The organism is Thermomonospora cellulosilytica (assembly GCF_014138835.1).
Classification (GTDB): domain Bacteria; phylum Actinomycetota; class Actinomycetes; order Streptosporangiales; family Streptosporangiaceae; genus Thermomonospora; species Thermomonospora amylolytica.
The window spans coordinates 7,010,439-7,125,781 of the sequence record NZ_JACJII010000001.1 but is presented as its reverse complement, the minus strand read 5'-3'; the positions used below and the strand labels follow the sequence as shown (position 1 = coordinate 7,125,781).

Sequence of the window (115,343 nt, the reverse complement as noted above, 5' to 3'; positions counted from 1 at the left end):
TGACCGGACCCGAGATCGGCTACATCGTGGCCGACGCGGAGGCCAGGGCGTTCTTCGTGCACGAGCGGTACGCCGAGGAGGGCGTCCGCGGGGCCGACGAAGCCGGGCTCGACGCGAGCAGGAGGTTCGCCTTCGGCAAGGTCGACGGGTTCCGGCCGTTCGAGGAACTGGTGGACGGGCGGCCCGACACGCTCCCCGACGACCGCACCGCCGGGCAGACCATGCACTACACCTCCGGCACCACCGGCCGCCCCAAGGGGGTGCGGCGACCGCTGACCGGCTTCGATCCCGACGACTCCGGCGAGCTGATGACGTTCCTGCTCGGCATGTTCGGGGTGCCGCCCGGCAGGCCCGCCGGGCAGGAGCCGCAGGCGCACCTGGTGACCTCGCCGAACTACCACACGGCGGTCAGCCAGTTCGGCGGGACGGCGCTGCAGATGGGTCACACGCTCGTCTACATGGACAGGTGGGACGCCGAGGAGACGCTGCGGCTGATCGAGAGGCATCGGGTGACCAATACCCACATGGTGCCCACGCACTTCAAACGGCTGGTGTCCCTCCCCGAGGAGGTCCGCGGCCGGTACGACGTGTCGTCGATGAAGTGGGCGATCCACGCCGCCGCCCCCTGCCCCGTGCCGCTGAAGCAGCAGATGCTCGACTGGTGGGGCGACTGCATCTGGGAGTACTACGCGGCCACCGAGGGCGGCGGCACCATCGCCAGCCCGCAGGACTGGCGCGCGCACCCCGGAACGGTCGGCAAGGCATGGCCGATCAGCGAACTGCTGATCGTGGACGACGAGGGCAACGAGGTCCCGCCCGGCACCCCCGGCACGATCTACATGAAGATGGCCGGCGTCCAGTTCGAGTACAAGGGCGACAAGGCCAAGACGGAGGCCAATCGGCTGCGGGACTTCTTCACCGTCGGCGACATCGGCTACCTGACCGAGGACGGCTTCCTGTTCCTGTCCGACCGCAAGGCCGACATGATCATCTCCGGCGGGGCCAACATCTACCCGGCCGAGATCGAGAACGAGATCCTCATGCACCCCAAGGTCGCCGACGTGGCGGTCTTCGGGATCCCCGACGAGGAGTGGGGCGAGCAGATCAAGGCCGTGGTCGAGCCCGCCGAGGGCGTCGCCCCCGGGCCGGAGCTGGCCGAGGAGATCCTCGCCTCGCTGGAGGGCCGGCTGGCCCGGATGAAGTGGCCCAGGTCCATCGACTTCATCGACGAGATGCCGCGCGAGCCCAACGGAAAGCTGCTCAAGCGCAAGCTGCGGGATCCGTACTGGAAGGACCGCGAAGTTGCCATCTAGTCCCAACGAGTTGAACTCCACCGCCCGAACCCACCTCCTGGAGTTCCCCGGCGGCTACACCCGTTCGGTCGGGCCGGTCATCGGGCGGTTCCTCAGCGAACTGCGCGACGGCCGCCTGATGGGGGTGCGCACCGCCGCCGGGCGGGTGCTGGTCCCGCCGACCGAGTACGACCCCGACAACGGGGCCGCGGTGACCGGCGAATGGGTCGAGGTCGGCCCGGTGTGCACCGTGGAGAGCTGGTCGTGGGTGCCGAACCCGCGCAGGACCCACCCGCTGGACCGGCCGTTCGCCTGGGCGCTGATCAGACCGGACGGCGCCGACACCGCGCTGCTGCACGCCCTCGACATGGGCGTGCACGAGCCCGGCGCGGGGCCTCCCAAGCAGCTCAGGACCGGCCTGCGGGTCCGCCCCAGGTGGCGGGCCGAACGCAGCGGCCACATCGGCGACATCGAGTGCTTCCGGCCCGAGGTCACGATGATCAACGCGCCGACCCGGCTGGAGTACGAACTGCGTCCCGGCAAGGCCCTGGACCGCTTCCTGGAGGGCATCTCCCAGGGCCGGATCCTCGGCCACCGCTGCCCGGTGTGCGAGCAGGTCATCGTGCCGATGAAGGGCCTGTGCCCCAAGGACGGGGTGCCCACCACCGAGGAGGTGGAGCTGCCCGGCACCGGCACCGTCACCACGTTCGCGGTCAACAACATCCCCGACCCGCGCGCCCCCGAGGTGCCGTTCGTGTCGGCGTACGTGCTGCTGGACGGGGCCGGCATGACCATGCTCGCGCTGGTCGCCGGGATCCCCGCCGACCAGGTCCGGATGGGCATGCGGGTCCGGGCGGCCTGGCGGCCCCGCGAGGAGTGGGGCCGGACGATGGACAACATCCGGTGGTTCGAGCCCATCGACGAGCCCGACGTCCCGTTCGACCAGATCAAGGACTACCTGTGACACGCGAGATAGCGGTGGTCGCGTTCGTGCAGACGCGGCACAAGACGCGGGAGGACGGGCTCAGCGAGGTGGAGATGCTCGCGCCCGTCATCACCGAGATCAAGGAGCGGACCGGGGTGAACCGGTTCGGGTTCACCTGCTCGGGATCGTGCGACTACCTGGCCGGCACCCCGTTCGCGTTCGTGCAGGCGCTGGACGCGGTGGGCGCCTGGCCGCCGATCTCCGAGAGCCACGTGGAGATGGACGCGGCGTGGGCGCTGTACGAGGCGTACGTGCGGCTGCTGCACGACGACATCGACACCGCCCTGGTGTACGGGTTCGGCAAGCCCTCGCAGGGCGACTTCCGCGAGGTGATGACCCAGCAGCTCGACCCGTACTACCTGGCGCCGCTGGGCCCCGACCAGGTGTCGCTGGCCGCCCTGCAGGCCCGCGCCCACATGGAACGCGCCGGGGCCAAGGAGGACGACCTGCGCGCCGTGGCCGCAAGGTCGCGGGCGGCCGGACGGGACAACCCGTTCGCGCTGCACCTGGACGACCCCGTTCCGGACGAGGACTACGAGGTCGCGCCGCTGCGCCCGTACGACATCGCGCCCACCACCGACGGGGCGGCGGCGATCGTGCTGGCCGCCGGTGACAAGGCCCGGGAGCTGTGCGAACGCCCCGCCTGGATCACCGGGATCGACCACCGCGCCGACGCCCACGGCCTGGGCGCGCGGGACCTGAGCCGCAGCGAATCCACCCGCGTCGCGGGCGAGCGGGCCGGCGCGCGCGGCGTCGAGGTCGCCGAGCTGCACGCCCAGTTCACCCACGAGGAGCTGATCCTGCGGGAGGCCCTCGGGCTGGGCGACGACGTGACGGTCAACCCGTCCGGCGGGGCGATGACCGCCAACACGGTCATGGCGGCCGGGCTGGTCCGGATCGGCGAGGCCGCCGCCCGCATCCACGACGGCACGGCCGGCAAGGTCCTCGGCCACGCCTCCTCCGGCCCGTGCCTGCAGCAGAACCTGGTCTGCGTCATGGAAGGAGAGCCCCGTGGGTAACCCCTGTGCCGTCATCGGCGTGGGCCAGACCGAGTACCGCACCCGCCGGCTCGACGTGTCGATGGCCGGGCTGCTGCGGGAGGCGGCGCAGCGGGCGCTCCAGGACGCCGGCCTGGACTGGGACGACATCGACGCCGTGGTGGTCGGCAAGGCCCCCGACCTGTTCGAGGGCGTGATGATGCCGGAGGCGTACCTGGCCGACGCGCTGGGCGCCCGCGGCAAGCCGATGATGCGGGTGCACACCGCCGGGTCGGTGGGCGGCTCCACGGCGATCGTGGCGGCCGGGCTGGTCCAGAGCGGGCTGCACGAGCGGGTGCTGACGGTGGCGTGGGAGAAGCAGTCGGAGTCCAACGCCACCTGGGCGCTGACCGTCAACAGCCCGCACAACACCTCGCTGGTGGTCGGCGCGGGCGGCTACTTCGCCCCGCACATCCGCGCCTACATCGCCCGTTCCGGCGCCCCCGCCCACATCGGCACGCTGGTGGCCGTCAAGGACCGGCAGAACGCGCTGAAGAACCCGTACGCCCACCTGAAGATCCCCGGCATCTCCCGCGAGATGGTCGAGGCCACCCCGATGCTGTGGGAGCCGATCCGCTACCTGGAGACCTGCCCGTCGTCGGACGGGGCCTGCGCGATGGTGCTGGCCTCCGAGGACGCCGCCCGCCGCGCCCCCAAGCCGCCGGCGTGGGTGCTGGGCACCTCGATGCGGTCGGAGCCGATCTTCTTCGCCGGGCGGGACACCGTGCTGCCGCAGGGCGGCCGGGACGCCGCGGCCGACGTGTACCGGCAGGCCGGCATCACCGACCCGCGGCGCGAACTGGACTGCGCCGAGGTGTACGTGCCGTTCTCCTGGTACGAGCCGATGTGGCTGGAGAACCTGGGCTTCTGCGGCGCGGGCGAGGGCTGGAAGCTGACCGAGGCCGGGGCGACCGCCCTCGACGGCGACATCCCGTGGAACCCGTCGGGCGGCGTGCTGTCGTCCAACCCGATCGGCGCCTCCGGGATGATCCGGTTCGCCGAGGCGGCGCTGCAGGTGCGCGGGATGGCGGGCGAGCACCAGGTGGAGGGCGCGCGGCGGGCCCTCGGCCACGCCTACGGCGGCGGCGCCCAGTTCTTCGCCATGTGGATCGTCGGCTCCGACAAGCCCTGACCTCGCGGACGGGACCGTTCCGCCCGCGACCGACTCCCACCCCACTACCGCCGGAGGTCCCGGTATGGAGTTCAACTACGCGGATGTGTTCGAGGGGCTCGCGGACGCGATCGGGGAACGCGTCGCGGCGGTGTGCGGCGACCGCAGGGTCACGTACGCCGAGCTGGACGCGGAGGCCAACCGGCTGGCGCACCACCTGCGGTCGGCGGGGGTGGAGCCGGGGCAGCACGTGGCGATGCAGCTCTACAACGGGCTGGAGTACGCCACCGCGCTGCTGGCCACGCTGAAGATCCGGGCCGTTCCGGTCAACGTCAACTACCGGTACGTGGAGGGGGAGCTGGTCTACCTCTACACCGACTCCGACAGCGTGGCGCTGATCTACGACACCGAGTTCGACGACCGGGTGGCCGCCGCCGCGCCGCAGGCCCCGGAGCTGCGGCACTTCGTCGCGGTCGGCGGCGGCTCGGCCGTCCCGGGGGCGGTCGGGTACGCCGAGGCCGTCCGGGAACAGCCCGCCACCCGGGACTTCCCGCAGCGGTCCGGCAAGGACCTCTACATCATCTACACCGGCGGGACCACCGGCATGCCCAAGGGCGTGATGTGGGAGATGGAGCAGATGCTCCACGCGTTCTGGCATCCCCACGCGCCCCGCCCGGCCAGGCCCGAGGACATCGTGGCGCAGGCGGTCGCCAACGGCCCGCTGATCATGATGCCGGTGGCCCCGCTGATGCACGGCGCCGCCCAGATGGCCACCTGGATCTCCTGGTGGATGGGCTCCACGCTGGTGTACGTCCGCAAGTTCGACCCCGCCGAGGTCTGGCGGACCGTCGAACGCGAGAAGGTCAACTCCATGACCGTCACCGGCGACGCCATGGCCATCCCGCTCGCCGAGGAACTGGCCGCCGGCTCCTACGACGTCTCGTCGCTGTACGCGTTCGTCTCCACCGGCGCGATCCTCACCGGCACCGTCCGCGAACGGCTGGCCGGGCTGCTGCCGAACGTGATGATCCTGGACCGCTTCGGCTCCACCGAGTCCGGCTCCACCGCCGAGGCGGTCGCCGGGTCCAGCCCGGAGAAGGGACTGAAGTTCGCCCCCGACACCGAGAACGTCACCGTCCTGGACGAGTCGCTGCGTCCCGTCGAGCCCGGCTCCGGCGTGATCGGCCAGGTCGCCCGCTCCGGCTACATCGCCAGCGGCTACTACAACGACCCGGCCAAGACCGCCCGCACCTTCCCCGAGGTGGACGGCAGGCGATGGCTGCTGACCGGCGACATGGCCACCGTGGAGGCCGACGGCACCATCGCCGTGTACGGCCGGGGCTCGCAGACCATCAACACCGGCGGCGAGAAGGTCTACCCCGAGGAGGTCGAGGCCGTCCTCAAGGGCCACCCGAACGTCTACGACGCCGTCGTCACCGGCGTCCCCGACGAACGCTGGGGCAACCGCGTCGCCGCCGTCATCCAGCCCACCGGAGGAACACCGCCGAGGGAGGACCTGGACGCCCACTGCCGCAAGCACCTGTCCGGCTACAAGGTCCCCAGGATCTACGCGTTCGTCGAGGAGATGAAGCGCTCCCCGGCGGGCAAGGCCGACTACCGCTGGGCCAAGCAGGTGGCCCAGCAACACGCCTAACCCTTCACCGTCACCAGAGGCCGCAGCTCCCCGCACCGGGCGGGTCGTTCGGGAGGCTCAAGGGATTTTCGTGGGGGTCGTAGGCTGCTGGTGTGGAGCGGGGGCGGCTGGCCGAGGAGCTTCGGCAGGAGATGCGGCGCAGCACCATGTTCACGGTGCTGCTGCACCATGCCACCGCGAGCAAGGCCGGGCTGAACGTGACCGACGCCCAGTGCCTCAACATCCTGGCCCTGGACGGGCCGCAGACCCCGGGGCGGCTCGCCCACCAGATGGGCATCACCACCGGCGGCGCGATCACCGCGGTCATCGACCGCCTGGAGCAGTCCGGCTACGTCAAGCGCACCCGCGACCCGGGGGACCGCCGCCGCGTCATCGTGGAGCCCGTCCCCGACGCCCTCGCCCGTTTCTCCGCCTACTTCGACCCCGTCGCCCGCGCCGTCCGCGACCGCCTCGCCGGGCTGACCGACGACCAACTGGAGTTCCTGGCGGCCTGGGTGCGCGGCATGAACGCCGCCATGCCCGACGTGATCGCCGAGATCGAACGCCTTCCCTAGGTTCTGTCCGGCAGATCCCGCAGGGCGGCTCGCCTAAGCCGGATCGCCGGATCCGGCTTAGGCGAGGTGCGGTCGCAGGGCGTCGTCGACCGCTTCGCCCAGCGTCTCGCGCAGGGTCCCTCCCCGGATGTTCACCTACTCCAACCCGGACGCCGAGGCCTGAGCGGCACGGGGACGGGAGACCGGCTCGGGTGTGACGGCGCGATCCGGGCCTCCCGTTCCCGGTCCGGTCCCTGGGGGAGGGGTGGTACAAACTAACCGGTCGGTCACCTACTACCCTGAATGTGATTCGGGCACCTGATCCCCCAGGAGGGCGCATGCGGACCGGACTGCAGGGCAAGACCGCACTCATCACCGGGGCGTCACGCGGCATCGGCAAGGCCACCGCGTTCGCGCTGGCCGCCGAGGGCGCCAACGTGGTGATCTCCTCGCGCAAGCAGGAGGCGCTGGACGAGGTCGCCGCCGAGCTGCGGGCGGCGCACCCCGAGGTCGGGGTGCTGGCCAGGGCCGCCCACGTGGGCGACGCCGAGCAGGCCGCCGCCTGCATGGACGCGGCGATCGCCGAGTTCGGCGGCATCGACGTGCTGGTCAACAACGCCGGCACCAACCCCTACTACGGGCCGATGGTGGACCTGGACGCGGCCCGCGCCGCCAAGACCGTCGAGGTCAACCAGTTCGCCATCGTGCAGTGGACCTCGCTGGCCTGGAAGAAGTCGATGGCCGAGCGGGGCGGCTCGATCATCAACATCGCCAGCGTCGGCGGCATGGTCACCGAGGGCGGGATCGGCTACTACAACGCCACCAAGGCCGCCGTCATCCACCTGACCCGGCAGTTCGCGGTCGAACTGGCCCCCGGGGTGCGGGTGAACGGCATCGCCCCCGGCCTGGTCAAGACCCACCTGGCCCGCGCGCTGTGGGAGGCCCACGAGGAGCGGATCAGCAAGGCCCTGCCGCTCGGCCGGCTCGGCGAGCCGGAGGACATCGCCAACGCGGCGGTCTTCCTGGCCGGTGAGGCGTCGTCGTGGATGACGGGGCAGACCATCGTCGTGGACGGCGGCTCCATCGTCCGCCCGTCGATCGCCTGAGAGAGGACCCGATCATGACCGCACGCTGGGGACTGACCGTTCCGATGGCCGGGGTGCCGCTGGCCGAGCACCGCGAGATCGTCGCCTCCCTGCCCGACCTGGGCTACACCGACGCCTGGTCCGCCGAGACCAACGGCCCCGACGGGTTCACCCCGCTGGCGCTGGCCTCGCAGTGGGCGCCGCCGCTGCGGCTGGGCACCGCGATCGTGCCGGTCTACACCCGCGGCCCGGCGCTGCTCGCCCAGCAGGCCGCCACCCTCGCCGAGCTGGCCCCCGGCCGGTTCGTGCTGGGCATCGGCACCTCCTCCAACACCATCGTCGAACGCTGGAACGGCATCCCGTTCACCGAGCCGTACGCCAGGGCCCGCGACACCCTGCGGTTCCTGCGCAGGGCGCTGGCCGGGGAGAAGGTCACCGACGAGGCGCTGGGCGTCAAGGGCTTCAAGCTCGAGCGGGCCCCCGAGCAGACGCCGGCGATCGTGCTGGCCGCGCTGCGCCCCGGGATGCTGCGGCTGGCCGCCAAGGAGGCCGACGGCGCGATCACCAACTGGCTGTCCCCGAACGACGTGCGCACCGTCCGCGGCGTCATCGGCGAGGAGACCGAACTGCTGGCCCGGCTGTTCGTGTGCCCCACCGAGAACGCCGAGGAGGCCCGCGCCATCGGCCGGTGGATGATCGCCGCCTACATGACCGTCCCGGTCTACAAGGCGTTCCACGAGTGGCTCGGCCGGGGCGACGCGCTCAAGCCGATGAACGACGCCTGGGCGGCCGGCGACCGCAAGGGCGCGCTGGAGGTCATCCCCGACGAGGTCGTCGACGACCTGATCGTGCACGGCTCCCCGGAGGCGTGCCGGGAGCGGATCCGCGAGTACGTCGACGCCGGCCTCACCACCCCGGTGATCGCCCTGGTCAACACCGGCGGCATGTCCCATGCCGAGGCGGTCCGGGCGCTGTCCCCGGCGGCGGGCTGACCGCCGGCACGGACGTTTACCGGCAGGGGGCCTGGGCAGGGTCGCGGGGGTCCGGAACCCCGACTGTGAGGAGCTGATCGTGCTCACGCTGACCAGCGGTGCCGTTCAGGTGATCCGTACCGTGACCGCCAACCCGGAACTGCCGCCGGAGACCGGAATCCGCATCGCGTCCGGAGTCAACGGCTCGCAGGCGCTGACCCTGTCGGTCGCGCCCGCCCCGGAGGCCGGCGACGAGATCGTGGAGAAGGAGGGCGCCCGCGTGTACCTGGAGGCCGGGGCGGCACTGCTGCTGCAGGACAAGACCCTGGACGCCCAGGTCGACCCGCAGGGGGACGTCGCGTTCACCATCGGCGACGACCCCGGCACGCCGGCCTGAGCACCCGGCCCGAGGACCAACCGTCCGGGGGTGACGGCCGTCCGCCCGGACGACCGTCACCCCCGGCGTGCCTCCACCACGGTCAGGGCGTGTAGCCGGGGGCCAGCCTCCGCCACGGGTGCGCCTTCTCCAACTGGGCGGCCAGGCCCAGGATCAGCGCCTCGCCGCCCGGCGCGGCCACGAGCTGCACCCCGATCGGCAGGCCCGCCGAGCTGATCCCCATCGGGATCGACGCCGCCGGGTACCCGGCCAGGTTCCAGGCGGCGGTCATCGGCGCGTACGTCAGCGCCGACAGCACGCTGCGCAGCCAGGACCCCTCGCCGCCGGGCCGCGCGGGCGGGGCCTGCCGGGCCAGCGTCGGCATGACCAGGATGTCGCGGCGGTCGAACAGCGGCGCCACCGCCTGCCGGAACCGCTCCCGGTCGGACCCGGGACCGCCGTCGCGGGGCGGCCGGACCCGCTGCGCGATCCGGCCCGCACGGGCGTGCTTGCGGGTACGGGACTCCAGCAGCGGGTCGTCGCGGAACGGCTCGGCGTCCATCGCCGGGTACGCCAGCCAGCGGCCCAGCACCGCCGGTCCCGCCCACAGCGGATAGTCCGGGTCGTCCCGCCGCACGTCATGGCCCAGCCGCACCAGCTCCCGGCCCGCCGTGCGGACCGCCGCCACCAGCTCCCGCCGGATCGCCACCCCCGGCGCGGGCGGCCGCACCGACAGCGCGATCCGCAGCCTGCCCGGCTCGGGCGGCGCGGCCAGCGCGGGATCGCCGGCCATCACCGACAGGGCCAGCGCCGCGTCGGCGACGGTGGTGGCCAGCGGCCCGTTCTCGGACATCCCGCCCCAGCTGTCGTGACCGATCTCCGACGGCACCACCCCGAACCCCGGCTTGATCCCGAACAGCCCGCAGTTGGCCGCCGGGATCCGGATCGAGCCCGCCCCGTCGTTGCCGTGCGCCAGCGGCACCAGGCCCGCCGCCACGGCCGCCGCCGCCCCGCCCGACGAGCCGCCGGGGGTACGGCTGGTGTCCCACGGGTTGCGGGCCACCCCGAACGCGTTGTCGGTGAACGGGTAGATCGCCAGCTCCGGCAGGTTGGTCAGGCCCACCACCACGGCCCCGGCGGCGCGCAGCCGCGCCACCACCGGATGGTCGGCCGGCTGCGGGGTGTCGTCGGTGGCCAGCGAGCCGTTGCGCATCGGCTCGCCCGCCACCGGCACGTTGTCCTTGATCGCCACCGGAACCCCGGCCAGCGGCAGCTCCGCCCGGTCCGGGCGCGCGTCGATCTCCTCGGCCTCGGCCGGCGCCTTCGCCGTCCGCACCTTCACGAACGCGCCCAGCTCGCCGTCCAGCTCCCGGATCCGCTCCAGATGCGCCGCGACGACCTCGCGCGCCGTGACCTTCCCCGCCTTCACCGCCGCCGCGATCTCGCCCGCGGTCCGCCCAACCCACTCGCTCATGGGCCGAGTGTGCCACTCACTCCGGGAACGACGGATGCGGCCCCATGGCCCAGTACTCGAAGAGGCCGTATCCCACGTGGCCGTCGTACTCGAAGCGCCCGGCGGCGTCGACCATGCCCCACATGCGGGCGGCGTCCTCGTCCTTGTGCAGGTCGTAGGCCACGCTCTGCACCACCGGGCCCGGCCCCTGGTACATGCCGTGCTTCCAGTCCGGCTCCAGCCCGTACCCGGTGCCGACCATCATGTGGACCGGCAGGATCGGCGTGGCCTGCACCTCGAACGGCTTGCCTCCCGGCGGGTTGAACGAGATCGCCGCGAACGCCACCTCCCGGGTGCCCTCCCGGTAGGTCGGCCGGTATTCGGGACGCCCCAGGTATTCGGGGTCCCTGTCCGGATCCGGCCAGACCCGCACCGCCTCCTCCAGCAGCCGCCGTCCCTTCTCGTCCTCCTGGAGGATGCACAGGATCGAGTGGGTCTCGAACTGCATCGGCGCGTACAGCCAGTACCAGGTGCCGGGGTTCTTGGCCTGGATGCCCGGAGGCTCGGGTTCGCCCACCGGCCGGATGCCCCACGACCGGTCCCGGGCGCCCCACCAGCGTTCCGGCGTGACCCGCAGCGTCTCGCCGTCCACCGTGATCGTCCCGGTCCACCGGCCGGTCTGCGCCAGCCGCCGCGAGTCGAACATCACCCGCTCCTGCCAGCGCACGAAGTGCGGCGGCTCCAGTTGCGCCGGGATCGCCCCGTCCCAGGTCAGGTCGAACGCCATCCCGTGCCCGGCCGCCGCGTCCAGCGTCACCCGCAGCTTCTTGAGCCCCTCGACCACCTCGACCCGCAGCGGCCCGACCCGGGTGTCCATCCGGTCGTTCCCCAGTTCCCGGGAGGCCCGCACGACCTTGTGCAGCGGGCCGCGCCGCAGCAGCGCGAACGCGTCGGTGACGCCGAGGTTGGGGTACTGCCCGAGCCCCACGATCAGCATCGCCTCGCCGGAGACGTCGAAGCCGGTGAAGTAGTAGCGGTCGTAGAAGTTCCGGTCCGAGGTGGCGGGATGCCGCATCACCTCCGGCACCTGGTGGACGGGGTAGTCGTCGAGCGGGGACAGGCTCACGCGTTCTCCTCGAGGATCCGGCCCAGCAGCCGGGTGGCGGTGTTGTCGCGGGGGAAGGGATCGTCGGGCGGGATCCAGCCGAAGTCGATCATCGCCTGCCCGATCCGGGCCATGATCACGGCGAATTTGAAGCCGGACAGCACCTCGTAGTACCGCAGGTGGCGCGGCGGGCGCCCGATCAGGCCGGCGTACCGCCGCACGGTCCGCTCATGGGACGGGAAGCCCGCCAGCCGCGGGACCTCGACGCACTCGGCGTGGTGCCGGTCCAGGTACAGGAACCAGGCCAGGTCCTCCTCCGGCGCCCCCAGCACGGCGCACTCCCAGTCCAGCACCGCCCGCGGGACGCCGTCCTGGAAGATCACGTTCCCGATCCGCGCGTCGCCCCACAGCAGGACCGGCGGGTCGGGCTCGTCGGGGGCGTTGGCCGTGAGCCAGTCCAGCGCGCGCCGCGCGATGTCCTGCGGTCCCGGATACGCCCAGTCCAGGTAATGCGCGTAGTAGCCGAGCCGCTGCCGCAGCCCCGTGGGACCCCACCGCGGCCGGTCCAGGAAGCCCAGCCCGAGCGCGTCCACGTCGAGCCGGTGGACGCGGGCCAGGATGTCGAGGGCGGACCACCACATGGCGGCGCGTTCGCCCGGCGGGACCTCCGTGACCCAGCCTGCGGAGTGGTACGGCGGCATGTCGGGCGGCACCCGGCCGTCCACCCGGGCCATCACGAAGAACGGCGCGCCCAGCGGCTCGTCCGACGGCTCGTACCAGCGGACGGCAGGCACCGGGATGTCGGTGCGCTCGTCGAGGACGCGCATCAGCCGGTGCTCGTCGCCGAACCGGGGCTCGGGGAAGATCTGGTACGCGCTCGGCGCGACCCGGGCCACCAGCGCCTCGAGCCGCCCGTCGCGCTCGACCTCGAACATCAGGGTCTCGCTGGAGAAACCGCTGGTCTGCGGGGTCTGGACGCGGGGCACGCGGGCGCCGGGCAGCCGGCGGGCCAGCCACTGCTCCAGCAGCCGCCGGGTGGTCTCGGGGTCTCGCTGCGCGGGAACGGGCATGACCGCCTCCTGGCTCGCCGAGCACCCCGAACTAGAACGTGTTCTATCCCGGGCGGGCGGACCCGTCAATGCCCGGTCCCGGGTACGTGAAAGCATCGAGGCGGAAGGAGGAGCGCATGAGGCTGACCAAGCTGGGACACGCCTGCGTACGGCTGAGCAAGGACGAGGGCACCCTGGTGATCGACCCGGGCGGGCTCACCCCCGAGACCGACGCCCTCGACGGCGCCGACGCCGTGCTCATCACCCACGAGCACTTCGACCACTTCGACGAGGACCGCATCCGCCGGGCCATGGCCGCCGACCCGGGACTCAGGCTCTACGCGTCCAGGACCGTCGCGGGCAAGCTCGCCGACCTCGGCTCCCGCGTCACCGAGACCGGGGACGGCGACTCGTTCACCGTCGCCGGCTTCGAGGTGCACGTCCACGGGGCCGAGCACGAGATCCTCGACCCGGACCTGCCGCCCATCCCCAACACCGGGTACCTGATCGACGGCGAGGTCTTCCACCCCGGCGACGCGCTGACCGTCCCGCCCGTGCGGGTGCCGACGCTGTGCCTGCCCGGCACCGCGCCGTGGATGAAGGTCGCCGAGATGTACGCCTACGTCAAGGAGGTCGCCCCCGAGCGGGCGTACGTCGTCCACGACGGCATCCTCAACGACGTCGGCATCTCGATCATGGAGAACCACGTCGGCAACGCCGCCGCCAAGGCCGGCGACAGGGACTACCGGCGGCTCAAGCCCGGAGAGTCGGTGACGCTGGGGTGACCCGGATCGAGGCGGTCTTCTTCGACATCGGCGAGACGCTGATCAACGAGGGGGAGATCTACGGCCGCTGGGCCGACTGGCTGGGGGTGCCCCGGCACACGTTCCTGACCAAGCTGGGCGCGGTGCTGGCGACCGGCGGCGCCCACCTGGACGTGTTCGAGTACTTCCGGCCGGGCTTCGACCTGGAGACCGAGGAGAAGCGGCGGGCCGAGGCCGGGGTCCCCAACGGCTTCGGCCCCGACGACCTGTACCCCGACGCCCGCGACTGCCTGGCCGGGCTGCGCGCGCAGGGCCTGTACGTCGGGGTCGCCGGCAACCAGCCGGTGGAGGCGGTCGGGCAGTTCGCCGCGCTCGGGCTGCCGGCCGACGTGGTCGGCATCTCCGACGCGTGGGGGGTGAGCAAGCCGGCGCCGGAGTTCTTCGCCCGCTGCGCCGCCGAGTGCGGCCGGCCGCCCGCCGAGATCCTGTACGTCGGCGACCGGATCGACAACGACGTGCGTCCCGCGCTGGCGTTCGGCATGCAGGTCGCGTTCCTGCGGCGCGGGCCGTGGGGGCACATCCAGCGCGACGACGCGGCGCTGCGCCGCTGCACTTTCGTGCTGGACGAACTGGCCGGGCTGCCCGGTCTTGTGGCCGCGCACAATTCGCGCCGGGACCCCTAGGGGATTTCCCGTACGTCGCGGGTATGGGGCACGGATCGATCGCGCGAGTGATTCGAGGCGGATCGTCCGGTTCCTAGCGTGGAACGTGAATCGGACGACCGGCGACCGAAGGAGTGGGACTCATGACCGGTCTGTATCGCCCCCGTGACGGCAGGATCATCGCGGGCGTCTGCGCGGGCCTGGCCCGCAGGTTCGGCATGTCGCCCGGGACGGTGCGGCTTCTGGCGGTCCTGTCGTGTTTGCTGCCCGGACCGCAGTTCGTCGCCTATATCGTGCTGTGGATCATGTTGCCGACCGAGGAGAGGTACCTTGCCCGAAGTGGCCGTTGAGAAAAGCGGGGTAGGCGTCATTCATGGCTAGCTCGTGGAACTGGCTCGTCGTCGACTGCGCCGAACCCCGCCGCCTGGCCGAGTTCTGGAGCCGGGTGCTGGAATTCAAGATTCTGGAGGAGGACGCCGAGAGCGTGGCGGTGGGCCTGGACGAGGGCACCTACCCCAAGATCCTCTTCCTGCGGGTGCCCGAGCCCAAGAACGGCAAGAACCGGCTGCACCTGGACCTGACCCCCGACGACCAGGCCGCCGAGGTGGAACGCCTGCTGGCGCTGGGGGCCCGGCACGTCGACATCGGCCAGGGCGAGCAGCCCTGGGTGGTGCTGGCCGACCCGGAGGGCAACGAGTTCTGCGTGCTGCGGGGCGAGGGGGCCTGACTCCGGCCCCCCGCCCCGTTCCGGCCGGAACGGTCGGTGCGGTACGGCATGATCGGCGCCATGGACACAGCGGAACTCGTGCGGACCTGGCGCCGGATCATCATCGGGGAGCACAAGTCCTGGGTGCTGTTCGCCAACGGCACCGTGGTGATCTGCATGGAGCCGGAGGAGGACCTGACCGCCCAGGCCACCGGGATCCTGCGGGAGTACGGCCCGGTCCGCGCCGGCACCCCCGCGGGCGACTTCGGCGTCATCGCCCTCGACGACGCCCCCGGCTGGGTCGTGTACGGCCACCACGACGACGTGCTGACCTACGTCGCGCCCGAGGAGATGGGCGACGACCCCGAGGACGTCGAGATCGGCCTGCACGGGCGTGCCAAGCGCGACCGGGACGGCCGTGAGCTGGAGGTCGTCCACGTCGAGGACAAGCGGCCCGCCTGAGCCCGGCGGTCCGCGCCGAGGGCGCCTTTCCGGGGCGCCACGGGTCAGCGCGGGCGGGCCAGGGGGAACGGGATGGTCTCGCGGATGCTCCTGCCGGTGAGGGTGATCAGCAGGCGGTCGATGCCCATCCCCATGCCCCCGGCGGGCGGCATCGCGTACTCCAGGGCCCGCAGGAAGTCCTCGTCCAGCTCCATCGCCTCCGGGTCGCCGCCCGCCGCCAGCAGCGACTGCTCGGTGAGCCGGCGGCGCTGCAGGATCGGGTCGATCAGCTCGCTGTAGGCGGTGCCCAGCTCCAGCCCGAACACGATCAGGTCCCACTTCTCGGCCAGCCGCCGGTCCGCCCGGTGCGGGCGGGTCAGCGGGGAGGTCTCGGCCGGGTAGTCCCGCACGAACGTGGGGGCCTTCAGCTCCGGCTCCACCAGGGCCTCGAACAGCTCCTGCACCAGCTTGCCCTGCCCCCAGTCCACGTCGAAGGCCAGCCCGGCCCGCTGGGCGTGCTTGCGGACCAGCTCGACCGGGGTGTCCGGGGTGATCTCCTCGCCGAGGGCGTCCGACACCGACCCGTACACGGTGATCTGCCGCCACGGCTCGGTCAGGTCGTACTCCACGCCGTCGCGCACCAGCACCGTCGTGCCGAGCGCGGCGCGGGCGGCCTCCAGCACCAGCTCCCGGGTCAGCACCGCCATCGTGTCGTAGTCCCCGTACGGCTCGTAGGCCTCCAGCATCGTGAACTCGGGGTTGTGCCGGGGGGACACGCCCTCGTTGCGGAAGTTCCGGTTGATCTCGAAGACCTTGCCGACCCCGCCCACCAGCAGCCGCTTGAGATACAGCTCGGGCGCGATCCGCAGGTAGAGCTGCATGTTGTAGGCGTTCATCCGGGTGACGAACGGCCGGGCGGTGGCGCCCCCGTGGATCGGCTGCAGCATCGGGGTCTCCACCTCGAGGTAGCCGCGCCGCCGCAGCCCCTCCCGGACCGCCGCCACCGCGTCCCCGCGCATCCGCAGCATCCGCCGGGCCTCGTCGTTGACGATGAACTCCACGTACCGCTGCCGCACCCGCGCCTCCGGGTCGGCCAGCCCGCTGCGCTTGTTGGGCAGCGGCCGCAGGCACTTGGCGGTCAGCGTCCACGACGACGCCAGCACCGACAGCTCGCCGCGCCGCGAGGTCACCACCTCGCCCTCGACGCCGACCTGGTCGCCGAGGTCCACCAGCCGCTTCCAGTCGGCCAGCGCGCCGGGGCGGCCGCGGGCGGTCAGCTCGTCGTGCGCCAGCATGAGCTGGATGTCGCCGGTCTCGTCGCGCAACGTGACGAACACCAGCCGCCCGTGCTCGCGGGCCAGCACCACCCGCCCGGCGACCGCGACCCGATGCCCGGTGCGGGTGTCCGGCGGCAGGTCGCCGAACCGGGCGCGGATGTCGGCGGCGTGGTCGGTGCGCGGGAAGCCCAGCGGGTACGGGTCCATCCCGGCGGCCCGGATCAGGTCCAGCTTGGCGTGCCGCACCCGTTCCTGCTCCGACAGCCGCCGCTGCGGGGTGCGGGCCGCGTCCGCCTCCTCCTCGATCCGCCTGATCCGCTCGACCAGCTCGGGGGAGGGCGCCTGCCGCGCGGCCCGGTCCAGCCTGGGCCGGTTGAGCGTCGGCAGGAACCCCTCGGCCCGCGCGAACGCCAGCCCCAGCCGCACCAGGTCGCGGGACTGCTGGTAGCACACGAACCGCGGCGCCCACACCGGGTTGTACTTGGCGTTGGCCAGGTACAGCGACTCCAGCTGCCAGAACTTGGAGGCCGCCGACAGCACCCGCGACCAGGCCCGCGCCACCGGCCCCGCGCCGAGCTGGGAGCCGCGCTCGAACGCCGACCGCAGCATCGCGAAGTTCAGCGACATCTTCTGCGCGCCGATCAGCGGGGCCTGCTCGGCCAGCTTGGCGACCATGAACTCGTTCAGGCCGTTCTCGGCGGTCCGGTCCCGGCGCATCAGGTCCAGCGACAGGCCGGTCCGCCCCCACGGCACGAAGCTGAGGATGCCGCGCAGCTCCCCGGCCGGGTCGAACGCCTCCACCATCACGCAGCGCCCGTCGGTCGGGTCGCCCAGCCGGCCCAGCGCCATCGAGAAGCCGCGTTCGGTGGCGCCCTCCCGCCAGCGGTCGGCGCTGGCGATGATCCGTTCCATCTCCTCGGCCGGGATCTGCGCGTGCCGCCGGATCCGCACCGTGTAGCCGGCCCGCTCCACCCGGCGCACCGCCTGGCGGACCTGGCGCATCTCCCGGCCCTCCAGGGTGAAGTCGGTCAGCTCCAGGATCGCCTCGTCGCCCAGCTCCAGCGCGTCGAACCCGTGCCGCCGGTACACATGCGCGGCCCGCTCGCCCGCGCTGACCACCCCGGGGATCCAGGCGTGCGCCCGGCACTCGGCCAGCCACAGCTCGATCGCCTGGTCCCACGACTCCGGGTCGCCCAGCGGGTCGCCGCTGGCCAGCGCCACCGCGCCCTCCACCCGGTAGGAGATGGCGGCCCGGCCGTTGGGCGCCACGATCACGTCCTTGTCGCGGCGCAGCGCGAAGTAGCCGAGGGAGTCCTGGTCGCCGTACTCGGCCAGCAGCCGCCGGGCGGGCAGCTCCTCCTCGGGGGTGAGCACCGCGTCGCCCCGGCCCGGCCGGAACAGCGCCCAGAACGTGATGATCAGCAGCCCGGCGCCCAGCACCCCCAGCAGCAGGTTGACCCGGGTCGGCACGTCCACGTCGATCGGCTCGCCGGTCACCCCCGGCCCGCCGATCGTCTGCAGCGCCGCGTACAGCGCGTCGGTGACGAACCGGCCGTCGGGGTCCCGGTTCATCAGCGTCACCAGGCCGGTGCCCAGCAGCCCGCTGACCGCCAGCACCCCGGAGAACACCTGCAGCGCCAGCCGCCGGTTGGCCCGGTCCGGCAGCGTGTTGAACTCCCGCCGCGCCGCCGCCAGCAGGGTCAGCACCGCGGTGTAGGCGGCCAGGGTGACCAGCTCGCCGGGCGGCACGCCGCGGCCGTGCACGACCGCCTGCTTGCCGGCCAGCAGCAGCGCCAGCCCGAAGTAGCCGCCGAACAGCAGCATCAGGATCCGCCAGGCCGCCTTCTTGCGCCGCCGCACCCCCATCGACAGCAGGATCAGCAGCACCCCGTACGGCAGGCTGGCGGTGAAGCCCAGGTAGTAGATCCAGCGCAGCGCCCAGATGCCGCCCAGCCGCTGGATCAGGTCCGAGGACACGAACGCCAGGATCGACAGCACGCCCGACAGCCGGGTGTACCAGAAGAACCCGTCGGGGATCGTCCGGACCAGACGTCCCCACAGGTCCCCGGAGCTCCTGCCGTCGGCCGTCATCGGCGCCTCGCGGCGGCTCGGCGGTGTCTTCCCTGTCGCACTGCTGGATCTCACCATCGACTCATAGCGTGATGTCACGGTCCCGGCCCGGGCGTACCGGTTTACCGGGCTTGTCCGCGCTCGCGGCCACGGTAACGGACCCTTTTCGTCACCGTCTGCAGTTCCTCCCTGTTCAGAACGAGTGTCGCAGCGCGCCGGCGGGAACGGCCCGCCGACCGGTCCGCGAGAAGTCGCCAACTTCCCGGATGGGCGCGGCGTCCAAGGGTATGGGGCCGTTGCTCGCGTGCCCCGTCCGAGGTTGTCAGCAATTGTCGATATGGTCGCGCATATGCCGAACGAGACCGCCGGGGAGAGACTGCTCGCCCGGCGTTACCGCTTGTTGGCCCCGGTCGGCCATGGCGGCATGGGGACGGTGTGGCACGCGCACGACGAGGTCCTCGGCCGCGACGTCGCGGTCAAGGAGGTCATCCTGCCGCACGGGCTGACCGACGAGGAGCGCGCCGTCCAGTACAAGCGCACGTTCCGGGAGGCCCGCACCGCCGCGCGCCTGGGACACCCCGGCGTGGTCACCGTCTACGACGTGGTCGAGGAGGACGGGCGGCCCTGGATCGTGATGGAGCTGATCCGGGCCCGGTCGCTGGACAAGGTGATCAAGCAGGAGGGGCCGCTGCCGGTGCGGCGGGCCGCCGAGATCGGCCGGCAGATGCTGGCCGCCCTGCACGCCGCGCACGAGGCCGGGGTGCTGCACCGCGACGTCAAGCCCAGCAACGTGCTGGTGGCCGGCGGCGACCGCGCCGTGCTGACCGACTTCGGGATCGCGGTCGCCACCGGGGACGCCACCCTCACCCAGACCGGCCTGGTGATGGGCTCGCCCGCCTACATCGCCCCCGAACGCGCCCGCGGCAAGACCGCCGGGCCCGCCTCGGACCTGTGGTCGCTGGGCGTCACGCTGTACGCGATGGTGAACGGCCGCTCCCCGTTCGAACGGCCCGAGCCGATGGCCTCGCTGGTGGCGGTGATCTCCGAGGATCCGCCGCCCGCGCCGAACGCCGGGGCGCTGGCGCCGGTGATCGAGGGGCTGCTGCGCAAGGACCCGGCGGAGCGGATGACCGCCCCCGAGGCCGGGATGCTGCTGGACGACATCGTCCGCGACGAGTCCTCCGCCGACGACAGCCGGACCCGTCCGGTGCCGCCGCCGCGGCTCGAGCCGGCCGACGAGTCCGAACGGTCCGACCCGGGGCAGCGCGCCCAGGCGGTGCCGGTCCCGGCCGAGGACGCCCCGGGCGAGGGCGGCGACCCGCTGGCGACCCGGCTGGACGGCGGCGACCCCCTCGCCACCCGGCTCGACTCCGGCGACCCGCTGGCCACCCGGGTGGACTCCGGGGAGGGCACCCGGGTCGGTCCGAAGGCGCCCGTCCCCGAGCGGGCCGAGCCCGCGCCGCCGGCGACGGCGGCGAACGACCTGCCCACCCGGCCCTCGTCCCGCACCGGCGGCGGGCGCACGGTGCCGAGCCGGCCGGTGCTGATCGGCGTCGTGGTGGTGGCCGTGCTGCTGGCGATCAGCGCGGTGGCGATGGCGATGTCCCGGAATGACGACCCCGAGACGCCCGCGGGCCGCACCGGCGGGTCCGGTCCCGCGCGGACCGCGAGCGCCTCGCCCTCGGCCGAGCGCACCACCGAGCCCACGGCGAGCGGGTCGCCCGCCGACCGCACCGAGAGCGAGGTCCCCGAGGGCTTCCGCCTCCACCGGGACTCGACCGGGTTCGCGGTCGCGGTCCCCGAGGACTGGAGCGGCCCGGACCGCGAGGGGTCCAGCGTGTTCTTCCGCAGGCCGGGCGGCGGCGCGTACGTCCAGATCGACCAGACCGACGACCCCGGGCCGAGCGCCCTGCAGGACTGGAAGGACCTGGAGGCCGCGTCCCGGGGCTCGCGGTTCCCCGGCTACCAGCGGGTCAAGCTGGGCCCGACCGGCGACCAGCCGCCCGTGCCCGACACCGGCGACGGCGACCGGTCGGCGGACTGGGAGTTCACCTGGCAGTCCGGGTCCACCCGGATGCACGCGCTGGACCGGGGCTTCGTGGCCAACGGCCGGGGCTATGCGATCTTCCTGGTCGCCCCGGATTCGGAGTGGGAGCAGGTCCGCCGGGAGCTGGACCCCGTCTTCCGCAGCTTCCGGCCCGCCGAGTGACCCGGCGGGCCGACCGTGAGAGCGATGGGGTCCTTCGACGATGGCCGGTGACCAGCGCGATGAGGGTCCGGGCCGCCTGATCGCCGGCCGGTACCGGCTGGAGACGGTGCTCGGCCGCGGCGGCATGGGCACGGTGTGGCAGGCGCGCGACGAGATGCTCGACCGCCCGGTGGCGGTCAAGGAGGTCCAGGTCCACCGGGAGCTGGGCGAGGCCGAACGGCGGCAGGTGCGCGAGCGCACCCTGCGCGAGGCGCGGGCCACCGCCCGGCTCAGCCACCCCGGCATCGTCACCGTGCACGACGTGGTGGACTCCGGCGACCGGCCGTGGATCGTGATGGAACTGCTCCGCGCCCGTTCGCTGGCCGACGTGCTGGCAGGGGAGGGGCCGCTGCCGCCGGCGCGGGCCGCCGACATCGGCCGGCAGATGGCCGCCGCGCTGCGCGCCGCGCACGCGGTGGGCATCCTGCACCGCGACGTCAAGCCCGCCAACGTGCTGATCACCGCCGAGGGGCGGGCGGTGCTGACCGACTTCGGCATCGCCCGGGTGATGGGCGACGCCACCCTCACCCAGACCGGGCTGCTGGTGGGCTCCCCGGCCTACCTGCCGCCGGAACGGGTCCGTTCCGAGCGCGCCACCCCCGCCTCGGACCTGTGGTCGCTCGGCGCCACCCTCTACACGGCCGTGGAGGGCCGTCCGCCCTACGACCGGCCCGACGTGATGGCGGTGCTGGCGGCGCTGATGACCGAGGAGCCGCCGCCCCCGCGCAACGCCGGCCCGCTCGCCCCGGTGATCGGCGGGCTGCTGGTCCGCGACCCGGCGCGCCGGCTGACCGCGCCGCAGGCCGAGGAGATGCTGGCGCAGGTCGCCGCGGGCGCTCACCCCGCCCCGCCGCCCCCGGCCACGCGGCCGTCCGGCCCGCCGGTTCCGCCGCCGGAGCACGTCGCCACCGCGCCCGTCGCGGCACCGGCCCGTTCCGGCGCCCATCCGGCGCTGCTGGTGCTGGTGGGGGCGCTGGCCGCGGTCGCGGTGGCGCTGGCCGTCGTGCTGGTCGTCCGGCCGGGCGACGGCTCCGGCCAGGGCGGAACGGGCGCGCAGGCCACGCCCACGGTGATCTCCGGCCAGGCCGGCGGGCCGCAGCCGCCGCCGGGCACCACCGCCCCCGTCACGCCCACCCGGTCCGCAGCCCCCTCCGTTCCGCCGGGGCTGCGGCCGGTGAGCGGTCCCGGCTACCGGATCGCGGTGCCGGAGGGCTGGCAGCGGATGGAGCAGGGCTCCAGCGTCTTCTGGCGGGACCCCGGCTCCGGGGCGTACGTCCAGGTCGACCGCACCCCGTGGTCCGGCGACCCGCTCGCCCACTGGCGGCAGTGGGAGTCGGAGGTCATCGCCCAGGGCGGCCTGCGCGACTACCGCCGGATCGGTCTCAGCCGCGCCGCCGGCGTCCCCTACGACGCCGCGGACCTGGAGTTCACCTGGACGAACGCGGAGGGCGTGCCGATGCACGGCCTGGACCGGGGCGTCATGGCGGACGGGCGGCCCTATGCGGTGTTCGTCGCGATCCCGCAAAGCGACTGGGACGCGAACGCGGAAAGGGTGAACAATATCCTCGACACGTTCCGGCCCTAGGGGGACCGGGCGCACCACGGGAGGGACTCGCGCGTCCCAGACGGGGGACCATTCAGCCATGGCGCAGGCTCAGCAGGGGCATCTGCTCGGGAACCGCTACCGCCTCGACAGGGTGGTCGGCCGGGGCGGCATGGGCACCGTCTGGCAGGCCTACGACACCATGCTGGACCGGGAGGTGGCGGTCAAGGAGGTGCTGCTGCCCCCGGGGCTGAGCCCGGACGAGCGCGACGTGCTGTACGAGCGGACCTTCCGGGAGGCGCGGGCGTCGGCGCGGCTCAACCACCCCAGCGTGGTCACCGTGCACGACGTGGTGAACGAGGGCGGGCGGCCGTGGCTGGTGATGGAGTTCGTCCGGGCCCGCTCGCTGCAGGACATGATCGACGAGGGCCTGGTGCCGTACGCCCGGGCCGCCGAGATCGGCCGGCAGACCCTGGAGGCGCTGCGGCACGCGCACGGCAAGGGCATCCTGCACCGCGACGTCAAGCCCAGCAACGTGCTGATCACCGCCGAGGGGCGGGCGGTGCTGACCGACTTCGGCATCGCCCAGGTGGAGGGCGACTCCACGCTCACCCAGACCGGCCTGGTGATGGGCTCGCCCGCCTACATCCCGCCGGAGCGGGCGCAGGGCGAGCGGGCGGTGCCCGCCTCGGACCTGTGGTCGCTGGGCGCCACCCTGTACGCGGCGGTGGAGGGCCGCTCCCCGTACGAGCGGTCCGACGCGATGGCGTCGCTGGCCGCGGTGCTGAGCGAGCCGGTGCCGCCGCCGCGCAACGCCGGGCCGCTGACCGACGTGCTGATGGGGCTGCTGGCCCGCGAGCCGATGTACCGGCTGACCGCCGACCAGGCGCTGCCCAAGCTCGCCGAGGTGGCCGAGATGGGGCGGCGGCCCCGCCCGCCGTCCCGCAACCAGGTCCGCGAGTTCCCCACCGTGCTGGACGAGACCCAGCTGGACGAGACCAAGCTGGACGAGCCGTTCGAACGGCCCAGGCCCAACCGGGCGTCCATCGGCTACGGCCCGCCTCCGCCGCTGCCGCCGGAGGCGGCCGACACGGTGCTGGACTCCGCCGAGATCGAGGTCGCCACCCGGGAGGACTCCGGGTCCCGCCCGCTGCCGCCCTCCCGGCCCGACCCCTCCGACGCCGAGTCCCGCACCGTGCTGCAGCCGCCGGACTGGAACATGCCGCCCCGGCCGCCCACCCCGTACACCCCGCCGCCGTGGCAGTCCCAGCAGCCCCGGCAGCCGGACCGCTACGAGCGGGAACGGGCCAAGACCATCGTCATCGTGACCGTCGCGGTGATCCTGGTGGTGATCGCGGTGCTGGCGGGCGCGCTGATCCTGCGCGCCCAGACCGGCGCGCTCGGCCCGGCCGGCCCGGGTGGCCAGGTCACAGCCAGCCTGGCCTGACCAGGCCCGACTCGTAGGCGAACACCACGAGCTGGGCGCGGTCCCGGGCGCCCAGCTTGACCATCGCCCGGCTGACATGGGTCTTGGCGGTGGCCGGGCTGACCACCAGCCGCTCGGCGATCTCCTCGTTGGTCAGGCCCTCGGCGACCAGCGCCATCACCTCCCGCTCCCGGTCGGTCAGGGCGTTCAGCCGCACGTCCGGGACGGGCTTCCTGGCCCGGGTGGCGAACTCGGCGATCAGCCGCCGGGTGACGCCCGGCGACAGCAGCGCGTCCCCGGCGGCCACCGCCCGCACCGCGTGGATCAGCTCCACCGGCTCGGTGTCCTTGACCAGGAAGCCGCTGGCCCCGCCGCGCAGCGCCTCGAACACGTACTCGTCCAGCTCGAACGTGGTGAGGATGACGATCCGGGGGCCCGACAGCCGGTCCTCGGCGGCGATCTGCCGGGTGGCGGCCAGCCCGTCCAGCCGGGGCATCCGGACGTCCATCAGCAGCACGTCCGGGCGCAGCCGCCGGGCCTGCTCGACCGCCTCGTGGCCGTCGCCGGCCTCGCCGACCACCTCGATGTCGGGCTGGGCGTCCAGCAGCGCCCGGAACCCGGCCCGCACCAGCACCTGGTCGTCGGCCAGCAGCACCTTGATCATCGTTCCTCCGCCCCGGCCGGGCCGGCCGGCAGCAGCGCGGTGACCCGGAACCCGCCGCCCGGCCGCGGCCCGGCGGACAGCTCCCCGCCCAGCGCGGCGGCCCGTTCCCGCATCCCGGCCAGCCCGCTGCCGCCGGTGTCCTCGGCCAGCAGCGCCGCGCCGCGTCCGTCGTCGTCCACCCTGATGAACACCCCCCGCTCACCGTAGGAGACCCGGACCCACACCGTCACCGGGCCGGGCCCGGCATGGCGGGTCACGTTGGTCAGCGACTCCTGCACGATCCGGAACACGGCCAGGTCGGTCCCGGCGGGCAGCGCGCCGGGCGGCGGCGGGTCCACCTCGGCGTGCACGGTCAGGCCGGCGGCGCGGGCGCGGTCCAGCAGTTCGGGCAGGCGGTCCAGGCCGGCGGCCGGGGAGCGGGGGGCGGTCTCGCCCTGCTGCCGCAGCACCCCGATCACCTGCCGCATCTCGGTGAGCGCCTCCTTGCTGGCCTCCTTGATCGCCGCCAGCGCGGTGCGCGCCTGCTCCGGCCGCTCGTCGATCAGGTGCAGCGCCACCCCCGCCTGCACGTTGATCATCGAGATGTTGTGCGCCAGCACGTCGTGCAGTTCGCGGGCGATCCGCAGCCGCTCCTCGCTGGCCCGGCGGCGTTCGAGCTCGCGCCGCCTGCTCTCGGCCTCGGCGGCCCGCTCGGCGGAGATCCGCACCAGCTCCGACCCGGTCAGCGACACCAGCACCGCCAGCAGCCCGATGGTGGCGCCGACCGCGGTGGGCCGTTCCACCGGGAACAGCCGTTCGGCCGTTCCCCGCAGGTCGGCGGGCAGCCCGATGAGCCAGGTGAGGGCGCAGTAGCCGAGGAACCCCGTGATCGTCCCCGCCCATGCGCCGATCCGGTGGCCGGACACCACCAGCGCCAGCACCGCCACGGACAGCAGCAGGACCACCGGACCGTACGGATAGGCGCGCAGCAGGTAGAGCACCACGACGGCGCCCACCACGACCGCGGTCGGCGCCGGGAAGCGCCGCCGGGCCAGCAGCGCCGCCGCCCCGGCCGCCAGCAGGCCGACGGCGAACGCGTCCAGCCTGGTCGTCGGGTAGGCGTGCGGCTCCTCCAAGGCGTTGCGCTGCGCCCCGAACGACCCGGCCGTGACGAACACCCCCAGCAGCAGCGGCACGACCCACACCGGCCAGTCGCGGGGGCGCAGCCCCGGCTGCAGGAACGGGCGGAGCACCGTGGGAACGTTCACTCCTGCACGGTAATCGGCCCGCCGGAGCCCCGGCGTCGGCCCAGGGGCGTGCCCGTGACTACTCCCACTGGAGTACGCCCGGTTCCTCAAGTTTCAACCGCGCACCCGGGGAACGCCGGTCACGCACGCAACCGAGGGGGAGGAGACCGCCGATGGCGCGAACGGTGGGCGACTACGTGCTCGAACGGCTGCGGGACTGGGGGGTCGAACACGTCTTCGGTTATCCGGGCGACGGGATCAACGGCATCATCGCCGCCCTCGGGCGGGCCGATGATCGGCCCCGGTTCGTGCAGAGCCGGCACGAGGAGATGTCGGCGTTCGAGGCGGTCGGCTACGCCAAGTTCGGCGGCCGGGTGGGGGTGTGCCTGGCGACCAGCGGTCCCGGCGCGATCCACCTGCTCAACGGGCTGTACGACGCCAAGCTCGACCACGTCCCGGTGGTGGCGATCGTGGGGCAGACCGCCCGTTCGGCGATCGGCGGCAGCTACCAGCAGGAGGTCGATCTGCCGTCGCTGTTCAAGGACGTGGCGAGCGCGTACGTGCAGATGGCGACGGTCCCGGCGCAGCTGCCCAACCTGATCGACCGGGCCTTGCGGATCGCGCTGGCCGAACGCGCCCCGACCTGCGTCATCATCCCGTCCGACCTGCAGGAGGAGCAGTACGAGCCGCCCGCGCACGCGTTCAAGCACGTGCCGTCCTCCGCGCCCGGCCACACGCGGCCGGTGACCCGCGCGCCCGAGGAGGAGGTGGCGCGCGCCGCCGACGTCCTCAACGCCGGGTCCAAGGTCGCGATCCTGGTCGGCCAGGGCGCCCGGGGCGCCCGCCGGGAGGTCATGGAGGTCGCCGAGATCACCGGGGCGGGGGTCGCCAAGGCGCTGCTCGGCAAGGACGTGCTGCCCGACGACCTGCCGTACGTGACCGGCGCGATCGGCCTGCTGGGCACCCGCCCCTCGTACGAGCTGATGCGCGACTGCGACACCCTGCTGATCGTCGGGTCCAACTTCCCCTACAGCCAGTACCTGCCGGAGTACGGGTCGGCCCGCGCGGTGCAGATCGACGTGGACGGCCGGATGATCGGGATGCGCTATCCCACCGAGGCCAACCTGGTCGGCGACGCCGCCGAGACGCTGCGGGCGCTGATCCCGCTGCTGCGTCCGCGCAAGGACCGCTCCTGGCGGCGCACCGTGGAGGGCAACGTCCGGCGCTGGTGGAACACCGTCGAACGCCAGGCGCAGGTCGACGCCGACCCGGTCAACCCGATGCGGCTGTTCTGGGAGCTGTCGCAGCGGCTGCCCGACAACGCGATGATCACCGCCGACTCCGGGTCGGCCGCCAACTGGTACGCCCGCGACCTGCGGTTCCGCGGCGACATGCGGGGGACGCTGTCGGGCACCCTGGCCACCATGGGCAACGGCGTTCCGTACGCCATCGGGGCCAAGTTCGCCCATCCGAACCGGCCCGCGATCGCGCTGGTCGGGGACGGCGCGATGCAGATGAACGGGCTGGCCGAGCTGATCACGATCCAGCGGTACCACCGGCGCTGGTCCGACCCCCGGCTGGTGGTCGCGGTGCTGCACAACAACGACCTCAACCAGGTGACCTGGGAGCTGCGGGCGATGGGCGGATCGCCCAAGTTCACCGAGTCCCAGGAGCTGCCGGACGTGCCGTACGCGGCGTTCGCCCGGTCGCTGGGGCTGGAGGGCATCGAGGTGGACAAGCCGGAGGCGATCGGCCCCGCCTGGGAGCGGGCGCTGACCTGCGGGCGGCCCGCCGTGCTGGACGTGCGGGTCGACCCCGACATCCCGCCGATCCCGCCGCACGCGGAGTTCGAGCAGCTCAAGGACGTCGCCGAGGCCATCGTCAAGGGCGACCCGGACGCCTGGGGGGTGGCCCGCAAGGGGATGGCGACCAAGGCGCAGGAACTGCTGTCCCGTCGCCGCTGATGTGCGGCGGGCACAGCCGGGCGGGCTGATCGTTGGCGGCGCTCGATCATCCGGCACCGCCGCCGGTGCGCAAGAATGAAGGCGCATCCAAGGAGGCCGACTTGCCCGGATTGCCCGGCGACGTGCGCATCACCGTCACCCGCACCCTGACCAAGGACCAGCAGGCCCGCCGCACCAGGCTGATCGACGCGGCCCGCGAGCTGGCCCTGGCGGGCGGGTACGCCGCCGTGACCATGCACGACGTCGCCGACCGGGCGGGCGTCGCCCGGGCCACGGTGTACCGCTACTTCGCCACCAAGGACCATCTGCTCACCGAGGTCGCCGCGCTGTGGGCGACGCAGATCACCTCCGACACCTCGGCGGCCACCACCGGCGACACCCCCGCCGAGCGGCTCACCGCGCTGATGGCGCGGATCGTCGAGGTGGCCGCCACCGAGCTCACCCTCACCTCGGCGATCATCCAGGCGGTCACCTCCGACGACCCCAGCGTCGAGGACGCCCGTACCGCGCTGTTCCGGCAGGTCCGCGACCGGCTGGCGGCGGCGATCGGGGAGCCGGTGCCCGACCTGGACGAGGTGGAGATCCTGCTCGGCCACGTGCTGCTGGCCGCGCTGGTCTCGCTGACCTCGCTGGGCCGGCCGGTGGAGGAGGTGCGCGGCATGATCGCCACCGCCGGCCGCCTGATCACCGCCGGGATGCTGGCCCTGCAGAACGAGCCCGCCTGACCCCGGCCGCGGATTTGGTCCGTTGTCCACAGGCCGGGGTGGACCTGGGGAACGGGGGCGGTCGGGGCATACCGTACCGGTCATGACGAACCCGCTGTTGTTCCTGGTGGCGGCCGTGACGCTGGTGGCCGTCCCGGGACCGAACCACCTCTACATCATCACCCGCAGCGTCGGGGAGGGACGGCGGGCCGGGGTCGCCTCGGCGCTGGGGGTGGAGGCCGGCACGCTGCTGCACGTCACCGCGGCGGCGGCCGGGCTGTCGGCGCTGGTGGCCGCCTCGGCGACCGCGTTCACCGCGCTGCGCTACGCGGGCGCCGCCTACCTGATCTTCCTGGCGGTCCGCACGTTCCGCGGCCGGCACTCGCACGCCGATCCGGTGCTGACCCCGCAGCCGCTGCCCCGGGTGTTCCTGGACGGCCTGCTGGTCAACCTGTTCAATCCCAAGGTGGTGCTGTTCTTCCTGGCGTTCCTGCCGCAGTTCGTGGATCCGGCGGCCGGGTCGGTGCCCGTCCAGATCGTGGTGCTCGGCCTGGCCATCGGGCTGATCGGGCTGGCGTCGGACCTGGTGTACGCGTTCGCGGCCGGGTCGCTGGCCGGCCGGCTGCGCGCCCGGCCCGCGTTCCGGCGCCGCCAGGCCTACGCCGTCTGCGCGGTCTACCTGGGGCTGGGACTGGCCGCCCTGGCCGGTCCGGGACCGCGCCGGGCCGGGGCCTAGCGAGCGCTTCCTTATCACCCGGGTGACAATCCGGCGGCGCGAATGCGTGTCCAACCACGAAGTCCGTTTCTTGACTCGAGGGTAGCTTCCGGAAAACCGCGACTGCCGACCACGGAGGTACGACCGGTGAGCTCCCCTCTCCACAGCCAGACCCTCGAACCCTGGGCCGCCGTCCCGGGCGAGGTCGCCGACCTGTGCCGCCCCCATCTGGGGGAGGTCGCAGAGGAGATGATCGAGGAGATCCAGCGGGGGGTGCCCGAGTACGCGCGGCCGCTCGACGAGGAGTACGTGCGGATGGTGCGGCTGGCGGTCGAGGGGGCGCTGCGCCAGTTCATCGAGCTGATCGGCGACGCGGACGCCTCGTGGGAGCAGGTCGCCGCCGTCTACCGCGACATCGGGCTGGCCGAGGCGCGCGAGGGCCGCAGCCTGGACGCGCTGCAGACCGCGCTGCGGCTGGGCGCCCGGGTGGCCTGGCGGCGGCTGGCGCTGGAGGCCGAACGGCACAACGTCTCCCGCCGCATCCTCAGCCGGCTGGCCGAGGCGATCTTCGCGTTCCTGGACGAGATCGCCGCCGCCGCCACCGCCGGCTACAACGAGGCCCGCTCCCAGGTCGCCGGGGAGCTGGAGCACCGCCGCCGGCGGCTGCTGGACCTGCTGCTGGCCGACCCGCCGGCCGCCCCCCAGGCGATCACCGAGCTGGCCCGGGCCGCCCAGTGGCGGATGCCGCAGACCGTCGCCGCCGTCGCCCTGGCCGAACGCGGCGAGCAGCGCTACGCCCATCCGGCGCTGCCGCCGGACGTGCTGGCCGACGTGAACCGGCGGGAGCCCTGCCTGGTGGTGCCCGACCCGGACGGCCCGGGCCGGCACCGGATGCTGGAGACCGGGCTGCGCGACTGGACCGCCGCGGTCGGGCCCACCGTGCGGGTGGAGGAGGCGGCCAGGTCGCTGCGGTGGGCGCGCGAGGCGCTGGTGCTGGCCCGCCGCGGCGTGCTGCCCGCCGACCGGCCGGTGCGCTGCGTGGACCACATGCCGACGCTGGTGATGTTCAAGGACGAGGACCTGATCCGGATCGTCGGCGAGCGCCGGCTGGCCCCGCTGCGGCAGGTCCGCCCGCGTCATCGGGAACGGCTCGCCCGCACCCTGCTGGCCTGCCTGCAGAGCGGGTTCAACGCCACCGAGGTCGCCTCCCGGCTGCACGTCCACCCGCAGACCGTCCGCTACCGGCTGCACCAGCTCGAGCAGCTCTTCGGCGAGGAGCTGTACGACCCCGACTCCCGGCTGGAGCTGGAGATGGTGCTGCAGGTGCACCTGTTCCACCTGGCCGAGGAGGACGCGCAGGCCGACGTGATCGCCCTGGAGAGCCCCCGCCGCCCCGCTCCGCCGTCCCCGGTCGCGGCCGCCTCCCGCCCTTGACCGGACGGCCGCTTGCGGTGATCTTGTAGGGACACCGCGGTGTCGCTCCCCGAGGAGGCCCGATGACCGAGGCGGAACCGCTCGGCCGCGGCCGGCTGCTGGGCTATGCGATCGGCTCGGTCGGCACCGGGATCTTCTCGGCGGTGCCCGGCCTGCTGCTGCTGTACTACCTGACCGACGTGCTCGGGGTGTCGGCGGCGGTGGCGGGCGTGCTGCTGGTCCTGCCGAAGGCGTGGGACGTGCTGCTGAACCCGGTGGTGGGCGCCGCCAGCGACCGCGAGGCGGTGCGCACCGGGCGGCGGACCCGGCTGCTGCTGATCGGCGCGGTCACGCTGCCGCTGCTGTTCACCGCCATGTTCGTGGTGCCGGGGTCCTCGCCGGTGCTGGCGGCCTGCTGGGTGGGCGTGGCGTTCCTGCTGGCGGCGTCGGCGTTCGCGTGCTTCCAGGTGCCGTACGTGGCGCTGCCCGCCGAGATCTCGCCCCTCGCCGAGCAGCGCGCGCGGGCGATGGCGTGGCGGATCGTGGCGCTGACCGCCGGGATCCTGGTCGCCGGGGGGATCGCGCCCGTGCTGGTGGAGGCCGCCGGGGGAGGCCGCGCCGGGTACGCGCTGATGGGGACGGTCGTCGGGCTGATGCTCGGCGGGGCGCTGGTGGCCGCGGTCCTCGGCACCCGGTGGATCCCGTCGTCGGCGGGGCCGCGTCCGCTGGGGCTGGCCGCCGCGCTGCGCACGGCCCGCGGGAACCGGCCGTTCTTCGTGCTGCTCACCTCGGCGGTGCTGCAGACGCTGGCGGTCGCGGTGATGCTGACCGGGGCGCCCTACGCGGCGACGTACCTGCTGGGCGACTACGGGCTGACGTCCCTGGTGTTCGTGTGCCTGGTCGGGCCGAGCGCGCTGGCCGTCCCGATGTGGCACCGGCTGGCCCGGCGGTACGGGACGGTGCCGTGCTACGCGGTGTCGGTGGCGGTGTTCGCCGTCGCCACCATCGCGCTGTACCCGGTGCTGAACGCGGGCGCGACGGGGCTCGTGCTGGCGCTGAGCGCGATCCTGGGCGTCTGCTACGCGGGGATGCAGTTGCTGTCGTTCCAACTGCTGCCGGAGTCGGTGCACGCCGACAGCGGCCGGACGGGGCACGCGCAGTCCGGGGCGTTCACCGGGGTGTGGATGGCCGCCGAGACCGGTGCGCTGGCGCTCGGGCCGGGGGTGTTCGCGGCGGTGCTGGCGCTGGGCTCCTACCAGGCGGCCGACTTCGAGCACCCGGTCGTCCAGCCCGACAGCGCGCTCACCGCCCTGACCACCGGCTTCACCCTGCTGCCCGCGGCACTGCTGCTGGTCAGCATCCCGCCGCTGCTGGCGTACCGGCGGATGGCCGCCCGGCAGTACGCCCCCGCGCCCGCCTGAGGCACTACTCCAGGCGGGTCAGCCGGGCGACCAGGTCGGGCTCCTGGAGGCCCTGCGGCAGCTCGACGGGGAACCGGCCCGCGCCCTCGCCCTCGCCCACGACGACCGCCCCCACGTCGGCGCCCGGCGCGGCCCGGCTCGGCGGGTCGCCCTCGATCCCGACCCGCACGGTCAGCCCCGGCCAGCCGACCACGGTGACCGGCGCGGCGGCCGTCACCGGCGTCCGCCCGCCCAGCCCGTCGTCGACCATCCCGACCCGGTCGCCCGCCTTGGCCAGCGTCGCCGCCGCCAGGGCGTTCTGCGCGGCGGGCAGCACCCGCCGGGTGACGTTCATGGCGGCCAGGGCGCTGGCGCCGGGCTGCCCCATCACCGCGCCGAGGATCAGCGTGTTCACCCCGGCCACGGGACGGCGGGCCACGAACACGAAGTTGCCGCCCGCCGCGTCGGTGTAGCCGGTCTTGCCGCCGAAGATCCCGTTCTGGCCCAGCAGGACGTTGCCGGCGGGACGCACCGGCCCGCCGTCGTCGGGGACGTACGTGCGCTGCGCCACCACCTCGGCGAACGCGGGCAGCTTCATCGCCGCGCGCAGCAGCTTGACCTGGTCGGCCGCCGTGCTCACCGTCCCCGAGTCGTAGCCGCTGGGGTCGGTGTAGCGGGTGCCGGTCATCCCCAGCTCCCGCGCGGCGGCGTTCATCTTCTCCACGAACGCCGGGATGCTGCCGGCGTCCCAGCGGGCCAGCTCGTGCGCGATGTTGTTGGCCGACACCACCATCAGCGCCTCGAGCGCCTTGCGCTCGGTGAACCGCTGGCCCGCCACCACGTCCACGTGCGACTCGCCGCGCTGCTTGCGCTGCGGCAGCCGCGCCGCCTCCTGCGCGGAGATCGTGAACGTCGGCCCGTCCTCGCCCGAACGCAGCGGATGGTTCTTCAGGAACACGTACGCCGTCATCACCTTCGCCACGCTGGCGGTGGGGATCGGCGTCTGCGTCCCGGCGCTCCCGATGGTGCCGAGACCCTCCACGTGGAGCACCACCTGCCCCCGCGCGGGCATCGGCAGCACCGGCGAGGAGCCCTCGAACGTGTGCGAGGCCGGCAACGTGAGCTTCAGGGCGGGCTCCGGCACCGGCCGGACCAGCTGCACCGTCACCGCCACCGCCAGCAGGACCACCAGCAGCGCCACGGTGATCAGCGCCCGCCGCCGCCCCCTGCCCTCGCGCTCGGGCTCCACGACGCCGGGATGGACGATCCCCGCGGGCGGCTCGTCGATGACCTGGGGCCCCCGGTAAAGCTCCAGCTCCCCGGTGGGCCTGGACTCCTCGTAGGGCGCCCGCTCCTGCTCCCAGCCGCCCGGGGCGGGCAAGGCCGGCAGTCCCGGCCGCTCCACCTCCGCCGGCGGCAGGGCGAGGGCCTCCAACGCCCGCACCGCCTCGACCTGGGCGCTCCCGGCGTCCCCGGCCCGCTCGACCTCGGGCGCCGAAGCCCGGGACTCCAGGGCCGCCCCGCCGTACCCGGCCGCAGGCTCCCCGGCCCCCTGACGCCGTTCGACCGTCTGCCGCGCCTCCGGCTGCGCCGCCGCCTCATGCCGGGCGGCCGGCGGATCGAACCGCCGAGGCCCATGCTCACGCGCCCGATGCGGCTGTGCCTGCCGCGCCTCATCGGCATGCCTGGGCGCCCGCGTTTCATGCGGATGCCGCTCGACCGCGCGCCGGCCGCCCGGATGCCCGGCCGCCTCATGCCGCGCACCCGGCGGCTCGAACGGACCACGCTCGTGCCCACGCGGCGCATCCGCCCGCGCGGGCCGCGCCTCCCCACCGCGCCGGTCCTCACGCGGCTCGGGTTCGGCCGTGCGCCGCGTGTCCGGCCGCGCCGGTGCCTCGTGTCGGGGGGCCGGTGGGTCGGACGGCGGTCGTTCGTGTGCGTGGGGTGTGTCCGTCCGCGCGGGACGGGCCTCCCCACCACGTCGGGGTCCACGCGGCTCGCGTTCGGTCGCGGGCCGGGTGTCCGAGGGGTGGTCGTGTTCTTGGGGCGCGTCTGCGCGTGTGGGGTGCGTTTCCCCGTCGCGCCGGGTGTCGTCCGGTGCGTGTTCGGTCGCGGGCCGGGTGTCCGAGGGGTTGTCCTCGGCCGAGTCGGCCGTCTGTGCGTGGCGCGGCTCGCCCTCGTCGGCCCGGGAGGGGGGCGTGTCGACGGGGTGGGCGTCCGGTGGGGTGGGGCGCGCGTGCCGGGGCCTTGGGCGTGCTCGGTCCTCACCTTGGTCGGAGGGGCGGCGCTCGGGCTCGTGGGGGGTGGCCGCCTGGGGTGGGTGCGGTGCGGTGCCGCGTGGCTCTTCGGGGGTGGAACGCGCCTGGACTTCGCGCACGGGGGTCCACGAGTCGTGCGCGTCCTCGTCTTCGGCCGGGGCGTTCGTCTGCGGACGGTGATCGGCCTCGGGCGTGGGCTCCGGGTCGTGCGGGCGTTCTCCGGAGTCACGGGCGGGGTCCGCCGGGAGCCGGTGTTCGGCCTCGGCGGGCGGCTCGGTGGCGTGCCGGGCGGGCTGCGATGCCCGGCGGGGCGGCCACTCGGGCCTGGGCTGCGCCGGTGGGGTCGAGGGGGCGGGCCACTGCGGGGGAACCTGGGAGGCGGGCTCCGGCCGGGACGGCTGCTGCTCCGGCTCCGCCGGGGCTTCCTCGGCGGGGTCCTCCTGGGCGTCGGCGTACCACTGGCGGGCGGACTCGGGCATCCGGTGCCCGGTCGGCGCCTGCTCGGTCTGCGGGGCCTCGGCGTCGGAGACGGGTTCCTCGGCCGCGGCAGGGGTCTCGTCCTCGGCCTGGGCGGCTTCGGCGTCCTCCTGCGGCTCGGCGGGGGTGTGGTCCTCGTCGGCGGGCCGTTCCTCCTGCGCGGGGTCGGCGTCGGTCTCGTCGGCCGGCCGGTCCTCCGCAGGCTCCGGGGCGCCGGTCTCGGCCGCGGGGGAGTCCTCGCCCTCGGGGTCCGTGGGGCCGTCCTGGGTCTCCGCGGGCGTGTCCGCCTGAGGCCCGGCAGCCTCCTCGGCGGGCTCCTCCTCGGCGGGCTCATCCGTGGTGGAGTCCTCGTCCGTGGCCGTGTCCTGGACCTCCTCGGCCTCGCCCGCGGGGGAGTCCTCATTCTCGGCGGCCTCGGCGGGCTCGTCCTGGGACGGGGCCGCCGGGTCGGTCTCGGGCGACACGGCGTCGGGACGGAAGGCGGAACGAGAGATCGTCCACTGGCCCGCCGGGTTGGTGGGATGCGCGGCGGGCTCGTCGTCCTCGACGGGCTCCCTCGGGGAATCCGACACGGCGTGACCTCCCTGCTCGCGTCGGAGCCCTGGCTGACATCGCCCGTGCCCCGCGGGGCACGGAGGCTTACCGGTAGACCTTACTTTGCCGGATCGGTTCGGTGTGGGCCGGATCAGCGGGCTCGCCCGGTTATTGTGCCCGTTCCCGATCCGCCGGGCGACCTGATCTCCCGTCGTGGCGCGATCGGCCGCCCGCGAACGGGACGCGCGTCATCGCCCGGTGCGGCGCAGCACCCGCACCAGCCTGCGCAGCGTGCCCTGCGAGGCCGGTTCGACGACCTCGGACGGCTCCGCCGACGGGCGGGACGGCGGCGCCGGGGAGGGCTCGCGGAGCCCGTACCGCACCGGCAGCGACCGCAGCCCCCGCACGAACACCGAGGAGCGCCACGGCAGCCGGTCCGGCGGCAGCGCCGGTTCCAGCCAGGCCATCCGCTCCTGCAGCCGTTCCACCGCGATCGTCGCCAGGGTCGTCGCCAGGGCGCCGCCGGGGCACTGGTGGGCGCCCGCCCCCCACGCCAGATGCGCCCGCGAGCTGAACACCGAGGCCGGGTCGTGGGCCCCGGCGAACGACGGGTCGGCGTGCGCGGCGGCCACCGACAGCATCACCGGGTCCCCGGCCGCGATCACGGTGCCGCCCAGCACGGTGTCGGCGAGGGCGAAACGGAACGTCAGGTTGGCGTACGGCGGGTGCACCATCGCCGCCCGGTTCACCGTCTCGCGGACCATCCCGCCCGCCAGGGCGCCGGCCGCCTCCTCGGAGAGCACCTCGACGACGGTGGCGCAGACCAGCGTGACGGTCAGGTCGCCGAGCTTGCCCAGCAGATGCGTCATGGCGGCGGCCTGCTCGTCGGTGCAGTCCGGCCACGCGGCGATCAGGTACGACGGGAAGTCCTCGCCCGGGGCGCTCCGCCTGGCCGCGCAGGTCCGCCCGCACAGGTCCATCAGCCGGCCGGACGCCTCCGCCGCCTGCGGCCCGCCGTCCAGCAGCCGCCGGATGTCCAGCAGCACGTCCTCGTCGGCCTCGCCGAACCCCGCCAGCCGGTTGATCGCCATCAGCATCAGCGGCCGGGCGTACTCGTCGGCGAGGTCCGCGCGCCCGGTGGTCCCGCGTTCGCCCAGCAGCGCGATCAGCTCGTCGGCGTGCCGGCGGAGCTCGGCCTCCAGCCGCCGTGCCGGGTCCTGCGACCGGTCCTGGAACGGCCGCAGTGCCGCCGACCAGGCGGCCCGCAGCTCCGAGTGCTCCCGCCCCTCGGTGAACGCGACGCCGCCCGCCCGGAACGCCGGCAGCGGCGGCCAGTCGGCGGGGACCGTGCCCTGGGTGTAGGCGCGCCAGTCCGCCAGCCGTTTGCTCCACACCCTCGCGTCGTTCCGCAGCACCTCGAGCACCTCGGCGTACCCGAGGACCAGCCAGCACGGGACGCCGAGCAGGTCGACCGGGGCCACCGGGCCGTGCGCCGCGCGCAGGCCCTCGTACGTCGCCGTGGGATGGACGTCGAAATCCCGGGTCAGCAGCGGTTTCGACGACACCGACGTCAGCCCGCGGATCCCGGGAAGGGCGTCGCTGGAGGGAAGGTGGTCCATGGCTCTTCTCGCTCGACGGCGGGTGCGGGCCGGACGGGGAGGAAATGGGGGATCCCGCCGTGCCTGATCGCACACTGTAGAGATCGTCCCGGCATGGGGACAGGCGTCGGGACGAACCTGGCGCAATGCACTTTTTCAATCCGCCGGCATTGTCACCGTCCATCGATCGGCGACGGCCGGGTGCGCGCGGCGGACGGAAAACGGGTCCCGGAATGCCGGCAGGGCATGGCAAGCTGGCGACGTGGACGAAACGGACGTGGTGCTGCACTTCGACCCGCGGCTGCGGATGTTCCTGCCCGCGGGCCGTCGCGGCGGGCCGCAGCGGGCGGCCCTGGACGGCACCTCCACGCTCGGTCATCTGGTGGAGTCGCTGGGCGTTCCGCTGCCCGAGGTCGGGCCGCTGACGGTCAACGGCGTCCCCGTCGAGCCGTCCCACCACCCCGCTCCCGGCGACACGGTCCAGGTCTCCGCCGTTCCCCGGCCGCAGCCGGTGCCGCTGGAGCCCGGCCAGACCGCGCCCCGTTTCCTGCTGGACGTCCACCTCGGCACGCTGGCCCGCCGGATGCGCCTGCTGGGCCTGGACACCGCGTACCACAACGACATGGACGACCCGGCCCTGGTGGAGCAGGCCAACGCCGAACGCCGGGTCCTGCTCACCCAGGACCGCGGCCTGCTGCGCCGCCGCAGGCTGTGGCTGGGCGCGTACGTCCGCGGCGCCAAGCCCGACGACCAGCTTCGCGACCTGCTGGAACGCTTCGCCCCGCCGCTGCGGCCGTGGAGCCGCTGCACCGCCTGCAACGGGCTTCTGGTCGAGGTCGACAAGGCCGACGTCGAGGCCCTCCTGGAGGCCGGCACCCGCCGCAGCTACGACGTGTACGGCCGCTGCGCCGACTGCGGCCAGGTCTACTGGCGCGGCGCCCACGGGGACCACCTGGCCCGCATCGTCGACGCCGCCCAGGCCACCGTGACCGCCGCCCGCACCGGCGTCTGACCCGTCCCCGGAAACGCGCTCCTGCGTGGAACGGCGCGCTGTTTGGAGAGCAGTGCTCTTGACTTGGATCGGATATCTCGTGTTCAATGCTCTTGAGAGAGAGCACTGCTCTCGACCCATCGAGCACAGGAGCCCCGGATGAGCAGCGACACTCCCCGTTACGTCGAGGCCGGCGCGTTCGCCTCCGCCTTCAACCGCCTGGCCGGCTGGCTGACCCGCCACGGCATCAGCCTCTTCGGCTCCCGCATGCTCTACGTCCGCGGCCGCAAGAGCGGCCAGTGGCGGTCCAACCCCGTCAACCCCCTCACCGTCGACGGCGTCCGCTACCTGGTGGCCCCCCGCGGTCACACCCACTGGGTCCGCAACCTGCGGGCCGCCGACGGCCGGGGCGAGCTCCGCCTGGGCCGCCGCGTCGAGCCCTTCACCGCCACCGAGGTCCCCGACGCCGACAAGCCCCCCATCCTGCGCGCCTACCTCAAGCGCTGGAAGTGGGAGGTCGGCGTCTTCTTCGAGGGGCTGGGCCCCGACTCCTCCGACGAGGACCTCCTCCGGGCGGCCCCCGACTACCCCGTCTTCCGCCTGAGCTGACCGCTCACCGCGGCATGTCGGTCTGGTGGACGATGGCGTCCCGCACCAGACCGGCGGTCGCCTCGGGCCGCCCGAGCGCGGTCACGGCGGGCGGTTCGCGCAGGTGCCGTCCGGAACCGGACAGGACGCGGTGCAGGATCCTCCGGCAGGGCGCCCTTGTGGAAGACCAGCTTGACGCCCTTTTTCGTCACCGCGATGCCGCACAGCCAGTGGTGCCAGTCGCCCTCGACCGTGAAGGTCAGCCGCTTCGTCACGATCGACGTGACGGTGCGGGAGCACATCCCCGGCGTCATCGCGCGTTCCCCGGGCCGCGCGGGGCGGCCCGGGGGAGCGGGTCACATCTGGTCCGGGGACTCGATGCCCAGGAGGTCCAGGCCCAGCTTGAGGGTGCGGGCGGTCAGGTCGCACAGGACCAGCCGGGCGGTGCGCACGTCGCCCTCGGCGTTCAGCACCGGGCAGTTCTCGTAGAACGAGGTGAACGCGCTGGCCACCGAGTACAGGTACTGGGCCAGGCGGTGGAACTCGAGGTTCTCGGCGACCTGGGCGACCAGGCCCTCGAAGCCCAGCAGTTGCAGGGCCAGGGCGCGTTCGGTGGGCTCGGTGAGGGTGAGGGGCGCCACGTCGCGCGGGGGCTCGACGCCGCCCCTGCGGAAGATCGAGCAGATCCGCGCGCGGGCGTACTGCAGGTACGGGGCGGTGTTGCCGTCGAACGACAGCATCCGGTCGTAGTCGAAGACGTAGTCCTTGACCCGGTCGGTGGACAGGTCGGCGTACTTGACCGCGCCGATCCCGACCGCCCGGGCGACCGCCGCACGGGTCTCGGGGTCCAGGTCCGGGTTCTTGTCCGCGACGATCGCGCTCGCCCGGGTGACCGCCTCCTCCAGCAGGTCCACCAGCTTGACCGAGGCGCCCGCCCGGGTCCGCAGGATCTTGCCGTCGCTGCCCAGCACCGACCCGAAGCCGATGTGCTCGGCCCGCGCCGGCGGGGTCAGCCAGCCCGCCTCCTCGGCGGTCTTGAAGATCATGCTCAGGTGCATCCGCTGCGGCAGGCCCACCACGTACAGCAGCCGGGTGGCGTGCAGCTTGCGCAGCCGGTGCCGGATGGTCGCCAGGTCGGTGGCCGGGTAGCCGAACCCGCCGTCGGACTTGCGCACGATCAGCGGCAGCGGGTCGCCGTCCCGGCCGGTGAAGCCCTCCGGGAAGACGCACTTGGCGCCCTCGCTGTCGCGCAGCAGCCCCAGCTCGGCCAGCTCGTCGACGACCGACTCCAGCTGGTCGTTGTAGTAGCTCTCGCCGTAGAAGTCGTTCTCGTCGAGCCTGGCGCCCAGCAGCTCGTAGACGGCCAGGAAGTACTTCTGCGACTCGGTGATCAGCATCCGCCACAGCCGCAGCGTCGCCTCGTCGCCGCTCTGCAGCAGCACCACCCGCCGCCGCGACCGCTCCTGGAACGTCTCGTCGGCGTCGAACTTGCGGCGCGCCGCCTGGTAGAAGCCGTTCAGGTCGCCGACCGACAGCTCGTGCGCGGCCTCGGCCTCGCCGATGTCCAGCAGGTGCTCGACCAGCATCCCGAACGGGGTGCCCCAGTCGCCCAGATGGTTCTGCCGGATCACGGTGTGGCCGCAGAACTCCAGCAGCCGCACCGCCGCGTCCCCGATGATCGTCGAGCGCAGATGCCCGACGTGCATCTCCTTGGCCGCGTTGGGGGCCGAGTAGTCGACCGTGACGGTCTGCGGCCGCTCCGCCCTGGGCACGCCGAGCCGTTCGTCGGCGGTCGTCTCGGCCAGCAGCCGCCCGAGCGCCTCGTCGGACAGCGTCAGGTTGATGAAGCCCGGCCCGGAGATCTCCACCGTCGAGCACAGGTCGCCGAGCTCGGCCCGCTCCACCACCCGCGCGGCGATGTCCCGGGGGTTGCCGCCGAGTCGTCGCACCAGCGCCAGCGCCGCGTCGGACTGGAAGTCCGCGTGCTGCGAACGGCGGATCGCGGGATCCACCGGCTGACCTGCCACCGCCTCGAACGCCGGCGCCAGCCGCCGGCGGAGCAACTCCTCTACATCTGCCACGTCAGAAAAACTACCGACCCACCGCCTGCCGTGTCCAATCGGTTATGCCCCGCCGCGCCCATATCGCCCGGCAGAACGCACCGGGGCGGCGGCGCGGGCGAATGCCGCACCGCCGCCCCGGACGGGCCGAGCGGGTCTCAGTGATTCTTTATGCCGTTGATCAGTGCCGCCCAGGATCGGGCGGTGAGCCGCAGCACACCGAGTTCCGGATTCTTGGAATCCCTGACCAACCGGATCGTGTCACGTTCCACTCCGTCCGTCCCCGGCACCGTGGCCAGCGCGACCTCGACGCAGCCGCCTCCGTCGCTGTAGGTGCTCTTGCGCCATGGCACGGTCGAACATTCAGGCGTCGTCATTGTACGCCTCCATTTCTAGGGTCATTCCAGCTCGGTCAGTCTACGCTGGATGAAGGCAGGCGTCTCCTCCACCGGAAGCGCCTTGTTGCGGAGTATGTCGAAAGCGAGAACGTGGCGGTGAACATCGACGTCGTCTTCGATGTAGATATTTCGGTTCATCAATTCCACGTAGACGACGTCGGCCCCGGGATCGGGGATCTCCAGGATGATGAAGGGGCCGCTCACCGCCGGGTGCCCCCCGGCCCCGAACGGCAGGATCTGCAGCCGTATGTTGGGCCGCTCGGCGAGCTCGAGCAGATGCCTGAGCTGGTCGCGCATGACCTCCGGTCCGCCCACCTGACGGAGGACGGCGGCCTCGTCGATGACTCCCCGGAACTGCAGCGGTTCCGGCCCGGTCAGGCGCTGCTGCCGGCGCATCCGGACGTCCACCTGCCTGCGGATGGCTCCCGGCGCCATCGCCAGTTGGTCGCTCAGGATGCTGCGCGCGTAGTCCTCGGTCTGCAGGAGGCCGTGCAGGACCAGCGCGCTGTAGCTGAGCAGCTTGTGGGCCTCGTTCTCCAGCGCCAGATAGGCGTTGAGGTCGGCGGGCACCGTGGGCACGGCGTCCCACCAGCCGCGCTGGTCGGCGGTGCGGGCCAGCTCGATCAGCCGGTCCCGCTGATTCTCCGGCACCTGGTAGAGGGCCAGGAGTTTGCGCAGGTCCGCGGTCTTGACAGAGATCGCGGCGTTCTCGATGCGGGATACTTTCGCGCTCGACCAGCCGAGCGCCTTGGCGACGTCCTCCCCGGTCATGCCGGCGAGGTCGCGCAGGGTGCGCAGTTCCCGCGCGAGCTGGCGGCGCCGGATCGACGACCTGGTCTGGGATGCGGCCATCACAGGCTCCCGGACGGTGGGCAGCATGCTTGCCTGTCATCTGCCGCGTAGCGTTGCGTGCAGGCGACCGGAGAAGTCTACATGAAAACTTGCACGAGACCCTTCGCTGACGCATTCTTGTGATTGGGGAGTGGGATCGCATTCCGGTAGGAGGCGACCCGGTGGTACGCAACAGAACATTCGGTCCTGGGGCACGGGCGGGACCGGGAGCGCCGTCGTGACGGTGGAGGCGCGCGACGAACTGTTCGCACGACGGGAGACGGCGAGTGCGGCGCCGCGCAGGGCGCTCACCTACCAGTTCCTCGCCGTGGTGGACATCGAGGGATTCAGCAGGCTGAACACCTGGGCGCAGGCGGCCGCGCAGAACCGGCTGCACCGGGTCCTGGAACTGGCGGCGCACCGTGCGGGACTGGACCGCGACTCCTGGCAGAAAGAGTCGCGCGGGGACGGTGAACTGGCGATCCTGCCCGGGGACATCGACGGCCCCCGGCTGGTGGCCGACTATCCCCGGCACCTGGCCGCCGCCCTGCGGGAGATCAACGAGGAGCCCGGAGAGGGCCCTCGCCTGCGCGTCCGGCTGGCCCTTCATCACGGCGCCGTGGCAGCCGGTGGGCTGGGCGCGGTGGGGCGGGCGCCCATCGAGGTCTGCCGCCTGGTGGACCTGGAGCCGCTGCGCCGGGAGCTTCGCCGCAGGGCCGGTGAGGATCTGGTGCTGATCGTGTCGGCCGCCCTCTATCGGGAGGTGGTGGAAAGCGGCTTCGGCGGCCTGGACCCGGCCGATTTCGAGTACGTCTCCGCGGTGGTCAAAGGGCAGACGTTCCACGGTCACATTCATTACGGGAGCCGCTCCCGGGCGGTCCGCGACAATCCACCGGCCCGGCGCCCGTGGAGCTCTTTTCTGGAACGCCGGCGCAAAGCCTCCTGATCTTCGGAGCGGGGGCCGGGGCGGAGGGAGAACGGCGGGCGTCTGCCGGGAACGCGCCCGCTGTCCCGGGTCTCGGAGGGCGCGGCGCACGTCACGGGCGTCCGTTTCCATGATCGCCCGGCGAGGGCCTCGACTTCGTGACGACGGGTCGTGCGCCGGCCGATGGGTCATGATCCCGTGAACGGGTTTTTCGGGACGATGCCCCCCTTTTCCGTCGTATCCGCAGCAAGAGGTGCAGATTCGAGCATCAGCCGCCGGTATGCACCGTATGCGGGCGGAGTTCCGAAGAAGTCACCTGGACCCGGACGTTCTTTTACGATGTGCTGGTGCAAGTTGCAGGGGGCTTACGTTCGATGGCCGATGACGGTGGAATTCCGGACATGTGCGGTGACTGAGGGCAGGGCGGCGGGCGGGCTGCCCGCGGAGATCACCCGGTTCATCGGGCGGCGGCGGGAGCTGGCCGACGTCACGGGGCTGCTGGGGACCGCCCGGCTGGTCACGCTGACCGGGGTGGGCGGGGTCGGCAAGACGCGGCTGGCGCTGCGGGCCGCCCACCAGGTGCGGCGGAACTTCCCCGACGGGGTCCGGCTGGTGGAGCTGTCGGGGCTGCGCGAGCCGGGACTGGTGTGCCATGCGGTGGCGCACGCGCTGCAGGTGCAGGACCACACGCCGCGCGCGCTGCCCGGCGTGCTGGCCGGGCATCTGGCCGACCGCGAGATGCTGCTGGTCCTGGACACCTGCGAGCACCTGGTGGACGCCTGCGCGGAGCTGGCCGAGAGCCTGCTGCAGGCCGCCCCCGGGCTGCGCGTCCTGGCCACCAGCCGGGAGCCGCTGAACGCCGCCGGCGAGCAGGTCTATCCGGTGGCGCCGCTGCCGGTCCCCGACGAGGACGCCGAGGACCTGGACGGCTTCGACTCGGTGCGGCTGTTCATGGACCGGGCCACGGCCGCCGACCCGTCGTTCGCGCTCACCCCCGAGAACCGCCGCGCGGTCGCCCGGGTGTGCGCCGGTCTGGAGGGCATCCCGCTGGCCCTGGAGCTGGCCGCCGCCCGGCTGCGCGTGCTGTCGGCGGCCGAGCTGGGCGAACGGATCGGCGACCGGTTCCAGCTCCTCGGCACCCGGGGACGCACCGGGCCGTCCCGGCATCGCACGCTGCGGGCGGCGGTCGGCTGGAGCCACGAGCTGTGCGACCCGGCCGAGAAGCTGCTGTGGGCGCGGCTGTCGGTGTTCGTCGGCACCTTCGACCTGACCGCCGTCCGCAAGGTCTGCGCCGACGGGAAGCTGCCCGCCGCCGGCATGTTCGACCTGGTGGCGGCGCTGGTCGACAAGTCGGTCGTGGTGTGCGAACGGCACCCGGACGGGTCGCGGCTGCGGATGCTGGAGACGCTGCGCGAGTACGGCGCCGAGTGGCTGCGCTCGCTGGGCGAGGAGGAGGCCGTGCGCCGCCGTCACCGCGACCACTACCTGCAGGTGGCGCAGGAGGCCGAGCGGCGCTGGTTCGGGCCCGAGCAGGAGGACTGGCTGCGGCGGCTGCGCCGGGAGCACCACAACTTCCGGGCCGCCCTGGAGTCGGGCCTGGACGCCGGGGAGGCGCGGGCCGTGCAGCGGATGGCGACGGCGCTGCAGTTGTTCTGGGCGACCTGCGGGCCCGTCTCCGAGGGGCGGATGTGGCTGGAACGGGCGCTGGAGCTGGACGGCGCACCGCCGGAGTCCCGCGTCGAGGCGCTCACCGCGGCCGGGGCCATGGCCATCCTGCAGGGCGACCGGGACGGCGCCGCCCGGCGGCTGGCGGAGGCGCAGGCGCTGGCCGGACGGCTCGGCGACCCGTGGACGTCGGTGCGGATCACCTATCTGCGGGGCCTGGCGGCGACGTTCGACGGACGCCCGGACGAGGCGATCGGGTCGCTGCGGGAGGCGCAGGAGCGGTTCGCCGACCTGGGCGTCCAGGACGCCTCGTTCCCGGTCCAGGTGCGGCTGTCGCTGGCGACCGCGCACGTGCTGCGCGGCGAACCGGCGCCCGCGATCGCCTACTGCCGCGCCAACCAGCGGGTGTGCCGGGAGCACGGCGACCGGACCCTGCTGGCGTACGCGCTGGCGATCCGGGCGCGGGCGGAGCTGGCGTCCGGCGAGGTGGAACGGGCCGCCGCCCATCTGCGGCAGGCGGTGCGGCTGCGGCGCGCCGAGCCGGACCCGGCGAGCCTGGGCCTGGCGGTCGAGCTGCTGGCGTGGATCGCGGCGGCGCGGGGCGAGCCGCGGCGCGGGGCGGTGCTGCTGGGCGCGGCGCACCGGCTGTGGTGGACGTTCGGGCTGGCCGGGCTGCGCAACACGGTGGTGTCCGAGCACGCGCAGTGCGAACGGCGGGTCCGCGACGCCCTCGGCGAGTCCGCCTTCCGCCGGGCCCACCAGGAGGGCGCCGGGCTGTCCCCGCCGCAGATCGCCGAGTACGCGCTGGCCGACCAGGCCGCCCCGGCGCCCGCCGCGCCGGCCCCGCCGGACCGGCTCACCCCCCGGGAGCGGCAGGTCGCCGCGCTGGTCGCCGAGGGCCTGTCCAACCGGCAGATCGCCGAGCGGCTGACCGTGGCCAAGCGCACCGTCGACACCCATGTCGAGCACATCCTGGCCAAGCTGGACTTCACCGCCCGGACCCAGATCGCCGCCTGGTACGCCCGGCAGCGGCCGGGCCCCGAGGGCTGAGCGGGAGCGCGGTTGCCGGTACGCGCGCCGCATGGTTACGCTTCGTGTTCGCAATGGTGCTGAACGCAAGGGGGTGCGGGATGGACGCCGCCGAGCGGCCCGAATGGGCCGGCAAGCCGGTTCGCCAGCTCACCGTGGGCGAGCTCACCGAGGCGCTGGTCTACCTGGAGGAACGCGAGCCGGCCGACGACGCCCTCAGCCGCGCCCTGGCGGCCCAGCTCGCCGAGCGCACGGCCGCGGTGTGTTAGCCGGGGCGGACCGAGAAGGAGGCGCCCACCGCTCGTGCGGCGGGCGCCTCTCGGGTGTCCGGGCCGGATGCCGGGCGGTCCCGCGAATCGGTGCCGCGGCGCTGTGACATTTTTCGCGCCCGTTACGCAGACCTAGTGTTGGCGGGGCGCTCACAACGGCTCGGAGTCCGGGCCATTGCGAGGAGGGGAGTGGCGCCCCGCCAACCGCGGTCAGCGATGCGTCCATCACGGGCCGCATCGCCAAGTTACTACCCGTCGTTCGCTCCGGGGGGTGGACCGGGGGGAATTCCTGGGGACCTCTTGTGAGGCATGCCTCAGCTCCCTCCGCATACCGGTTCCCACCTGGCATTTCCCCGAGTTTTCCAGCACATTTCAGTGCACCTTGCACGGGGCGGTGACAGGTGTCAGACCCCTCAGGTGAGTGCCGCCGCCGAGGCGTCCAGTGCCCCGTCGAGATGGGCGGTGTCGTTGTACCGCCGCACCATCCACCGTTCGCCCGTCACCACCAGATGGGAAATGGATGCGTTGTCGGCGCCCAGGAACGCGAAGGGCCGTGATTCCGCCGCCAGCGCCAGCGCCTGGGCGATGAACGCGCCGTGCGTGAACGCCGCCAGCCGCCCCCCGGGATGCGCCGCCGCCAGCCGCCCGATCACCCGGCGGACCCGTCCGGCGAAAGCCTCCGCGGACTCGGCCCCGGGGATCACGTCCCAGCGCTCCTCGGCGAACAGCCGCTGGGCGACCGGGTCGTTCTCGGCCACCTTCATCCGGAACAGCCCGCCCTCCCACTCGCCGAGGTGGACCTCGCGCAGGTCCGGCACCACCCGCGGCTCGACGCCCAGCTCCCGCACCAGCGGCTCGGCGGTCTCGGCGGTGCGGCGCAGCGAGCTGACGTAGACGGCGTCCAGCTTCTCCCCGGCCAGCCGCCGGCAGACCCGCCGTGCCTGCTCGCGTCCCTCGGGCGCCAGACCCGGATCGCCCTGCCCGTCCACCAGCGGGAACGGCTCGCCGGGCCGGAACGCCTGGGAGGCTCCGTGGCGGACGAGCAGGATCTCCGTGGCGCCGGGCGGCGGCGCGAACCGTGACTGGCGATACGTGCGTTCCCCGTCGCGGGACTCCTGGTCGAAGGTCACGATCCGCAGCCTAACGGGCGAATCGGTCAGCGCGGCCGGTCGAAGAACCCGCGGATGTCGGCCACCGGCAGGTCCGGGCGAGCCGGCCGGAGGGGGAGTCGGCCAGCGCCCCCGGGGCTCGGCGGGCGCTACCGGCTGGAGGCGGGCACGGCCATGCCGCCGCTGCTGCTGGACGACGAGGAGGCCATGGCGGCGGCGCCGTGCCTGCGTGCCGGCACCGGCCACGCGGTCACCGGCGTCGAGGAGGCGGCGCTGCGGGCGCTGGCCAAGCTGTGACACCCCGCACCACGACCTCCTGCCGGAGCCCTCCGCCGCGCGAGCGGAGCGAGCGCAATCAAACCCGCCCTAGCCGTTCTTGCGGGCGATCCCCGCCATGCCGAGCTGCTCGCCGGGCGTCAGGTCGTCCGGGTCCACCGGCTCGTCGGGCCGCCACAGCGCCGTGTAGGTGACGCCCGGCTCGATCAGCTCGAAGTCGCCGAAGTGGTGCTCGATCTCCTCCGGGGTGCGCGCCCAGCACTTGTCCAGGCTCTCCCGGGTGATCCGGGCCAGCTCCTGCTGCGCGGGCAGGCCGGTGTCCACCAGCGAGGTCATGAACAGGTGGCTGCCGGGCGCCATCACGTTCCGGTACGCGGAGACCACCGACTCGCAGTCCTCCGGCGACAGGTAGTGCAGCATCCCCACCAGCATGATCACGACGGGCCGGCCGAAGTCCAGGAACCCGGTGATGTCCGGATGCCGCAGGATCCGCTCCGGCTGGGCGACGTCCCCGGTCACGACCTTGGTGTTGGGGTTGTTGGCCAGCAGCGCCCGGCCGTGCACCAGCACCATCGGGTCGATGTCCACGTACACGACCTTGGCGTCGGGGTTCTCCCCCTGGGCGACCTCGTGGGTGTTCTGCACGGTCGGCAGGCCGCTGCCCAGGTCGAGGAACTGGTCCATTCCCGCCTCGCGGGCCAGGTACCGCACCCCGCGGACCAGCACCTTGCGGTTCTCGATCGCGGATTCCTGGAGCCCCGGGATGTGCCGGCAGGCGTAGTCGGCCAGCTGGCGGTCCACCTCGAAGTTGTCCTTGCCGCCGAGCAGGGCGTCGTAGGCGCGGGCGATGGTGGGCTTGCCGAAGTCGAGTTCGGCGGGCGGCCAGTCGGTACGGTCCGGGTTGTCGCTCATGGCGCGATCCTCGTCAGCAGGGGACACCGCTGGCGATCATGATAGGCCGCCGGACGGCCGTGACGGGGGGATTCGGCCGGTTCGCCGCCCTTCGCCCTGGCGGTCCGGTTCGGGGAGTGCGACAAACGACGCCCCGGTGCCGGTGGTCCCGTCGACGCCGGCGTGCGCGGTCCCGCATTCTTTCGTGGTTCTTTCATGGTCGGCGGGTGTTTCTCCGCGCCGCTCGCATATGCGATGAGCTGCGGCGGAACGGTCCGGTCGCGCGGTGCCCGACAAGGGCCGACTTTTGATCTCAACTTCGCCTGACAAGGCCCGTGTAGAGTTTGCGCCTAACATATCGCGTTATCGATGGCTCCTGGTTCGCCTGCCGCGAAGGGAGAGCCCCGCCGGCGGTTCCGGACCAGGTGGCGCCGCTGTTCGGGCGCCCCCACCGGGGCGTCGGCCTGCGCTGCCGCCCCGCGGGGACGCCTGCACGGATCACCGCGTTCCACCCCCCTTCGAGTGCCTGGTGAGTGCCCCATGTCCATGACCTCGGACCGCCCGCCGGTCGAAAAAGCCGTTCCGGAACCGTCACCCCGCCCGGCCCAATCCAATGTCTGGCCGCTGATCACCCGTGTGCATTTCTACGCCGGGGTCTTCGTGGCCCCCTTTCTGCTCCTGGCGGCGCTGACCGGGCTGCTTTACGCGTTCTCGCCGCAGCTCGAGCAGATCGTTCACCGGGACGTCCTGCACGCCGAACGGGTCGCGGGGAACCCGCTCCCGCTCGCCGAGCAGGTCCGCGCCGCCCGCACCGCCCACCCCGAGGGCATGATCAAGACGGTCGTCCCGCCCGACGCGCCGGAGGAGACCACCCGCGTGGTCCTGAACGGCGTCCCCGGCCTGGGCGAACTGCAGCGCACCGTCTACGTCGACCCGTACACGGGGAAGGTCCTCGGCGCCCGGACCACCGAGGGCACCTCCATGCCGGTCACCACATGGCTGGGCGAACTCCACCGCTCGCTGCACCTCGGTGACACGGGCGCCCTGTACGCCGAGGCCGCCGCGAGCTGGCTGTGGGTCATCGCCGTTCTGGGCCTGCTGATGTGGGTCGTCCGCCGCCGCCACTACCGTGGCACCGCCCCCGTCCACCGCGCCCTCTGGCACGACCGCTCCGCCCGCGGCGTCCGCCGCACCCGAGGCCGTCACGGCGCCCTGGGCCTGTGGGCGGCCACCGGCCTCCTCGTCGTCAGCATCACCGGCCTGACCTGGACCGATCACGCCGGCGCCCGCTTCGACCTGCTCCAGGAACGCCTCAACTCCACCCCGCCGAAGCTCGACACGTCCCTGACCGGCGCTCCCGCGGGCGGCGCCCCGGCGGCGGGCCACGGCGGACACGCCCACCACGGCGGAGCCCATTCCAGCGCGCACGACCCCGACCCCGTCCAGATCGACAAGGTCCTGGCCACGGCCCGTACCGCCGGCATCACCGGTCCCGTCGAGATCTCCCCGCCCGCCAGGCCCGGCCACGCCTGGACCGTCGCCGAGACCGACAACACCTGGCCCGTCCGCAAGGACAAGGCCGCCGTGGACCCCGCCGCCCAGCGGGTCACCGACCGGGTCGCCTTCAGCGATCACCCCACGATGGCCAAGCTGACGACCCTGGGCATCCAGTTCCACATGGGCCGCCTCTTCGGCCCGGCCAACCAGCTCTTCATGGCCGCCACCGCGCTCGGCCTCATCGTCCTCGTCTTCTGGGCCTATCGCATGTGGTGGCAGCGCCGCCCCACCCGAGCGGACCGCCGAGCCCCCTTCGGCCGTCCCCCGGCACGGGGAGCCTGGCGTTCCCTCCCCACCTGGACCCTGATCGCCGGCGTCCCCCTGATGCTCGCGGTGGCCTGGGCGGTCCCGGTGCTGGGCGTCACCCTGCTGGCGTTCCTGGTCATCGACGCCCTGGTCGGCGTCCTCCGCCGTCCCCGCACTTCCTGACCCACCCGCAGGCGGCCAGGACGGCCTTGTGGTGCATGATGCGGCCGGTGACCGAGCATCCCGGCCTGCTCAGGCAGCTCCTCAAGGTCGTCCTGGCGTACACCTGGTTCTTCGAGACCGTCGACGACGACGTACTGGACGACGGCACCGCGCTCGAACAGACGGAGTACGCCGCCCACCTCCTGAACCGGCTTCCCGCCCCCGACCGCGACCACCTGCTCGCCGAACTGGCGGCCCTGGCCGCCCAGGACCCCGACCCGGCGAGCCGCGCTTTCACCGAGTCCTTCGCCTTCGCGATGGGCCTGGTGGAGGATCCCCCGCCGTCCCCGGAGTGAGCCCCGGCCGTTCGTCCTCCTCGAGGGCCTGACCTTGCCCAAGGTCAGGCCCTCGACGCCGCCGGCATGGCATACCGGACGAAGACGGAACCGCATCACGCGACCAGAGCGGGGCGCCGGGAACGGATCCGGCGCCACCGCACCTGCCCCCGTGCGGTCGAACGCGCCCGCCGCGACTCCTGTCGCGGCAGGGAACGTGGAGGGCCGCCGGCATCCGCCCTGACGGGCCGGCCACGATCACGCTCTGCTCCGTCGCCCTCCGCGCGGCATGATCGAAGTGCTTCGAAAATTTTCGCAAGATCTGGCTCGAACTTGATCGTTTACAGGGGCTTTCAATGGTCATCTGTGGACTTGATTGACCGGTCAGGGCTATCACCAGCGGAAATGCTTCCTCGGGAGATCCGGAGTTGCGATCGGCTTCCCGATATGTTTCCGAAACTCATTGACAGTCCGGCGGAGGCGTACCCATACTCCGGTCATCGACGGACCCCAACCGCCGTCGATCCGGGTCACCCCCGCGACCCGGTCCTCCGGTCGTCGACCGCACGACAACCGGCCACCCCCGCCGCGTTGTACGACGCCGACGCACGGTGGTCGTCACCGGCCGCCGACAGTTCCGCCGGTTCGTATCACGCTGCCCGGCCTCACGAGGAGGAAGCGCGCAGATGAACGACGCCCCCGCCCGCCCCAAGAGCCGCAGACGCGGCCGCACCAGGCTGCTCGTCGACCGCGCCGGCGCCATGGCCGTGGCGCTGGTCGCGGCCGTGGCGATGCTGCCCGGCACCGCCGCCGCGGCCCCCGTGACCTCCAACCAGACCGGCACCCACGACGGCTACTTCTATTCGTTCTGGACCGATGCTCCCGGAACGGTCTCCATGGAGCTGGGATCCGGCGGCAATTACAGCACCTCATGGCGCAACACCGGGAATTTCGTCGCCGGTAAGGGCTGGAGCACCGGCGGACGCAGGACCGTCACCTACTCGGGCAGCTTCAATCCGTCCGGAAATGCCTATCTGACCCTGTACGGGTGGACCAGAAACCCGCTCGTGGAGTACTACATCGTCGACAACTGGGGCACCTACCGGCCCACCGGAACGTACAAGGGAACGGTCACCAGCGACGGCGGTACGTACGACATCTACGAGACGACGCGCTACAACGCCCCCTCCATCGAGGGCACCAGGACCTTCAAGCAGTACTGGAGCGTCCGGCAGTCCAGGAGAACGGGCGGGACCATAACCTCCGGCAACCACTTCGACGCGTGGGCCCGTCATGGCATGAACCTGGGCAGCCACGATTACATGATCATGGCGACGGAGGGATACCAGAGCAGCGGAAGCTCCAACATCACGGTGGGCGGCTCCTCCAACCCCGGCCCCGGCCCCGGTGGCTGCACCGCGACGCTGTCCGCGGGTCAGCAGTGGAGTGACCGGTACAACCTCAACGTCTCGGTCAGCGGCTCGAGCAACTGGACCGTGACGATGAACGTGCCGTCCCCGGCGAGGATCATCGCCACCTGGAACATCAGCGCCACCTACCCCAACTCCCAGACGCTGGTCGCCCGGCCCAACGGCAACGGCAACAACTGGGGTGTGACGATCCAGCACAACGGCAACTACACCTGGCCGACGGTCTCCTGCAGCGCGGGCTGACCTCCGGAACACCGCACCCGCGGCGCGGCGGCCCACGGCCGCCGCGCCGCACTGCTGTCGGCCGCGACCGGCCTGCGCCATGCCGATGTTGCCGGCGCCCCGGTCACCCGGTCCGACGAGCGCGCCGACCGCAGTGCGCCTCTTCCGGTACTCCGCCCCCGGCGGTGATGGAGTTGACCGATGGCCGGATCGCCGTCGAGCAGCCGCCCGGGACGTCGGCGTGAAGTCGTCCTTTGATCCGGTGACGCTGAACCTCATGCCGTTCGGACGCGTCGGCGCAGGCTGCGGGCGGCGCCGTCCGGACGGGTGATCGTCCGGGACGGCGGCCGCGTTCATGCGCCGGGTGCGGCCGCCCTCCTGGCTTGTTCCCGTTTCGCTGTCATCGGGGCAATTCAGGAGGTGTGTCTCATTCATCCATTGATGAGGATGGATGCCACATGATCGCACCGTCCGCCCTGTTCTCGGGAGGAGCGATGCCCACCGTCCCCGGGCCCGTCCGCAGGCTCGTGCCGGCCCCGCCGCCGGCCGGCGTGCCGTTCGGCCGGCGCGGATTCGCCATGGCGCGGCTGTCGCGGGTGCTGCGGAAGGCGATGCCGGACCCGACCGGTTCGGCGTGCCGCCCCACGACGTCCCGGCCGGTGGCCGACGGCCATGGCTTCGACCGCGCCTGCTCCGGCACGGGCAGGCCGACCTGTGGAACGGCGTGGGGCCGGCTGCCGCGTCCCCCGGTGGATGCGACGTGCTGCGGCGGGAGGCCGACGCGCACCGGCCGGAGCCGGCACGGGGCGTCGTCTTCGTGGTCAGGGCACGCGCGTACGCAGGGTTCGCGCCCGAGCGCGCCGCGGCTCCGGCCGATCTGACGACCGCGCCGGCCGATGCCGCCGTGGCGGCCTCTCCCGGCCCCCTGCGGCTCGCGGGCCGTGGTTCCGCGACGTGCGCGCCCATTTCCCGGCGGCGAACGTTTCCGCCGGCCGACCGGCGGTCCCGCGTGCTTTCGGGATTTCCGCTCCCACCGCGCCCGGCGGTTCGCCGGGCGGTGCGGCCCGTCCGGTAATACGCGCCCGCCCCGGCCCCGTCAATTCCTTAATCATGCTCTTTGTCCAGCAAGAACGAAGTAGTCGCGCCACGGTGCGCCCCGGGTACCTTCGATCGCGTAAGTGATTCCTGCTATCAGGGTCATATTGAATAATGCCCCGACTGTTGATTGGGGAATGCGTTGGCCACCGTGTTGCGGAAATCGGGTCGCCGTGCGCCCACCGCGGTCGGCGTCGGGCGGGTGCCGCGCGCCCCGGTGCGCGGTGGGCTGCGGCACTTCACGAACCCGCGGTCGCCGCACTTCCACCAGGCCCGTGACGGGCGCGCGGCGGTGCCCTCGAGGGCCCCCGCCGGCGGACGGGCCGCCACCGGCCAACCGGAGAGCGGAAAAGAGGTCGTGCCCGCATGAGCAGTACCAGGCTCGCAATAGTCGGAATGGGATGCCGGTACCCGGATGCCGCGTCGCCCCGGGAGCTCTGGGAGAACGCCCTCGCCGGCCGCCGCGCCTTCCGGCGGCTGCCCGACGAGCGGATGCGGCTCGAGGACTACTGGGACGCGGACCCGTCCGCCCCCGACCGGTTCTACGCCAAGAACGCCGCCGTCATCGAGGGCTACCGGTTCGACCGGGTCGCCCATCGCGTCGCCGGGAGCACCTACCGGTCCACCGATCTCACCCACTGGCTGGCGCTCGACGTCGCGGACCGGGCGCTCGCCGACGCGGGATTCCCCAAGGGCGAGGGACTGAACCGCGAACGCACCGGCGTGATCGTGGGCAACACGCTGACCGGGGAGTTCACCCGCGCCAACGTGCTGCGGCTGCGCTGGCCGTACGTGCGGCGGGTCGTCGCCGCGGCGCTCCGCGAGCAGGAGGGCTGGGACGACGACCGGCTGGCCGGATTCCTCGACGACCTGGAGGCCGCCTACAAGCACCCGTTCCCGGCGATCGACGAGGACACCCTCGCCGGCGGCCTGTCCAACACGATCGCGGGCCGGATCTGCAACCACTTCGATCTCAAGGGCGGCGGCTACACCGTCGACGGCGCCTGCTCCTCCTCGCTGCTGTCGGTGGCGACCGCGTGCACGCAACTGCTGGACGGCGCCATCGACATCGCCGTCGCGGGCGGTGTGGACCTGTCGATCGACCCGTTCGAGATCGTGGGCTTCGCCAAGACCGGAGCCCTGGCCAAGGCCGAGATGCGGCTCTACGACCGCCGCTCCAACGGCTTCTGGCCGGGTGAGGGCTGCGGAATGGTCGTCCTGATGCGGGAGGAGGACGCCCGCGCCGAACACCGCCGCATCTACGCGACCATCGCCGGCTGGGGCGTCTCCTCCGACGGCCAGGGGGGCATCACCCGGCCCGAGCTCAGCGGCTACCAGCTGGCGCTGCGGCGGGCCTACGAGCGGGCCGGTTTCGGGATCGAGACGGTGCCGATGTTCGAGGGCCACGGCACGGGCACCCAGGTCGGCGACGCCACCGAGCTGCGGGCCCTGTCCCTGGCCCGCGCCGCCGCCGATCCGCAGGCCGCACCGGCCGCGATCAGCTCGATCAAGGGGATGATCGGGCACACCAAGGCCGCCGCCGGGGTGGCCGGGCTCATCAAGGCCGTCATGGCGGTGCACGAGCAGGTCCTCCCGCCGACCGTCGGCTGCGTGGACCCGCATCCGGTGCTGGAGGAGGACGGGGCGACGCTGCGGGTGCTGCGCAAGGCCGAGCCGTTCCCGGCCGGAGCGCCGGTGCGGGCCGGGGTCACGGCCATGGGCTTCGGCGGCATCAACACCCATGTCGTGGTGGAGGGCGCCGCCCCGCGGCGGCGGGTCCCGATGGACACCCGGACCCGGGCGCTGGCCGCGTCGGTCCAGGACGTGGAACTGCTGCTCGTCGACGCCGACTCGCCGGAACACCTGCGCGCCCGGCTGACCGAGCTGGTCGAGTTCGTTCCCCGGCTGTCCTACGCCCAGCTCGCGGATCTGGCCGCCGCGCTCCAGCGGAGGCTGCGCGACCTGCCGTACCGCGCGGCCGTCGTGGTCTCCTCTCCGGAGGACGCCGAACGCCGGCTGCGGCGGGCGCTGGAGGCCCTGGACGCCGGGGATCCGCGGCTGGTCGATCCCGACGGCCGCGTCTTCCTCGGCCAGGCGAGCGGGCCGGGCCGGATCGGCCTGCTGTTCCCGGGGCAGGGCTCGGGCCGCGGCACCAGCGGCGGCGCGCTCCGCCGCCGCCTCGCCGAGGTGGAGGAGGTCTACCTCAAGGCGGCGCTGCCCACCGGCGGCGACATGGTGGCGACCGCGGTGGCGCAGCCGCGCATCGTCACCGGATCGATGGCCGGTCTGCGCGCCCTGTCCGTCCTCGGCGTGGAGGGGGAGGTCGCGGTCGGGCACAGCCTCGGCGAGCTGTCGGCCCTGCACTGGGCCGGGGCGATGGACGAGGAGACGCTGCTGCGGGTGGCGGGCGTCCGCGGCCGGACGATGACCGAGCACAGCTCCTCGGGCACCATGGCGGGGGTCAACGCGCCGTCGTCCGTGGTGGACGGGCTGATCACCGGGCTGCCCGTGGTGATCGCCGGGTACAACGGGCCCGACCAGACGGTCATCGCGGGCTCGGTGGAGGCGATCGAGGCCGCCGGGCGCAACGCCGAACGGGCGGGCGTGAGCTGGACGCGCCTGGCGGTGTCGCACGCCTTCCACTCCCCGCTGGTGGCCCCGGCGGCCGACGCGTTCGGCGACCGGCTCGCCGACGAGGAGTTCGGCCCGGTCGAGCGGCGGGTGGTCTCCACGGTGACGGGGGAGGTGCTGGCGCCCGACACCGACCTGCCCGCGCTGCTGCGCCGCCAGATCACCGCCCCGGTGCAGTTCGCCCAGGCGGTGGAGCTGGCGGCCAAGGACGCGGACCTGTTCATCGAGGTCGGCCCCGGCCGGGTGCTCAGCCGGCTGGCGACCGCCATCGCGGACGTGCCGGCCGTCGCCCTGGACACCGACGACGAGTCGCTCGGCGGGCTGCTCCGGGTCGCCGGTGCGGCGTACGTGCTCGGCGCCCCGGTACGGCACGAGGCGCTCTTCCACGGCAGGCTGATCCGGCCCCTGGAGATCGGCGCCGAGTTCTCGTTCTTCGCCAGCCCCGCCGAGTCCGCACCGCCGTTGCAGATCCGCGGGGCGGGCCGGAAGGCCGGTGGGCCGGCCGAGACCGGCGAGCCTGGCGAGAAGGGCGAGAACGGCGAGACCGGCGGGCCGGCCGAGCCCACGGACGAGCCGGCGATCGAACTGCTGCGCCGCCTGGTCGCCCAGCGCGTCGAACTGCCGCCGGAGATGGTCACCGACGACAGCCGCCTGCTCGACGACCTGCACATGAGCTCGATCACGGTGGGGCAGGTCATGAACCAGGCGGCGCAGCTGCTGCGGCTGCCGATGGCCCAGGCGCCGACCAACTTCGCCACCGCCACGCTGCGGGAACTGGGCGAGACGCTGGAGACCCTGGCCGAGACCGCCCTGCCCGAGGACACCGGACCCGCGGCGGTCGTGGCCGGTGCCGCCGCATGGTCCCGGCCGTTCCGGGTCGACCTCGACGAGGTGCCGCGACCGCCCAGGACCGCGCCGCGGGAGAACGGGTCGTGGCAGGTGTTCGCCACGGACGGCCACCCGCTGGCCGAGCCGCTGCGCCGGGCCCTGGAACGTGCGAACGTCGGCTCCGGGGTCCTGGTCTGCCTGCCGCCGGACTGCGCCCCGGAACAGGTGAAGCTCGCCCTGGACGGCGCGCAGCGGGCGGTGCGGGGCGAGCCGGGCAGCCGGTTCGTCCTGGTCCAGTACGGCCGGGGCGCGGCCGGTCTGGCCAAGACGCTGCGGCTGGAGGCGCCGCAGGTGCGCACCACCATCGTCAACCTGCCGGAGGGCGCCGAGGACGTCGAGCCGGTCGTGGCCGAGGTGGCGGCGACGAGCGACTTCGCCGAGGTGCACTACGACGCCGACGGCGTCCGGCGGGTGCCGACCCTGCGGGTCATGCCGGTACGGCCGGAACGCAGCCGGCCGCCCCTGGACGAGACCGACGTCCTGCTGGTCACCGGAGGCGGAAAGGGCATCACCGCCGAGTGCGCGCTGGCCGTGGCCGTCAACACGGGCGCCAGGCTGGCGGTGCTGGGACGCTCCGACCCCGCCGAGGACGAGGAACTGGCGGCGAACCTGCGGCGCATGGCCGACGGCGGCGCGACCGTCCACTACGCCCGCGCCGACGTCACCGACCCCGCCCAGGTCGGTGCCGCCGTCGCGGAGCTGTCGAAGGCCCTCGGCCCGGTCACCGCCGTCCTGCACGGCGCCGGGCGCAACGAGCCGGCCGGGATCGCCGGCCTGGACTTCGAGGCGTTCCGGCGCACCTTCGCCCCCAAGATCGACGGCCTGCGCGCCGTGCTCGACGCGGTGCGGCCCGGCTCGCTGAAGCTGCTGGTGACGTTCGGCAGCATCATCGGCCGGTCGGGGCTGCGCGGGGAGGCCCACTACGCCACCGCCAACGAGTGGCTGGCCGACCTGACCCGCGAGGTGGCCGAGCGGCACCCGGGCTGCCGGGCGCTGTGCATGGAGTGGTCGGTGTGGTCCGGGGTCGGCATGGGCGAACGCCTGTCGGTCGTCGAAGGGCTGACCCGGGAGGGCATCACGCCGATCACCCCGGACCAGGGCGTGGAGCTCATGATGCGGCTGGTCACCGACCCCGACGCGCCCGTCGTGGTGGTGATCAGCGGCCGCACCGAGGGCGTCGACACCGTCCGCCGCCCGCGTCCTGAGCTGCCGCTGCTGCGCTTCGTGGACAAGCCGCTGATCCGCTACCACGGCGTCGAGCTGGTCACGGAGGTCGAGCTGAACGCGGGCACCGACCCCTATCTCGGCGACCACCTGCTCGACGGCAACCTGCTGTTCCCGGCGGTCCTCGGGCTGGAGGCGATGGCCCAGGTCGCCACCGCGGCCACCGGCTGGACCGCCGTCCCCGTGATCGAACGGGCGGAGTTCCTGCGGCCCATCGTGGTGCCGCCGGACGGCAGCACCCGGATCCGGATCGCCGCGGTGGTCACCGCCGACGACACGGCCGAGGTGACCATCCGCAGCGAGGAGACCGCCTTCACCGCCGAGCACTTCCGGGCGCGCCTGGTCTTCTCGGGGGCCATCCCGCCCGACGGCCCGCCCTGTCAGGTGGAGGAGGACACGCCCGCGGTGCCGCTGAACCCGGCCGAGGACATGTACGGCTCGCTGCTGTTCCAGCGGGGCCGGTTCCGCCGGCTGCGGCGCTACCACCGCGCCGCCGCCCGCCATGTGGACGCCGATGTGGCGACGACCACGACGGGCGACTGGTTCGCCGGGTTCCTGCCCGGCGGGCTGCTGCTCGGCGACCCCGGCATGCGGGACGCGCTGATGCACGGGAACCAGGTCTGCGTACCCGACGCCACGCTGCTGCCGGTGGGGGTCGACCGGCTGTTCCCCTGCGGCGACGCGGCGGCCGTGACCGGGGAGCAGCCGGGAGAGCTGCGTTACACCGCCATCGAGCGTGCGCGCGACGGCGACACCTATGTCTACGACATCGTGGTGCGCGACCGGACCGGTGCCGTCGTCGAGCGCTGGGAGGGGCTGTGCCTGCGGGCGGTGCGCAAGAGCGACGGCCGCGGCCCGTGGGCCGCCCCCCTGCTCGGCCCCTACATCGAACGGACCGTGGGCGACCTGCTCGGCACGGCGGTGGCGGTCGCCATCGAGCCGCATCACCCTGACGACGCGGAGGACACCGCCGGGCGCCGGGCCCGGACCGCGGTCGCCGCACAGCGTGCTCTCGGCCGCCGGACGGTGATCCGGTACCGCCCCGACGGGCGACCGGAGATCGACGGCGATCGGGCGATCTCCGCCTCCCACGGCCCCGGGGTGACCCTCTGCGTCGCCGCCGACGGGACGGTGGGCTGCGACGTGGAAGGGGTGACCGGGCGATCGGCGGAGGCATGGCGCGGGCTGCTCGGTCGGCACGCCCCGCTGGCCGAGCTGGTCGCCAGGGAGGCGGGCGAGACGGCCGACACCGCCGCCACCAGGGTGTGGACCGCCGTCGAGTGCCTGCGCAAGGCCGGAGTCGCCGTGGACGCCCCGCTCACCCTGACCGCGGAGGAACGGGGCCCCTGGAGGGTCTTCGCCTCGGGCCGCCTCAGGATCGCGACCCTCGCCACGACCCTGAAGGGGCTCCCGGAACCAGTGGTGTTCGCAGTCCTCACCGAAGGGCGGTCATAGGCCATGCAGGGCACGGAGGAGTACTTCGAATACCGGCACGTCGTCGGTTTCGAGGAGACCAACATCGTCGGGAACGTCTACTACGTCAACTACCTGCGCTGGCAGGGACGCTGCCGGGAGATGTTCCTGAAGCAGCGGGCCCCCGAGGTGCTCGCCGAGCTGTGGGCCGACCTCAAGCTGTTCACCCTGAAGGTCGACTGCGAGTTCTTCGCCGAGATCACCGCCTTCGACGAGCTGTCCATCAGGATGCGCCTGGTCGATCTGGCGCAGACGCAGCTCGAGTTCAGCTTCGACTACGTGCGGATCGACCCGGGCGGCGGCGAGCGGCTGGTCGCCCGCGGCCGGCAGCGCGTGGCCTGCATGCGCGGGCCGAACAACGCCACCGTCCCGGCACGGGTGCCCGAGTCGCTGGTCCGGGCCCTGGCCCCGTACGTGCCGAACGGCAGGGCGGAGACGAGGAGCATGGTGTGACCAAGGGCCCGACGCCCGCGCCCGGGGAGGTCGACGCGAAAGTGCTGCGGCGCGCGTTCGGGACGTTCGCGACAGGGGTGACCGTGGTGACCGTCGGCGGACGCAGCCCGCACGGGATGACCGCCAACTCGTTCACCGCGGTCTCGCTGGAGCCGCCGCTCGCGCTGGTCTGCATCGACCGCACGGCGGTCATGCACCGCAAGCTGGACATCGGCTTCTTCGGCGTGTCCGTGCTGGCCGCGAGCCAGGAGCGGGTGGCCCGGCATTTCGCCGATCTGCGCCGCCCGCTCGGCGCCGCCCAGTTCGACGGGATCGCCTGGCGGCCCGGCCGGCTGACCGGCGTCCCGCTGATCAGCGACGCCCTGACCCATCTGGAGTTCGAGCTGTGGCGCGCCTGCGACGGCGGCGACCACACCATCTTCATCGGCCGTCTGCTCTCCCTGGAGCAGTTCGACGATCCTGACGCCCTGCTGTTCTTCCGGGGCCGGTTCCACCGTCTGAAGTCCGATCGGAGCGAGGCGGCGACGTGACCGCACGCGGTTCGTGCGCCGCCGCGCCCGCCGCCTCAAGGGCCGCCCGGACGTCCGCGCACCGCGACCTTCGGCTGGGCCCGCCGCCCGGTTACGGGATGGTGCCGTTTCCGCGGTGATTGCCGATGACGGTGCAGTCCACGCGGAAGTGAACTGTTTCCGGCCTCGGGTGGTGTGCTGATACAGGGCGGGGTTCTCCGCGCGATGGTGGTGATCCGGCCGGGCGAGATAATGGCGGAAAGGCTCGCCCGGCCGGGCTCCGCGTTCATCGGGACATTGCCGCGCCCGGGGAATGAAAAAGCATTCTGGGCCGGACCGGCCGGTCCGACCCAGAATGCTTTCCTGTGCTTCGTCAGCTCGCGGTCTCCGTCAACTGGCTGAATCGCGTGTCCAGGGGCGCCATCAACACCGGGGGATCGGTGATGCGCATCGGCCTGAGTCGCACGTCCGCCGGCTTGGCTATTGTTCCGTTCCGCACCGTGATCGGCCCGTAAACGCCGACGAAGGGCGGCTCTCCGTCGGCCGGCCGGTCCGGCGCGGCCGACAGCGCGAGCAGGCACCAGACGCCCTGGGGCACGTTCCGCAGCACGAACGGCCCGGGGCGTTCCACGATCGTGTAGGCGGCGGGCACGCCCTCGGGAATGTGGCCGGGGAACATCCCGACGAAGATGGGATCGTCGTTGACCAGGGACGACGGCCAGATCCGACCGCGTATGACCGTGGCCGGCCCGGGCATGCCGGGGCGGCGCCCGCAGCGGGGGAGCTGCTGCATGAACCCCCCGCTGCGCCGGAACTCGGTGGGCGCCAGGCCCACGCTGCTCTTGAACCGGGAGCTGAAGGTGCCGACGCTGGAGTAGCCCACCTGGATGCTTATCTCGGTCACGCTCAACGACGTGGCGAGGAGGAGCCGTTTGGCCTCGGCGAGCCGCAGCGCCGAGAGAAAACGCCTGGGTGAAACCCCGGTGATCTCCTGGAACCGCCGGGTGAAGTGGAACTTGCTGAACATCGCCGTGCGGGCCATGTCGTCCACTGTGATCGGCTCACCCAGATTCTCGTGCATCATTCTGATGACTCGCTCCACGGCATCATGCATGATCTCTCCCCATTTACGGATGATGTGAACACGCCAGTCGATGGCCCGCGATCAAGGTGGCGGAGTCAGGCTAGCAGTCGAGTGTGGAAATGTCGCTGTTCAATGATTGGAATTGGTGGCGGCCGTTGAACGTTTATTCGGTGCGCTCGCGGCGTTCGACCTCGTCGGCGATCCGGTTCCAATGGTGTGAACAGCGGTGCACGGGCTTTGCCGCAATGCTCGTGCAATGCGCCGGAAGTGCGCCCGCCGTCCCGGACCGGCCGGTCACGGTGATGTGCGCGTGCGGCGGCCGGAGGGGTTCACGTCCGCCGTCGCGGTTTCGCGGGCGGCGGATCCTGCGCCGGCGCGCTGATGTCCCGTGCCCCTCCCGGCTCGCGGCGGGCGGGGGCGCCGGCGTCAGGGACGACCGCGGCGGCGGTGGCTCGAGCCGGCCGCCGGGCGCGCGGGTGGACGGCATCGGCCGTCGACGCCGGCTCGGGTGTTCGACTGGGGAGATTCCCCGGTTGAATTCCGCCGGAAGGCTTCGACCGCCTTCACCGGGAGAGCGGTCCAAGCCGTGATGACCCGGTCCGGCCCCTCCGGGCGCGCGGCCGCGATCCGCATCGCGGCCGGTCCGCGCCCACCGGGTGAGAGCGGCGGCCCATGCCGCATGTCCAGCCCGGCCGCCCGGAGGGAGGCCTCGTCCCCGCTTCCGCCGAAACGTTCCACATCGGTTCCGTCGCGCCCGTCAGGCATGGCCGCCCGGAGACGGCGCGTGCGACCGGTCACCCGCGTGGTACCGCGATGCGCGAGCATCCGCGGCGAGATCGCTTCCGTTCCGGCAGGCCGTTGAACGCGATTCTCGTTTTCTCCGGAGAGTTGCGGCGATCGGGCGGAGGGAAGTGAACTGATCGGAATCGAGAATGTGTCGATCTGTGGTGCTGGTGGGGGAGGGTCGTCGGAGGTCCCGTCCCTGGTGGTTCCGCAATCGGACTCGATAGGCATTGTATACCTTTCGCTCGCGCGCAATGGACGGTTTGTCCACTGGCGGGAGGTGCCTGCCCCCGTGGTTCCGGGGCGCTCATGAAGATACCTGTTGTCCGGTTTCGCGCAAGAACGTTCGATTGGGTCGCCGCCGGCCGATCGCATCTCCGCCGGGACTCGTCCATTTCCGCTGCTAGGACCCCGTAGTGAAGGAATGGTCGATCTGATATGACCGTGGGCTCTTGACAGGGTGGGCATTTGCTGTTTACCTTCGGGGTTTATGGTGGATTTGTCGCGTGCTGTGACCGGTCCGTGACTCTTTGTCGATGGACGCCTGCGCGTCCGTTGATCGGCCGGGGCGCGACCCCGCTGCCGTTCGCCGGCTGGGCCGGCACGCTCGAAGAGCCGCCCTGAGCAGCGGAAAAGCAGGATGACCCGCTTTCCGGTGTGGACGCCGGGAGCGCTTCCGAGCTCGTCACGGCCGCCTACGCCGGCCTCTCGCGGATCTCCCCGCCCTGGGACGGAGGCGGAGCGACCTGGGGTCGGGCCGTCCCGCAGCAAGTCACGGCCACGACATCGGAAAGGCCGTCGAACGGGACCTCGCCATGACCGCTCGACGACAACGCACAGGTCGAAGATCAGGCTGATGGGATGTGGCGGCATCCGCCGCCGGGGACGCCCACCGATGACCGTTCGGTCGATATGCGTGACATGGTGGACGGCCGAGAACGAGCGGAACCGGTCCTCGTACCGGAGTGACGCTGGGGGCGCGCATCCGTTGCGGCGCCGCGTTCCCGAATGGGCATGCGTGAATAGCGCACGGGCAGAGAAGGCCCGCTTATCCCGTCCGGGCATGCTGGAGCCTGTTTCCGCCGGCCGGACATCGCGCAGGGGTATCGCGGTCCGGCCGGGCAGGGTCGCGGGCCGGGGCAGTTCGCCACCGCCCGCCGCCGGCGCTCGGAGCCGGACAGGTGATGCCGCGGCGCTCGGCCGCGAGGCCGGTCTCGCCGGGACGCGCGTCCCTTAATGGCCGGGGATTCCGGGCGGCGAGTTCGTTTCCGATGATGTGCACGGCGCGGGCGCCCGACGTCCGCGGCCGCCCATTTCGCCTTCGTGATCCCATGCGGCGGCGTCTTCGCCTCCTGTGCGGAATCCCCGGCGACCGGGTGGACGACGACAATATGGAAGATGTGCCGGGAGCGGTCCGATGCCACGCTGATCGGTGACCGGGCATCGTCGCCCGGCAATCTCGCCCCCGTAGCCCAGAGGTAGAGGCGAGCCCCTTAAAAGGGCTTTGTTGTTGGTTCGAATCCAACCGGGGGTACCAGGGTGCGGGGCCGGTCCGGCGGCCGGGCGATTTCACGGTCGGCGGGTCGGCCCGGATTCGCGGGCGGCGCCGGCGGTGGACGCTCCGCAGTGCCGCTCACCTGGGCGTTCATGCCGGTCCGGCGCACCCCGCAGCACCCCCTCCGCCGCCTGGCCGGCCGCCGCGTCGACGCGCCGTGGACGCGGCCGGGCCGCGGGTCCGCGAGCCGCCGGGCCCGGTGCGGACATGCCGGCCGCGGTGATAGAGCCGAGCATTTTCGAAGAGGACGCTTCGCGTTCGATTGTGTGAACATCGCAGCACAGTTGCCCGGAGAAAGGACAAGCCGGACGGTCGCCGCGCGGCGGTTCGGTGAGTGGATTTCTCGTCGGTTGGTTGCATTCGAGACAAGGGGCGAGATCGTGGTTGATTCCGCGGCCAATCCGGTCACCACATTGATCGACTCATTCGTCGCCGCGCCTGCGGATCGGCTGGAGGAGGCGTACCAGCGGCTCGTCGGCGCGCTCTGGCGAGACGGCCTTCCGACCGAGCAGACGCTGTCGGCGGTACCGCATCTCGTGGCGTGCCTGGACCAGGTGGACGAGGTGCGGCAGGGGCATCTCGCGATCCTCCTCGGGCTGCTCGCCGAGGTGGAGTATCCGGCCGCCGACGGGAAGGTGCACTCCGCGGTCCGCGCCGGACTCGACCGCTATCTCACCCTGTGGCGGAGCGCCCCGAAGGGCCAGGGGCTCTCGCTGGCCCTGCACTACCTTCTCGCGCACTTTCCCGACGACCGCCGCCGCATCCTCGCCGTGGCCGACGAGCTCGGCCTCGAGGTCGACGACCGGTCGCGGCTGGACCGCGCCCTGCTCCGGTTCGATCCGGACGACCCGGAGCCGCAGATCGGCCGCGCGTTCCCCTACCCGACGGCCTGGGAGATGGACGAGTCCGAGCGCGCGCACGACCGGGCGCAGGTCAAGTCGCTGACCGCCGAGCAGGTCGAGGCGCAGTGGCACAAGGACACCCGCACCGTGCTGGGGTTCACCGGCGCGAGGGCGTACTGGGCGGTGCGGCACGGCTCGCCGGCGCCGATCGAGCCCGACTCGCTCCCGCCGCGCTACCCGGATCCGCCGGAGGCCGACATCGACGTCTTCCGCCGGCACCAGGCGGCGTTCCGCTGCCCGAACTGCGGCGGGGGCCTGGAGTTCCGTCCCGGCTCCGCCCGCTGCACCGGCTGCGCCGGGGAGTACCGGATCACGCGGGGCATGCTCGACTTCACCGCGTCCGCCGGCGGGACGGGCGGCGCGGACTTCCTGTCCCAGCTGGTGAAGATCCCCACCATGGCCCACTTCATCGAGTCGAAGGCCCGGCCCAACTTCAAGCGGCTGTGCGGCTTCACCTGGGACGGGCCGGTGACGGCCGCCTTCGAGGAGAAGCTCATCGCCGAACTGGTGCGCCCGGTGGAGGGGCCGGTGCTCGACGTCGCCGCCGGACCGGGCGGGTTCACCCTGGCGCTCGCCAAGGCCGTCGGGCACGAGCGGGTGATCGCGCTGGACCTGATGCCGCAGATGCTCGCCTCGCTGCGGCACCGGCTGCCGCAGGTGCCCGCGGTCGTGGCGAACGCGCGGACGCTGCCGTTCGGCGACGGCACGCTGGGGGCGGCGATGTGCTGGAACGGGCCGCACGCGTTCCTGTACGAGGACACCGCCCCGATCTTCGCCGAGATCGGCCGGTGCCTGCGGCCCGGGGGCACCTTCACGACCTACAGCTTCCGCGACTCCGAGGACCCGATCTACCGGTACTTCGTCGCCTCGCACCACTTCCCGCAGTCCGAGCACGGTCTTCGGATGTACGACCTGGACGAGTTCAAGGGATGGCTGGCGGACGCCGGCCTCGTCGTGCGCGAGGAGTCGGCCATCGGACTGGCCTTCTTCATCACCGCGGAAAAGCAAGCGCCGGGGACGCGCGGCTGAGGAGCTAGGAGAGATCCCGTGTTGAAGGTTCGATTAGTGCAGCAGGGCGCCTGGGACATGCCGGTCGACTCGATGCCGCTCGCCGTCGGCTATCTGAAGGCGGTGATCGACGCCGACGTCGACTTCAACGGGGAGGTCGAGGCGGAGATCTCCAACTTCCGCGGCGGCGCGCAGCTGCAGGACATGGCCAAGGTGCTGCTGGGCGGCGAGATCCCCGACGTGGTGGCGTTCTCCGTGCTCGGCTGGAACTATCGGAAGTTCGGCGCGCTGGCCGAGACGTTCAAGCAGATCAACCCGCGCGGGCTGGTGGTGTTCGGCGGAAACCACGTGGCCTACCAGTCCGAGCGGGTGTTCCGCGACTTCCCCTGGGTCGACGTGGTGGTCAACGGGGAGGGCGAGCACACCTTCCACGAGCTGCTGACCCACGTGCTCGAGCACGACGAGTTCGACCCGGTGCACGTGCGGGGGCTGTCCTACCGGCGCCCGGACGGCGAGCACCACACCACGCCCGACCGGGACCGGATCGAGGACCTGGACGTGGTGCCCTCCCCTTTCCTCACCGGTGCCATCCCGATGGCCGACGCCGCCGGGAACTTCCGCTACGACGTGGCGCTGATGGAGACCAACCGCGGCTGCCCGTACAAGTGCTCGTTCTGCTACTGGGGCGGTGCGGTCGGCCAGAAGATGCGGTCGTTCTCCGCCGAGCGGCTCGCCGCCGAGCTGGACCTGTTCGGCTACCACAAGGCCCCGTCGCTCGTGCTCTGCGACTCCAACTTCGGGCTGCTCGAGGCGGACGAGGAGTTCGTGGAGATCGTGATCAAGACCAAGGAGAAGTACGGCTATCCGCAGGCGCTGATCACCAGCTGGGCGAAGAACAAGTCGCCGCGTTTCTACAACATCGTCCGGCAGCTCAAGCGGCACGGCCTGCACGGCATGTTCACCCTGGCGCTGCAGACCCTGGACGACGCGGCGCTGACCGACATGCTCCGCAAGAACATGAAGGTCAACCAGTGGGAGAGCATGGTCGACTGGCTCCACGAGGAGGGCCTGGAGTGCTACGGCGAGCTGATCTGGGGGGCGCCGGGGGAGACCGTGGAGTCGTTCCTGCGCGGCTACGACAGGCTCGCCAAGAAGGTCTCCCGGGTCGCGGTCTATCCGATGCTGCTGCTGCCCAACACCACGTACGCGCAGAACCGGGAGCTGCACGGGTTCGTCACGATCCGCGGTGAGGACGACGACTTCGAGTACGTGCTGGCCAACCGGACCTCCACGCTGGCCGAGAACATGGAGATGCAGCGTTTCGTGTTCTGGGCCCGGGTGCTCGGGGAGCAGCAGTTCCTGCGGCACGCCTGGCGGCCGCTGCTCGACGTGATCGGGATGACCCAGTCCCAGGGCATCCAGAGCGTCAAGGCGTACTTCGAGCGGTCCGACGATCCGGCCGCCGCCGCGTTCCTGGCGAAGCTGCCGGTGATCGCGGAGTCGCCGGCCATCGCCGAGGCGCTGCGCGACCTGCACCGCCGGCCGGAGCTGCGCGAGCTGATCCGGCAGTGGTGGCGCGAGGAGATCGTGCCCGCGTTCCCGGAGCCCTGGCAGGGGTTCGCGGAGGCGCTGTACGAGTACGAGCGCTGGTCGCGGCAGGTCTACGTGGAGCCGGGCGGGGAGCTGCCCCCCGGCTGGCACGCCGTCGACCGGGACGGCGGGCTCTGGTACGAGAGCGACCCGGTGTCGTTCCCCTACGACATGCCGGCGGCGCTGGAGAACTGGTCCGCGACGCTGGAGTCGGGGCCTCGGGAGGAGCCGACGACCCTGGTCTTCTCCGCCCGCCCCGGCTACTACGAGAACCTGGACAACTACGAGACCGCCTCGCTGCACCTGGCGACCCCGCGTCGTGTCCCCGGCTGACCCTTCGCCGGGACGTCCACGCTCGTCCGGAGCTCGGCATGGGCGAGAAGGAGATCTCGCTCATGCCGAGCCGCTCGCCGGCTCCCGCGCGGGGGCGCCGGCGTCGGGCTACGGAGCGATCGGGGTGCCGTCGGCGGCGTCCCGCACGCTGATCGCCGCGGTCGGGCAGGACCGGGCGGCCTCGAGCACGGCGTCGTCCGGGTCGATCTCCTCGGTGACGGGCTGCGAGACGCCGGTGTCGAGATGGAACCGGCCGTCCGCGATCGATGCGCACATGCCGGAGGAACAGCACATCGTCTGGTCGACCGTCAATGTCCAGCGGGTCGTGCTCATGGAATGCGATCCCATCTATGGAGTTGCCCGTCAAGGCTCGTGCCCGACACTGCCCTCCGCGGTTCGGGGCCGGAGGATTCCCTTCCGGGCCGGTGTCCGCAGATCGAATCCGAGCATGCGCGAATAATGGTCCGAACGCTTCTCCGACGGTGCTGCGAAATTGCGTTTCCGGCCGGCGTCCGGCCGGTGCCGTGGCACGCAAAATCGGAGATGCACCCGCCTGCGCGGTTATCGAGGATTGGTCGGTGTGGTTCATGTCCTTTCGTGACGCCGACCCGCACCCGGCCACGACCCGTTCGTGTCGCCCACCGGGCTTCAGAGATTCGTCGTATCCGACCGCGTCGCGAGCGCCGACCCGAGGAGAGGGCTTCGCATGACTGAAAAGATCGTCGTGGACGCCTGGCTGGCGGACCTGGCGTTCCCCCGTTACATGGACGAGTTGTTCCGGCTCGGCCGCCGGTTCGAGGAGGCGCACCCCGAGTACGAGATCAGGATCCGCGGCCTGGGGTTCAGGGACGGGGCCGCCGCGGTGGCCAGGGCGGCGGCGGAGGGCTCGCCGCCGGCGATCGCCGAGTACTACTACACGGAGATGCCGGACGCGCTGGACGCGGTGGACGGCGCCGGCCGCCCGGTGTTCACCTCGGTGGAGCGGGCGGTGGCGGGCCGGACCCACATCCTCGGTGAGCCGGTCATCCTGGACGACCTGCTGCCCGCGCTCCGCGACCAGTACAGCTGGCGGGGCGAGCTGGTCTCGCTGCCCACGGTGGCCACCACGTTCCAGCTGTTCACCAACGTGACCATGCTCCGCAAGGCGGGCGTGCGGGACATCCCGCAGACCTGGCAGGACCTGAGGGCGGCGTGCGAGCGGGTGGTGAAGTCGCCGGGCGGGCCGCCGCACGCGATCACCTGGGCGAACAACGGGATCCCCTTCCAGCACGCGATCGCGATGCAGGGCGGTGAGCTCGCCGACCACGGCAACGGGCGGCTCGGCCGGGCCGAGACCGTGGACTTCACCACCAAGGAGATGATGGCCTGGGTGTCGTGGTGGCGGGACCTGTACGAGGACGGCCTGTACCGCTACACGGGCGAGCTCGGCGACTGGTTCGGCACCTTCGAGCTCTTCGCGGAACAGCAGGTGGCGTTCCGGCTCAGCTCGACCAACGACATCGGCGCGGCCGCGGAGGCCGCCGCCGACGCCGGGTTCGAGTTCGCGGTCTCCCGCTTCCCCTTCAACGCGGACGTCCCCTATCGGGGCAACGTGGTCGCGGGCACCTCACTGTGGCTGGCGGACGGCCTGGACGAGGCCACCCGGGACGGCGCGCTGGCGTTCATGCAGTTCCTCGGCAACCCCCGGAACGCCGCGCAGTACCACAAGGCGCACAGCTTCATCCCGATCACCAAGTCCGCCTTCGCCCTGCTGGAACGGGAGGGCTGGTTCGCCGAGCATCCCTACCACCGGGCGCCCAGCGACCAGCTCGACCTGGCCGCCGGGGTGAACTCCGCCCCGGGCGCGCTGATCGGGGACTTCTTCGAGATCCAGGTCGTGCTCACCCGGGCCATGCACGACGTGATGGTGCAGGGAGCGGATCCGCTGGAGCGGTTCGCCCAGGCGACCGCCGAGGCGCAGGAGATGCTGGACCGCTACCTCGCCGAGCACCCTGGCCCGCGTTAGCCCGCCCGGCATCCCCGCAGTGCCGGCGATCAGCGACCCGCGCCGTTGACGGCGCGGGTCGCACGGCTTCTGGGGAGGCTCCCGGGAAACGGGACCACGAGCGACTCCCGCTCGACGTCCAGGGGCGCTCAAACGTCTGGCGCACCACCCGGCGGCGGGCGGCCGCCGGGTGGTGCGCCAGAACACGGTCAGTCGGGGAGTTCGATCGACAGTGCGTGGCGGAACTCGTTCCGGGGGTCGTAGCGCTTCTTGACCTGCTGCAGCCGCGGATAGTTGTGCTTGTAGTAGAGCGTGGACCAGGGGACCCCGGAGGTGTTCCACTCCGGGTCGGCCAGGTCGCGGTCCGGATAGTTGATGTAGGCGCCGTCGTTGTACTCGTTGGGCACCGGCACGCCGCCGGTCTCGGCGTAGACGTCGTGATAGAGCGCGCGCAGGTCGGCGATGCGGGCGTCGTCCTCCCGCTCGTCGGACCACGCCGAGAGGTAGGCCGCCTTGAGGATGGAGTCGCGCTGCGCGATCGCGGTGGCGTCGGGCGCCACGGCGTTCACCTGCCCGCCGTATCCGATGAGGATCAGGTTCAGGGACTTCTCGCCGTCGGTGTCCAGGTGGCGGTACGCCGTGGCGATCTGCCGCTCGGTGTAGGCCCTGCGCAGATAGGCCGACTTCAGCTTGAAGCGGCGGGTCGCGATGTCGCCGGGCTCGCCGCGGTTGGGGAAGGTGAAGAAGTACAGCCAGGACACGACGTCGTCGGTGCTGCGGGTGACCGGCTCGATGCCCACGTTCCGGGACACCTCGTCGAAGAACCCGTTCATCATCCGCTCGGCGCCGGGAATGCCGTCGTCGATCATCGACCCCACGACGATCATGCCGCCGGACCGGTGGGTGGCGGCGAAGTAGCCGGTGAGGTTCGCGCCGGCGCAGCCGGGCTCGCTGTTGCGCTCGAACCACCCGCCGAAGTCGCGCAGCAGCCGGACGAAGGCGTCCTCGGTCATCGTGTCCCAGGACCAGGCGACGATGCCGTTGCGCCACCTGATCGGGGCCCGGGGGAGCAGCTCGCGGGGGTCGGTGGAGGTGACTCCGGGGGTGCGCACCCAATAGCGGGTCACCACGCCGAAGTTGCCGCCACCGCCGCCGGTGTGCGCCCACCACAGGTCGTGGTGCGGGTCGCCGGGGTCGTCGGTGGCCACGATCGCCCTCGCCCGCCCGGCGGCGTCCACGACGACGACCTCGACCGCGCACAGGTAGTCGACGATGGCGCCGAGCCGGCGGGTCAACGGGCCGAAGCCGCCGCCGGCCAGGTGCCCGCCGATGCCGACCTCCGTGCCCTCACCGGCCGGGAGGGTGACCCCCCAGCCCTTGTACAGCCGGCGGTAGACGTCCCCGATCGTCGCTCCGGGCTGCAGCGCGAACGCGCGGCGCTCATGGTCGAAGGACACCTCGTTCATCTCGGACAGGTCGATCAGGACGCCGCCGTCGGTGGAGGCGGAGCCCTCGAAGCCATGGCCGCCGCTGCGGACGGTGACCCGCTTGCCCTCCGCCACCGCCCTGCCGACCGCGTCGACGACCTCCTGGGTACTGGCCGGCACGCACACGTAGTCCACGTCGGCCACGAACCGCTGGTTGTAACCGCGCAGCACGCTGTCGAAGCGCGGATCGTCGGCGGTGATGACGCCGCCCCCGTACGACGGCGTGCTCGCCACCGGTGAGCCGGAGGGTCGGGTATCGGTCTCGGTCACGGTGTTACCTCCAATCTCGATGTGCTGCGCTCACCGCGGCATGTACTCCGGCCGCTTGTCCGTGTGGTAGAGCCACGCCTGCACGAGCATGAGGTTGACCACCCAGCCGATCCACCGCGCCGCTTCCAGCAGGTAGTTCACGTCGATGGGGTCCGGCAGCCGGAGCCCCACCGACACGATGAGCGTGCCCCACACGTTGTTCATCGTGATCGCGAAGGCATAGAGCATGTACCGGCGGTGCACCGCGTACCGGTGCTGCCGCGCCCGGATGAAGCCCACCGTGACCACCACCAGCCAGGTGATGGTGGCCATGGACACCCCGATCTGGCCGACCGGCGGCGCGAACGGGACGATGGACAGCCCGAGCAGCCCGGAGATCAGCGCGGACACGACATAGATCCGCCCGGTGACCCGGTGCACCTTCGGGTGGTTGCGCCGCACCCAGGGCCACACCTGGATCACGACGGTGAACACCGCGATGGTGCCGAACCCCATGTGCCCGAGCAGGCTCGGGTAGTACAGCGGGTAGCCGTCGTGCGGCGGGATCGGGGCGGTCGACTCGTTCAGGTCCCGGAACGGCAGGACGGTGTAGATCCACCAGGCGAGGGCGACCAGGAAGAGCGGGATGATCCAGGGGCGGCGCCACCACACCGGTGCAGTCCGCTCCGCCGCGGCCCGGCCGTGCCCCCCGGTCCGCACATCCCCGGCGGGGGCCTTCTCGATGTCGTATGTCATGGTTTGACCTCCTGCTCGACCACGTCATGCGGTCAGGGGCTGGGTGCCTCGGCCATGTCCGGCGGCCCGGCATCCGATGAGCACGGCCGGACGGGCCTCGGCGATGGCGATGGCGGCCGAGTCGCCGCGATTTCGGAGCCTGAGCGGTCCGCGGTGGTCATCGCGCACTGTGCGCGTCCTCTCGGGCGACGAAAGCGTCGACCCATCGTGACACCGGCCGAAGTGGAATCGTTCTTCGAAAATGCGCGGAATCGCCGGTCGGCGCGGAATCCGAGGTGTTCTCGGATCCCTATCGTTATTCGGACCGGACCGATTTCGGCGGCAAAGCCTACGGCCCCGGGAGGAAGGGATCCCGGGGCCGTAGGGTGCCGTGTTCTCCTTCCGGCCGCGGGGCCGACGGGGTTCAGCTCGCGTTCACGGGGGTGTTCTGGTACGCGGCCAGCCGCCACTGCCCGTCGCGCCGCACCACGACCCAGGAGGCCCGGATGGCGGCGGCCGGGGACACCTCGCTCTCCCCGGCCTCCAGCACCCCGCCCTGGGTGAGCAGGATGGCGGCGTCGGAGTCGAGCATCCGGATGCCGAGCGGCTTGCCGGTCACCTGGGTGCCCTTGTAGCGGCCCTGGTAGGCCTCGCGGAGGAACTCGCGGATCGCCTCCCGGCCGTTCCTGTAGACGCCGGCCAGGATCATGGTGCCGTCCTCGGTGAAGAGGTCGGCGAAGCCGTCGGCGTCGTGGTACGCCCAGGCGGCGATCACCTTCTGGGTGAGCGCGGCGATGCCGGCCTTGTCGGCGTCGGAGGGCTCGGTCGCCGGGGGAGTGGTCGAGGTCATGCGCCCTGGCCTTTCTCTTCGTTCTGCCGGAGGGGGGTCAGATGTACTGGGTGTTGGGCTCCAGGCCGCACAGCACGCGCCCGTACAGCTCGGTGTTGGTGTTCGGGTGCATCAGCGCGTGCAGGCAGAGCGCCTGGACGTCGCGCGCGATCCGCTGGATCGGCACGTCGGTGTAGATCGAGGAGCCTCCGCTCGCGGTGGCGAGGATGTCCACCGCCTCGCGCACCAGCCGGACCACCGCGCCCATGTCGGCGCGCGCCCGGACGCGCTCCTCGACCTTCCACTGCGCGCCCTCGTTGCCCTTGGTGTCCACCTGTGCGGCCAGGCGCTGCGCGTGGAACTCGGCCGCGTCCAGCTTCAGCGTCGCGTCGGCGACCTGCAGGTGGGTCAGCGGAGCCGTGCGCTGGCTCTCGTAGTCGGTGTAGGTGATCTTGCGGTCGCCCAGCCGGTGCAGGAACGCGTCCCTGGCCGCGCGGCCGAGCCCGAGCACCGTGCCGACCGAGGACGCCGCGGCCACCGGGAGCAGCGGAAGCCGGTAGATCTTGGACTCGGCGCTGCGCTGGGACGCCGGTTCGCCCTGCAGCACGGCGCCCAGGGGCAGCACCCGCTGCTGCGGGACGAACAGGTCCTTGGCGACCGTGCTGACGCTGCCGGTGCCGCGCAGGCCGCTGGTGTGCCAGTCGTCGACGATCAGCAGGTCCGACATCGGGACCAGGGCCATCACCGGGTACGGTTCGCCCTCGGGCGGCACCAGGATCGCGATGATCTCCTGCCAGTGGCTGTGGTGCGCCCCGCTGATGAACCGCCACTTGCCGTTCACCACGATCCCGCCGTCGGCGGGGGCGGCCATCGCGGACGGGCTCAGCGTGCCGCACACCCGCACGTCCGGGGTGTCGAACACCTCGTCCTGCACCTCGTCGGGGAACAGGCACGCCATCCAGCCGGGGATCCAGTACACCGAGGCCACCCACGCGGCCGAGCCGTCGCCCCGCCCCAGCTCGGCGGCGACCTCGACCAGGGTGCGGGTGTCGGCCTCGTAGCCGCCGTACCGCTTGGGCCGGCGCAGCTTGAACACCCCGGCGTCGGCGAGCCCCTCGATCACCTCGTCGTGCAGCCGCCGGTTCTCCTCCGCCCAGGAGGCGTGCTTCTGCAGCAACGGCACCAGTTCGGCCGACTTGCGGACCAGCTGCTCGCGCGATGGGGTTCCGATTTTGGACACAGCATCCTCCTGGACGGAACGGGAAACGGGAATTCCTAGGAGTCGATCGGCGCCGGCCCGGCGTCGGCGACCGCGGGGAGGACCTTCTCCCCGATGATCTCCACCTGCCGGAGCGGGTCGCCCGGGGCCAGCAGGATGCCGATCACCGTGTGCACGCCTTCGTCCGCGAGCCGGCGCAGCTGCGTGATCAGTTCCTCGGTTCCGGCGCCGTCGGCACCGACGTCCACGGGCAGGGCGCAGGTCTTCTCGATCGCGTCGTAGTCGCGCCCGGCGTCCGCGCAGAGCCGGCGCAGCAGACCGAGCTTGTCGGGCAGGTCCGGGCCGGGGTAGAGGTTGCAGGCGTCGGCGTACCGCGCGACCAGGCGCAGCGTTTTGGCCCCGCCCCCGCCGAGCATGATCGGCGGATGCGGCCGGGTCAGGCTCTGCGGCAGGTTCAGCGGCCGGTCCACCCGGTAGTGCCGCCCCTGGAAGGGGCGCTCGTCCCCGTGTTCACCGTGCCAGTAGCCGCGCAGGATCTGCAGCGTCTCCTCGAGCATCTCGAACCGGTCGGCCACCGGGGGGAACGGGATGCCGGAGCCGGTCGCCTCGTCCTCGTACCAGCCGACGCCCAGGCCGAGCGTGGCCCGGCCGCCGGACAGGACGTCGAGCGTCGTCACCGTCTTGGCCAGCAGGGCCGGCGGACGGAAATGGACACCGGCCACGAACGACGCGACCCGGCACCGGCGCGTGTGCGCGGCGATCGTCGCGAGCGTGGTGAAGCACTCCAGTTGCGGTGCCTGCGGACCGCCGGCGTGCGGCCCCTGCCAGAGATGGTCGCCGACGCCGATCAGCGAGAAACCGGCGTCGTCGGCGGTACGGCCGATCCGCGCCACCGTCTCGCCCATTGCGGCCGGTCCGCCGTTCCAGGCGAATGCTCCCAATGCCAGCCCGACGTGCACGTCACACCTCCCTGCAGACGAAAAACGTGTGCCGCCCGGGTCGAGAGTCGCATTCGCCCGCGGTGGGCCACATCCTTGAGATTGCGTCGATCAATTCGATTTCCGGCGGGAATGCCGGGACCGCGGCGCCGCGTGCCGGGGTGAAAAAACGACCCGGCACGCGGCGCCGCCCTTTCGCCGCCGGTGAGGATCCGCCGCGTCCGCCTCGTCGGCTCGTCCGCCTCAGGCGGCGGTCGCGTCCGCGGGGGCGGCGGTCAACCGGACCGGCAGGGCGCGGTGGCCGTTCATGATGAACGTGGGCAGCGGCTGCAGCTCCTCCTCCGGCACCGCCAGGCGCAGCTGCGGGAACCTGTCGAACAGCCTGGACAGGCCGATGGTGGCGACGAGCCGGGCGATCCCCGCGCCGAGGCAGTAGTGCGGGCCGTGGCCGAAGGAGATGTGCTCCTTGTTCTCCCGGGTGATGTCGAACTCGCCGGCGCTGTCGCCGTGCAGCGCCGGGTCGCGGCCCGCGGCGGCGTAGTTGATCAGGATCGGGTCGCCCTGCGGGATGGTGACGCCGTCCAGCTCGATGTCGGTCACGGCGTACCGCAGCGGCAGGCTGGCCAGCGGGCACTGCACGCGCAGCACCTCGTCGATCACCTCGTCCCAGCCGACCTGCCCGGACAGCACGAGCTCCAGCTGGTCGGGGTGGGTGACGAGCGCGGTGACCGCGTTGTCCAGGAAGTTGATGGTGGTCTCCGAGCCGGCGCCCAGGATCGCGAAGATCGTGTCGGTGAGCTCGGTGTCGGTCAGCTGGCCGCCGTTCTCGTCGTCGCGCGCGGCGATCAGGTCGCTGGCGATGTCCTCGCCGGGGTTGCGCCGCTTGGAGGCGATGAGCTCGTCCATGGCGGTGCGCCAGCCGTTGAGGATGGCCTGCGCCTGCTCCGGGCTGACCGTGGTGTCCACCATCAGGTCCATGGCCTTGGCGGTCTGCACCCGCTGCTCCTCGGTCATCCCGATGAGGTCGGCGATCAGCAGGGCCGGCAGCGGATAGCAGAACTTCTCCCGCAGGTCGACCACCTCGTCCGGCTCGGCGGCCAGCCCGTCCAGTAACTGGTCGACGAGCTTCTCCACGCGGGGCCGGATCATCTCGGTCCGGTGCGCGGTGAACGCCTTGGAGATCAGCCGGCGCAGCCGGACCAGATGCTTGCCGTAGGCGGTCACCATGTTGTCCATCGCCACCCAGCTGATCATCTCCCAGTCGGGCGGGATCTCCCCGTTGATGAACTTCGGCCAGTGGTTGCGGGCGTTCTTGGTGACGTTGCGGTCCAGCAGCAGCTGCTTGATGACCTCGTAGCTGTTGACCGACCAGGCGTGCACGCCGCCCGGCAGCTCCACCTTGACCGCCGGGGCCTGCGCGCGCAGGCGGTCGGCCTCGGCGTGGATGTCCCGGCCGCTGGGGTCCAGGACAGGGCATCGGTCGTGCATGGGTGACTCCTTATCGGCGGCGAACGAAACCTCGGCCGGTGCCGTCCGGCACGGTGCCGGGGCGGAAGGGCTGCTCACATGCCGGCCAGCGCCAGTTTCTCGGGGGCCGATCCGGGGCGCACCTCGCAGAATGCGGAGCATTGCCGGGCGGACGATCGCCGGACGGGCCGGTCCGCATTCAGAGAGAAGACCGGGCGGCGGCGCGATGTAACGATTCCGCAGGTGCGCCCTTTCGTTTCCGGTCCGCACCGCGGGCCGGGCGAGAGCACTCGCTCATCGCCGAAGGGGCATCCGCCGACCGCGGGCGCTCCGTCACATCACGATCGGGCCGTTCACCGTGCTCGAAGGGTCCGGAGTCGGTTTGACAAAGAAGGACGTGAGATGAACAACACCCCCCACAGCGATCCGCGACTCTCGGAGATCGAGGGAAAGGTCGAGGAGATCTGGAACCGCGTCCTCAAGGTGCCGGCGGGGATGCAGGACGCCACTTTCTTCGAGCTGAACGGGGAGTCGATCTCGGCGGTTCGCATCGTTTCGTGGATCGAGGAGGAGCTCGGCATCCTCGTCGATGTCGGTGACATCTTCGAGGAGGACCCCAACTTACGGGAGTTCTCCCGGACCGTGGTGGCCAAGGCGAAGACGTCCTCGTCGCTCTAGCGCGGCGTCATGCGGAAAAGGGAGAGGCGGAGGAGCGGGGAATGACTGGGTCCTCTCTCGCGCGCGGCGTCGGCTGGGCAGAGACGTCCGCCGCCCAGGACGGACTGTGGTTCCTGAGCGGACTCGATCCCGGTTCACCCGGCCACCGGGTGTGCCGGGCGTATCGGGTGGTCGGCGACCTCGACGGCGGGGCGCTGCGCGCCGCATGGCAGGCGGTGGTGCGCCGGCACGACGCCCTTCGGACCACGCTGGTCGAGCGGGGCGGGCTGCCGATGCAGCGCATCGCGGCCGGACACGACGCCCCGCCTTCGTTCACCGACTTCGGTCCGCTGCCCGCCGCCGACCCGGAGGCGGCCGTGTCGCGGTGGGTCGCGCGCCAGGCCGCCATTCCGATGCGGCTCGCCGAAGGGCCGCTCGCCCGGCTTTCGGTCGCCCGGATCGGGGACCGGGAGCACGTCGTCGTATTGCTCCTGCATCGGGCGATCGCCGACGAGGCGTCGATGTCGATATTGGTGAACGAGCTGTCCGCGTGTTACGCGGCGGAACTGCACGGCACAAGGGCGCACCGCGCGTTGCCCGACCTTCCGGCCCAGTATTCGGACTACGCCCGGTGGCAGCGCGGTCAGGCGTCCGGTCCGGGATTCCGGAAAATGCTGGACTGGTGGACGTCGGCCTTGACGCCGCTCCCGCCCGCGCTGACGCTGCCGGTGGATCGCCCCCGTCCTGCGGAGCCCTCGTCCGCCGGTGGCATCGTGCGGTTCGACTGGGGCGACGAAATGGGGCGCCTTCTTCTCCGGCTGTGCGAGACGGAACGGACGACACCTTTCGTGGCGCTCCTCGCCGGTCTCCAGGCCCTGCTCTTCCGCTACGGCGGCGAGGAACGCGTGGCGGTGGGCGCCGCGGTTCCGGTGCGCCCGCAATCCGGCTTCGAAAACCTCATCGGCCCGTTCGAGAACCTCATCGTTGTCTGCGCCGACTTCTCCGGGCGGCCCACCTTCCGGGAACTGCTGGGCCGGGTGGCGCGGTTCACCGGGAACGCGCTCGCCCATCGGGAGCTTCCGTTCCAGCACCTGGTGTCCGCGCTGGACGTCGATCGGGACCCGCGCCGGCTTCCGCTGTCGGACGTGATGTACGCGTTCCAGGAGACGCCCGAGGCCGAGCTGAGGGTGCCCGGTGCGGACGTCCGGCCGGAGCGGATCGACGACGGCCGGGCACGGACCGACCTCACGCTGAAGGTGGACCGGATCCGGCCCTCGGTCGCGGGCTTCCTGGAGTACCGCCGCGCCCTCTTCGACGAGGCGTCGGTGCGGCGGATCCTCGACCAGCAGCGCACCCTGCTGGCCGCCGCGCTCGCCGAACCCGACACCGCGGTGGACGCCCTGCCCCTGGACGGGCCCGGGCGGCTTCGCGCGGCGGTGCGCGACGCCGATCGGATCACCGCCGCCCCGCCCGGCGAGCCGCCGGTCCACGAACTCGTCCACATGCGAGCGAAAGAGCGGCCGACGGCGGACGCGGTGGCGTGGGACGGCGACACCATCACCTACCGCGAACTCCAGGAACGGGCCGCGCGGGTCAGCGACGCGCTGGGCGGCCTCGGCGGGGTCGAGGGCGCGGCGGTCGCGGTGCGGATGCCGGCCGGCCCCCGCCAGGTCGCGGCGCTGCTCGGGATCCTCGACGCCGGGGCCCACATGGTCTGTCTCGGCTCGGGTGACGCCGGGGAGCGGGGCAGGGCGGTGCTCTCCGGCCTCCGGCCCGCGTGCCTGGTGGTCGACGGGGAGACGCCCGGCGATGACCTGTGCGAGTGGTACCGCCGGGAACTGGGCGGCCGGGTGCTCGACGTCGCGACCCTCGACCACGTCCGTGGCGCCCCCAGGACGCCGGTGCGCACCGCCCCGGGCGACCGGGCGTACATCGCCTACACCTCCGGCTCGACCGGCAGGCCCAAGGGGATCGCCCAGTCCCATGCCAGTTTCGCCCAGTTCGTCACCTGGCTGGCGGGGGAGTTCGGCATCGGACCCGGTTCCCGGGTGGCGCAGTGGGCGGCGTCCGGGTACGACGCCGGCCTGGTCGAGATCTTCGCGGCGCTGGTGGCGGGCGCCACGCTGTGTCCGGTGCCGGAGCGGATCAGAGCCCATCCCGAGAAGACGGTGCAGTGGCTCGAGGCCGAGCGCGTCACCCTTTTCCAGACGGTCCCCAGCTTCGCCCGGGAACTCCTCGAGGTGATCAACACCCGGGAAGGGGCGGGCCGGCCGCTGCCCGCGCTCGACCACCTGCTGCTGGCCGGCGAGGCGCTGCCGGGCGACCTGGCCAACGGCCTGCGGGCCGCGCTGCCCTCCGTGCGATTGGTCAACCTGTACGGCCCCACCGAGGCGATATTGGCGACCTGGTACGAGGTCACCGGCACCGTGCACGGGACGACCCCGATCGGCACGTCCATTCCCGGGCGTCAGGTCCTGCTGCTGGACGAGCGGGACCGGCCCTGTCCCGCCGGTGTCGTCGGGAACATCGTCATCCGGAGCCCCTACATCAGCCACGGCTATGTGGGCGGCCGGGCCGCGGACGACGCGGCGTTCGCCCCCCTCCGCGGCCCGAGGGAACTCGGGATCGAGGGCGACTGCTACCGGACCGGGGACCTCGGGCGCAGGAGGTGGGACGGCCTTCTCGAATTCCGGGGGCGAAGGGACTTCCAGATCAAGTTCTACGGCACCCGGATGGAGCTCACCGAGATCGAGTCGGCGTTGGCCGCGCACCCGTCGGTGGCCGAATGCGCCGTGGTCCCGATCACCCGCCCGGACGGGCTGGTGGCCCGTTTGGTGGCGTACGTCGTGCCCCGGTCCTCCCCGGAGGGCGCGACGGGCGACCCGGCGGTGTGGCGGGCCGCCCTGCGCCGGCGATTCGGAAAGGCGATGCCCCCCGTCTCGTTCCGGGAGATGACCGATCTGCCGCGCAACATCGGCGGCAAGGTGGACCGCGGCAGGCTCCCGGCCGGGCGGTCCGCCGCCCCCTCGGCCAGACCGCCGGAGACGGCGGTGGAGAAGGGGATGGCCGAGATCTGGTCGGACCTGCTGGCCGGCGAGCCCGGCGCGGAACGCCCGTCGTCCCCGTCCGTGTTGCGGGAACCCGATCGGCCGGAACGGAACGGATTCCGCGCGGACGACACCTTCTTTGAGGCCGGAGGGCACTCCCTGCTGGTGCTCCGATTACTCGATCGGATACGCGAGCGGTTCGGAGTCGAGCTCTCGCTCCGGGACTACTTCGACAATTCCTCGTTGGCCGATCTCGCCAGGCTCGTCGCATTGAGATCGGCCGGTGCAGGCGCCGCCACGACCACGATTGGATGAAAGATGACGCTAGCGGAGACCCAGGTCCGGGTGGACCTGGACGGCGAGAACCTCGACATCGCAGGTGTCCGGCGGATCGCCGAGGACCGGGCGCCGTGCGGTGTGCTCCCGTCGGCTCTGGCCAGGGCCGCGATCAGCCGGAAGATGTTCGAGGACACCGTCCGGCAGGGCATCCCCGTCTACGGGGTGACCACCGGCTACGGCGAGATGATCTACATGATGGTGGACCAGTCCAAGGAGGTCGAGCTGCAGACCAACCTGGTCCGCAGCCACAGCGCCGGGGTCGGCCCGCTGTTCGCCGAGGACGAGGCCAGGGCGATGGTCGCGGCGCGGCTGAACGCCCTCGCCAAGGGATACTCCGCGGTCCGGCCGGAGCTGCTGGAACGCCTGGCGCTGTACCTGAACCTGGGGATCACTCCGGCCATCCCGGAGATGGGCTCGCTCGGGGCCAGCGGCGATCTGGCGCCACTGGCGCACGTCGCGAGCACGGTCATCGGCGAGGGGTACGTCCTGCGGCACGGCAAGCGGGTCCCGACCGGCGAAGTCCTCCGCGAACACGGCATCGAGCCGCTGGAGCTGCGGTTCAAGGAAGGGCTTTCGCTGATCAACGGCACGTCCGGGATGACCGGCCTGGGGTCCCTCGTCGTGGGCCGCGCCCTCCAGCAGGTGCGCCAGGCCGAGATCGTCACGGCCCTGGTCCTGGAGGTCATGCGGGCCTCGACCAGCCCGTTCCAGGCCGAGGGACACGACATCGCCCGGCCGCACCGGGGCCAGATGGACACCGCCGCGAACATGCGGGAGCTGCTGCGGGGCAGCGGCCTCACGCTGGACCACGCCGAACTCCGCCGCCAGGCCCAGGAGCAGCACTCCGGCAACGGCGTGTCGCGCACCGAGGTCTACATGCAGAAGGCGTACTCGCTGCGCGCCATCCCGCAGGTGGTCGGCGCCGTGCGCGACACGCTGTACCACGCCGCCGGCACGCTGGAGATCGAACTCAACTCCGCCAACGACAACCCGCTGTTCTTCGCCGGCAAGGAGGTCTTCCACGGCGCGAACTTCCACGGCCAGCCGGTCGCGTTCGCGATGGACTTCACCACCATCGCGCTCACCCAGCTGGGCGTGATCTCGGAGCGCCGGACCAACCGCCTGCTGAACCGGTATCTCAGCGACGGCCTCCCCGAGTTCCTCATCGCGAAGGACCCCGGGCTGCACAGCGGGTTCGAGGGCGCGCAGTACCCGGCGACGGCGTTGATCGCGGAGAACCGGACCATCGGGCCGGCCAGCACGCAGAGCGTTCCGTCCAACGGCGACAACCAGGACGTCGTGAGCATGGGGCTGATCTCCGCCCGCAACGCGCGCCGGGTGCTGACCAACAACCACCGGATCCTCGCGGTGGAGTTCCTGGCCGCGGCGCAGGCGGTGGACCTGTCGGGAAGGTACGACCGGCTCAGCCCCGCCGGGAGGGCGACCTACGACATGGTGCGGTCGCTGGTGCCCACGCTGGAGCACGACCGGTACATGGCCGACGACATCGAGCTGGTGGCCGACGCGCTGGCCGAGGGCCGGTTCGTGGACGCCGTCCGGCACGCCGGCATAGAGCTGCACTGAGAAATGAGCCCGCCCTTTCCGTCCGGCGGAAAAGCCCGGGGTGAAAAGGGTTCGATGGAGCGACCGGAATTCGCACTGCGGAAGATGCGGTGCGGTGACGTTGGGGACACGCTGAGGCTATGACCGAGTTCGATGGGAAAGTCGTATTGATAACCGGGGGCGGCAGCGGCATGGGCCTGGCGACCGCCCGGCGCCTGCTGGACTCCGGGGCCCGGGTGGTGCTGGCCGGCCGCAGCGAGGAACGGCTCAAGACGGCGACGGAGGACCTCGGCGCCGGCGACCGCGTCCTGGCCGTGCCCGCCGACGTGGCCCGCACCGGTGACCTCGACCACCTCATGGACCGGACCCGGGAACGGTTCGGCCGCCTGGACGGCGTGTTCGCCAACGCCGGGGTCGCGCCGTTCGCGCGCAGCGCGGACGTGACGGAGGCCGATTTCGACCACATCGTGGACATCAACTTCAAGGGTGTCTTCTTCACCGTGCAGAAATCGCTGCCGCTGCTCGCCGACGGCGGTTCGATCGTGCTGAACTCGTCGTGGCTGACGCACCGGGGCATGGCCTTCACGTCGGTGTACGCGGCGGCCAAGGCGGCGGTCCGCAACCTCGCGCAGACCCTCGCGGCCGATCTGGCCGAGCGGGGCGTCCGGGTCAATTCGGTGAGCCCGGGTTACATCGTCACACCGATGTTCGAGAGCATCGCCACCACCGAGGACGCCCGGCAGGCGTGCCGGAGCCAGGTGGCGCTGGGACGTCTCGGGCGGCCCGCCGACATCGCCGACGGCGTGCTCTTCCTGCTGTCCCCGCGGGCGTCGTACATCACCGGCCAGGAACTTCTCATCGACGGTGGACTGATCAGATCGATCCCTCTGTAGACCAGACGTACGGTTCGATCCGAGGGGTCGGCTGTCCGTGCGGTGAAACCCTAGTTAAGGGGGTAACTGAATGTCTCACGAGACTCCGACTCGTGCCGTGGTGCTCGGCGGGAGCCTCGCCGGCCTGTTCGCGGCCAGAGTGCTCGCCGACGCCTATGACGAGGTGTTGGTCATCGACCGGGATGTGCTGATCGGCGTGGACGTGCCGCGCCGTGGCTGCCCCCAGGGCCGGCACATCAACGGCCTGCTGACCGGGGGCCAGCGGGCCATCGAGGAGTTATATCCCGGGATCACCGAGGAGATGCTGGCCGACGGGGTGCCGAAGGGCGACCTCGGCGGGACCGTGCGGTGGTACATGCAGGGCCGGCAGCTGGAACAGCAGCACGCCGACATGCTGTGCATCGGCCCGAGCCGGCCCAAGCTCGAACTGCACGTCCGCGAGCGGACGCAGGCGCTGAGCAACGTGACCTTCGTCGAGCGCACCGACATCCTCGGCCTGGAGACCACCGCGGACCGCAGCCGGGTCACCGGGGTGCGCGTCCAGCATCTCGACAGCGGCGAGGCGGAGGTCGTGGACGGCGACGTCGTCGTCGACGCGACCGGACGGGGCTCGCGCACCCCGGTCTGGCTGGCCGAACTCGGCTACCCGCAGGTCCCCGAGGAGCGGAAGAAGATCGGGCTGGGGTACGTGACCCAGTACTACCGGCTGAACTCCGACCCCTACCACGGCGACCTGTCCATCAACGTGGTCGCGCACCCGAAGCTGCCCCGGGGATGCATCTTCGCCAAGACCGACGGCGGCCGCATCGAGATGACCACGTACGGGATCCTCGGCGACCACCCGCCGACCGACCAGGCCGGCCTGTACGCGTGGATCGACTCCCTGGGGATCCCCGAGTACTCCGACGCGCTGCGGGACGCCGTTCCGCTCACCGAGCCGGTGGCCTTCCGGTTCCCCACGACGCTGCGCCGCCGCTATGAGGACATGCCCCGCTTCCCCGACGGGCTGCTGGTCACCGGGGACGCGGTGTCGTGCTTCAACCCCGTCTACGCGGGCGGGATGACCATGGCCGCGAAAGCGGCGCTCGTCATGCGCAGCCATCTGCACACCGGCGCGGCCCCGCAGCCGCTGGAGTACTTCAAGGACCTGGCGCGCGACGTCCTCGATCCGCACTGGGAGATGACCAACGTCGTCGACCTGAGCTTCCCCGGCGTCGAGGGCAAGCGGACGCTGTCGGTGCGGATGGCCCAGGCGTTCCTCAAGCGGGTGCAGATCGCCGCGACCCGGGACGGCAAGGTCACCGCCGCCTACATGCGGGCCGCCGGCCAGGTCGAGCGCCCGGAGACGCTGCAGCGCCCCGGCATGCTGCTGCGCATCCTGGTGCAGTCCCTGCGCGGGCCGAAGAGCAGGCCGCCGCACATCGTGACCCGCCCGGTCCGGCCGGCCGCCGGGCAGGCCGCCGAGCAGAGCGCCGAGCCGGCGGCCTGACCTCAGACAAGGAGATGACCATGGGTGCTCGCGACGAATGGGATGTGCTGTTCAAGCGCGACGACCTGACAGTGAGCGAGATCCGGAAGGCGTCCCGGGAGCCCCTGAAGCCGGGCGAGGTCAGGCTTGCGGTGGAGAGGTTCGGCCTCACCGCCAACAACGCCACCTACGCGCGGTTCGGCGACGACTCGGTGATCGCCTTCTGGCGGGCCTTCCCCGGTCCGCAGGGGTACGGAAGGGTGCCGATCTGGGGTTTCGCGCGGGTCGAGGAGTCCAGCCACCCCGACATCGCCGAGGGGAGCAGGTACTTCGGCTACATGCCGATGTCCACCCACCATGTGGTGGCGGCCGAGCCTATGGCCAGGGGGTTCATCGACACCACGGCGCAGCGTGACTTCCTGCATCCCTGGTACCGGACCTACGAGCTGGTCGGGGAGCCCGAGCCGCTGGACGACCGCTGGGCCCTGCTGCATCCGGTCTACCCGGCGGCGTTCAACCTGGCGGACTTCCTCGAGCGGCAGGCCGCGCTCGGCGCCCGGTCGGTCCTGATCACCAGCGCGTCGAGCAAGGTGGCCATCGGGCTGGTCGAGGAGATGGCCGCGCGCCAGATCCCGCTCCAGACCGTCGGCCTCACCGCCGACCGCCACACCGCGTTCGTGCAGAGCCTGGACCTGTACGACACGGTCGCCCCCTACGGTGCGCTTCCGTCGCTCACGGTCGCCGAGCCGACCGTGTTCGTCGACCTGACCGGCGACCCGTCCCGGCGGATCGCGGTCTGCGAGCGCTTCAAGAGCGAGCTGTGCCAGACCGTGCTCGTCGGCTTCACCCATTCCACGGCGACCGTCCTCCCGCCGCCGGGGCTGGCCGGCCCCGAGCCGCAGGTGTTCTTCACGCCGGCGATCGAGATGGAGACCATCGCCGAAGAGGGCGCGGACAGTTACTACACCCGTTACGCGAAGTCGGAAAGGCGCTTCGTCGAGTACACGCAGTCGTGGCTCGACGTCCGGGGCGGGCGAGGCCCCGAGGCGATCATCGACTCCTTCCGCTCCCTGCTCGCCGGGGAGCAGCCGCCCGACGCGAGCCGCGTCCTGCGGCCCTGACCGGCCATTCGACCAAGGAACCGAGCAACGCCCGGACGGGCATTCGGGTCCGGCCGAACCATCAGCGCCCGGCCGCCCATCCGGGCCGCCGGGCGTCGGCCTGCCGGTCGGCCTCCGAGCGGGAACCGGCGCCCGGTCCGTTCCAGGGCGGCGATGAGGGAGGAATGAACCGATGTCGGATCCACAGTCGCATGAGGCGCCGAAGACACGGCCCATGACCGGCGCCGAGTACATCGAGAGCCTGCGGGACGACCGGGAGGTCTACCTCTACGGCGACCGGGTGAAGGACGTGACCAGCCATCCGGCGTTCCACAATCCGGTGCGGATGACGGCGCGGCTGTACGACGCGCTGCACGATCCGGACAAGCGCGCCGTGCTCACCTCGCCCACCGACACGGGCAGCGACGGCTACACCCACAAGTTCTTCACCACGCCCTACTCGGCCGAGGACCTGGTCGAGCATCAGCAGGCCATCGCCGCCTGGGCCCGGATGAGCTACGGCTGGATGGGACGCAGCCCCGACTACAAGGCGGCCTTCCTCGGCACGCTCGGCGCGAACGCCGACTTCTACGAGCCGTTCCAGGAGAACGCGCGCCGGTGGTACCGGGAGTCCCAGGAGAAGGTGCTGTACTGGAACCACGCGATCGTGCATCCGCCGGTCGACCGCAACCGCCCGCCGGACGAGGTCGGTGACGTCTTCGTCCACGTGGAGAAGGAGACCGACGCCGGCCTGGTCGTGAGCGGGGCCAAGGTCGTCGCCACCGGCTCCGCGCTCACCCACTACAACTTCATCGCGCACTACGGCCTGCCGATCAAGGACAGGAAGTTCGCGCTGGTGGCGACCGTGCCGATGGGCGCCCCGGGGCTGAAGCTGATCTGCCGGCCGTCCTACACCGCCACGGCGGCGATGATGGGCAGCCCCTTCGACTACCCGCTCTCGTCGCGGCTGGACGAGAACGACACCATCTTCGTGCTGGACAAGGTGCTCATCCCCTGGGAGAACGTCTTCATCTACGGCCATCTGGGCAAGGTCCAGCTGTTCACCGGCCGCTCGGGCTTTCCCGAGCGCTTCACCTTCCACGGCTGCACCCGCCTGGCGGTGAAGCTGGAGTTCATCGCCGGCCTGCTGGCCAAGGCGGTGGAGATCACCGGGACCAAGGACTTCCGCGGCGTGCAGACCCGCATCGGGGAGGTCCTGGCCTGGCGCAACCTGTTCTGGGCGTTCTCCGACGCGGCGGCGCGCAACCCGGTGCCCTGGCACAACGGCGCGGTGCTGCCCAATCCCCGCTACGGCCTGGCGTACCGGTGGTTCATGCAGATCGGCTACCCCCGGGTCAAGGAGATCGTCCACCAGGACATCGCCAGCGGCCTGATCTATGTCAACTCCAGCGCCGAGGACTTCAAGAACCCGGAGATCCGGCCGTACCTGGACAGGTTCCTCCGCGGTTCCGACGGCACCGACGCGGTCGAGCGCATCAAGCTCATGAAGCTGCTGTGGGACGCCGTCGGCACCGAGTTCGGCGGGCGCCACGAGCTCTACGAGCGCAACTACGCGGGCAACCACGAGAACACCCGGATCGAGCTGCTGTCCGCCCAGCTCGCGAGCGGTCAGGTCGACGACTACAAGGCGTTCGTGGACGAGTGCCTGGCCGAGTACGACCTGGACGGCTGGACGGTGCCCGACCTGTCCGCCTTCGAGGAGCTGCGCGAGGTGAGGGACGGGTCGCTGAACGGCTGACCCCACACGACCGCCGCTGTCCCGATCGTCGAGGCGATCGGGACAGCGGCGGTGGCGATGGGGCAGGCCCTATACGGCGCCCGCGAGGTCGGTGGCGTCGCCGGCCCCTCTGGGACCGACCCCTCCGGGCCCGTCGCCCTCGAGGACGACGTAGGGGTCCTGCTGCTCGTACCAGCCGACGCCCGGCGGGCAGCGGTCGTAGCCCAGCAGGCGGCGGACCTCCATGGGGTAGGCGAGCACCTGCTCCCTGGAGACGGCCAGGTACTGGTTCTCCTCCTGCCGGAGGTTCCCCAGGTCCAGTGCGATCGTCATGCCGGTGCGCGGCTCCTGGGTGGTGTTCTTGCCACCGCCGTGGTAGACGCCGCCGAGCCAGATGAGGCCCGATCCGGGCGCCATGACGGTGGGGATCGCCTCCTTGACGTCGGGGGCGCGCTCGTCGTCCCAGTGATGGCTGCCCGGGATGATCATCGTGCCGCCGTTCTCCGCGGTGAACTCGCTCATCGCCAGCATGAGCTGGACCCGGCTGGTGGGGCCGGGGTGGCGGCGCAGGTGCAGCGCGTCGTCGCGGTGCAGCGGCTGCCTGCCCTGCCCGTGGTGGATCTGGATCACCTGTGTGGTGCTGATCTGGATGTTCGGGGTGATCTGCTGCCTGGACCGGCCGATCCACATGGTCAGGGGCTTTTGCATGATGGCGCGCGCCGACCCCAGGAACAGGGGGTGCGTGACCACGGGGGTCAGCCGCTTGGTGCGGTTGAACAGCGACGACACCCGCCGGGTCCGGCGGCCGTCGTACCAGTTGTCGCAGTAGGCGCAGGCGTCCAGGGCCGGGCCGAGGTCGGCCCACAGTCCCTCGAGCACGGAACGGTCGACGAAGTCCTCGATGACGACCGCTCCGTCCTGCTCTAACGCCTCGACGACCTCGTCGAGATCGGCTTCGGAGGTGAAGCGGATCAGGTCGGTCATGATGGTGTCCCTTCCTTCCTCAGCGGGGCGTCCGGGGCGGCCAGCAGCTCGCCGAGCGTCGCGCAGAACTCCGACACCATGTCCCTGACGGTGTCCGCCACGAAGAGGTTGGTGTTGTACCAGAGGCTGCCGGCGATCTCCCCGGACGGCTCGATGTCCAGGGTCCACAGCCCGCCGTCCGGGATCTCCGTGGTCACCGGCTGCGACAGGCGCCGGTGGATCTCGGAGTACTCGAGGTCGCCGACGACCTCGCGCTCCATGACGAGCGGGAACTGGAACACCTGGAACGACAGCACGGCGGTGCGGTCGCCCTCGAAGGTGGCGGCTATCTCCGGCACCTCCTGCAGGATCTGGCCGAACGGCAGGGCGTGCGAGTACGCCTCGAAGCACGTCCTGCGGGCACGCGCGATCACGTCGAGCAGGGTCCGGCATCCGGCGAGGTCCGTGCGCAGCGGAAGCTGGTCGATGAACGGCCCGATGGTGCCCTGGAACCGCTCCTGGTTGCGGCCGGAGGTGAAGGTGGTCACCGTGATGTCCGTGGCGCCGGTCGACTGCCGGAGGAACGCCAGGTAGGCGGACAGCATGACGATGAACGCGGAGCTTCGCGTCGACCTGGCGAGCGCGAGCGCCGCGGCGGTCGTGTCCGCGCCGAGCACGAAACGGTGTGCCGCGGTCGCCTTGGGGGCGCCGGCCGATCGCGCTATGTCGGTCCGCGTGGGGACGAGCCTGGCGCCGCTCAGCTTGCTGCGCCAGTACGCCCGGGACCTTTCCATCGCCGGTGATCCGGCGCGTCCCCGATCCCAGGCGACGTACTCCCGGTACTGGTGCACCTCGGCCGGTGCGGTCTGGTCGTGGCCCGCCAGGGCGGCGTACAGCACGGCGAGGTCGCGGATCGCCACCTTCATGGACCACTCGTCGACCGCCGAGTGGTGGGCGATGAGGGCGAGCACCGCGTCGTCATCGTCGAAGCGGCCCAGCACCGCCCGGATCAGGGGCAGCTCGTCGGCGCTGTAGGCGGCGGTCTCCAGCTCGATGAGCAGCTCCTCCGACCGGCGTTGCCGGTCGTGCGGGGCGACGCCCGGCAGTTCCCGGACCCGCAGCTCCGGGGACGCCGGCGGGAAGACCCGCTGGTGCCGGTTCCCGGCGTCGCGGATCACCTTGGTCCTGAGCGCCTCGTGGCGGACCACCAGGGCGTCCAGCGCCCGCTGCAGGACGTCGACGGCGATGTTCCCGCGAACGCGCCAGCCGCACACGATGTTGTACCGCGCCCCGAAGGGCCCGTCCTCGCCGCCCTTGTCGAACAGGCAGAGAAACTCCTGACTGAACGAGAGCGGTATCTCCTCGGCCGGATCCGCCGGCCGGGTGCGCACGGGTGCGCTCATACCGGTTCCGCCTGCCTCATCCATCTCGGCTGCCTCCGCGACATTCCGTTATCCGACGCCGAACCGTGCCTTGGTGTACTCGCGTTTCGCGATGGTGGAGAGGAAGACCGCGACTCCCGCGTGGCTGTGCAGCATGGACAGGTCGCGCCACACGCGTTCGATGCGCTGGCCGCGGCGCACCGAGCTGGACCCGGCCGTGGGAAAGAGCCGGCCCTCGACGGCCCGCCAGCACAGCTCGACCACCTCGCGGCAGATCAGGGCCATCCGCAGCTCGCGTTCCTGGGTGAAGGCCGCGGGGCCTTCGGCGCAGGCGTCCCGCCACTGCTGGACCACGTTGAAGAACGCCGCCTCGCCCGTCGCGATCATCGCGGCGGCCTCGCCGTACCAGAGCTGGTAGTCGGGATCCTCGGTACGGGGGGCGCCCTCCGAGAACGGCGCGGTCCTGGCCGACATCAGCTCCTCGTAGGCGTCGAGCGCCCCCTGCGCCATGCCCAGCGCGAGGACCGCGTCCTCCAGGATCATGACGCTGAAGGGGCCGCCGCCGTACTCCGGGTTGCCGTGCAGTTCGACTCCGGGCGTACCGGCGGTGACGGTGAGCCGGCTGAGGTGGCCGTCGAGGGTGAAACGGTCGGGGACGAATCCGCCGGAGATCGCGATGCTGTGCGATCCGCTGCCCTTGAGGCCGAGCGACGCTCCCCAGTCGTCGAGCCGCTCCCACGTGCTGCGCGGGGCGACGAACAGCAGGGGCCTGGGCGGCTCGCCGTTCGGCGAGGGGACGAGGGTGTGCCCCATGAAGTGCGTGGCGTAGGGGGCTCCCGAGCAGTAGCTCCAGACGCCGTTCAGCACCCAGCCTCCATCGGCGCGCTCGGCCGTCCCGCTGGGCACGACGGTGGCCGGGCAGATGAAATCGCCCCCGGCGAACAACTCGTCCTGCGCCCGCTCCTCGAAAAGCGTGGCGACGGCATGCGCGTGCGCATGTCCCAGGCAGTACATCCATCCCGTCGACGGGCACGCTCTGGTCAGCGTCAGCACCACTCGCATGAACGTGTCGATCCCGAGTTCGTGACCGCCGTAGCGGCGGGGGACCAGGATCCGGTAAAAGCCCGCCTTCCGGAATTCCTCGTGGACGTCCTCCGGGTAATGGGTGCGTTCCTCGGTCTCGGCCTGGCGCTCGACCAGCATGGGAGCGATGGCCTCCGCCTTGGCGATGACCTGCGCCGACGTGACGTCGGGCTGGGCGGGCCCGGCGACGGGGTCGCTGGTGGGAACGGTCACGTGTGATCTCCTCCGGCGTCACGCGGGGGGCCGATGGACTCGGCCATCACAAGCCTGACTGGAGCGGGAATCGGCGTCTTCCTATGCCGTGCCCTTTCGGCGCCCGCACCGATTCGGCGGCGACACGTACGCGGCGATCGGCTCCCGCTCGCCACGGGGTCGGGCGGCGCGGAGCCGGCGGTGCGATGCTCCGCCGGCTCCGCTGGTCACCTGGCCGGATCACCACCCTCGTCCAGGCGATCCGCGCCCCCCGTCAGCACACCGTCTGAAGTGGGAGCGGCTCGAGGGTCACCTGAAGGAGAGCGGAGGAGACCCCGCGCCATCGGTGTCGTGGTCGGTGCCGATGGCGATGGCGCAGACGGTGGCCTTGCAGTCGACCGTGCCGTAGTGCCCGCCGCCGACCACGTCACCGTCGAAGGAACGCCTGACGACGAAGGTGAACCGGACCGAGCCGCTGGCGTCCGTCGTGAACGAGGGGCTGCTCTCGCCGCACACGTACGTGCCGGTCACGGGCATCGCGCACTGCGCGGCGTGGAAGACCTTGTTGGGCGTCAGGCCGGTGGCCGCCACCTGCACGGTGGTGCCGTCCTCGAGGTTCGTCGAAGGCGTCACCGTGACCACCGGCGCGGCGGAGGCCGCGGGCTGGAAGGCGACGGTCAGGCCGGCCGCCAGAGCGGTGGTCACGCCGACCTTGGACAGGGTCCTGACGAGAGACATCATTTCTCCATTTCTGGACAGGGGACAGAAAACGGTTCCATGACATGGGGCCGCATCGGCCGTTCGAGTACCAGCTGGACCTGCTCCGGAGAAGCGGTGGCCGGTGCGGCGGGAGGGTCGCGCGCCCTTTCCGGGGGACGGGCATGGGCGAAGCCCGGTCGGCGAGGGGGGTTCATCGGATGACACGCTAGGCGCACAAGTCCCGGATGTCTTTTCCCATATTGCTGCGATGGGCCGATGCCGACCCGGCTCGCTGGTCGCGGGCGGCGGATCAGACCCGGGCCGCCGGGCATTGCCGATGTGCCCATATCAAGGCTGTGTCGGGACCGTCAAGACTGCAGTCAACAATCTGGAAGATGCCCCGGACCGGGCACGCGCCAAGGATGGGCGACTGGACGCTCCTGTCGGCAGGAGGATGAACCGTGAGCGAGGAAACGAACGTCAGCGGCACCGCTTCGCCGAACGCCCGCGTCCCGGCCGTGTCGCAGCGCTCCGGAGGCGGGCCGGCACGTCTGCGGCGGCCCGTCCGCACCACCGCATCGACGAAACCAGGAGGCCAGTGACATGCATGTGACCGCGCAGCCTCGCTCGCACGCCGGTCCTGCCGAATCTCACCTGCCGTCCCTGACGGGCGCGCTGATCATCGTGGTGACGACGATGTTCCTCGCCCGCGTCATGTTCACCCCGATATTCGAGTCGCGATTATTCCAGATGATCCCCGACAAGGGGGCCGTGGCCGTCGTCTTCTGGCAGGGCGCCTCCGCGGCCACCAGCTACCTGTTCCTGTTCAGCGGGTTCGCCCTCGCCTGGTCGGTGCGGCCCGGCGAAAAGGCGCGCAGATTCTGGTGGCGCCGTTTCCTCGAGTTGTACCCGACTCATCTGGTCACCCTCGTGGCGGCGATCGTCCTGTTCACCTTCGTGCCGATGTTCCCGGTCGACTACGGGGTGGCGGTGCTCAACGGCGCGCTGCTGCACGCGTGGTTCCCGCAACTGGAGATCTGGACGAGTTTCAACTCCTCGTCGTGGGTGGTCTCGTGCGAGGCGCTGTTCGCCCTGTGCTTTCCCGTTCTCATGGCCCTGATCGGCCGCATCCGGCCGGAGCGGCTGTGGGCCTGGACGGGCGGCGTCGTGGCCGTCATCTACCTCGTCCCGCTCGCCGCGACCGCGCTTCCGGACCATCTGGCCGCGCCCTATCCGGGGCACGAGTTCACACAGGTCCCGGACTCCCAGTTCTGGTTCGTCACGAAGTTCCCTCCGGTGCGGATGCTCGAGTTCATCCTCGGGATCCTGCTGGCGCGCATCGTCCGGACCGGTCGCAGGCTGCCGCTCGGGGTCGGCGGCGCGACGCTGCTGCTCGTCGTCTCCTACGCGGTGGCGCCGCTGTTCCCGCTGACCTATCCGATGGTGGCGGTCATGGCCGTTCCCATGGGCCTGGTCATCGCCGCGCTCGCCGCCGCCGACGGCACCGGGCGCCGGAGCTGGCTGAACAGCCGCGTCATGGTGTGGCTCGGCGGGGTCTCCTGGGCGTTCTACCTCTGGAGCCTCCTGGTCCTGAACGCCGGCGTGGCCCTGCTGGACGGGGGCTTCGGCGTGCCCGCCGGAATCGCCGTGGTCGCCCTGCTCCTCGGCATCACCCTGCTGCTGTCATGGCTGCAGTGCACCCTGATCCAACGGCCGATCATGCGAAGGTTCGCCGCGCCGCGGCGGCACCGGGACGCCGACCCCGGCCTGGTACCGGCCGGATCGGACGGACCGCGGACATGACCGTGCCGGCCGGGCGGTCGTCCCGAGGCCGCCCGGGGCGATGAACCGACGCGGCGACACGCGGACCCTCCTGGTGCGGGCCCCCGGATTCCCCGGACCACCTGCGGGACTCCGGGCCGCGCAACCCAGGAGGTGCCGCCATCACGAGGAGTTGTGACGCTGACTCCATGGGCGCAGGATCAACGATCATGTGGGACGGCGTCGCCTTCCCCGGAAGCCGGGCCTACGAAGAGGCGACGCAGGTCTTCAACCTGGCCGCTCCCCTCGAACCGGCGGCGGCGGCGACGGTGCGCACCGTCGACCAGATCCGGGACGTGCTCCGCCATGCCGAGCGCGAGGGACTGCAGGTCGCGGTGCACACCACCGGGCACGCCTCGGCCACCGCGCGTCCGATGCGCGGAACCGTGCTGATCCGGACCCGGCTGGACGGCGGGGTCGAGCTCGACACCGAACGCCGTATCGCCCGCATTCCGGCGGGCACGCGCTGGGGCGCCGTCGTCCAGGCGACGGCGCCGTCCGGGCTCGCCGCGCCGCACGGCTCGGCCGCGACCGTCGGCGTCGTCGGCTACCTGCTGCGCGGAGGGCTGAGCTTCTACAGCCGGAGAGTCGGGCTCGCCGTCAACAGCGTCCGCGCGATCGAGCTGGTCACCGCCGACGGCTCGGTGCTCCGGACGGACGCCGACAACGACCCGGAGCTGTTCTGGGCGCTGCGCGGCGGAGGGGGCGGGTTCGGCGTCGTCACCGCGGTCGAGATCGAGCTGTTCCCCGCGGCCAGGGTCGTCACCGGCGCGACCTTCTGGCCGGCGGTCCACGCGCCGCGGCTGGTGCCGATCTGGCGGCGATGGACCCTGGACGCGCCCTGGGACGCCTCGACGTCGCTGCGGATCCTGAACCTCCCCGACCTGCCCGAGGTGCCGCCGGTCCTGCGGGGAGGGCCGGTGCTGTGCATCGACGGCGTCATCCTCTGCCCGGCCGAGGAGGACCTGCCGGCCGCGCGCGGCCACGCCGAGGACCTGCTGGGCCCGCTGCGGGCGGCGGCGGAGCCGATGCTCGACACCTGGCAGGTCACCGTTCCCGCGGCCGTCCTCGAGACCCACATGGACCCCGCCGATCCCGTGCCCATCGCCGGGGACCACATGCTGCTGGACGAGATCGGCGACGAGGGCGTCGCGGAGTTCCTCCGGACGGCCGGCGGCGGGAGCGACTCGCCGCTGATCCTGGCCGGACTGCGCCAGCTCGGCGGCGCCTGCTCGATCCCGTCGCCGGGCGGGGGCGCGCTCGACCACCTGGCGGGCCGGTACGTCTACTCGGCCGCGGGCGCGCCCGCCGACGAGGCCCACGAGGCGGCGATAGCCCGCCGGTGCGCGGCCATCCGCGCCGCGATGAGCCCGTGGGACACCGGAAGGACCGCACCGACCTTCGTGGAGAACCGCCGGCAGCCGCAGCGGCATCTCACCCCGGATCAGGTGCGGGCCGTCCACAGGATTCGCGCGCGAGTCGACCCCGACGGCCGATTCCGCAACGACGTCCTCCCCAACTGTTAGGAGACCCCGCCATGCGACATTCCCCTTTTCCCGACGCGGAGTTCGGTGCGCTCCCCGCCACCCGAGTGCTTCAGGAGTCCCGGTGACGATCCCCGCCGTGCTTTCACCCGAAGAGATCAGGAAACTCCGGCCGCGGCTGGACGCGCAGATCATCACGCCCGCCGACGCGGGCTACGACGCGGCCCGCGCGGTGTATCCGGCCGGGATAGACCACCGCCCGGCCGTCGTCATCCGGCCGGACCGCGCCGAGCAGGTCGCCCAGGTGGTCCTGCTCGCCAGGGAGACCGGCATGCCGCTGTCGGTTCGCGGCGGCGGTCACAGCACCGTCGGCCACGGGGTGTGCGACGGCGGGATCATGCTCGACCTGGCGCACATGCGCGCCCTCGACATCGATGTGGCGACCCGCACCGCATGGGTCCAGGCGGGCATGTCGGCCGGTGAGTACACCGTCGCCGCCGAGGTCCACGGCCTGGCGACGGGGTTCGGCGACACCGGCACGGTCGGGATCGGCGGCCTCACGCTCGGCGGCGGGATCGGATATCTGGTGCGCAAGCACGGGCTCACGATCGACAATCTCCTGGCGGCCGAGATCGTCACGGCGGACGGCCGGATCCGCCAGGTGGACGAGAACAACCATCCGGACCTGTTCTGGGCGATCCGCGGCGGCGGCGGGAACTTCGGCGTCGCGACGCGGTTCAGGTTCCGCCTCCACCCGGTGCGCTCCATCGTCGGCGGCATGCTGGTCCTGCCGGCGACGGCCGAGGTGATCCGGTCCTTCGTCGCCGAGGCCGAGGCCGCCCCCGACGAGCTGTCGACCATCGCCAACATCATGCCCGCCCCTCCCATGCCGTTCCTGCCCGAGGAGCAGCACGGCCGGCTGGTCCTCATGGCGACCCTGTGCTACGCGGGCCCCTCCGAGGCCGGTGAACGGGTCCTCGCGCCGTTCCGCGCGCTGGCCACGCCGCTGGCCGACATGCTCCAGACGATGCCGTACAGCGGCCTCTACCCGCCCGAGGACGAGGACTTCCACCCCCTGGCGGCGTCGCACACGATGTTCGTCGACACCGTCGGGGCCGCGGAGGCGGAGACGATCCTCGACTTCCTGCAGAGCTCCACCGCCATGATGCCCGCGGCGCAGCTGCGCGTGCTGGGCGGCGCGATGGCCCGCGTTCCCGCCGAGGCCACCGCGTTCGCGCACCGCCAGAGCCGGATCATGGTCAACCTGGCCGCGATCTACGAGGCCGCCGACGAGGCCGGGGTGCACGAGGCGTGGATACGGCGGTTCGCGGACGCGATCCGCCAGCGCGACCACGGCGCCTACGTCAATCTCCTCGGGGACGAGGGACCGGACCGGATCCGCGCCGCCTACCCCGGGCGCACCTGGGACCGCCTGCGGGCGATCAAGGCGAAGTACGACCCGACCAACCTCTTCCGCCTCAACCAGAACATTCCGCCCGGCGTGGACGGGTGACCGCACGCCCTCCCACAACGGCAAGGGGCCTTCGGCGTCGGGAAGACGCCGAAGGCCCCTTGCCGGACGGCGGATCCCGGTCCGCCGTCGACCAGTGCTATGCGGTCGCCTCCGCGGGGTCCGCCTCGGCCTCGGTCTTGGCCTCGGGGTCCTGGGTGGGCGGCACCTGGCGCAGCCACACCACCGTGAGCACGGCGATCGCGGTGAACAGGACGGCGCCCAGCAGGCCCACCAGGTTGAGTCCCGAGGTGAACGCCTCGCGGGCGGAGGTGAGCAGGTCGTCGGCCATGGACCCGCCGAGTCCCCGGGCCGTCTCCACGGCGGTGGCGATGTTCTCCCGGGCGGCGGCCGCCGCGTCGGCGGGCAGGCCGGCGGGCAGCGAGAGCCGGTCCTGGTAGACGGCGGTGGCGATGCTGCCCAGGATGGCGATGCCGGCCGCCAGCCCGAACTCGCCGTTGGCCTCCGACAGCGCCGACGCCGAGCCGGTCTTCTCCGGTGGCGCGGCGCCGAGGACCATGTTGTAGCCCAGCGCGACCAGCGGGGCGAGGCCGATGTTGATCAGGATCAACGCGATCACGATCATGGCCAGGCCGTCGTCGCTGGGCACCTGGGACAGCACGACGCAGCCCACGGCGGTCACCAGGAGCCCGGCCGCCATGACGTAGGCGGGCCGGAACATCTGGCCCAGCTTCGGGGTCACCATGAGGGCGATCAGCGTGGCCACGACGCCGGGCACCAGCCACAGGCCCGCCGCCCTGGTGGAAAGCCCCTCGACCATCTGCATCTGGACGTTGATCAGCAGCAGGCTGCCGCTCATCATGATCCCGACCAGCAGGCCCAGCACCACGACGCTCCGGTAGACGCGGATCCTGAACAGGCCCAGGTCGAACAGCGGATCGTCCAGACGGCGCTGCCGACGGACGAACAGGACGCCGAAGACCACGCCGGCGAGCAGGGTCGCGACGGCCGTCGCCGACCAGCCGCCGCGGGCGTACTCCTTGACGCCGTAGATGAAGGGGATGATGGCCAGCAGCGAGAGCCCGACGCTGAGCAGGTCCACCCGGCCGGCGTCGGGGTTGCGGTACTCGGGCAGCACGGACGGCCCGGCGGCCAGCAGCAGCACCATGACCGGGACCGCCAGCAGGAACACCGAACCCCACCAGAACCACGACAGCATCAGCCCGCCGATGATCGGGCCGAGCACGCCGCCGAACATGAAGCAGCTCGACCAGACCGCGACGGCGGTGCCGCGCTCCTTCTCGTTCTTGAACATGTTGGAGATCAGGGCCATCGTCGACGGCGCCAGCGTCGCTCCGGAGACGCCCAGCAGCGCCCGGGCGGCGATGAGCATCTCGGGGCTGGTGGCATAGGCCGCCAGCAGCGAGGCCGCACCGAAGAGGGCCCCTCCGATCAGCAGCAGCTTCCGGCGGCCCACCCGGTCGCCGAGGGTTCCCATCGTGACCAGGAACCCGGCGAGCATGAACCCGTAGATGTCGGCGATCCACAGCTGCTGGGTGCTGCTCGGCTGCAGATCCTGGGTCAGATGCGGAATGGCCAGGAACAGCACGCTCATGTCCACCGACAGCAACAACGCCGGCAGGGCGAGAACGACCAGGCCGAACCATTCCCGGCGTCCCGCGCGGGCGGGCACCTCGTTCTCGGTGCTGGTATCCATCGCAGATCCTTCCTTGTCCTCGATGCGGCCTCGTTCACCTCTCCGACGAACGACCGGGAACGCGATCGACGGCCTCGGGCGTGCCGGTTTCACTGTCGGTTCAGGCGTCGGGCGGGCCGGGCGGGCGCCCCGGGGACGGGCCGTCACCGGGGGTGGACGCCGCGGCGGTGACGCGCACCGCCGCGACCGCGGCGGTGCGCGTCCCTTTGATGCGGCCGGTCACGGCCGCCGGTCTCTCACTCGTCCGGCGGGACGAACAGCGGCCGGACCTCGACGCCCCCGCCGTGCTGGGTGGCCGGGTTGAGCTTGGCGACCTTCAGCGCGACGTCCAGGTTGGGCGCCTCGATGACGAAGAACCCGGACACCACCTCGTTGGTCGAGTGGAACGTGCCGTCGGAGACCACGTCGCCGCGGACCGAGGTGGCCGTGGTGCTGGGCTGGAACGCGAATCCGGTGACGGGCGTGGCCCCCAGCTCCGCCACCTGGGCGGGGTAGGTCTCGAGTGCCTTCTCGTACTCGGCCGGGATTTCCATCGGGTCGGCCGGCGCCGGCCCGTAGACCAGGATCCCGTACTGGGCCATGAGGGTCCTCCTCAGAGTCGGTGTTCTCCCTACGCCCCATCCGACGAGCGAGCCGGACCGGATTCGACAGCCGGGATCGAAAAAATTTCCGCGGGCCGGCATCCGCTCCCGCCGGCCGCCGGTCAGCGGGCGCGCGCGGCCGTCCTCAGGTCGCCGTCCGGCTCCGCGCCGCTGTCGGGCAGCGCCAGCCACCAGGGGTTCCGCCGCGCCCACTCGATCGTCCTGGCGAGCCCGTCGCGCAGGTCCGTCGCGCACCGCCAGCCGAGCAGTCCGCTGATCTTGCTCGTGTCGGGCACCCGCCTGCGCAGATCCTGGTACCGGCCGCCGAGCCGGTCCCGCGTGTCCACCGGCACGACGGTCCCGGCGCCGGTCAGCTCCGCGACCAGGGCGCTCAGCCGGGCCACCGTGGTCTCGGCCGAACTGCCGACGTTGAAGCACTCCCCGACGGCGCGTTCGCTCGTGCCGACGGCGATCGTGGCGTCGACCGCGTCCTGGACGTAGGTGAAGCACCGCGTCTGGCCGCCGTCGTCGTAGACCACCGGCGGCCTGCCGTTCAGCGCCCGGTGGACGCTTCTGCTGACGACGAACGCGGGCCGCTGCCGCGGGCCGTACACGTTGAAGTAGCGCACCACGGCCGTGCGGAGCCCGCGGTCGCGGGCGAAGGCGAAGGCGAGATGCTCGCACAATGCCTTGCTGGAGGAGTAGCTCCACCGGTCCACGGCGGTGCTGCCCAGCACCCGGTCGTCGTCCTCCCGCCACGGGACCGCGGGGTTCTTCCCGAAGACCTCGCTGGTGCTCGCGACGACGACCTTCGCACCGGCCCGCGCGGCGAGTTCCAGCACGTTCCTGGTGCCGAACAGATTGATGTCGATCACGTCCAGCGGACGGTCGAGATAGCGGTCGACGCCGACGACGGCGGCGAGGTGGTAGACGGTGTCGACGCCGTCCCGCACCACCTCGGCCAGCCGCGCCGCGTCCCGGATGTCACCGGTGACGTGCCGGACCGAGGGCGACGGCGTCTGGTCGGGGGGAGGCGCCCCGCCGTCGAACACCGTGACCTCCTCGCCCCGCCGGACCAGTTCGTCGACCAGATGGCTGCCGAGGAACCCGCACCCTCCGGTCACCACGACCCGCGCCATGGCCGCTACCTGCCGATGCCGCGGTAGCCGAAGCCGTGCCGCCGGAACCGGTCGATGGCCTCCCGCGAGTAGTAGGCGCGGCCGTCGACGATGACGCACGAGGGCGCCATCGACTCCCGGAGCGCGACGAAATCGATCTCGGCGAACTCGTCGTGCCGCGCCAGCACGGCGATGCAGTCGGCACCGGCCAGCGCCTCCGGCGCCGTCCGCGCCGGTGTCACCCCGAAGACCTTCGCGACCTCGGCGGGGTCGGCGAGCGGGTCGAAGACGGCGACCTCGGCCCCGCCCTCCCGCAGCCCGGTGACCACCGGCAGCACCGGGGTCGCGCGCAGGTCACCGGTGTTGTTCTTGAACGCCACGCCGAGCACCGCGATCTTCGCCTGCCCCAGCGACCGGCCGGCCCGGGCCAGCTCCTCGACGATCAGGTCGACGGTGTAACCCGGCATGGAGTCGTTGACCTTCCGGGCGACGGGGACGGTGTCCAGGTCCAGGCCGCGGTCGCGGGCCGCCCGCCACACCATCCACGGATCCTTGGTCAGGCACGACCCGCCGACGCCCACGCTCGGCAGCAGGATGTTGACGTTGCCGGTGCCCTTGCGGATCGTGTTGGCCGCGGCGATCACCTCCAGCACGTCGACGTCCAGCACGGCGCACAGCTTGGCCAGCTCGTTGGCCATCGCGATGTTGTGGTCGATCCACCAGTTGTTGGCCAGCTTCACCATCTCGGCGGACTCCATCGACGTGCAGTGGATGATCTCGGTGCCGATCGTCCGCCGCCAGAACGCGGCCGCGGCGGCCGCGCTGTCCGGGCACCATCCGCCCACGGCTATCGGGAACGTCCGCAGCTCGTGCAGGGCCCGTCCCTCCGACAGCCGCTCGGGGCAGAAGGCCAGCCCGAAGTCCTCTCCCACCGTCAGCCCCCCGCTCTCCAGCAGCGGGGCGACGACCTTCCTGGACACGCCCGGAGGCACCGTGCTCTTGAGGATGACGAGCTGGCCCCGGCGCAGCCGCCCGGCCAGTTCCGTGCAGGCGGCCCGCAGGTAGTGGTCGACCAGCCGGGTGTCCTGGACCGGCGTGCCCACGGCGATGATCACCACGTCCGCGTCGGAGACCGGGCCGTAGTCGGTGGTGACCCGCAGCCGGCCCGAGTCCAGGCCGCTGTACAGCAACTCGGGCAGCCCCGGCTCGCTGAACGCGCAGCGGCGCCGCGCCAGCTGGGCGACCCGGGCCGGATCGAGGTCGATTCCCACGACGTCCACGCCCTCCCCGGCGAGGGCCGCCGCCACGGCCGATCCCACATAACCCATTCCGATGACCGCGGCGCATGCATTTCCCTGATCAGGTAAGAATTTCATGTCACCACTCTCAGGACGTAACGTGGGCAAACGTACGGACAGCGTGACAGGCGGCATGCGGTGACGCATCTTCCGTGATGCCGTGACCCTTTCCCCGGGCTTGGCGCGCGCTGGTCCGCAGGTCCCGGTCCACACCGGTCGCACCGCAATACAGAAGGTGCCGGGCAAAAGCCGGCCGTATGACGATGCACGCAGTCATACGACCCCAGGGAGCCCTCGGTGCCTGCGCGACTCGATCAGCTCGGCATGAGCGTGCCGGTGGACCTGGCCGCCCGCGTCACCGCCTCGGCGCGGGCGACCGGGTCACGGGTGAGCCCGGACATCGACGACTGGCTCGCCGGCAAGCGGAGGCAGCCGTTCGAGAGCACCCTCATCACGCTGGACGAGCTGGTCGAACCGGCGGGATGGCGTTTCGCTCCCGGAACCGGGAACCTCGAGCATCACAGTGGCCGGTTCTTCACCGTCGAGGGAATGCACGTCAGGAGGAACCGCGGTCCCGTCAGGGAGTGGTGGCAGCCCATTCTCGTGCAACGCGACATCGCCATCCTCGGAATAATCGCCAAGGAGTTCGACGGCGTCCTGCACTTCCTGTTACAGGCCAAGATGGAACCCGGCAACGCCGACATGGTGCAGTTGTCGCCCACGGTCCAGGCCACGTCCAGCAACTACACGCGGGTGCACCGTGGAAGGCCTGCCCACTACGTCGAGTACTTCACCGAGCCGGGCAGGGGCCGGATCCTGGTCGACGTCCTCCAGTCGGAGCAGGGCGCCTGGTTCCACCTCAAGCGCAACCGGAACGTCGTCATCGAGGTCACCGACGACGTGCCCGTCGGCGAGGACTTCTGCTGGCTGACCCTCGGGCAGATCCGCCGGCTGCTCCGGCGGCGCAACGTCATCAACATGGACGCCCGGTCGGTCCTGGGGTGCCTGCCCATCGCGGCCCCGGCGAGCGGACCGGACGGCGAGGACGGGTTCGACGGCGCCCTGTGGCGCTCCGTGGAGCACGGCGGCGCGCACACGATGACGGAGGTCCTCGGCTGGTTCACCGGCCGCAAGTGCGCCGAGGAGCTGTCGGCCCGGCTGGTCCCGCTGAACTCCCTGCGGGGGTGGCGGCGGGACGCCGAAAGGATCTTCCCCGAGGAGCACGGGAACTTCAGCATCGTCGGCGTCCGGGTGCACGCCCGGACCCGCGAGGTGCACAGCTGGAAGCAGCCGCTGCTGGCGCCGCACGGCCTCGCCCTGGCGGGGCTGGTGGTCCGGCGCATCGGCGGAACGCTGCACGCGCTGGTGCGCGCCGAGGTCCTGCCGGGCCACCGGGACACGGTGGAGCTCGGCCCCACCGTGCGGTTCATGATGAGCGACCACGCCGGCACCCCGGCGGACCGGCGCCCGGAGTTCCTCGACTACCTGCTGTCGGCGCGCGAGGGCGTCCGCTACGACGTCGTCCAGTCGGAGGAGGGGGGCCGCTTCCTCCACGCCGAGACGCGCTACCTCATCGTGGAGGCCGGCGACGACTTCCCGCGGCAGGTGCCGCCGGACTTCATGTGGCTCACGGTCGGGCAGCTGCTGGCGCTGCAGCGGTACAGCTACCACCTCGGCATCGAGACCAGAACCCTGCTGTTCTGCCTGAACAACCTGTGACACCGAATCGACCAAGGAACCGGCCATGGCCATTTACGTGTGGGACTACCGGCGAGAGTACGAAGCCGAGCGAGCGGACATCCTCGACGCGGTCGACACCGTGTTCCGCTCGGGCCGGCTCGTCCTCGGCGAGAGCGTGCGGAGCTTCGAGGAGGAGTTCGCCGGCTACCACGGAATGGCGCACTGCGTCGGGGTCGACAACGGCACCAACGCGGTCAAGATCGCCCTGCAGGCGCTCGGAGTCGGCCCGGGCGACGAGGTCATCACCGTGCCCAACACCGCGGCGCCGACCGTGCTGGCCATCGACGCCGTGGGCGCCACCCCCGTCTTCGTCGACGTGGACCCCGGCACCTATCTCATGGACACCGGCCAGGTGGCCGACGCGATCACCCCCCGGACCAGATGCCTGCTCCCGGTGCACCTGTACGGCCAGTGCGTGGATCTGGCCCCGCTCGAACGGCTGGCGGCGCGCCACGGCCTGCGGATCGTCGAGGACTGCGCCCAGGCGCACGGGGCGCGCCGCGACGGCCGGCTCGCCGGGACGGTCGGGGACGCGGCCGCCTTCTCCTTCTACCCCACCAAGGTCCTCGGCGCGTACGGCGACGCCGGTGCCGTGCTCACCTCCGACGACCGGACGGAGCGGAACCTGCGGCGGCTGCGGTACTACGGGATGGAGGACCGCTACTACGTGGTGCGGACGCCGGGGCACAACGCGCGCCTCGACGAGGTGCACGCCGAGATCCTGCGCCGCAAGCTCCGCCGGCTGGACGACTACATCGCCGCCCGCCGTGCCGTCGCCAGGCGGTACGCCGAGGGGCTCGGGGACACCGAGCTGACCCTGCCGCAGGTGGCTCCGGGCAACGAGCACGTCTACTACGTCTACGTCGTACGCCACCGCGAGCGGGACGAGATCCTCAGGGCGCTCCGGGAGCTGGACTTCCACTTCAACATCAGCTACCCGTGGCCGGTGCACACCATGACCGGATTCGCCCACCTGGGGCACGCCACCGGCGACTTCCCGGTGACCGAGGCCGCCGCCGACGAGATCTTCTCGCTCCCGATGTATCCGTCGCTGCCGCAGGACCTCCAGGACCGGGTCATCACCGCCCTCCGTAAGATCCTCGCCCGCGGCTGACGCCCGCGTCCTGGTGCGGCCGCACCATGCCGGCCGCACCAGGAGGGGCGTACCAGGACGGGCGTGCCGCGCTCGGCGGCCTGCTCAGGACTTGACGCCGACGAGGAGGCCGGGGCGGCCACGGCCGGTCTCGAGGAACTCGACAGAGGCGACGCCCGCCTCGGCGAAGGCCGTCTCGTACTCCTGCCGGGTGAACAACGACAGGACGTGCAGGTCGGTGAAGTGGCGGATGCCCGATTCGGAGTCGGCCACCAGGTAGTGCACCGTCATGCGGTGGGCCCGGCCCTCCACCACGGCGTGGGAGAGCCGGGAGATGGTCTGCCCGTCGACCGTGACGACGTCACCGAGAACCTGACCGGACAGCGCGTTCTCCGGGGAGTACCAGGGCTCGACGACGATGACCCCGCCCGGGTTGAGATGCCGGCCGAAGCAGCGCAGCGCCGCGTTGAGCTGCCCGGCGTCGCCCAGATAGCCGATCGAGCTGAACAGGCAGGTGATCGCGTCGAACCGCCGGCCGAGCCGGAAGTCCTTCATGTCGCCCCGGTGCAGCGGCACCCCCGGCAGCCTCCGGCGGGCGATCCTGAGCATGTCGTCGGCCAGGTCGACGCCCTCCACGTGCTCGAACGCCTCGGCGAAGCAGCGCAGGTTCCGCCCGGTGCCGCAGGCCACGTCCAGCAGCGTGGTGGCGGCGGCGTTGCGTTCCCGGATGCAGTCGACCAGCATCCGGGAGTCGTCCTCGTACGCCCTGCCGCGCCCCTCGTAGAAGGCGTCGTACACCTCGGCGTGCCGGTAGATCGGCGGGAGCTCGGCCATGGTCACAGCACCCGCACGTCGGGCACGTACAGGATCCACCGGCCGCCGGCCGCACGGAACCACTGTTCCTTCGCCATGATCTCCTCGGCGTGGTTCCAGGCGAAGAGCAGCGCGTAGTCCGGATCGGCGGCGGCGAAGGCGTCCGGCGGCCTGACCGGGATGTGCATCCCGGGGGTCAGCCGGTTCTGCTTGGCGGGGGTCGTGTCGCACACGAAGGAGACCAGATCGGGTCCTATGCCGCAGAAGTTGGTGACCGTCGCGCTCTTGGCGGTCGCGCCGTAGCCGACGACGGTCCTGCCGTCGTCGCGCAGGGAGCGCAGCAGGCCGACCAGGTCGTCGCGGATGCGGGTCACCGAGGACGCGAAGCCCCGCAGCGTCTCGGGCTCCGTCAGGCCCTGGACCCTCTCCCGGTCCAGCAGCCGGGCCACCGAGGGGGCCGGCCGCCGGGCACCGGCGCGGGCGAGCGTGTAACGGACCTCCCCGCCGTGCACGGGCAGCCGCCGCACGTCCACCAGCTCGAACCCGAACCGTTCGGCCATCGCCTGCACGGACCGGACCGAGAACAGGTAGAAGTGCTCGTCGTAGATCTGGTCGAAGGAGGTCTTCTCGATGATGTCCCCCAGGTAGGGGTCCTCGAAGACGAAGACGCCGCCCGGGCTCAGCAGCGCGTCCACACCGCGCAGGAGCGAGTCCATGTACGGGATGTGGCAGATGGTGTTCGCCGAGTAGATCACGTCGGCGGGTCCCTCGGTCTCGCGGACGGCGACCGCGGTCGACTCCTCGAAGAAGTCGCCGCGCACGCGCACTCCCTGTTCCCGCGCCAGCGCCGCCACCCCGCCGGAGGGCTCGAATCCCAGATGGCGGATTCCGGCCTCGGCGACCGTGCGCAGCAGCACCCCGTCGTTGCAGCCGATCTCGACGAAGAACGGATCCGCGGCGGTGAGCTCGGTCTCCACGAGGCTCAGGGCGGTCCGGGTGAAGTGCTCCCGCATCACCGACGACCCGGACGAGTGGTACGGGTAGCCCTCGTGGAACATGCGCTCGCGCGGCACCTCCTCGGTCAGCTGGACCATCGTGCACGACGCGCAGCGTCCGACGGCGAGCCGGTAGAAGAACTCCGCGTCGACATCGGCCGGGCGCAGGAACGCGTCGGAGAGCGGCTGACGCCCGAGATCAAGGAATTCCTCGACCAGTCCGCCGCAGATTCGGCATTCGATCACCGGCTCCTCCATCTCTCCGCCGGCACCGGCCGGCCGCTCGTGAACGCGGGTCCGGAGCCCGTGCCCAGCCTGTCCCGCGCACGGGCGGCGGCGCATCTTCGGTGATGCCGTGACCCTTTCGCCGGGCTCGGCCCGCGCCGGTCCGCAGGTTCTGGTCCGTATCGGTCGCGCCGCAATGCGGACCGCAATACAGAAGGTGCCGCGCAAAACCCGGTCGTACGACGATGCACGCAGTCATCCGACCCCAGGGAGCCGCAACGGCACGGCCACCACCTCGGCATCGAGACCAGAACCCCGCTCTTCTGCCTGAACAACTGCGACCCGACGACATGTTGGAAGGCATCATGGACATCGCTGAGTGCACCGAGTGCCGCATCTGCGGCAACCGCGCCCTGCTGCCCGTGCTCGACCTGGGAACCCAGGCGCTGACCGGCATCTTCCCCGGCAGCCCGGACGAGGTGGTGCCGGCTGCTCCGCTGGAGCTCGTCAAGTGCTCCCCGGACGGCTGCGGGCTGGTGCAGCTGCGGCACACCGCCGACCTGTCGCTCATGTACGGCGACCGCTACGGGTACCGCTCGGGCATCCGGCCGTTCATGATCAACCATCTCCACGGCAAGGTCGCCAGGCTCACCGGCATGGTCGATCTCGACTCCACCGACCTGGTCGTCGACATCGGCAGCAACGACTCCACCCTGCTGCAGGGGTACCCGGCCGACGGTCCCACGCTGGTGGGCGTCGATCCGACGGGGGAGAAGTGGCGCCGCTACTACCCCGACCACATCGAGCTGATCCCGGACTTCTTCTCCCGGGAGGTCTTCGCCGAGCGGTACGGCGACCGCAAGGCCAAGATCGTCACCTCGATCGCGATGTTCTACGACCTGCCCGACCCGACCGGGTTCATGGCCGACGTGCGCGACATCCTCACCGACGACGGCGTGTGGCTGATCGAGATGAGCTATCTGGGCTCCATGCTGGAGGTGCTGGCCTATGACGCGGTGTGCCACGAGCACCTGGAGTACTACGCGCTGAGCCAGATCGAGTGGATGGCCGAACGGGTCGGTCTCACCGTGTCGACGGCCGAGATCACCCAGGTGAACGGCGGCAGCCTGTGCGTCACCCTGGTCAAGGACCCCACCCGGCACAAGGTCGACACCGCCGGGATCGACCGGATCCGCCGGCGGGAGGCCGAGATGGAACTGGACACCATGGCCCCGTACGAGGACTTCGCCCGGCGCGTCCGCGAGCACCGCGGCGAGCTGCGCGCGTTCCTGGACGACTCGCGCGCCGCCGGGAAGCTGACCCTGGGGTACGGGGCGTCGACCAAGGGCAACGTGGTCCTGCAGTACTGCGGGATCGGCCCCGACGACCTGCCGTGCATCGGCGAGGTCAGCCCGGAGAAGCACGGCTGCTTCACTCCCGGGAGCGGCATTCCCATCGTCTCCGAGGAGGAGGCCAAGGCCCGCCGCCCCGACCAGTTGCTGGTGCTCCCGTGGGTGCACCGCGCCGGATTCGTCGAACGGGAGCAGGAGTTCCTGGCGGGCGGGGGGAAGATGTTCTTCCCGCTGCCGACCGTCTCCGCGGCCTGACGAGATGCGCTCCCACTCCACCGGAGACACAGCGGCGATGTACGAGACTCGGCGCCGAGGACAGCTCGGCCATGACGGCGTGGGCCACCGGCCCGACCGGCGGCAACGGGAGCGCGGATCGGTGGGCGGGCTGCGCTTCGGGGTGATCGGCTGCTCGGCGTTCGGCGCGCGCAGCATGCTGCCCGTCATCCGCGACAACCCCGCCACGCTCCTGGCCGCCGTCGCCAGCCGGGACCGTGCCAAGGCGGAGTCCTTCGCCGGGAGGTTCGGCTGCGACGCCGTGGCGGGTTACGAGAACCTGCTGGCCCGCGACGACATCGAGGCCGTCTACATCGCGCTGCCCAACGCCCTGCATTACGAGATGGCGCTGGCGGCGCTGGAATGCGGCAAGCACGTCCTGGCGGAGAAACCCCTGACCACCACGGTCCGGGACACCGCCGAACTGATCCGGGTGGCGGCCGCCCGCGGCCTGGTGCTGCGGGAGAACTACGGTTTCGTGCACCACGGTCAGAACCGGCGGGTGCGCTCCCTGGTGCAGGAGGGCCGCATCGGCCGGCTCCGGCACTTCGAAAGCTCCTTCTGCTTTCCGCCCCTGCCCGAGGACGACATCCGGTACCGGCCCGATCTGGGCGGCGGCGCTCTGCTCGATGTCGGCGTCTATCCGGTGCGGGCGATGCAGTACTTCCTCGGCGACGACCTGACCGTCGCGGGCGCCGTGCTGCGGTGCGACCCGGCTTCCGGCGTGGACGTCTCGGGCGGCTTCATCGCGCACGCTCCGGACGGCGTGATCGCCACGGGCGGCTTCGGTTTCGAGCACGGCTTCGGCTCCCGCTACCGGCTCTGGGGCAGCACCGGCCAGCTCATCGTCGAGCGGGCCTTCACCCCGCCGCCCTGGCACGCTCCAACCCTGCGCATAGTGTCGCAGGACCATGTGGAGGAGATCACCCTGCCCGCCGAGCACCAGCTCAGCGCGGGGGTGAGCGCCTTCGCGGCCGCGGTCGACGCCGCTCGCGTGCACGGCCGCGACCCGCACCATGAGGAATGGTCGGCGACGGCCATCCGTACCGCCGCACTGGTCGCCCGCATCAGGGAGACCGCCCTCTGGATCTAGGCCCCGCTCGGGCGGACGAGGTCGTCCGCCCGAGCGGGACGACGTCGGCCGGTCGACGGGATCGGTGGGCGTCGAGCCCCGTCGCAGACCGGGATCAGCACGTCGCCGACGCCAGCCGGGCGGCGGTGCAGGCGCGCACCTCGGTGATGACCCGGTCGACGTCGGCGTCGGAGAGCGACTGGTGGATCGGCAGGAGCAGCGTCCTGTCCGCGGCGGCCTCGGCCCGCGGCAGCACGGCGTCCGAACCGTACGCGCCGACCTGGTGCATCAGGGGGTAGCGGAAGGTGGTGTAGATGCCGCGCTCGAAGAGGTCGCGCGCGACCTGGTCGCGGATGCCGTTCTCGAACTGCACCCAGTACATGAAGTACGAGGACGTGTGGCCGGCGGGCAGCGGCGGCGGCAGGCGCAGACCGGCCACGTCGGCCAGGCCCTCGTCGTAGGCCCGCGCGACCTCGCGACGGCGGGCGACGAACTCCTCCAGCCGGCTCAGCTGGACGAGGCCGATGGCCGAGAGCACGTCGTTGGTGGTCGACCGGCCCGTGAACGACACGACGTCGTAGTCCCACCAGCGGGTCCGTGAACGCAGCGCCTGGTCGTAGCCGCTGTGGAAGTGCCCCGTCGAGCCGGACCGGCCGGGTGCGCGCTGTTCCAGGCCGAGGTAGGCGATCTTGGGCGCCCGGGCGGCGAGCTCCGGGTCACGGACGTACAGCATGCCGCCGTCCACCGTGACCACGATCTTGGCGTGGTCGAAACTCCACAGGCCCATGTCGCCGAACGTGCCGCAGGCGCGTCCGTGCACGGTCGAGGCGATGGCCAGCGCGGCGTCCTCGACCAGGTGGATCCCGCGGTCGCGGCACAACTCGGCGATCTCGGCGACCGCGCCGGGATGACCGCCGTAGTGCAGGACGACCACGGCCTTGGTGCGCTCGGTCAGCACCGCCTCGACGTCGGCCACGGTCGGGTTGAGCGTGGCCTCGTCGACGTCGCAGAAGACCGGCCGCGCGCCGCGCCCGGCGATCGCGTTGCCGGCCGCCACGAAACTCACCGTCGGCAGCACGACCTCGTCACCGGGGCCGACGCCGAGCAGTTCGAAGGCGATGAACGTGGCCGAGCTGCACGAGTTCGTCGCCGTGACGTGCTCGCGGCCGACGCCGAGGTGCCGCGCGAACGCCTCCTCGAACGCGCCGGTGCGGGGACCGCGGCCGACCCAGTTGCTCTCGAACACCTCCCGCACCGCCGCGAGCTCGCGCTCGCCGAGCGAGGGCTGCACGACGTTGATCATGTGGTCCATCGGGGCTCCTCGGCGTTGCTCGAACGCGGGACGGCGCGACCGCAGCGCATGCGGCGGGCCGCCCCGGCGGTGGATCGGTGCAGGCGAGTCGTCAGCCATACGCTCGCATCGGCGCGCAGGCCGCGCATCGTGCAGATTGCGGCGCTGCCCGCTCTGCCCGCCGACCGCGGCATGACCACCACCGGCGCCGGGCGGGCGGCCGGGCTATGACGTCGCCCGCTCGTGCATGAGCAGCAGGAGATAGGCGGCCGTGGTGGAGTCGTCGCGTATGCCGCCCGTCCGTATCAGCCGCTCGAACTCCGCCCGCGAGACCCAGCGGTGGCGCATGTCCTGCTCCTCGTGCTCGCGCCGCGGCACTCCCGGGCTCAGGTCGGTGGCCAGGAACACGGTGAACGCCTGGCCGCTGGCGCCGTGCCAGCCGTAGAGCCTGCCGAGCGGAGTCCACGACGCCGCGCTCATGCCGGTCTCCTCGGCCAGCTCGGCGCGGCCCAGCTCCTCCGCGGTGCCGGTGCGGCCGGCCGGGAAGCAGCCCTGGGGGAACTCCCAGTACCGCCCTTTGATCGGGTACCGGTACTGCTCCACCATGTGGAACCCGCCGCGCTCGGCGGCGATCACCACGACGTAGTCGGGCCGGTCGACCACCGAGTAGATGCCGCGGGTGCCGTCCGGGCGTTCCACGACGTCCTCGCGCAGCGACAGCCACGGATTGCGGTAGACCTCGCGGGAGGAGACCGTCCGGATGACGCCGGGCACGGACTCAGCGGGCTCGGCCATACCAACCACCACCGTTCCTCGCTCCCTGATCGCCGCCGTCAACGGTAACGACGCCGTGGACGGCCGCCCCACTCCGCCAGTGCTGGATTCCCCGGCGCCGGCCGCGGCGGCGCACGCGGAGCGCTCCAAACCGCCGCCCGAGACCAGGCAACGGAAGAGATGTGCGCGCCGGTCGGCCCTGCGATGGTGATGAGGCCGATTGTGGGAGGTCTCAGTGTTGCCGACTGCCACTCCGACCCAGAATCTCCCTGATGGGACCGGTGCCGACCGGGAAACGGCGCGCCGTGCGGTGTTCCTCTACCAGGACGGCGTGCTGCTCTCCTCGACCGTCCGCGCACTCGACGCTCTGGGACTGCTGGACCCGGCCGGACGGCCCGACCGGCCGGGCAACGGTTATCTCCGCGTCGCCTGGCGCTCCCTGGCCGGTGTCGGCTGGCTGGACGAATCGACCCGGGCGTGGACCGACGAGGGCCGGGCCGCGATGCGCCACCGCGAGCGATACGTGGCCGCCGGGCGTTTCCTCGGCCGCTTCGCCGACAACGCCCCGGACTCGTGGGCCCGTCCCTGGAGCGCCGCCACCGAGAAGGAGTTCTCGGAGTTACTGGACGCCCACGAGCGCTGGCGGTCCGGCGCCGACCCCTCCGACGTGGTCACCGCGCACCTCGACGGCGCACTCGCCGTCCCCGCCCTGCTGTCGCTGCGCGGCACCGGGCGGCTCCAGCGGCCGGAGGGCGATGCCGCGAGGCTGCTGTCCCTCCTCGGCTGGCTGGACGGCGACGGCTCCTGGACCCCGTTCGGGCGCGCCGGGCTCGCGATGGTCGACCACATGGGCATGGTGGGCTCCTACCTGCCCATGCTCGCCCGGCTCGAGCGGCTCTGCCGGGGGGAGCTGCTCGTCGAACCCGGCGACGGCGAATGGCACTGCGAGCGCCGGCTCAACGTGCAGGCCAGCGCCGCCGCCCATCGGCGCTATTTCGCCGACGCGGACCCGGTGTTCACGGAGATCTTCAGCCGTACGCCGCGCCCCTCCTTCATCGCCGACATGGGCTGCGGCGACGGCAGCTGGCTGGCCCACCTCCACGGCCTGCTGGGGGACGGCGTCCGCTATGTCGGCATCGACGCCAGCCGGGTGGCGCTCGACCACGCGCGCGAGGTGCTCCAGGCGGCCGGGGTGCGCGATCCGCTGCTGCTCCAGGGCGACATCGGCGACCCCGACGCGCTGCGCGAACAGCTCGCCGCGCACGGCCTGGCGATCGAGGACGGACTGCACATCCGCGCGTTCCTCGATCATGATCGCCGCTATCTCGGCGGCGACCCGCGCCCCGACCTCCCCGGCTGGTCCACCGGCGCCTACATCGCCCCCGACGGCCGTCCGCTGGAGGCCGCCGAGGTGGAGGCCGACCTCGTCGAGCACCTCCGGAGATGGGTGCCCCACGTGCGCAGGCACGGACTCGTCGTCCTCGAGGCGCACTGCGTGGCGCCGCACGTGACGCGGCGCCACCTCGGAGCCCTGCACTCGGTGGCCTTCGACGCCTATCACGGCCTCTCCCACCAGTACCCGGTCGAGCACTCCGCCTTCATGCGGTGCTGCCGGATCGCCGGGCTGCAGCCCGTCAGCCACCTCGAGCGCCGCTACCCGACCACCCGGCCGTTCGTCGCGGTGTCCCTCAACCGCCTGATACCCGTACGGCCGGCGCCGCGGCGCATCCAGACCGAACGCCTCGACACCTGGCGGCCGGACCCGGGGACCGACCGGACCGACGGCGAGGATCTGCACCGTCTCCTCTTCACCGAGGGCGACGTCGCTCATCCGCGCCAGTGGTGTTCCGGCGCCACCGGCATCGTGGTCCGCGACGCGCTGCACGCCATCGAGGCCCGCATCGAGAACGCCGGGCGCGGCGACACCGTCCGGGTGCTCGACTACGGCGCCGGCACCGGCCTGGCCTCGATCGAGCTGATCAAAGCCTGCGTCGCGCACGATGTCGAACGGCGTCTCGCCGACCGCGGCGCCACCTTCGAGCTGCACCTGGTCGACATCCCGACGAGCTGGTTCGCCCAGGGGTACGAACTGCTGCGCGAGCATCCCTGGACGCGTTTCCACGCGCTCCGCACCGGCGGCGCGTTCCGTCCGCTGATCGACGTGATGGCGGGCGAGCAGGTCGACGTGGTGCTGGCCAACATGGTGTTCCACCTGCTGACCGACGGGGCCATGCGGCACGCCGCGGACTCCATCGCCGGCGTCCTGCGGCCCGGTGGCCTGCTCTCCTTCAGCTCGCCCGACCTGGGTCCGGCCGGCGCCCACTCGCTGCTCTTCCACGACCCCAACCGGCTGCTGCGCGAACACTGGCTGGCCGCGCTCGACTCGGCCGAGCCGCACTCCCTGGCGCCGCCGCTGCGGGACGCGGTGGCGCGCGTGCGGCCCGCCGAGCGGGCGAGCGCCCAGCGGCGCGCCGACCGGCGGATCCTGCCCACCCCGCAGACCAGGACGTCCGTGGCGGCGGCCCTGGCGCCGTACTTCCACGGCACCGTCGAACGGCGCACCTACGAGCTTTTGGCGGAGGAGAGCCTGATGACCGCGCTCGTCCCCGCCAACCAGGCCGAATATCTCGCCGAGATCGCCGACCGGGGCCTTCGCGAGGCCGTCATCCGCCACCTCATGCGCGAACACGTGCTCCCCGAGCTGATGCGCGGGCCGGCGGGAACCGCGCTCGGGCTCAACATCGAATGGACGATCGGCAGATATGAGCGGTCTCTATGACGGCGCACCCGAAGATCTCTGAGAAGGGGGCCTGAATGCTGCAAGAAGCGACACAAAGGGATGTCTCGGCGACCACGCCCGTTCGCCTCGATTCGCTGGCCGGAATGCGGTTCATCGCCGGCCTCCTGGTGTTCCTCACCCATGCCCTGATCGGATCGGCGCTGTTCGCCTCGAACTTCCAGATGGAGTACATGGGGCTCATCATCCAGGGCGGCTGGGCCGCGCTCGTCTACTTCTTCGTGCTGAGCGGCTTCGTCATGACCTGGGCGCGGCGGCCGTCGGACACCGCCGGCACGTTCTGGCGGCGCCGCGCCTTCCGGGTCTTCCCGAACTACCTGGTCACGCTCGTCGCCTACATCGCCGTGCTCGGCCTGGTGCTGCACATCCCCATCCAGGGCAGGACCGTGCTGGTGCACCTGCTGGCCCTGCAGTCCTTCGTCCCCGACCTGGAGAACCGGATCGCCTTCAACCCGCCGGCGTGGTCGCTGTCCGCCGAGCTGTTCTTCTACCTCTGCTTCCCGGTCCTCATCCGCCTGGTCGACCGGATCAGGCCCGAGCGGCTGTGGGCCTGGGCGGGCGGCGTGGTGGCGGCCTGCTTCGTCACGCCGCTGCTGGCCCCGGTGCTGCTGCCGCCGTCGAAGCCGATCGAGGGCCTCGGCTGGCCGGAGCTGGAGATGTGGGTGATCCAGCAGTTCCCGCCGATCCGGATGCTGGAGTTCGTCCTGGGCATGATCCTGGCCAAGATCGTCATGTCCGGCCGGCGGATACCGCTGAACTTCGGCGCCGCGGTGGGAATCTTCGTGGCGGTCTACGCCGTTTCGCCGCTGATTCCGGAAAGGCTGAACATGGCGGCGATCCACGTCGTCCCGATCGGCCTCATCATCCTCACGGCGGCCTCCCGGGACAGCCGGGGACGCAGTCCCGGCTGGCTGGGCAGCCGCCTGATGGTCAAGCTCGGGGATCTGTCCTTCGCCTTCTACATCTGGCACTACATGATCGTGGTCCATGCGCGCCAGTGGCTCGGTACGCCCGAGGGCTGGAGCACGCCCGTCGGCTTCGCCGTTCTGGGCCTGCTTTTCGCGGCCACGCTGGCGGCGGCCTGGCTCCAGTTCACGCTGATCGAGAACCCGATGTACCGGCGCTTCGCCACCTCCCGGCGCCGGCGGACGCTGGAAGCCGCCCCGGTTCGATAACCGCAGGTGAGAGCGGGAGAGAGAATGCCCGCGGCACCGCCGACAGGCCGGTGCCGCGGGCTCGGGAATCGCGGCGGCCGGCCTGGCGCCGGTGATACTTTTCGCTGGACCGTCGTCGACTCCGGCGGGCCCGGTTCGTCGGAGAGACAGAGGGAAGCACCGATTGGAGGAGGCACTGATGGCCCAGTACGGGATCCTGGTCTACCAGCCGGCGCCGGCCGACCCGATGGAAATCCCGGCCGAGTACGAGAAGGCACTCGAGAGCTATCCCGCCCAGGTGGCGGAGCTGGGGGCCACGCCCGTCACCGGATTCGCGCTGCAGCCCAGCACCGCGGCCACCTCGGTCCGCGGTGACGTGGTCACCGACGGCCCGTTCATCGAGGCCAAGGAGGTCGTGGCCGGGTTCTTCGTCATCGAGGCGCCCAGCCCGGAGGTCGCGCTGGAGGTCGCCAAGCTCAACCCGGCCACCCAGCACGGCGGGGGCGTCGAGGTCCGGCCGCTGTTCGTCGCGCCGGACGAGTGAGAGACCGGCGGCCGTGGCCGGCCGCATGGAGGTGACGCGCACCGTCGTGAACGAGCCCTGACGCTCACCGCGGCGGGGCGCGTCGCCACCGTGACCTCCGCCCCGATGACGGCATCGGCGATGGCCTCGGCGCAGCGGTTCCCGGGAACCGCTGCGCCGAGGCCATCGCCCGTGGTCGGAAAGGCGGGCGGCCGTCGAGGTCAGGGCCGCGACCCGCGATGGTCGGCGGTCAGCTTCTCCAGCGCCGGCACGACGTCGCTCGGGGTCGGCATTCCCCTCATCTCGGTGCGCAGCCGCGCGGCGTTGGCCGCGAACGACGGGTCCTCCAGGACCAGCTTGAGGCTGTCCCGCAGGATGTCGGGGGTCAGGCTGTGCCCGTTGGCCGCATAGACACCGGCGCCGCGGCTCTCCAGCCCGTCCCCCATGGCCACCGGGCCCCACCATT

Annotated in this window: 89 protein-coding genes, 1 tRNA gene and 1 pseudogene (2 of these 91 cut by a window edge); 56 read left to right on the top strand and 35 right to left on the bottom strand. The window is 72.1% G+C overall.

The window, feature by feature from the left end; genetic code table 11:
* From HNR21_RS33480 to HNR21_RS33440, 9 genes are all read left to right on the top strand, one after another.
* Positions 1-1,313, top strand: partial view of an acyl-CoA synthetase gene (locus HNR21_RS33480; RefSeq protein WP_182708267.1) — the 3' portion only. It extends 253 nt beyond the left edge of the window; 1,313 of the gene's 1,566 nt are visible here — the last part of the coding sequence; its start codon lies off the left edge, out of view; it ends in the stop codon at positions 1,311-1,313.
* Positions 1,303-2,256 carry a Zn-ribbon domain-containing OB-fold protein gene (locus HNR21_RS33475; RefSeq protein ID WP_246442440.1) on the top strand — a complete coding sequence of 318 codons (954 nt, stop codon included), beginning with the start codon at positions 1,303-1,305 and terminating at the stop codon, positions 2,254-2,256. Before HNR21_RS33480 ends, HNR21_RS33475 begins: the two co-directional genes overlap by 11 nt.
* The gene (locus HNR21_RS33470) at positions 2,253-3,296 is read left to right on the top strand and encodes a thiolase family protein (RefSeq protein ID WP_182708266.1); all 1,044 of its coding nucleotides are present in this window, start codon (positions 2,253-2,255) and stop codon (positions 3,294-3,296) included. The genes HNR21_RS33475 and HNR21_RS33470 overlap by 4 nt, the downstream gene beginning before the upstream one ends.
* On the top strand, positions 3,289-4,446 hold the full coding sequence (locus HNR21_RS33465) for a thiolase family protein (protein ID WP_182708265.1): 1,158 nt from the start codon (positions 3,289-3,291) through the stop codon (positions 4,444-4,446). The genes HNR21_RS33470 and HNR21_RS33465 overlap by 8 nt, the downstream gene beginning before the upstream one ends.
* 64 nt (positions 4,447-4,510) lie before the next feature.
* A complete protein-coding gene (locus tag HNR21_RS33460) occupies positions 4,511-6,079 on the top strand; it encodes an acyl-CoA synthetase (protein WP_182708264.1) in 1,569 nt (522 codons plus the stop codon).
* A 92-nt stretch (positions 6,080-6,171) separates the two neighbouring features.
* A complete protein-coding gene (locus HNR21_RS33455) occupies positions 6,172-6,633 on the top strand; it encodes a MarR family winged helix-turn-helix transcriptional regulator (protein WP_198679500.1) in 462 nt (153 codons plus the stop codon).
* A gap of 317 nt (positions 6,634-6,950) precedes the next feature.
* Complete coding sequence (locus HNR21_RS33450; RefSeq protein WP_182708263.1) at positions 6,951-7,718, top strand: SDR family oxidoreductase; 768 nt, start codon at positions 6,951-6,953, stop codon at positions 7,716-7,718.
* A gap of 14 nt (positions 7,719-7,732) precedes the next feature.
* Entirely contained in the window at positions 7,733-8,689 is a 957-nt protein-coding gene (locus HNR21_RS33445) for an LLM class F420-dependent oxidoreductase (RefSeq protein WP_182708262.1), read from the top strand.
* 79 nt (positions 8,690-8,768) lie between these two features.
* Positions 8,769-9,065 carry a Fe-S cluster assembly protein HesB gene (locus tag HNR21_RS33440; protein WP_119728765.1) on the top strand — a complete coding sequence of 99 codons (297 nt, stop codon included), beginning with the start codon at positions 8,769-8,771 and terminating at the stop codon, positions 9,063-9,065.
* An 82-nt stretch (positions 9,066-9,147) separates the two neighbouring features.
* On the opposite strand, the gene HNR21_RS33435 is transcribed toward HNR21_RS33440, so the two are convergent.
* The 3 genes from HNR21_RS33435 to HNR21_RS33425 are packed head-to-tail and all read right to left on the bottom strand — an operon-like array spanning position 9,148 to position 12,672.
* Positions 9,148-10,518, bottom strand: coding sequence for an amidase (locus HNR21_RS33435; RefSeq protein ID WP_182708261.1), 1,371 nt, complete (start codon positions 10,516-10,518; stop codon positions 9,148-9,150).
* 16 nt (positions 10,519-10,534) lie between these two features.
* Entirely contained in the window at positions 10,535-11,623 is a 1,089-nt protein-coding gene (locus tag HNR21_RS33430; protein ID WP_182708260.1) for an Rv3169 family protein, read from the bottom strand.
* Positions 11,620-12,672 (bottom strand): phosphotransferase family protein, encoded by a 1,053-nt coding sequence (locus HNR21_RS33425; protein WP_182708259.1) that lies wholly within the window; start codon positions 12,670-12,672, stop codon positions 11,620-11,622. Before HNR21_RS33425 ends, HNR21_RS33430 begins: the two co-directional genes overlap by 4 nt.
* A gap of 116 nt (positions 12,673-12,788) precedes the next feature.
* Between HNR21_RS33425 and HNR21_RS33420 the strand changes: the two genes are divergently transcribed.
* The 5 genes from HNR21_RS33420 (at position 12,789) to HNR21_RS33400 (ending at position 15,245) form a co-directional block, all read left to right on the top strand.
* Positions 12,789-13,436, top strand: coding sequence for an MBL fold metallo-hydrolase (locus tag HNR21_RS33420; RefSeq protein ID WP_182708258.1), 648 nt, complete (start codon positions 12,789-12,791; stop codon positions 13,434-13,436).
* Positions 13,433-14,098, top strand: coding sequence for an HAD family hydrolase (locus HNR21_RS33415; protein ID WP_119728768.1), 666 nt, complete (start codon positions 13,433-13,435; stop codon positions 14,096-14,098). The genes HNR21_RS33420 and HNR21_RS33415 overlap by 4 nt, the downstream gene beginning before the upstream one ends.
* 122 nt (positions 14,099-14,220) lie before the next feature.
* Positions 14,221-14,427, top strand: coding sequence for a PspC domain-containing protein (locus HNR21_RS33410; RefSeq protein ID WP_182708257.1), 207 nt, complete (start codon positions 14,221-14,223; stop codon positions 14,425-14,427).
* Between the two features lie 23 nt (positions 14,428-14,450).
* Positions 14,451-14,804: a VOC family protein gene (locus tag HNR21_RS33405; protein WP_119728770.1), complete on the top strand. Its 354-nt coding sequence runs from the start codon at positions 14,451-14,453 to the stop codon at positions 14,802-14,804.
* A 60-nt stretch (positions 14,805-14,864) separates the two neighbouring features.
* Positions 14,865-15,245 (top strand): hypothetical protein, encoded by a 381-nt coding sequence (locus HNR21_RS33400; RefSeq protein WP_182708256.1) that lies wholly within the window; start codon positions 14,865-14,867, stop codon positions 15,243-15,245.
* Positions 15,246-15,289: 44 nt separating this feature from the next.
* On the opposite strand, the gene lysX is transcribed toward HNR21_RS33400, so the two are convergent.
* Positions 15,290-18,592: a bifunctional lysylphosphatidylglycerol synthetase/lysine--tRNA ligase LysX gene (gene lysX, locus HNR21_RS33395; RefSeq protein WP_182708255.1), complete on the bottom strand. Its 3,303-nt coding sequence runs from the start codon at positions 18,590-18,592 to the stop codon at positions 15,290-15,292.
* A 328-nt stretch (positions 18,593-18,920) separates the two neighbouring features.
* Between lysX and HNR21_RS33390 the strand changes: the two genes are divergently transcribed.
* From HNR21_RS33390 to HNR21_RS33380, 3 genes are read left to right on the top strand one after another with little or no spacing between them, the layout of a single operon-like run.
* Positions 18,921-20,780, top strand: a complete 1,860-nt coding sequence (locus HNR21_RS33390) for a protein kinase domain-containing protein (protein WP_246442437.1) — start codon at positions 18,921-18,923, stop codon at positions 20,778-20,780.
* A gap of 40 nt (positions 20,781-20,820) precedes the next feature.
* Entirely contained in the window at positions 20,821-22,404 is a 1,584-nt protein-coding gene (locus HNR21_RS33385; RefSeq protein ID WP_182708253.1) for a serine/threonine-protein kinase, read from the top strand.
* 58 nt (positions 22,405-22,462) lie between these two features.
* Positions 22,463-23,809, top strand: a complete 1,347-nt coding sequence (locus HNR21_RS33380; RefSeq protein ID WP_182708252.1) for a serine/threonine-protein kinase — start codon at positions 22,463-22,465, stop codon at positions 23,807-23,809.
* Here HNR21_RS33380 and HNR21_RS33375 read toward each other — a convergent pair.
* Entirely contained in the window at positions 23,790-24,452 is a 663-nt protein-coding gene (locus HNR21_RS33375; protein WP_182708251.1) for a response regulator transcription factor, read from the bottom strand. The two genes, HNR21_RS33380 and HNR21_RS33375, sit on opposite strands and share 20 nt — an antisense overlap.
* A complete protein-coding gene (locus HNR21_RS36245; protein WP_220500396.1) occupies positions 24,449-25,699 on the bottom strand; it encodes a sensor histidine kinase in 1,251 nt (416 codons plus the stop codon). Before HNR21_RS36245 ends, HNR21_RS33375 begins: the two co-directional genes overlap by 4 nt.
* Before the next feature lie 152 nt (positions 25,700-25,851).
* On the opposite strand from HNR21_RS36245, the gene HNR21_RS33365 reads away from it, so the two are divergent.
* The 5 genes from HNR21_RS33365 to HNR21_RS33345 all read left to right on the top strand — a co-directional run bounded on the left by HNR21_RS33365 (position 25,852) and on the right by HNR21_RS33345 (position 31,895).
* Complete coding sequence (locus HNR21_RS33365; RefSeq protein WP_182708250.1) at positions 25,852-27,642, top strand: thiamine pyrophosphate-requiring protein; 1,791 nt, start codon at positions 25,852-25,854, stop codon at positions 27,640-27,642.
* A 101-nt stretch (positions 27,643-27,743) separates the two neighbouring features.
* Entirely contained in the window at positions 27,744-28,367 is a 624-nt protein-coding gene (locus HNR21_RS33360; RefSeq protein ID WP_246442435.1) for a TetR/AcrR family transcriptional regulator, read from the top strand.
* A gap of 82 nt (positions 28,368-28,449) precedes the next feature.
* On the top strand, positions 28,450-29,082 hold the full coding sequence (locus tag HNR21_RS33355) for a LysE family translocator (protein ID WP_182708249.1): 633 nt from the start codon (positions 28,450-28,452) through the stop codon (positions 29,080-29,082).
* 126 nt (positions 29,083-29,208) lie between these two features.
* Positions 29,209-30,495 carry a PucR family transcriptional regulator gene (locus tag HNR21_RS33350; RefSeq protein ID WP_312881499.1) on the top strand — a complete coding sequence of 429 codons (1,287 nt, stop codon included), beginning with the start codon at positions 29,209-29,211 and terminating at the stop codon, positions 30,493-30,495.
* Between the two features lie 62 nt (positions 30,496-30,557).
* Positions 30,558-31,895: an MFS transporter gene (locus HNR21_RS33345; protein WP_182708247.1), complete on the top strand. Its 1,338-nt coding sequence runs from the start codon at positions 30,558-30,560 to the stop codon at positions 31,893-31,895.
* Between the two features lie 4 nt (positions 31,896-31,899).
* Here HNR21_RS33345 and HNR21_RS36515 read toward each other — a convergent pair whose 3' ends face one another.
* On the bottom strand, positions 31,900-35,181 hold the full coding sequence (locus HNR21_RS36515; RefSeq protein WP_312881498.1) for a hypothetical protein: 3,282 nt from the start codon (positions 35,179-35,181) through the stop codon (positions 31,900-31,902).
* 210 nt (positions 35,182-35,391) lie between these two features.
* Positions 35,392-36,762 (bottom strand): cytochrome P450 family protein, encoded by a 1,371-nt coding sequence (locus HNR21_RS33335; RefSeq protein WP_182708246.1) that lies wholly within the window; start codon positions 36,760-36,762, stop codon positions 35,392-35,394.
* A gap of 241 nt (positions 36,763-37,003) precedes the next feature.
* Here HNR21_RS33335 and HNR21_RS33330 point away from each other — a divergent pair, with 241 nt between their 5' ends.
* Complete coding sequence (locus tag HNR21_RS33330; protein WP_312881497.1) at positions 37,004-37,753, top strand: Mut7-C RNAse domain-containing protein; 750 nt, start codon at positions 37,004-37,006, stop codon at positions 37,751-37,753.
* 138 nt (positions 37,754-37,891) lie between these two features.
* Entirely contained in the window at positions 37,892-38,341 is a 450-nt protein-coding gene (locus HNR21_RS33325) for a nitroreductase/quinone reductase family protein (RefSeq protein WP_182708245.1), read from the top strand.
* A 335-nt stretch (positions 38,342-38,676) separates the two neighbouring features.
* Here HNR21_RS33325 and argS read toward each other — a convergent pair whose 3' ends face one another.
* From argS to HNR21_RS33310, 3 genes are all read right to left on the bottom strand, one after another.
* Positions 38,677-40,401: an arginine--tRNA ligase gene (gene argS, locus HNR21_RS33320; RefSeq protein ID WP_182708244.1), complete on the bottom strand. Its 1,725-nt coding sequence runs from the start codon at positions 40,399-40,401 to the stop codon at positions 38,677-38,679.
* A gap of 137 nt (positions 40,402-40,538) precedes the next feature.
* Positions 40,539-40,757, bottom strand: coding sequence for a DUF397 domain-containing protein (locus HNR21_RS33315; RefSeq protein ID WP_182708243.1), 219 nt, complete (start codon positions 40,755-40,757; stop codon positions 40,539-40,541).
* Between the two features lie 21 nt (positions 40,758-40,778).
* Entirely contained in the window at positions 40,779-41,630 is an 852-nt protein-coding gene (locus HNR21_RS33310; protein WP_182708242.1) for a helix-turn-helix domain-containing protein, read from the bottom strand.
* Positions 41,631-41,847: 217 nt separating this feature from the next.
* Between HNR21_RS33310 and HNR21_RS33305 the strand changes: the two genes are divergently transcribed.
* From HNR21_RS33305 to HNR21_RS33295, 3 genes are all read left to right on the top strand, one after another.
* On the top strand, positions 41,848-42,555 hold the full coding sequence (locus tag HNR21_RS33305) for a hypothetical protein (RefSeq protein WP_182708241.1): 708 nt from the start codon (positions 41,848-41,850) through the stop codon (positions 42,553-42,555).
* Positions 42,556-42,942: 387 nt separating this feature from the next.
* The gene (locus HNR21_RS36510) at positions 42,943-45,249 is read left to right on the top strand and encodes an ATP-binding protein (RefSeq protein WP_182708240.1); all 2,307 of its coding nucleotides are present in this window, start codon (positions 42,943-42,945) and stop codon (positions 45,247-45,249) included.
* Positions 45,250-45,329: 80 nt separating this feature from the next.
* On the top strand, positions 45,330-45,497 hold the full coding sequence (locus HNR21_RS33295) for a hypothetical protein (protein ID WP_182708239.1): 168 nt from the start codon (positions 45,330-45,332) through the stop codon (positions 45,495-45,497).
* Between the two features lie 413 nt (positions 45,498-45,910).
* Here HNR21_RS33295 and HNR21_RS33290 read toward each other — a convergent pair whose 3' ends face one another.
* Complete coding sequence (locus HNR21_RS33290) at positions 45,911-46,627, bottom strand: histidine phosphatase family protein (RefSeq protein ID WP_182708238.1); 717 nt, start codon at positions 46,625-46,627, stop codon at positions 45,911-45,913.
* Between the two features lie 111 nt (positions 46,628-46,738).
* On the opposite strand from HNR21_RS33290, the pseudogene HNR21_RS35740 reads away from it, so the two are divergent.
* Positions 46,739-46,900, top strand: a pseudogene (locus HNR21_RS35740) (helix-turn-helix transcriptional regulator); the annotation flags it as partial.
* Positions 46,901-46,972: 72 nt separating this feature from the next.
* On the opposite strand, the gene HNR21_RS33280 reads toward HNR21_RS35740, so the two are convergent.
* The gene (locus HNR21_RS33280; RefSeq protein ID WP_182708237.1) at positions 46,973-47,794 is read right to left on the bottom strand and encodes an SAM-dependent methyltransferase; all 822 of its coding nucleotides are present in this window, start codon (positions 47,792-47,794) and stop codon (positions 46,973-46,975) included.
* Between the two features lie 615 nt (positions 47,795-48,409).
* Between HNR21_RS33280 and HNR21_RS33275 the strand changes: the two genes are divergently transcribed.
* The 7 genes from HNR21_RS33275 (at position 48,410) to HNR21_RS33245 (ending at position 60,019) form a co-directional block, all read left to right on the top strand.
* Entirely contained in the window at positions 48,410-49,759 is a 1,350-nt protein-coding gene (locus tag HNR21_RS33275) for a PepSY-associated TM helix domain-containing protein (protein WP_220500395.1), read from the top strand.
* Positions 49,760-49,806: 47 nt separating this feature from the next.
* Entirely contained in the window at positions 49,807-50,094 is a 288-nt protein-coding gene (locus HNR21_RS33270; RefSeq protein ID WP_182708236.1) for a hypothetical protein, read from the top strand.
* A 665-nt stretch (positions 50,095-50,759) separates the two neighbouring features.
* Positions 50,760-51,746, top strand: a complete 987-nt coding sequence (xynA, locus tag HNR21_RS33265) for an endo-1,4-beta-xylanase XynA (protein WP_182708235.1) — start codon at positions 50,760-50,762, stop codon at positions 51,744-51,746.
* A 430-nt stretch (positions 51,747-52,176) separates the two neighbouring features.
* A complete protein-coding gene (locus HNR21_RS36710; RefSeq protein ID WP_376766614.1) occupies positions 52,177-52,800 on the top strand; it encodes a DUF1702 family protein in 624 nt (207 codons plus the stop codon).
* 416 nt (positions 52,801-53,216) lie between these two features.
* Positions 53,217-59,018 carry a type I polyketide synthase gene (locus tag HNR21_RS33255; protein WP_246442433.1) on the top strand — a complete coding sequence of 1,934 codons (5,802 nt, stop codon included), beginning with the start codon at positions 53,217-53,219 and terminating at the stop codon, positions 59,016-59,018.
* 3 nt (positions 59,019-59,021) lie between these two features.
* A complete protein-coding gene (locus HNR21_RS33250; RefSeq protein ID WP_119728794.1) occupies positions 59,022-59,489 on the top strand; it encodes an acyl-CoA thioesterase in 468 nt (155 codons plus the stop codon).
* Positions 59,486-60,019, top strand: coding sequence for a flavin reductase family protein (locus HNR21_RS33245; RefSeq protein ID WP_119728795.1), 534 nt, complete (start codon positions 59,486-59,488; stop codon positions 60,017-60,019). The genes HNR21_RS33250 and HNR21_RS33245 overlap by 4 nt, the downstream gene beginning before the upstream one ends.
* A gap of 352 nt (positions 60,020-60,371) precedes the next feature.
* Here HNR21_RS33245 and HNR21_RS33240 read toward each other — a convergent pair whose 3' ends face one another.
* Positions 60,372-61,079 (bottom strand): helix-turn-helix domain-containing protein, encoded by a 708-nt coding sequence (locus HNR21_RS33240; protein ID WP_281402259.1) that lies wholly within the window; start codon positions 61,077-61,079, stop codon positions 60,372-60,374.
* A 166-nt stretch (positions 61,080-61,245) separates the two neighbouring features.
* On the bottom strand, positions 61,246-61,569 hold the full coding sequence (locus HNR21_RS36805; RefSeq protein ID WP_512700799.1) for a hypothetical protein: 324 nt from the start codon (positions 61,567-61,569) through the stop codon (positions 61,246-61,248).
* Positions 61,570-63,326: 1,757 nt separating this feature from the next.
* Between HNR21_RS36805 and HNR21_RS33235 the strand changes: the two genes are divergently transcribed.
* From HNR21_RS33235 to HNR21_RS33225, 3 genes are all read left to right on the top strand, one after another.
* A tRNA-Leu gene (locus HNR21_RS33235) sits at positions 63,327-63,402 on the top strand.
* A 431-nt stretch (positions 63,403-63,833) separates the two neighbouring features.
* Complete coding sequence (locus HNR21_RS33230) at positions 63,834-65,351, top strand: class I SAM-dependent methyltransferase (protein WP_246442428.1); 1,518 nt, start codon at positions 63,834-63,836, stop codon at positions 65,349-65,351.
* Between the two features lie 36 nt (positions 65,352-65,387).
* On the top strand, positions 65,388-67,253 hold the full coding sequence (locus HNR21_RS33225; RefSeq protein WP_220500394.1) for a KedN5 family methylcobalamin-dependent radical SAM C-methyltransferase: 1,866 nt from the start codon (positions 65,388-65,390) through the stop codon (positions 67,251-67,253).
* Between the two features lie 108 nt (positions 67,254-67,361).
* On the opposite strand, the gene HNR21_RS33220 is transcribed toward HNR21_RS33225, so the two are convergent.
* Positions 67,362-67,586 (bottom strand): ferredoxin, encoded by a 225-nt coding sequence (locus tag HNR21_RS33220; RefSeq protein WP_182708229.1) that lies wholly within the window; start codon positions 67,584-67,586, stop codon positions 67,362-67,364.
* 373 nt (positions 67,587-67,959) lie between these two features.
* On the opposite strand from HNR21_RS33220, the gene HNR21_RS33215 reads away from it, so the two are divergent.
* Positions 67,960-69,258 (top strand): extracellular solute-binding protein, encoded by a 1,299-nt coding sequence (locus HNR21_RS33215; protein WP_182708228.1) that lies wholly within the window; start codon positions 67,960-67,962, stop codon positions 69,256-69,258.
* Between the two features lie 188 nt (positions 69,259-69,446).
* Here the strand turns inward: HNR21_RS33215 and HNR21_RS33210 are convergent, their stop codons facing one another.
* The 6 genes from HNR21_RS33210 to HNR21_RS33185 all read right to left on the bottom strand — a co-directional run bounded on the left by HNR21_RS33210 (position 69,447) and on the right by HNR21_RS33185 (position 76,182).
* Positions 69,447-70,994, bottom strand: a complete 1,548-nt coding sequence (locus HNR21_RS33210) for an FAD-dependent oxidoreductase (RefSeq protein ID WP_119728801.1) — start codon at positions 70,992-70,994, stop codon at positions 69,447-69,449.
* Between the two features lie 30 nt (positions 70,995-71,024).
* Entirely contained in the window at positions 71,025-71,729 is a 705-nt protein-coding gene (locus HNR21_RS33205; RefSeq protein WP_182708227.1) for a DUF2306 domain-containing protein, read from the bottom strand.
* A 403-nt stretch (positions 71,730-72,132) separates the two neighbouring features.
* Positions 72,133-72,558, bottom strand: a complete 426-nt coding sequence (locus HNR21_RS33200; RefSeq protein ID WP_182708226.1) for an SgcJ/EcaC family oxidoreductase — start codon at positions 72,556-72,558, stop codon at positions 72,133-72,135.
* Between the two features lie 37 nt (positions 72,559-72,595).
* Entirely contained in the window at positions 72,596-73,777 is a 1,182-nt protein-coding gene (locus tag HNR21_RS33195) for an acyl-CoA dehydrogenase family protein (protein ID WP_182708225.1), read from the bottom strand.
* Between the two features lie 35 nt (positions 73,778-73,812).
* Positions 73,813-74,715: an LLM class F420-dependent oxidoreductase gene (locus tag HNR21_RS33190; RefSeq protein ID WP_182708224.1), complete on the bottom strand. Its 903-nt coding sequence runs from the start codon at positions 74,713-74,715 to the stop codon at positions 73,813-73,815.
* Positions 74,716-74,937: 222 nt separating this feature from the next.
* Positions 74,938-76,182 carry a cytochrome P450 family protein gene (locus tag HNR21_RS33185; RefSeq protein WP_182708223.1) on the bottom strand — a complete coding sequence of 415 codons (1,245 nt, stop codon included), beginning with the start codon at positions 76,180-76,182 and terminating at the stop codon, positions 74,938-74,940.
* Between the two features lie 381 nt (positions 76,183-76,563).
* On the opposite strand from HNR21_RS33185, the gene HNR21_RS33180 reads away from it, so the two are divergent.
* From HNR21_RS33180 to HNR21_RS33150, 7 genes are all read left to right on the top strand, one after another.
* The gene (locus HNR21_RS33180; protein WP_119728807.1) at positions 76,564-76,839 is read left to right on the top strand and encodes a phosphopantetheine-binding protein; all 276 of its coding nucleotides are present in this window, start codon (positions 76,564-76,566) and stop codon (positions 76,837-76,839) included.
* Positions 76,840-76,880: 41 nt separating this feature from the next.
* Entirely contained in the window at positions 76,881-80,180 is a 3,300-nt protein-coding gene (locus tag HNR21_RS33175; RefSeq protein ID WP_182708222.1) for a non-ribosomal peptide synthetase, read from the top strand.
* Positions 80,181-80,183: 3 nt separating this feature from the next.
* Positions 80,184-81,788: a tyrosine 2,3-aminomutase gene (gene cmdF, locus HNR21_RS33170; RefSeq protein WP_182708221.1), complete on the top strand. Its 1,605-nt coding sequence runs from the start codon at positions 80,184-80,186 to the stop codon at positions 81,786-81,788.
* 119 nt (positions 81,789-81,907) lie between these two features.
* On the top strand, positions 81,908-82,660 hold the full coding sequence (locus tag HNR21_RS33165) for an SDR family NAD(P)-dependent oxidoreductase (RefSeq protein ID WP_182708220.1): 753 nt from the start codon (positions 81,908-81,910) through the stop codon (positions 82,658-82,660).
* A 70-nt stretch (positions 82,661-82,730) separates the two neighbouring features.
* Complete coding sequence (locus HNR21_RS33160) at positions 82,731-84,149, top strand: NAD(P)/FAD-dependent oxidoreductase (RefSeq protein ID WP_220500392.1); 1,419 nt, start codon at positions 82,731-82,733, stop codon at positions 84,147-84,149.
* Between the two features lie 20 nt (positions 84,150-84,169).
* Complete coding sequence (locus HNR21_RS33155) at positions 84,170-85,249, top strand: DUF2855 family protein (protein WP_182708219.1); 1,080 nt, start codon at positions 84,170-84,172, stop codon at positions 85,247-85,249.
* Between the two features lie 214 nt (positions 85,250-85,463).
* On the top strand, positions 85,464-86,987 hold the full coding sequence (locus HNR21_RS33150; RefSeq protein WP_246442426.1) for a 4-hydroxyphenylacetate 3-hydroxylase family protein: 1,524 nt from the start codon (positions 85,464-85,466) through the stop codon (positions 86,985-86,987).
* Between the two features lie 69 nt (positions 86,988-87,056).
* Here the strand turns inward: HNR21_RS33150 and HNR21_RS33145 are convergent, their stop codons facing one another.
* The 4 genes from HNR21_RS33145 to HNR21_RS33130 all read right to left on the bottom strand — a co-directional run bounded on the left by HNR21_RS33145 (position 87,057) and on the right by HNR21_RS33130 (position 91,324).
* Positions 87,057-87,950: a phytanoyl-CoA dioxygenase family protein gene (locus HNR21_RS33145; RefSeq protein WP_119728813.1), complete on the bottom strand. Its 894-nt coding sequence runs from the start codon at positions 87,948-87,950 to the stop codon at positions 87,057-87,059.
* Entirely contained in the window at positions 87,947-89,332 is a 1,386-nt protein-coding gene (locus HNR21_RS33140) for a condensation domain-containing protein (protein ID WP_182708217.1), read from the bottom strand. The genes HNR21_RS33145 and HNR21_RS33140 overlap by 4 nt, the downstream gene beginning before the upstream one ends.
* Positions 89,333-89,380: 48 nt before the next feature.
* A complete protein-coding gene (locus HNR21_RS33135; protein ID WP_312881493.1) occupies positions 89,381-90,607 on the bottom strand; it encodes an acyl-CoA dehydrogenase family protein in 1,227 nt (408 codons plus the stop codon).
* Between the two features lie 288 nt (positions 90,608-90,895).
* On the bottom strand, positions 90,896-91,324 hold the full coding sequence (locus HNR21_RS33130) for an enediyne antibiotic chromoprotein (RefSeq protein WP_182708216.1): 429 nt from the start codon (positions 91,322-91,324) through the stop codon (positions 90,896-90,898).
* 564 nt (positions 91,325-91,888) lie between these two features.
* Between HNR21_RS33130 and HNR21_RS33125 the strand changes: the two genes are divergently transcribed.
* From HNR21_RS33125 to HNR21_RS33115, 3 genes are all read left to right on the top strand, one after another.
* Complete coding sequence (locus tag HNR21_RS33125; protein ID WP_220500391.1) at positions 91,889-93,088, top strand: acyltransferase family protein; 1,200 nt, start codon at positions 91,889-91,891, stop codon at positions 93,086-93,088.
* A 167-nt stretch (positions 93,089-93,255) separates the two neighbouring features.
* Entirely contained in the window at positions 93,256-94,632 is a 1,377-nt protein-coding gene (locus tag HNR21_RS33120; protein ID WP_246442424.1) for an FAD-binding oxidoreductase, read from the top strand.
* A gap of 97 nt (positions 94,633-94,729) precedes the next feature.
* The gene (locus HNR21_RS33115; protein WP_182708215.1) at positions 94,730-96,103 is read left to right on the top strand and encodes an FAD-binding oxidoreductase; all 1,374 of its coding nucleotides are present in this window, start codon (positions 94,730-94,732) and stop codon (positions 96,101-96,103) included.
* 97 nt (positions 96,104-96,200) lie between these two features.
* Here the strand turns inward: HNR21_RS33115 and HNR21_RS33110 are convergent, their stop codons facing one another.
* The 4 genes from HNR21_RS33110 to HNR21_RS33095 all read right to left on the bottom strand — a co-directional run bounded on the left by HNR21_RS33110 (position 96,201) and on the right by HNR21_RS33095 (position 100,805).
* Positions 96,201-97,778 carry an MFS transporter gene (locus HNR21_RS33110; RefSeq protein ID WP_182708214.1) on the bottom strand — a complete coding sequence of 526 codons (1,578 nt, stop codon included), beginning with the start codon at positions 97,776-97,778 and terminating at the stop codon, positions 96,201-96,203.
* Between the two features lie 236 nt (positions 97,779-98,014).
* Positions 98,015-98,359: a YciI family protein gene (locus HNR21_RS33105; RefSeq protein ID WP_119728818.1), complete on the bottom strand. Its 345-nt coding sequence runs from the start codon at positions 98,357-98,359 to the stop codon at positions 98,015-98,017.
* Between the two features lie 122 nt (positions 98,360-98,481).
* Positions 98,482-99,498 carry an NAD-dependent epimerase/dehydratase family protein gene (locus HNR21_RS33100; protein WP_182708213.1) on the bottom strand — a complete coding sequence of 339 codons (1,017 nt, stop codon included), beginning with the start codon at positions 99,496-99,498 and terminating at the stop codon, positions 98,482-98,484.
* 5 nt (positions 99,499-99,503) lie between these two features.
* The gene (locus HNR21_RS33095; protein WP_246442422.1) at positions 99,504-100,805 is read right to left on the bottom strand and encodes a nucleotide sugar dehydrogenase; all 1,302 of its coding nucleotides are present in this window, start codon (positions 100,803-100,805) and stop codon (positions 99,504-99,506) included.
* 267 nt (positions 100,806-101,072) lie between these two features.
* Here HNR21_RS33095 and HNR21_RS33090 point away from each other — a divergent pair, with 267 nt between their 5' ends.
* On the top strand, positions 101,073-102,494 hold the full coding sequence (locus HNR21_RS33090; RefSeq protein ID WP_182708211.1) for an NDP-hexose 2,3-dehydratase family protein: 1,422 nt from the start codon (positions 101,073-101,075) through the stop codon (positions 102,492-102,494).
* 25 nt (positions 102,495-102,519) lie between these two features.
* Positions 102,520-103,629, top strand: a complete 1,110-nt coding sequence (locus HNR21_RS33085; RefSeq protein WP_182708210.1) for a DegT/DnrJ/EryC1/StrS family aminotransferase — start codon at positions 102,520-102,522, stop codon at positions 103,627-103,629.
* A gap of 84 nt (positions 103,630-103,713) precedes the next feature.
* On the opposite strand, the gene HNR21_RS33080 is transcribed toward HNR21_RS33085, so the two are convergent.
* Positions 103,714-104,442 carry a class I SAM-dependent DNA methyltransferase gene (locus HNR21_RS33080; RefSeq protein ID WP_182708209.1) on the bottom strand — a complete coding sequence of 243 codons (729 nt, stop codon included), beginning with the start codon at positions 104,440-104,442 and terminating at the stop codon, positions 103,714-103,716.
* Between the two features lie 2 nt (positions 104,443-104,444).
* Positions 104,445-105,674, bottom strand: a complete 1,230-nt coding sequence (locus HNR21_RS33075) for a class I SAM-dependent methyltransferase (protein WP_182708208.1) — start codon at positions 105,672-105,674, stop codon at positions 104,445-104,447.
* A gap of 332 nt (positions 105,675-106,006) precedes the next feature.
* On the opposite strand from HNR21_RS33075, the gene HNR21_RS33070 reads away from it, so the two are divergent.
* The gene (locus tag HNR21_RS33070; RefSeq protein WP_182708207.1) at positions 106,007-107,248 is read left to right on the top strand and encodes a class I SAM-dependent methyltransferase; all 1,242 of its coding nucleotides are present in this window, start codon (positions 106,007-106,009) and stop codon (positions 107,246-107,248) included.
* A gap of 37 nt (positions 107,249-107,285) precedes the next feature.
* A complete protein-coding gene (locus HNR21_RS33065) occupies positions 107,286-108,359 on the top strand; it encodes a Gfo/Idh/MocA family protein (RefSeq protein WP_182708206.1) in 1,074 nt (357 codons plus the stop codon).
* 94 nt (positions 108,360-108,453) lie between these two features.
* On the opposite strand, the gene HNR21_RS33060 is transcribed toward HNR21_RS33065, so the two are convergent.
* Positions 108,454-109,650, bottom strand: coding sequence for a DegT/DnrJ/EryC1/StrS family aminotransferase (locus tag HNR21_RS33060; protein ID WP_182708205.1), 1,197 nt, complete (start codon positions 109,648-109,650; stop codon positions 108,454-108,456).
* Positions 109,651-109,854: 204 nt separating this feature from the next.
* Positions 109,855-110,424, bottom strand: coding sequence for an NUDIX domain-containing protein (locus HNR21_RS33055; protein WP_198679509.1), 570 nt, complete (start codon positions 110,422-110,424; stop codon positions 109,855-109,857).
* A 289-nt stretch (positions 110,425-110,713) separates the two neighbouring features.
* Here HNR21_RS33055 and HNR21_RS33050 point away from each other — a divergent pair, with 289 nt between their 5' ends.
* From HNR21_RS33050 to HNR21_RS33040, 3 genes are all read left to right on the top strand, one after another.
* Positions 110,714-113,182 carry a class I SAM-dependent methyltransferase gene (locus HNR21_RS33050; protein ID WP_220500390.1) on the top strand — a complete coding sequence of 823 codons (2,469 nt, stop codon included), beginning with the start codon at positions 110,714-110,716 and terminating at the stop codon, positions 113,180-113,182.
* Positions 113,183-113,286: 104 nt separating this feature from the next.
* On the top strand, positions 113,287-114,375 hold the full coding sequence (locus HNR21_RS33045; RefSeq protein ID WP_182708203.1) for an acyltransferase family protein: 1,089 nt from the start codon (positions 113,287-113,289) through the stop codon (positions 114,373-114,375).
* Between the two features lie 178 nt (positions 114,376-114,553).
* Positions 114,554-114,898 (top strand): YciI family protein, encoded by a 345-nt coding sequence (locus HNR21_RS33040; RefSeq protein ID WP_182708202.1) that lies wholly within the window; start codon positions 114,554-114,556, stop codon positions 114,896-114,898.
* Positions 114,899-115,098: 200 nt separating this feature from the next.
* Here HNR21_RS33040 and HNR21_RS33035 read toward each other — a convergent pair whose 3' ends face one another.
* Positions 115,099-115,343 carry the final stretch of an activator-dependent family glycosyltransferase gene (locus HNR21_RS33035; protein ID WP_182708201.1) on the bottom strand. The gene runs 1,039 nt beyond the window's last position, so only the last 245 of its 1,284 coding nucleotides appear in the window; its start codon lies beyond the right edge, outside the window — the gene reads right to left on this strand; the stop codon is at positions 115,099-115,101.

Coding starts and splice junctions, on each gene's coding strand:
- HNR21_RS33335 (WP_182708246.1), bottom strand. CDS start 36,762: ATGGACCACCTTCCCTCCAGCGACGCCCTTCCCGGGATCCGCGGGCTG.
- HNR21_RS33280 (WP_182708237.1), bottom strand. CDS start 47,794: ATGAGCGACAACCCGGACCGTACCGACTGGCCGCCCGCCGAACTCGAC.
- HNR21_RS33255 (WP_246442433.1), top strand. CDS start 53,217: ATGGGATGCCGGTACCCGGATGCCGCGTCGCCCCGGGAGCTCTGGGAG.
- HNR21_RS33345 (WP_182708247.1), top strand. CDS start 30,558: ATGACCGAGGCGGAACCGCTCGGCCGCGGCCGGCTGCTGGGCTATGCG.
- HNR21_RS33220 (WP_182708229.1), bottom strand. CDS start 67,586: ATGAGCACGACCCGCTGGACATTGACGGTCGACCAGACGATGTGCTGT.
- HNR21_RS33060 (WP_182708205.1), bottom strand. CDS start 109,650: ATGGACCACATGATCAACGTCGTGCAGCCCTCGCTCGGCGAGCGCGAG.
- HNR21_RS33445 (WP_182708262.1), top strand. CDS start 7,733: ATGACCGCACGCTGGGGACTGACCGTTCCGATGGCCGGGGTGCCGCTG.
- HNR21_RS33250 (WP_119728794.1), top strand. CDS start 59,022: ATGCAGGGCACGGAGGAGTACTTCGAATACCGGCACGTCGTCGGTTTC.
- HNR21_RS33315 (WP_182708243.1), bottom strand. CDS start 40,757: ATGACGACGCCTGAATGTTCGACCGTGCCATGGCGCAAGAGCACCTAC.
- HNR21_RS33085 (WP_182708210.1), top strand. CDS start 102,520: ATGGCCATTTACGTGTGGGACTACCGGCGAGAGTACGAAGCCGAGCGA.
- HNR21_RS36805 (WP_512700799.1), bottom strand. CDS start 61,569: ATGCCGTCCACCCGCGCGCCCGGCGGCCGGCTCGAGCCACCGCCGCCG.
- HNR21_RS36710 (WP_376766614.1), top strand. CDS start 52,177: ATGCCACATGATCGCACCGTCCGCCCTGTTCTCGGGAGGAGCGATGCC.
- HNR21_RS33055 (WP_198679509.1), bottom strand. CDS start 110,424: ATGGCCGAGCCCGCTGAGTCCGTGCCCGGCGTCATCCGGACGGTCTCC.
- HNR21_RS33185 (WP_182708223.1), bottom strand. CDS start 76,182: ATGCACGACCGATGCCCTGTCCTGGACCCCAGCGGCCGGGACATCCAC.
- HNR21_RS33140 (WP_182708217.1), bottom strand. CDS start 89,332: ATGAGCGCACCCGTGCGCACCCGGCCGGCGGATCCGGCCGAGGAGATA.
- HNR21_RS33420 (WP_182708258.1), top strand. CDS start 12,789: ATGAGGCTGACCAAGCTGGGACACGCCTGCGTACGGCTGAGCAAGGAC.
- HNR21_RS33160 (WP_220500392.1), top strand. CDS start 82,731: ATGTCTCACGAGACTCCGACTCGTGCCGTGGTGCTCGGCGGGAGCCTC.
- HNR21_RS33120 (WP_246442424.1), top strand. CDS start 93,256: ATGGGCGCAGGATCAACGATCATGTGGGACGGCGTCGCCTTCCCCGGA.
- HNR21_RS33460 (WP_182708264.1), top strand. CDS start 4,511: ATGGAGTTCAACTACGCGGATGTGTTCGAGGGGCTCGCGGACGCGATC.
- HNR21_RS33310 (WP_182708242.1), bottom strand. CDS start 41,630: ATGGCCGCATCCCAGACCAGGTCGTCGATCCGGCGCCGCCAGCTCGCG.
- HNR21_RS33405 (WP_119728770.1), top strand. CDS start 14,451: ATGGCTAGCTCGTGGAACTGGCTCGTCGTCGACTGCGCCGAACCCCGC.
- HNR21_RS33040 (WP_182708202.1), top strand. CDS start 114,554: ATGGCCCAGTACGGGATCCTGGTCTACCAGCCGGCGCCGGCCGACCCG.
- HNR21_RS33425 (WP_182708259.1), bottom strand. CDS start 12,672: ATGCCCGTTCCCGCGCAGCGAGACCCCGAGACCACCCGGCGGCTGCTG.
- HNR21_RS33450 (WP_182708263.1), top strand. CDS start 6,951: ATGCGGACCGGACTGCAGGGCAAGACCGCACTCATCACCGGGGCGTCA.
- HNR21_RS33215 (WP_182708228.1), top strand. CDS start 67,960: ATGACTGAAAAGATCGTCGTGGACGCCTGGCTGGCGGACCTGGCGTTC.
- HNR21_RS33380 (WP_182708252.1), top strand. CDS start 22,463: ATGGCGCAGGCTCAGCAGGGGCATCTGCTCGGGAACCGCTACCGCCTC.
- HNR21_RS33130 (WP_182708216.1), bottom strand. CDS start 91,324: ATGTCTCTCGTCAGGACCCTGTCCAAGGTCGGCGTGACCACCGCTCTG.
- HNR21_RS33080 (WP_182708209.1), bottom strand. CDS start 104,442: ATGGCCGAGCTCCCGCCGATCTACCGGCACGCCGAGGTGTACGACGCC.
- HNR21_RS33125 (WP_220500391.1), top strand. CDS start 91,889: ATGCATGTGACCGCGCAGCCTCGCTCGCACGCCGGTCCTGCCGAATCT.
- lysX (WP_182708255.1), bottom strand. CDS start 18,592: ATGACGGCCGACGGCAGGAGCTCCGGGGACCTGTGGGGACGTCTGGTC.
- HNR21_RS33075 (WP_182708208.1), bottom strand. CDS start 105,674: ATGGAGGAGCCGGTGATCGAATGCCGAATCTGCGGCGGACTGGTCGAG.
- HNR21_RS33100 (WP_182708213.1), bottom strand. CDS start 99,498: ATGGCGCGGGTCGTGGTGACCGGAGGGTGCGGGTTCCTCGGCAGCCAT.
- HNR21_RS33155 (WP_182708219.1), top strand. CDS start 84,170: ATGGGTGCTCGCGACGAATGGGATGTGCTGTTCAAGCGCGACGACCTG.
- HNR21_RS33375 (WP_182708251.1), bottom strand. CDS start 24,452: ATGATCAAGGTGCTGCTGGCCGACGACCAGGTGCTGGTGCGGGCCGGG.
- HNR21_RS33355 (WP_182708249.1), top strand. CDS start 28,450: ATGACGAACCCGCTGTTGTTCCTGGTGGCGGCCGTGACGCTGGTGGCC.
- HNR21_RS33180 (WP_119728807.1), top strand. CDS start 76,564: ATGAACAACACCCCCCACAGCGATCCGCGACTCTCGGAGATCGAGGGA.
- HNR21_RS33240 (WP_281402259.1), bottom strand. CDS start 61,079: ATGCACGAGAATCTGGGTGAGCCGATCACAGTGGACGACATGGCCCGC.
- HNR21_RS33400 (WP_182708256.1), top strand. CDS start 14,865: ATGGACACAGCGGAACTCGTGCGGACCTGGCGCCGGATCATCATCGGG.
- HNR21_RS33150 (WP_246442426.1), top strand. CDS start 85,464: ATGACCGGCGCCGAGTACATCGAGAGCCTGCGGGACGACCGGGAGGTC.
- HNR21_RS33435 (WP_182708261.1), bottom strand. CDS start 10,518: ATGAGCGAGTGGGTTGGGCGGACCGCGGGCGAGATCGCGGCGGCGGTG.
- HNR21_RS33070 (WP_182708207.1), top strand. CDS start 106,007: ATGGACATCGCTGAGTGCACCGAGTGCCGCATCTGCGGCAACCGCGCC.
- HNR21_RS33065 (WP_182708206.1), top strand. CDS start 107,286: ATGTACGAGACTCGGCGCCGAGGACAGCTCGGCCATGACGGCGTGGGC.
- HNR21_RS33110 (WP_182708214.1), bottom strand. CDS start 97,778: ATGGATACCAGCACCGAGAACGAGGTGCCCGCCCGCGCGGGACGCCGG.
- HNR21_RS33390 (WP_246442437.1), top strand. CDS start 18,921: ATGCCGAACGAGACCGCCGGGGAGAGACTGCTCGCCCGGCGTTACCGC.
- HNR21_RS33200 (WP_182708226.1), bottom strand. CDS start 72,558: ATGACCTCGACCACTCCCCCGGCGACCGAGCCCTCCGACGCCGACAAG.
- HNR21_RS33095 (WP_246442422.1), bottom strand. CDS start 100,805: ATGGGTTATGTGGGATCGGCCGTGGCGGCGGCCCTCGCCGGGGAGGGC.
- HNR21_RS33365 (WP_182708250.1), top strand. CDS start 25,852: ATGGCGCGAACGGTGGGCGACTACGTGCTCGAACGGCTGCGGGACTGG.
- HNR21_RS33385 (WP_182708253.1), top strand. CDS start 20,821: ATGGCCGGTGACCAGCGCGATGAGGGTCCGGGCCGCCTGATCGCCGGC.
- HNR21_RS33145 (WP_119728813.1), bottom strand. CDS start 87,950: ATGACCGACCTGATCCGCTTCACCTCCGAAGCCGATCTCGACGAGGTC.
- HNR21_RS33165 (WP_182708220.1), top strand. CDS start 81,908: ATGACCGAGTTCGATGGGAAAGTCGTATTGATAACCGGGGGCGGCAGC.
- HNR21_RS33325 (WP_182708245.1), top strand. CDS start 37,892: ATGAGCAGCGACACTCCCCGTTACGTCGAGGCCGGCGCGTTCGCCTCC.
- HNR21_RS33410 (WP_182708257.1), top strand. CDS start 14,221: ATGACCGGTCTGTATCGCCCCCGTGACGGCAGGATCATCGCGGGCGTC.
- HNR21_RS33045 (WP_182708203.1), top strand. CDS start 113,287: ATGCGGTTCATCGCCGGCCTCCTGGTGTTCCTCACCCATGCCCTGATC.
- HNR21_RS33205 (WP_182708227.1), bottom strand. CDS start 71,729: ATGACATACGACATCGAGAAGGCCCCCGCCGGGGATGTGCGGACCGGG.
- HNR21_RS33105 (WP_119728818.1), bottom strand. CDS start 98,359: ATGGCCCAGTACGGGATCCTGGTCTACGGGCCGGCGCCGGCCGACCCG.
- HNR21_RS33295 (WP_182708239.1), top strand. CDS start 45,330: ATGGACGCCGCCGAGCGGCCCGAATGGGCCGGCAAGCCGGTTCGCCAG.
- xynA (WP_182708235.1), top strand. CDS start 50,760: ATGAACGACGCCCCCGCCCGCCCCAAGAGCCGCAGACGCGGCCGCACC.
- cmdF (WP_182708221.1), top strand. CDS start 80,184: ATGACGCTAGCGGAGACCCAGGTCCGGGTGGACCTGGACGGCGAGAAC.
- HNR21_RS33175 (WP_182708222.1), top strand. CDS start 76,881: ATGACTGGGTCCTCTCTCGCGCGCGGCGTCGGCTGGGCAGAGACGTCC.